Genomic DNA, 115,343 nt, shown 5'->3' on the forward strand with positions numbered 1-115,343 from the left:
GAAATGCGGGAGCTCGCTATAATTGAGGGTGGGAGTGTATGGATTGAAAATGGCTTGATTCAAGATTTGGGTACGACACGTGAAATGATTCTAAAATATATACATCGAGCAGAAGAAGCTGACATTGTAGATGCAACCGGAAAGATTGTTACACCAGGATTAATAGATCCTCATACGCATGTTGTTTTTGGGGGCAGCCGTGAGCATGAATTTGAGATGCGTTTAGAAGGTGCGAGTTATATGGATATTATGAATGCTGGAGGTGGTATTCATGCAACAACACGAAAAATGCGCACACTATCAGAAGAACATATTTTCAACCAGACTGCGAGAAGGTTGGACTTATTTTTACAGCATGGTGTCACGACACTCGAAAGCAAAAGTGGCTACGGGCTGGACCTAGAAAATGAGTTAAAGCAATTACGTGTAATGCGAAAATTGCATGAAAAGCATCCAATGGATATTGTCCCAACCTTTATGGGAGCACATGCGGTGCCAGAGGAGTATAGGGAGAACCCAGATAAGTACGTCCATTTAGTCATCGAAGAAATGATCCCAGCAGTTGTTAAAGAGGATCTTGCAAAATTCATTGATGTATTTTGCGAAGTCGATGTCTTTACCCCAGAGCAATCTGAGCAAGTTTTACTAGCTGGCAAGGAATATGGGCTTATTCCAAAAATTCATGCGGATGAAATAGAAGAAAATAAAGGTGCGTATGTCGCAGCAAAGGTAGGGGCTATTTCTGCAGAGCATTTATTAAAAGTATCAGATGAAGGGATTGAAGAGCTTGCAAAATCAGGTGTTATCGCTTGTTTATTGCCAGCAACGGCACTGTATTTAGGAGAGAAGCCGGCACGTGCACGAGACATTATCGATGCTGGTGTACCTGTGGCCATTTCTACAGATTGTAACCCAGGGTCATCCCCGACAATCTCATTGCCACTTGTCATGAACTTAGCGTGTATTACGATGAAAATGACACTAGCAGAAAGCTTATGCGCCGCTACGTATAATGCTGCTTGTGCTCTTCAAATTGAGGATCGTGTTGGCTCGATAGAAGTAGGGAAGCAAGCAGACATTGTACTATGGGATGTGCATAATCATCAAAAGTTACATTATATTTTCGGTGTTAACCATGTGAAAACAGTATGGAAAAAAGGCGTAAAGGTGGTCGGTTAAATATGTTCATTCAACCTGAATGGCTTTGGAAGCAAGAAAATGGCTCAGGCATGCATCAATGGATAAAACAAAAAGAAAATCCACATCCGAGTGATGTTGATGTCATTGTATATGGAGCATTATTCTCATATGCAAATGAGCCATCTCAAAAAGCACAGTATGCACATGCTTTTCGCAAGGCATGGTCAAGCTTTCAATCTTATAATCTAGATGAGCAAGTGGATTTACGTGCACTGGCTGTCGTTGATATCGGTGACGTCGCTTTTCATGCGACAGATAAGATGCTCTCAGAATCGGCTATTGAGGCTGCAGCAGAAAACTTAAGTATCACCTATCAGAAAAGCTTTACCTGCCTTATTGGTGGAGATCATACGATAACAGCTTGTTCCCTACGTGGCATAAAAAATGCCTTCCCGCAGGAACGGATCGGTGTTATTCAAATTGATACACATTTAGATGCAAGGAATCAAGAGGAAATTGGGCTAGCAATGGATTCTCCTATACAGCAGCTGATAGCAGCAGGTGTGGTGGAAGGAAAGCATATTTATAATGTAGGCTTGCATGGATTTTTCAATTCACCGGAGATGATTCATTATGCACGTGAACAAGGTATTCATATGATTACCTTAAAGCAAATGCGTCGGGATGGTATACAGCTTACCATTCATGAAATGCTTCGTCAGCTAATGTTCGAGGTAGACCGTATTTATGTATCAGTTGATCTGGATGCACTTGATATCACGTTTGCACCTGATGTACCTGCTGCGACACCAGGGGGATTAACGGCTTATGAATTATTTGATATTGTAAAGCTCATTGGCGAAAATGAAGGTGTGCGTCATATTGATTTTGTCTATGCGGACCCTAAAGAGGGACAGTTACGCATAGAGACGGTGAAAACGGGTGTGACTGCATTCTTACAATGGGTTACAGGTATTCAACTTGATCATCGGCATCGCATCTCGAAAAAATGAAGAGCAGGCTATGGGTACAATCCATAGCCTGCCTATTTTATGTGATACCGTTTTTACGTGCTAGGGTAACAATCCTTGCATCATCATTAGGTAGACCCTGTAGCAAGTCCGTTAAAATGTTTGCGCCAAGCATGCCGTAAACAGTACCGTTGCCCCCATGTCCAAGTAAATAATAGTAGTGAGGATGATCGGGATGTTCACCTATATATGGTAGATAATCTATTGAATCTCCGAAGGTTGCACAATAACTGTAATCTATTTTCACATCAACTTGAGGGAATAGCTCATGCAATAATCCAAGTAGCTTATTTGATTGTTTTTCCAGTTTTCCCTCTGATTTTGGTACTTTAGCTTTATCTTCATCAAGACCTCCGACTATTATCCGATTGTCTGGCGTTGTGCGCATATACAAATAAGGACGCTTCGTTTCCCATATGAGTGATTGTTCATACCATGGTTTAAAATTATCGATAGCATTGGTCACAATAGCATACGATCGTTTTAAATTCGTGCCTTTTAACTGACCATAAGGTAAATTTTGATAGCCAGTAGCGAAGATTACATTGCGTGTAGCAAATTGACCGTTAATGGTATGCAAAATAGTGCCCTCATTTGTATCTTCTAACACATTGACCATAATATTTGTGTAAATATGGAGACCTTTTTGTTGGCATTGCTCTGCAAGACACTGAACGAACTTTACAGGATTAAATTCAGCATCATTTAATGTAACAAGGGCGCCATCTTTTTCAAAGCCAAGGCGCTCTTTTATAATCACGTCATTCCAATACTCACAAGGGAATCCATGTGTATGCAACGCTTTAAATTCACGTAACAACTTGGTCGTATCACGAGTTTTACTAGCAAAGCAAATACTTTGTCGGCGTCGGAAATCTGCTTGGTCAGGTAGTGTTTGAGCAATCGTTTCAATATCTTGAATGGCTTCATAGCACATGCTATAAAAACGAACCGCATTTTTTTCGCCAATTTGCTCAATTAGTTCATGCAACATAATGTCATTACTATAGTGTAAAATTCCTGTGTTAGCGGCAGTACTGCCCATTGCAATGTCCTCTTTTTCAATCAGGGCAACTTTTAGACCTGCTTCTAAGCATGCGTGTGCAACTAGAAAACCAGCTATGCCACCCCCGATAATAATGACCTCATAAAAAGGTGCAATCGGATTTTTTATAATAGAAAGGTCGTTGTCAGTAGTCGTTGGCCAATATAAAGTCCCACTATGAATTTTCATATTAATAATCCCCCTTATATTATCTTTTATGATTCATTCCCATTTAAAGCACAGTTCAATCATTGTTGATATAATAAAGGAATGTTGGATAGAAAGGATTTTTAATGATGACAACTAAACCAAAACTTTTAATTGTAGATGGCATGGCTTTATTATTCCGGTCATTTTTTGCTTCAGCAGCAATGGGGCATTTTATACGCCTAGAAGACGGTACACCAACTAATGGTGCGCAAGGGTTTGCACGACATGTATTGACAGCACAGTCGATCATGCAACCAACACATATAGCAGTATGCTGGGATATGGGTTCACATACGTTTCGTAATGAATTATATGATGGGTATAAAGCGAATCGCCCTGCACCACCAGAGGAAATGCTGCCGCAATTTGATATGGCGAAGACCCTATCTGAACAAATTGGTTGGCAAAACTTTGGTGTTGCTGGTGTGGAAGCCGATGATGTAATTGGTTCAATGATTTCGAAATGGCAAGACTTTGCTGATATAACAGTCATTAGTGGTGATAAGGATTTATTGCAACTGTTAACGCCTTCAACAAAGATTGCCTTTACCAAAAAGGGTTACTCGGAGTACGATGTGTACACGCATGCACGATTTATAGAGGAATACGGTATTGAACCAATGCAGTTTGCACAGGTTAAGGCCTTTATGGGTGATACAAGTGATGGTTATCCTGGAGTAAAAGGTATTGGGCCGAAGCAAGCATTGACGCTTATTCAAACATACGGTTCGATCGATAAGGTTATTGCTTCTTTAGAGGAGCTAAAGCCAGGGCAACGTACTAAAATTCAAGATAATGTTGATATGCTGAGATTATCGCACGAACTCGCGACGATTCAAACAAATGTACCAATAGAAGCCGAGTTTACGAGTTTAGCAGTGCCAGGTTACGAGCAACATACATTTAAAGCGTTAGAAGAGCGAGGTTTTACCTTAATCGCTAAGCAGGCACGCACATTATATTCACTTAGTTAGGAGCAATTTTAACAAAGCGTAAAACGTGCTTGTTATCTTTAAAAAAGGTGGTACGTATTGTACTATCACGATCGGGACCACCATTATCATGGAAAATTAATAATAGCTCATCGTTGTAGATTTCATAGCCAATGAGAGGTACCCAATGATAGGCATAAGCAGATTTTTTATCGCGCCATTGCCAGCTAAAATAACGGTCGAAACGCATCGCTACAGAGCGACCTTCATCGATTTCCTTCATCGCTTCTTTTATTGAACAGTCGCGAATCTCCCATGTTGGAAACATCTTGCGAAGATTATAGATTAAGCGCCATTTAAAGAGACCAATTTTGGTACCACCAAGTATTTTGTACAGTTCGTTGATAGCAGGCGTTTTTTTGTTTTCGTGTAAGTATTGTAATATGACATGAACAGTTGTTGGCCCACAGGCAGAATTACGATAGTTCGGTGAAATAGATGCATCATATTGTGATTTTCCTTGTAAAGGTAATTGACAGCGCATAAATAGCTCCTTTCAAAAAATAGCTGCATTTCTAATGAAGAAATGCAGCTACTTTTTTATTACTTGGCTCTCGCAGCAGATAGTAGAACCTAAAAATGACTATTGAGCAGATAGAAACTCGATTACTTGCTGCGGCGATTTAGCGTTTGCACTATGTAAATGTGCTAATTTTTCGCCATTTTGGAATATTAATAAGCTTGGAATACCCATAACATCATATTTTTCTGCAATATCTGGAAGCTCATCACGGTTAAGCTCGTACCAGTCGTATTGATTGTATTCTTCGATAATTGGGTCGATGAACATATTCATACGTGTGCAGTCGGGGCACCAGCCAGCGTAAAATTTCACAAGGACCTTTTGCTCGCCAGAGATAAGCTCGTTAAATTGTTCTGTAGTTGTAATTGTTTTCATTAGTATTTCACTCTCCTTGTTTAACATTCTACACATTTTTTCTTAATCCTGAAAGTTTTCTGTTTGCGCTTATTGGGACGCTACTTATTGTCGTGTTTTCGCTCGTAAATAACGAAAAAAGTTGTATATTGCGAAAAAAATTAGAGAAAAAAGATTGCTAAATTTAACAAAATAATCTACACTAAAAACAGAAAAAGTAGTTTTATCTTCATTCAGCGGAAGACTTGGACCACGATAGGTGAAAGGTGAATACTAGTTAATTTTTTATTCATCATATGTCAAAACGCCAACTGAACGAAGATAAGCCTCAGATGTATTTCACAGGTTTTTATGCGCGAAAGCGGTAAATCTTGAATTGGGCTAGCCGAATTCAACTTCTGAACAAAATGCGTCAAGGCAAATTTGATTTTTTTTGGCCAAAAAATGAATGGCTATTCATTCAATGGGAGAATAAGGGGGAATTGCTTGTGACTTACAACATTAAAAAGGCAGCTGTTCTAGGTTCTGGTGTAATGGGTTCTGGAATTGCAGCACATTTAGCAAACATTGGTATTCCAACATTATTATTAGATATCGCGCCGAAAGAACTAACGAAAGAGGAAGAAGCAAAGGGACTTACTCTCGAGCATCCAGCTGTGCGTAACCGCTTTGCGCAAGGAGCTCTTCAAAAGTTAGTGAAGCAAAAGCCGGCACCACTTACTTCTAAGAAAAATTTATCACTATTATCGGTAGGCAACTTTGAGGACGATTTAGAAAAGCTAAAGGACGTCGATTGGATTATTGAAGTAGTCGTTGAAAATTTAGCAATCAAGCAGAACTTATATGAAAAAATTGATGCTGTGCGTAAACCAGGTACAATCATTAGCTCGAATACATCGGGAATTAGTATTAATGCAATGGCGGAAGGATGTTCAGAAGATTTCCAAAAGCATTTCCTAGGAACGCATTTCTTCAATCCGCCACGTTATTTAAAATTACTTGAAGTGATCCCAGCAAATACGACAGCACCTGAAGTGATTAATTTTATGAAGGCATTTGGTGAAGACATCCTTGGAAAAGGTGTTGTCCTGGCTAAGGATACGCCAAACTTCATTGCTAACCGCATTGGGACGTATGGTTTACTTGTCACTTTACAAGAAATGGTGAAAGGTGGCTATTCAGTCGGAGAAGTAGATTCTGTAACAGGTCCACTAATTGGTCGCCCGAAATCCGCAACCTTCCGCACACTAGATGTTGTCGGTCTAGATACATTCATTCATGTAGCGAAAAATGTGTATGACCAAACAACAGGTGAAGAGCAACAGGTGTTTACAGTGCCGGAATTCCTGCAAAAAATGGTAACGAATGGCTGGCTAGGGGCGAAATCAGGGCAAGGTTTCTTCGTGAAAAAAGGCAAAGAAATATTAGAAATTGACCCAAATACGCTGGAGTATAGTCCAACAAAAAAATTACAAACACCTGCTATTGAATTAGCAAAACAGGCACGTGGTCTAGCAAATAAAGTCAAGGCTTTGACCTATGCGAAGGATCGTACAGGGGAATTATTATGGAGTATCTTCGCACCAACATTAATTTACTCTGCACAGCTACACGGTGAAATTGCTGATGATATTGTAGCCATCGACAATGCCATGAAATGGGGCTTCGGCTGGCAACAAGGTCCATTCGAAATTTGGGACGCAATCGGCGTTAAAGAATCCGTGGCAAAAATGGAAGCGGAAAATCGTGTAGTACCAACGTTCGTCAAAGATATGTTAGCGAATGGCTTTGATACTTTCTACTCTGAAATCGATGGTGATCTAGCGTACTACAATGGTACAGAATACGTGAAAGTACCAGTAAATGAAAAAGAATTTAACCTAAAGCGCTATAAGAAAAAGCACGGCGTTATTAAGTCAAATACAGGTGCCAGCTTAATTGATTTAGGTGATGGCATTGCATTGCTAGAGTTCCATTCTCAATCCAATGCTATTGGCTTAGATATCATTCAAATGATTAACTTCGCGATTGATGAAGTAGAAGCTAACTATAAAGGCTTAGTCATCGGTAACCAAGGCAAAAATTTCTGTGTGGGTGCTAATCTAGGTATGATTTTAGTAGAAGCACAGGATGATAACATTTTTGAACTCGATTTCGTCATAAAAGCTTTCCAAGATGCGATGCAAAAAATCAAGTACTCTCGCAAGCCTGTTGTTGCGGCACCATTTGCAATGACGCTTGGTGGAGGCGCAGAGGTTTGCTTGCCGGCTGCACATATCCAAGCAACGATGGAAACTTATATGGGCTTAGTGGAAGTTGGCGTAGGATTAATCCCTGGCGGTGGAGGTAATAAAGCGCTTTACCAAAAATTCATCAAAGGCTTACCAAATGGCGTTGAAGTAGACTATCAAAATATTGCGAATAAAGTCTTTGAAACAATTGCAATGGCAAAAGTCTCTACATCAGGGGAAGAAGCGCATGTTAATAACTTCCTAGATTTTGCAGATGGTATTTCGGTCAATCCGGATCACCAAATTTATGATGCAAAGCAAGCTGCATTAGCACTATATGAAGCGGGCTACCAAGCACCAGTGCCAGCAAAAATCCCTGTTGTAGGTGCATCAGGTTATGGAACGCTACTAATCGGCGCACAAGGTATGTTTGAATCAGGCTTTATTAGTGAGCATGATTTGAAAATTGCGAAAAAGTTAGCTTATGTTATCGCGGGTGGAAAAGTTCCATATGGCACATTAGTTGATGAACAATACCTATTAAATCTTGAGCGTGAGGCTTTCTTAAGCTTAGTAGCTGAACCACTGTCACAACAAAGAATGCAACACATGCTTTTAAAAGGAAAGCCACTTCGCAACTAATGAAGACTTTAATGACTAAATTTTGCACAGGACACAAAGGGGGATTTATAGAATGCGTGAAGCCGTTATTGTAGCAGGAGCACGAACTCCTATTGGAAAAGCGAAAAAAGGTTCTTTAGCAACAGTTAGACCAGATGATTTTGGGGCGATCGTTGTCAAAGAAACATTAAAAAGAGCGGGTTATGAAGGGCCGGTAGATGATTTAATATTAGGCTGTGCGATGCCAGAAGCAGAACAAGGAATGAACGTAGCACGGAGCATTGGGGCGCTTGCGGGATTACCAGATGCAACACCTGCTCTAACGATTAACCGATTTTGTTCTTCGGGTTTACAAGCAATTGCTTACGCTGCTGAGCGCATTATGCTTGGCCATTCAAAGGCGATTCTTGCAGGTGGCGTTGAATCGATGAGTATGGTACCAATGGTGGGCAATACACCTCGTTTAAATCCGGCATTAGCTGAAACTGCACCACAATATTACATGGGGATGGGGCATACAGCTGAGGAAGTGGCACGTCAATACAATGTAAGTCGTGAAGATCAGGATGCTTTTGCTGTACGTTCACATGAGCTAGCAGAAAAAGCCATTAAAGAAGGTAAGTTCAATGATGAAATCGTGCCTATCGAAGTGGAACAACATTATGTGGACGACAATAATAAACCACAAGTAAAGAAATTTACATTCAGTAAGGATGAAGGTGTACGTCCTGGTACATCTGTCGAAGGTTTAGCGAAGCTTCGCCCAGCATTCCATGTTAAAGGAAGTGTTACAGCAGGGAACGCTTCACAAACTTCTGATGGAGCAGCGGCTGTGCTAGTTATGGATCGTGAGGAAGCCGAAAAGCAAGGAATGACACCAATGGCGAAGTTTTTAGGCTTTGCAGTTGGCGGTGTGCCACCTGAAGTAATGGGGATTGGTCCAATCGTAGCTGTTCCAAAAGCGCTTGAAATTGCAGGTCTTTCTATCGAAGATATTGATCTGTGGGAAATTAACGAAGCATTTGCCTCACAATCATTACAGGTTGTACGTCATTTAGGTATCGACCAAGAGAAGGTCAATGTAAATGGTGGAGCAATTGCATTAGGACACCCGCTAGGCGCAACAGGTGCAATTTTAACATTGAAGCTAATTCATGAACTAAAACGTCAAGGCAAGAAGTATGGTGTCGTGACAATGTGTATCGGCGGCGGTATGGGCGCTGCTGGCGTATTTGAAATAGTATAAGGTTACTAGTTAAGCTCGGGGTCTGGCGTTTTCGGTTGCCTCCGAACAAAATACTCCGAGCTTTTCTATATATGAGATTGTAATTGTGTGAAAATTGTGTGAGTGCCAGGCACCATAAAAATAGGAGGAATTTAAAATGACAGAAAAAACAACGGATATCATTAAAGGCGGCGGATTTATCATTGAAGACGTGGAATTAGATCGTGTATTTACACCTGAAGATTTCACAGATGAGCACAAAATGATTGCAAAAACGACTGAAGAGTATGTAGCAAACGAAGTATTACCTGTCGTTGAAAACTTAGAACATCATGAATTCGAACATTCAGTACGTTTGTTAAAAAGCGCTGGTGAGCTTGGTTTATTAGGCGCAGATGTTCCTGAAGAATACGAAGGTCTTGGCCTAGACAAAGTTTCTTCTGCATTAATCGCAGAGAAAATGTCAGTAGCAGGTGGTTTCTCCATTACGCATGGTGCGCACGTTGGAATTGGTTCATTGCCAATCGTACTTTTCGGAAACGAAGAACAGAAGAAAAAGTATTTACCAAAGCTTGCTTCAGGTGAATTAATTGCAGCATATGCATTAACAGAACCAGGTTCAGGGTCTGATGCACTAGGTGCGAAAACGACTGCAAAACTAAATGCTACAGGAACACATTTTGTATTAAACGGTGAAAAACAATGGATTACAAACGCTGGCTTTGCGGATGTATTTGTTGTCTATGCAAAAATCGATGGCGATAAATTCTCAGCATTTATCGTAGAACGTGCTTATAATGGCGTTTCTGTAGGTCCAGAGGAAAAGAAAATGGGCATTAAATCTTCATCGACTCGTACATTAGTACTTGAAGATGCGGAAGTACCAGTTGAGAACTTATTAGGCGAAGTTGGTCGTGGCCACGTGATCGCATTCAACATCTTAAACATCGGTCGTTATAAATTAGGTGTGGGAACAATCGGTGGGTCAAAACGCGCCTTAGAGCTTGCCATTCAGTATACAAATCAACGTCAGCAATTCAAAACGAAATTATCTGACTTCAATTTAACAAAAGAAAAATTATCGACTATGGCGTCTCAATTATATGCGTCAGAATCATTAAATTATCGTACAGTTGGACTATTTGAGGATCGTTTAAGCCAGTTAAGCCCTGAAGAGCAAAAGCAAGGAAAAGTGATTGCAAATGCGATTGCAGAGTATGCAATTGAATGCTCGATTGCTAAAGTTTTTGGTTCAGAAACATTGGACTACATTGCTGATGAAGCAGTGCAATTACATGGTGGCTATGGTTTCATGGCAGAGTATGAAGTAGAGCGTATTTACCGTGATTCTCGTATTAACCGTATTTTCGAAGGAACAAACGAAATTAATCGAATGATTGTACCAGGTACATTCATGAAAAAAGCATTAAAAGGCGAGCTTCCTTTGTTGCAGGCTGCACAAAATTTACAACAAGAGCTTCTGATGTTAATGCCTGAGGAAGTGGGCACAGAAGCCTTAGCACAAGAAAAATACCTTGTGAAAAATGCGAAGAAAATTGCCGTATTAGCTGCTGGTATGGCGTCACAACGCTTTGGCGCAAAACTTGATCAAGAACAAGAAGTACTTGTGAACATCGCTAATATTGCTAACCAATTATTTGCAATGGAATCAACTGTATTACGTACTGAAAAGGCCATTGCACGTGACGGTGAAGAGAAAGCACATCAAAAACTTCTTTATACACAAATCTTCTGCCAAGAGGCCTTTGCAGAAATTGAGAAAGAAGCGAAAGATACAATTCTTGCTTCAGCAGACGGAGATGCTGCACGTATGACATTGTCTGCATTACGTAAGCTAACGCGCAACAATCCATATAACTTAATCACGAAGAAACGTGAAGCTTCAGTTAAACTAATCGAAGCAGAAAAATTCATCGTATAAAAAATATTATGAACGAGCTACGCATTATCGGTAGCTCGTTTTTTATCTTTAGACGGATAAAACTGAAAAGTGCCGGATAGAATTCTGAAAGTGCCGGATAGAATCGAAATACTGACGGAAAAAACATGAAACAATGGTTTCATTTTGGTTCACGACAAGTATGATGGTATACTACAGAAAATGACTGTAGAGGAGCCTACATATGACGATTCAATTTATCCATTATCCAAAATGTACTACATGTAAAAAAGCGCAAAAATGGTTAACCGACAATGGTATTTCATTTGAAGAGGTACACATTGTGGAGCAACCACCAACAAAGGAACAATTAAAGAACTATTGGCAGGTAAGTGGGTTACCATTGAAAAAGTTTTTTAATACTTCAGGCATGAAATATCGGGAGCTTGGTTTGAAGGATAAACTAGCTGAAATGCCAGAAGAAGAGCAACTTACACTGCTTGCATCAGATGGTATGCTTATTAAAAGACCTATCGTAACTGATGGAGAAAAAGTGACACTCGGGTTTAAAGAATCAGATTTTGAGCAAGCTTGGAAATAACCGCCTTTATCCTTGTTTTTATGGGAGAAGTATGGCACACTGATAGTGAATATATTACATATTTATGGAGGGGTTTTTTGCATGAGCACACCTAAAGACTTACGATACTCTGAAGAACATGAATGGGTAAAAGTAGAAGACGGTAAAGTACGTATCGGTATTTCACACTTCGCACAATCTGAACTTGGAGATATCGTGTTCGTTGAGCTTCCACAAGTTGGCGATGAAATCAAAACAGATGATCCATTCGGTAGTGTTGAATCAGTAAAAACTGTTTCTGAATTATACGCGCCTATCTCAGGTAAAGTGGTTGAAGTAAATGCTGATTTAGAAGATAGCCCGGAATTCGTAAATGAATCACCATATGAAAAAGCATGGATGATCGTTGTAGAGCCTGCTGACGCATCAGAAATTGAAAAACTTATGACAGCAGAACAATACGAAGAAATGATTGCTGAATAAAGACAAGCTTGTAGCACCTGAAAACGTCGGAAAACACCGACGTTTTTTATTATATAATGAGAAATAAAGGGTAGAAGTCTAAATGGGGGTGGCGTGATGTTCGAGGGGAAATGTTTAATCGTGGAAGGCCGTTCGGATAAGCTTCAAATTGAACCTATTTTGAGTGGAAATGTACTAATACTGTGTACAAATGGTACTATCGGTGTTCATCAATTAGAAGAGTTATTGGATCCTTATGAGGGCTGTGAGCTATACACATTTTTTGATGCTGATCCATCAGGTGATAAGCTGCGGGCACTAATGGACAGACATTATCCAGAGGCGGAGCATTTACGAACGATGCCAACCTATAAAGAAGTAGAGACGACACCAAGGAAAGTGCTAGCAATGATTTTACTGCGCGCACATTTCTCAATCCATAATGAATATATTTTGTAAGGTTGCGTGAAAAGATGGAAGAATGGTCAAAAGAGCAGTGGGAAGTTGCTATGCAGTCTGGTAAAAAAACTGCCTTTTATTTATATACACCTATGTGTGGGACGTGTGCAGTCGCATCTAAAATGATAAATATCGTTGAGCAACTGTTGCCACAGATTCAGTTTGGTAAAGCTAATATGAATTTTTTGGAGCCTTTAGCTTATGAGCACCAAATAGAAAGTGTACCATGCTTACTTATTAGTGATGGCGATAAAGTTACAGAAAAGGTATATGCTTTTCAATCCGTACCATTTTTATACGAATTGTTAAAAAAACCGATTGACTGAACTTTGCTAGCGTGGTAAAGTATCAATTATATTAATTTTATTCAGCATACGTTCTAAATGAAAATAAAATATCGAACTCTTATGAAGAGTGGCGGAGGGAAGTGCCCGATGAAGCCCGGCAACCATCACATATGTGAAAAGGTGCCAAATCACCCAAAGAAATTTTCTTTGAAAGATGAGAGAACGGTTCAACGTATAAAGTACGTGACCCCTTCAACTTGTCTGCAAGTGAAGGGGTTTTCTATATGAGAAAAGGAGTATTTGCTATGATACAGCTTCAAAATATTACGAAGAAGTACAAAACCGCGAATGGCGAATTAACAGCAGTCAAAGATGTCAACCTTTCCATTAATAAAGGTGAAATCTTTGGTATTATCGGCTATAGTGGCGCTGGTAAAAGTACGATGATTCGGTTATTAAACGGTTTAGAAAAGCCGACATCTGGTACGGTGACGGTTAACAACGAAGAATTTTCATCAATTAAAGGGCAAAAGCTCCGAAATGCTAGACAAAAAGTAAGTATGATTTTTCAACATTTTAACTTACTTTGGTCTCGAACAGTTGCGGAAAATATTGCTTTCCCATTAGAAATTGCAGGTATACCTAAAGCACAACGAGAGGCACGCGTGAATGAATTGATTGCACTTGTTGGTCTAGAGGGCCGTGACAAAGCGTATCCATCACAGCTATCGGGTGGACAAAAACAACGCGTTGGTATCGCACGTGCGTTGGCCAATAATCCTGAAGTATTGTTATGTGATGAAGCAACATCAGCACTGGATCCAGAGACAACAGATGCAATTCTTGATTTGCTTGTAGACATTAACGAACGATTAGGCCTAACAATTGTCTTAATCACACATGAGATGCATGTAATTCGTAAAATTTGTCATCGTGTGGCGGTGATGGAGGCTGGAGAAATTGTTGAACGTGGTGAGGTATTGCAAGTATTCCAAGCACCGCAAGCGGCTATAACGAAAAAGTTTGTATCTCAAATTACCGATACGAAGGAAACACAGGAAACCGTGGCTCAGCTAAGGCTGAATTATCCTACTGGTCAACTTGTCAAACTTGTCTTTGTAGGTGAAAAAACAAAGCAGCCTGTTATTTCACATCTAGTGAAGCAGTTTGATGTTGACATGAGTATTGTACATGGTAACATTTCGCAAACTAAAAATGGCGCATACGGTACGCTCATTGTACAAATTGATGGTTCAGAGACCAATGTGACTGCTGCTTTAAGTTATTTAAATACAGTAGAAGTACAAACGGAGGTGATTACAGATGCTAACTAGTCTCTTTCCGAATGTCGACTGGGAAAAAATGTGGGAAGCGACATATGAAACACTATATATGACTTCTATCTCAGCAGTTGTAACCTTTATTCTTGGGTTAGCAATTGGCATCATCCTATTTCTAACAAGTCCTAACCAACTATGGGCTAATAAATTGGTTAACTTTTTAACAGGCTCGGTCGTTAATATATTCCGCTCGATTCCGTTTATCGTGTTAATCATCTTATTAATTCCATTCACGAAATTTTTACTTGGGACAATCCGTGGGGCAGATGCAGCCTTACCTGCACTAATTATAGGTGCCGCACCGTTCTATGCACGAATGGTATTAATAGCTTTACGTGAAATTGATAGAGGTGTCATTGAGGCGGCTCGTTCAATGGGGGCAAAAACTTCTACAATTATTTGGAAAGTTTTAATTCCTGAATCCTTGCCTGCACTTATTTCGGGCCTTACAGTAACTGCAGTTGCACTTGTCGGCTATACAGCAATGGCAGGCATTATTGGTGCTGGTGGTCTCGGGAACTTAGCCTTTTTAGATGGTTTCCAACGTAATCGTCAAGACGTAACATTAATGGCAACGATTTTAATTTTAGTAGTAGTATTTATCATTCAATGGATTGGCGACATGATAACAGCCAAAACAGACAAACGTTAAGGTTATTCCGGTTTCATACCGCTAACATATTTTTGAACAAGATAAAAGGGAGTGTAAACAAATGAAGAAGTTTTTAGCAGGTTTATTCTTATCAGTCCTTGTACTAGCTCTAGCAGCTTGTGGTGCCGATAAAAAAGAAGATGCAGGTTCAACAACTGGAGATAAAGCAGACGATAAGGAAAATGTAACATTAACTGTAGGTGCATCTAATACACCACATGCAGTCATCTTAGAAGAAGCAAAATCAATTTTAGCTGAACAAGGTATTGATCTAAAAATTGAAACGTATACAGATTATGTACTACCAAACCAAGATTTAGAATCTAAAACTCTTGATGCAAACTATTTCCAACATATTCCTTACTTAGATTTACAAATCAAAGATAATGGTTATGATTTCGTCAATGCTGGCGGTGTTCACATCGAGCCAATCGGAATTTACTCTAAAAAATATAAGACTCTTGAGGACCTGCCAGAAGGTGCAACGATCTTACTTTCTAACTCTGTTTCAGACCACGGCCGTATGCTGTCATTATTAGAAGCTAAAGGCTTAATTAAATTAAAAGAGGGTATCGACAAAACAGCAGCTGAAATCAAAGACATCGCAGAAAATCCTAAAAACTTTAAATTCGATGCAAATACTGCACCAGAAATGCTGGTACAAATGTTTGAAAATGAAGAAGGCGACGCAGTTCTTATCAACTCGAACTTCGCAATTGATAACGGTTTAAACCCAACGGAAGATGCAATCTCTCTTGAAGATAAAGAGTCACCATATGTAAACATTATCGCAGTACGCGCTGGCGATGAAACAAAACCAGGAATAAAAAAATTATTAGAAGTATTAACGTCTAAAGAAATCCAAGACTTCATCATTGAAGAGTGGAAGGGCGCAGTTGTACCAGTTAAGTAATTTATTTTAGTAAAGAGTATATGATTAAATAGTACAAACTTTGGTTTGTACTATTTTTTTTGTAAAAATAGAGATAGGTTGCACATTCCTTTAAGACAAAATTCCTACTTTATGAGGAACAATAATAAAAAGAAATATATCCTTCTTTTTGTTTATTTCTATTTTTGAAAATTTTCGGTACGGTATAACTAGTTTGAACGAATGGGGCTGTGTAAAATTATTAATAGTCGAAAGTTTAAGTTGGTAATCATATGCATATTATTTATGTCACTGAATAGTACAACTATAAAGGCAGATAGTATTACAGAAGATGAACGTTCTACATGGATTTGGAATCCGTGGATACTTGTGGATAACGAAATTGATACATTACAATTTTTGGAAAACAAACAAATAAACAAAGTTTATTTGCAAATTGATTATGAAATATCAAGAAGCGTTTATCAAAGCTTTATTGAAAAGGCTACAGCGAAAAACATCCTAATATACGCACTTGCTGGGGAAACTTATTGGATTACAGAGAATGGCATGGAGTATCAAAATCAACTTATGGATTGGCTTGAGCTTTATCAACGTGAAGCAACCGAGGCACAACGTTTTTTAGGAATACATTTAGATATTGAGCCATATGATACAAATATTTGGTCTACAAAACAAACAATCGCGATTCAAACTTATCAACAGTTAGTTATACATGCTAAAAAGAAAGCACGACCATTAAAATTAACACTAGAATTAGATATACCTTTTTGGTATGACGAAATCTCATATGAGACTAAATATGGTAAAGGTATTTTATCAGAATGGTTAATTAACTATTCAGATGGTGTGACGATAATGGCTTATCGAGATAATTCACAGGACATTATACAAATCGTAAAAAATGAAATTGAATATGCTAAACGAATGGATAAAAAAGTTGTTGTAGGTGTTGAAACTTTGAAGTCAGCAGAGGGCGACTTAGTTAGCTTCTCAGAAGAAGGAGAAGCATATATGGATCGACAATTGAAAAAAGTTCAAAAACATTTTTTTAAAAAACAGAGCTTTAAAGGTATTGCAATCCACCATCTTGAAAGTTGGATGGAAATGCGACCGTAAATGCCAGTTAGTCTTAACGGCTATTCAATTAATCGGGACAAAGTTGTCTTGTAATCAGCAATAAAAGGGCATTTTCCTTCATTTGTTCGTTGTCATAAAAGGAAAGAATCTGCAAAACTTCCTCGTCTTATCTGAGGAATGCAGCAGATTTTTTCTTTTATTTAATGCAATTTTTTTAATTTTTTATTTGTTTAGAATTTGTTTAGAATTTGTTTAGTTCGAACTGTTATATTCTTATAAAAGGATACTAATATGATATACTGTAAAACGTTGAAAAAGCTCATAACCACATCAAGTAAAAAGCAATATCCTACCTTTATCTTATCTCCAAAAAAGCACATATTAATATATAAATATAACTAGTACGTATTAGTGTGATAGTTAATTATTTTTTCTTCTTTCGGTAGTTTTGCTGCCAAAGCGGAGCGTCAGATACAGAATACTACTTGTACCTCTATACAGAAATTTCTAGAAGCAGTCATACTCATTTGATAATAAGGTTTTTTAAATATAGCTATGTTTGTTTTTTATTTATTGTTTAGAATGAATGAAAAATTGTTGAGCCTATACAAATTTGTTATAGAGGATATTATATTAAAAATCGTCAATTTTTTGTGGAATATATTCTCCTTATTTAACAGTAATGAATGAATTAAAAAGAAGGGAATTTGATGAAAATATGACGAAAAACACCTATTGATCATAATAGTTCCACAGTGCAAATAAATATCATATTAAGAAAATGTAAGAGGAGTATAGGATGGACACTTTAATTAAAGCGACACAAAAAGTAAATATTTCTAATGAAAGTTATATTGTACCAATTTTCGATGTGTTAAAGGCAAATGTTATTCGTTCACATATGGAATTGACAGTTATTTTTTTAAAGGCAACTGTAACCGACCCCCATCAAAATAATATGATTGAAGATTTAGAAGAACAAATTGCTCATTTTCTTGTATCCGAAGTTCGGAATACCGATATGCTTTTTAGGTTAGAGGGAAGTTTACGATGGGGAATTTTGTTACCACAAAATGGTGAGGAGGAGGGAAAAGCATTTTTAAATCGAATTTTTCAACTCGTAATAAATGAGAACTTCCCTTTAAAAATCGATTCAACTTTTACATTTCAGGGAATTATTGTAGAGGTTAAAAATGATCAAGTAATGTTTGAAGATTTAAAAGATAAACAGTTTGAAGTTTTTAGTCAACTATCAGAACCTTGGAAAATCGAAATCGTGACGAGCTTTAAGGCACAACCAATTAAAAAAGTGAAAGTAAGTATTTTAGAGGAAAATACTATTTTTAGCGAAGTATTAGAATTGACAGTTCAAAAAATGGTAGTAGATCACTTTCAATTGGAAACAAAAATATTTTCAGATGGGCACGAATTTTTACAGTCAGATTGGTATTTATCTGGACATACGCATATTGTCATTATGAATGATATTTTGCCTCGTAAAAATGGCCTCAATGTCTTGCACACATTAAGGCAAATGGCTAATCAAAAGAAATTTATTATTTATATGATGACAAATAGAAAGTCTCAGGGAGATATGATCTATGCATATGAAAGTGGCGTTGATGAGTATTTAATTAAGCCATTCGATTTAAATTTATTTCAAGCACAATTAAAACGAACATTTGCGAGGTTATGATTATGATTGAATTATCTATTCAATTATTATTATATATTATTGCTATTCTCTTAGTATTTTGCGGTGTAGCAATGATTTATTTAATCTATCAAAGAGGGTATGAAGAAAGAAAGAAGCATGAGATTGAAAAGTATATACAAAAAACAAAAATAATTTGGCAGGAGTACTTTCTAGAGGACGACCAATTTACTGTTACGCTAATTCCTAAAAATAAAAATCAAATATTAGCGGTAGAACACATATTTTTATCGTATTTAAGAAATATTTCCAATCCGATTATTCAACAAAAAATATATAATTTTGCACAAATGTATTTAAAGGACTATTACCAAAATGAATTAAAATCCAAAAACGGGAGTAAGAAAATGAATGCAATGTACCGCATTGCTGATTTCCATATAAAAGAGCTTATCAGTACTTGCGAAGTATCCATTAAACACAAACATTCTATAGAAGTATTTCAGCTATTAAAAATATATTCTATTCTTGAAAAAGAAAAATTTATACATGAAATATTGCTATGTAATTATTCTTTTTCAGAAAGTGAATATAAAAAGTTATTTTCATATTTAGATGTAGAAATGCTCCAACAATTTATGGGGAAATTGGAAAATTTACATCAAGCGGCACAATATGCTTTGATTGATACAATTGCAGCAAAAGGCAGTATGGAAGTTATAGAGGGACTTGAGGAATTATTAGCAAGTGAGGATACTGAAATTCGCATTCGGACTCTTAGAGGACTAGAAAGAATTGGGGTTATCCGAGATTTAGAGACGTATATTCCATTTGTTAATTCGTCAATATGGGAAGAAAGATTAATGGTCGCAAAATTATTTAAGTATGCACCTTTAACATATACTTCCGGGCATTTAGAAAAATTGTTACAAGATAGTAATTGGTGGGTGCGGTCACAAGCAGCAAGTACGATAATTGAAGATCCCAGAGGTTATCAGAGATTAAAAAAATTCATTGAAACAACAAATGACCAATATGCAATTGATATGGCTAATGAAGTATTAGAAAAAAGGATGCGTGCAGTATGATTATACTTGACTATTTAATGTGGTTTTTTGGTGGGTTAATCATAATTTATATGCTACTGGTTATAGTAACGTATGGACTTATGTTCTTCTTTGCCTTTTTTAAGCTACGAAAAGAATATAGGCTTGATCACACTGAAATGGATGATACGTATATTGATGCGTTTTATTCTAAACCAGTATCTGTAATTATACCTGCTTATAATGAAGAAGTAGGTATTGTGGATAGTATTCATTCTCTACTTAGTTTACACTATCCAGAATTTGAAATAATCATTGTCAATGATGGTTCTACTGATCGTACTCAAGAAATAGTTATTGAGCATTTTCAAATGCAAAAAATTGAAAAAGTAATAAAGATGGAAATCCCAGCAAGTCCTATTAATCAAATCTATCAATCACAAATTCACCCAAATTGTTTTTTAGTAGAGAAAGAGAATGGTGGAAAGGCAGATGCTTTGAATGTAGGCATTAATGTGGCAAGATATCCTTATTTTTGTTCTGTTGATGGAGATTCAATTCTGGAGAGTACATCTTTATTACGTTTAATGAAACCCATTGCCTTATCTGATGGTGAGGTAATTGCGGCAGGAGGAAATGTTCAAATTGCCAATGGAATGAATATGCAACTTGGCTCCATTTTAGAAACAAACTTATCTAAAAATTATTTAGTTACTATGCAAATTATTGAATACTTTAGAGCTTTTTTAATAGGACGAATTACGCTAAGTAAATTTAACTTGGTTTTAATTATTTCAGGTGCATTTAGTCTGTTTTCAAAAAAATGGGTAGTAGAAGCAGGTGGCTATACTAAAAGTATGATTGGTGAAGATATGGAGCTCGTAGTAAAACTGCATCAATATATCCGTAAAAAGAAAGAAAATAAACGTATTGAATTTGTAGAGAACCCTGTTTGTTGGACAGAGGCACCAGAAACAATGGCTGTTTTAAGGCGACAAAGAAGAAGGTGGCATCAAGGATTATTAGAGAGTTTATGGAGTCATAAAACAATGACTTTTAATCCAAAATATGGAGGTATTGGGTTATTATCCTTCCCCTATTTTTGGCTCATTGAAGGCTTAGGACCGATTGTCGAACTTGGTGGGTATATTTATATTGTTTTTGCTTTTTTCTTAGGTGACATCTATTATGAGATAGCCATTTTGCTACTTTTATCATTTGTACTGTATGGTGTTGTATTTTCAATAATGGCTGTGTTATTTGAAGCATGGAGCAAAAATAAAACATTCAAGGTTGCTGACTTAATACGTATGATGTTACTAAGTTTTACAGAAATGTTTTGGTATCGTCCTATTACACTTATTTGGCGTTGTGAAGGTCTTTTGAACTTTTTAGTAAGAAGACGAGAGTGGGGCAAAATGGATCGTAAAGGTATTTCAAGCAAGGAGCAAGAATCGATATGAAGCGTATTTATTTGGGAATTATAGTAGTGTTATTACTTATAGTGATACCAATTGCTCTTTGGTTTGTGTCACCTAATAAACAACTGAATGTTGCAATCATTGATAAAACAGTGAAGGATGAATCATATCGAGAGCATTTAGGGTTAACTTGGCTATTAAATTTTTTGAAGTACGAACATAAAGAAGGTCAATATGATGAATCCAAGGATTATTTTGGGACAATTCCAGATGAACAAAATAACAGTGTGTCTACTTCTCAAATGCCAAAGGATTACAAAGATTATGATGTAATTTATTTAGCGGATACGTACGGTGTCTATGAAGATGATCTCAACCCGAAGCAAGAAAGATTGGGGGCACGCACAAAGAAAATTGTTGGTGGATTAGAATCGCAAGAATGGGATGCTATGATGAAACGTTTAACTAGTGCCGAAAAAAGTTTATTTATTGCAGAATTTAACTCTATTGCATCACCAACGTCTCCTGAAGTGCGAAATCAAGTGCTAGATTATTTGAAAATAGATTGGTCTGGCTGGATTGGTCGCTATTTTGAAGAATTAGATTATAGAAAAAATAATGAAATTCCACAATGGGTTGTTGATAAATTTAAGGATGACTGGAAATATGAAGGTGGGGGCTTCATATTAGTAAATGACTTTACAGATGAGGTTTTTGTTTTAGAATTAAATAAACATATTGATAAAGAAGGTATTTATCTTAACTTCATTAAAGCAGGACAAAAGTTCTTGAATGTTTCATCAAGCACACGATATGATTACTGGTTTGATATTGTTACGGCGCAAAATGAGCAAGATGTTTTAGCGAATTATGAGTGGAGTTTAACTGATGAAGGAGAAAAATTATTAAATGAACATGATGTTCCTCTTTCATTCGCAGCCGTTGTTTCAGGTGAACAAAAAAATGCTACAAAATATTATTTTGCAGGCGATTTTAATGATATGAATAAAGTGCCATTTTTCTATAAGATGAAAGGGCTAGCATCAGTCTATAAAGTTTTACAAAATTTTTCAGATGATGCTTTCTATTGGTCAGCATATGTACCGATGATGAAGTCTATTTTGGAAGAATTCGAGAAAAAAGAAGTTAAGCAGAAATCTGACGGTTCATCAATAAATAATTTAGGTTATAATGCACGTATTAATGATCAAACATTTGAAATTTTAAAGGATGGGCAATGGGAAGCTATCACCCTCAAAGGCGTTAATATGGGGATGGGAAAACCAGGTTATTTCCCTGGAGAGGCGGCCATTACGGAAGATGAATATTATCGCTGGTTCCAACAGATTGGTAAAATGAATGCCAATACAATCCGAGTCTATACGTTACATCCACCTGGCTTTTATAGAGCTTTAAAAAGATATAATGAAGAAGCAGAAAATCCTTTATATGTGCTACATGGAGTGTGGATTGAAGAAGAAGGTTTAGAGGAAACTTTAGATGCTTATGATCCTGCAACGCTTGAGAAATTCCGAGCAGAAATGAAAACCCTTGTAGATGTCATTCACGGTAATAAATATGTAGAGCACGTAGTAGGACATGCATCTGGTTATTATGATACGGATGTTTCACAGTATATAATCGGTTGGGTTATTGGTATCGAATGGTACCCTCATATGGTGAACGGAACAAATGAAAAGCATGCTACTATTGGACAATATGATGGTGTTTATTTCCAAACAAAAAATGCTTCCCCATTTGAATATTGGATTGCAGAACAAATGGATTATATTACGCAATATGAACAAAATAATTATGGCTGGATGCATCCTATGAGCTTTACAAACTGGGTTACAACAGATTTATTAGATCATCCATCTGAGCCGAATACAGATGAAGATATTGCAAGTGTTAATCCGAATGTCGTTTATACGAAAGGGTTAGCGAAACAAACAGGTCAATTTGCATCGTACCATGTGTATCCATACTATCCAGATTTCTTTAACTATGATCAAAAATACTTGTCGTATGTGGATCATCGTGGAGAAAAAAATAGTTATGCAGGCTATTTAGCAGAATTACACGCTGCACATCGTATGCCAATATTAATCGCTGAGTTTGGAATCCCTGGTTCACGTGGTTTAACCCATGATAATCCATATGGCTGGACTCAGGGATTTGTATCAGAGCGGGAGCAAGGTGAAATATTAACCCATCTGTTTGAGGATATTATGGCAGAGGATTTACTTGGCGGATTAGTATTTACTTGGCAAGATGAGTGGTTTAAACGTACTTGGAATACGATGGACTATGATAATCCAAACCAACGCCCTTATTGGTCTAATGCACAAACAAATGAACAACAATTTGGTTTACTAAGCTTTGATCGGCATAAGGTACAGGTTGACGGAGATATATCAGAATGGAAAGCTCCCCTTTTATATAAACAGCAAAAAAACAAGCCTTCAATGAGCGTTGATTATGATGAAAGATACTTGTACCTCCAATTAAAAGGAGATGTACTCAATAAAATATCTACTACTCAAATTCTATTAGATGTTATGCCGAATCAGGGAAAAACAGCAAAATCAGATTTGAAAGGAGTAACGTTCAAAAATGGCATTGAGTTTGTTGTCGAGCTTAATAAGAATAAGGAGTCACGTATCGTCATCGATCCTTATTATGATTTCTATTCTTATTTATATGGACATGAATTAAAGCTTATCGACATTCCATCTTCAAGTGTTATGAAAAAGAACACTACGTTCAGTCCGATTTACTATGCTTTAAATAAAGAGCTATACTTGCCAGAACAGGATATAGCTGTACCTTTTTCAGCATATGAAACAGGCAAATTAATAGAGGGAAATGGTAATCCGAAGGCAGAGGATTATAATTCTCTTGTCGATTATAATTGGAGCGACAAAGGAACTATAGAATTACGTATTCCTTGGTTACTTCTTCAATCAAAGGATCCCAGTCATAAAGAATTTATAGGGGATTTCTATAAAGAAAACGGAGAAGTATCAGTTTTTGTAGATAAAATAAATATAGGTGCATTGTTTGTTAATGATAAGCATGAGGTTGTATCTTCATTGCCAGAGATTGAAAAAGGTGTACTTAATCAATTGCATAGTTATACATGGGATAATTGGAATCTGCCTAAAACTGAAGAACGGTTAAAAAATTCCTATGGCATTATGAAAGAAACATTTAAGAGATTTGAATAGTGGTTTAAAGGAGAGAGAAAGATTGATTCAGTGGAGAAAGATTATCGTTATATTAGCGATACCATTTGTGCTTTTATGCATAAATGGTATAACTATAACGAAAGCGGAATCTTTTATAGAGCAACAAGAAATTACAGATTTAAATAAGGAATGGACGATTACATTTAACCATCCAATTAATAAAGCATCGATTACTAGCTCTTCAATTACGATTAAAGATGAAGCAGGAAATGATTTTCCGACTACATTAGAGTTTAATAAAAATAAAGTTAAAGTGAAGCCTAAAAACTCATACGAAAACTATACGACATATACTTTAAATGTCCAAAATAATATTGAAAATGATCAATCAAATCGCTTGAAAAATAGTTTCAAGTTGATTTTTACTACCAATTTTGCAATTGAGGATATTAAAAAAATCACGCCTTTAAATACTTCTGATTATTACGGACAGGCACTTGTAACACTATCCTATGACGATGGCTATCGAGATTGGTATGATAAAGCACTACCACTCCATTCGAAATATAATATGCCTGGAACTTTTAATATTATCGGTGATAAATTGTACTCAGATGATGAAATTTATATGACATCATCTCAAGTATGGGTTGCACATGATTTAGGTTTAGAAATTGCATCGCATACACAAAATCATGTTTTTCTAACAAAAAAATCAGTGGACGATATTCGTTATGAATTTGCTGAAAGCATAAATACAATCGAATCTTTACTAGGCAAAGGTGTCGTTTCAACTGTTGCGATTCCTTATTCCGATTATAATGAAGAAGTAAGGAAAATTGCTATGCAATATTTCGACGGTATTCGTGTATTAGGTAGAGAAACGAATATACCTAATAATTATGATCCGTACTGGTTAAAATCATATGCTATTACAAATACAACAGAATTTTCAGATGTGAAACAATGGATTGATAAAGCGGTTGCTGAGAAATCTTGGGTCATTATTATGTTGCACGGTATTAAAGAAGATCGATTGGAAGAGTATGAAACAACGCCAGAAATTTTAGAACAGATGATGAAATATATTAATGGATTAGGTAAAGATTCTATTTTACCAGTAAATACAAAGGAAGGATTACAGCTTACAAAATAAAAAAACTGAATCCAAAAATCAGCAGCAGTTTATGTTTTGGTTATGTGTGTCTAGCATACAACTTGAACGTAACGAATGAAGCTTATCCTTTGCTAAGCCACAAATTCTCTAAGTAGTAAATTGAAAAAGGAACCTTAAAGAAGACACATTGCCATTCAAATTTAATGGGGTTTAGAATTGACGAAGGGAAAAAAATCGCCGTAAACGGCGATTTTTTTATTGGAATTGCGAAAGTCGTGAAAAGAAGTTTTTGACGAAGTCTAAGAATATTTTTTCGGAAGGCGCAATTTCACGGTTAACTGGTGAGATAATTCCCACAGTTCTAGGTATTGTGGGAGACTCGATTGGCACTTTTACCGTAAATCGAGCGGCTGAATCGTATAGTGAGCTTTCTGGTAATAAGCTGACCCCGATTCCAGCGGCCACGAGGCCTTTTAGTGCATCTAAGTCCTCTCCTTGTGAAATGACATTTGGTGAAAAGCCAGCTGCACGGCATGCATCCATTGCGACTTTATGTAAAATATAGCCGTCTGGGAATAACACAAATAGATCATTGCGTAATTCAGCCAGCTGAATACTTTCTTTTTTAGCTAATGGGTGGTTTGCTGGTAGTAGTGCCGCAATATTTTCAGTAAATAAAACGGTTGATTGAATAGTCTCATCTTTTGGTGGAAGCGGCCCAAGGAATGCTAAGTTTAACTCACGGTTTTTGACAGCATCTATTAAGAAACGATAAGAGCCTTGACGGAGCTGGAATTGTAAGTCGGGGTATTCACGCTTAAAGGCCGAAATAACGGTTGGTAGTACATAACTAGCTAAGCTTGTTGGAAAACCAATTTTAATAGTACCTTTTGCTGGATCCAAGTATTCTTCTACCTGCTTGGCAGCAAAATCAATTGCTTTTAAGGCAGTAATTGTATGTTCAAGAAAAGTTCTTCCAATCGGTGTCAATTTTACATTTCGTCCGACACGTTCAAAAAGTGGTGTACCTAATTCATCTTCTAAATTGGCAATTTGACGGCTAATTGCTGATTGTGCAACATGAAGATGTTCTGCGGCTTCTGAAATATGCTCACGTTCAGCCACTTCAACAAAATAACGTAATTGACGTAACTCCACTTGATACTCACCTCTATTTATCGAAAAATACGATTGTTTATATTGTAATTATATAATATTTAGTATTAAAAATAACTGTAAACATGTAGATAAGCTAAATAAAAGTTAAATAGATGTTTAGAACTGCTTAGCTTTTAGTTACGCTAGGAGTTATTTTGTGTGGAATCTCAGTGTAATTTCTTAGCAAAATAGTTGGAGGACAAAAATACTTGAACTAGTACTCTATAATTTTTCTTCTCTGTAATTGATTCCATTCTAAAGAAAAAGGATATAGTATAGATATTGTTGTTTATGCAAAATGTCACAAAACCGCTACAATTAGCGCTTCCTGATAGGTTTCCACTATGTTGCTAGATGAAATCCATTCTCAATTAGTTATATTTTATTGAAAATGAAGTAAGTTGATTCTCATTGTCAGCATCCTTTAGCAATAAACTGAAAATGCTTACAAAGTCTTTGTTTTGCAAGATGTCATTAGAGAAGTTGGAAAGTGATTGAAATGGTTTGCATAGAGAACGATTTTCAGTTAAGATTAGAATGATGATAATTAAGGAATGGTTCCCCATTCAATGAACACACTATGGAGGTAATTTTAATGTCAACTTTAGTAATTAAAGATCTTCACGTTGAAATCGACGGGAAAGAGATTTTAAAAGGCGTAAACCTTACAATCAATACAAATGAAATCCATGCAATCATGGGACCAAATGGTACGGGTAAATCTACATTAGCTTCTGCTATTATGGGTCACCCTAAATACGAAGTAACTTCTGGTACAGTTGAGCTTGATGGCGAAAACGTACTTGAAATGGAAGTAGACGAACGTGCACAAGCTGGATTATTCCTAGCAATGCAGTACCCATCAGAAATTGCTGGTGTTACAAATGCAGACTTCTTACGCTCAGCTATCAATGCTCGTCGTGAAGAAGGCGATGAAATTTCACTGATGAAATTCATCCGCGAATTAGATAAAAACATGGAATTCCTTGAAATGCATGAAGATATGGCACAACGCTACTTAAACGAAGGTTTCTCAGGCGGTGAGAAAAAACGTAACGAAATTCTTCAGTTAATGATGATTAAGCCAGCATTTGCAATTTTAGATGAAATCGACTCTGGTCTTGATATTGATGCACTGAAAGTTGTATCTAAAGGCATTAACGCAATGCGTGGCGAAGGCTTTGGATGCTTGATGATTACACACTATCAACGTTTACTGAACTACATTACGCCTGATCATGTACACGTAATGATGCAAGGTCGTGTTGTAAAATCTGGTGGAGCAGAGCTAGCTCAACGCTTAGAAGCAGAAGGCTATGACTGGATTAAAAGAGAACTAGGTATCGAAGAAGAAACAGAAGAACAAGAAGCATAAGAAGGAGGACGAACTAGCATGACAGTGGAAATTAACTTGCCTGTAACTGTACAGGACGTGCGCTCGTTCTCTGAAGCTAATGGTGAACCAACTTGGTTTACAGAGTTTCGCGCGGCAGCACTAGACAAAGCAGCTGGTTTAGAAATGCCAAAACCAGATAAAACAAATATTACAAAATGGGATTTCATGAACTTCCCAACGCACACAGTAGAAAGTGAAGGTTTTGCTTCACTTGATGCACTACCAGAAGAAGCTAAAGGCTTAATTGACCTTGAAGCACAAGAAAACTTATATATCCAACGCAATAACACACCAGCATTCATTAAAACATCACAGGAACTTTCTGATAAAGGTGTTATTTTTACAGATATGTTAACTGCTGTACGTGAACATGGTGAGCTTCTTAAAAAGTATTTCATGACTGAAGCAGTAAAAGTTGATGAACATAAATTAACAGCGCTTCACGCAGCACTTGTTAATGGAGGCGTATTCGTCTACGTACCAAAAAATGTAATTATCGAACAGCCGCTACAAGTGGTATTCTTAAATGATAATGCAGATGCTTCACTTTATAACCACGTATTAGTGGTAGCTGAAGCAAATGCTGCTGTAACATATGTTGAAACATACATTTCAACAGTTGAAGAAGCAAAGGGCCAAGCTAACATCATTGCAGAAGTCGTTGTTCAAGATAATGCACAAGTAACTTACGGTGCGGTTGATGTACTAGCAAAAGGTTATACTACTTATGTTAATCGTCGTGGACGTTTAGCACGTGACGGAAAAATTGACTGGGCACTTGGTTTAATGAATGATTCAGATACTATTTCTGAAAACATTACACACCTGATTGGTGATGGTTCTCATGCTGATACAAAAACAGTAGTAGTTGGTCGTGGAGAACAAAAACTAAACTTCACAACTGAAGTTCGTCACTGGGGTAAAAATTCAAATGGTCACATCTTAAAACATGGTGTGATGAAAGACGCAGCACAATCAATCTTTAACGGTATTGGCTATATTGAGCACGGTGCAACAAAAGCCGACGCACAACAAGAATCACGCGTGTTAATGCTTTCTGAAAAAGCACGTGGCGATGCTAACCCGATTCTTTTAATCGATGAAGACGATGTAACAGCAGGACACGCAGCATCTGTTGGCCGAGTAGATCCACTTCAATTATATTATTTAATGAGCCGTGGTATCTCGAAAACAGAAGCAGAGCGCCTTGTTATCCATGGATTCCTTGCGCCAGTTGTTACGCAATTACCAATTGAGGGCGTTCAAAAGCAACTGACGGAGGTTATCGAAAGGAAAGTTCGCTAATGATGAATAAAGACATTAAAAGCTATTTCCCCATTTTAAATCAGGAAGTCAACGGACATAAGCTCGTTTACCTGGATAGCGCTGCAACTTCACAAAAGCCTATTCAAGTAATTGAAGCGATGAAGCATTATTATGAATTTGATAACTCAAATGTTCACCGTGGTGTGCATACATTAGGGAACCGTGCAACAGATAAATATGAAGGTGCGCGTGACAAGGTTCGTAATTTTATTAATGCTAAAACAACAGAAGAAATCATTTTCACTCGCGGTACAACAACTGCGTTGAATACTGTAGCATCTAGTTATGGTCGTGCCAATATTGTAGAAGGCGATGAGATTGTCATCACTCATATGGAGCACCATTCAAACATTATTCCTTGGCAGCAACTTGCGAAAGAAAAAAATGCAACATTAAAATATATTGAACTTGAGGCAGATGGTACCCTTAACCTAGATAAAGTACGTGCGACGATGACACCGAAAACAAAAATTGTTTCAGTGTCAATGGCGTCCAATGTTCTTGGTACCATTAATCCTATTAAAGAGATTGCTCAAATTGCACATGCTAATGGTGCAGTAATGGTAGCAGATTGTGCACAAGCAGCACCACATATGAAAATTGATGTGCAAGATTTAGATGTGGATTTCTTAGGATTTTCAGGACATAAAATGTGCGGCCCGACTGGAATAGGTGTACTATATGGTAAAAAAGAGCACCTTGAAAAGATGGAGCCAATTGAATTTGGTGGCGAAATGATCGACTTTGTTGGACTTCATGATTCAACGTGGAAGGAACTACCTTGGAAATTTGAAGGTGGAACACCGATTATTGCAGGTGCCATTGGTTTAGGTGCTGCCATTGATTTCTTAAATGAAATAGGGCTTGATCAGATTGCGCAGCATGAACATAAACTGGTAGGCTATGCAATGGATCAGCTTGAAACAATTGAGGGACTTAAAATTTTTGGTCCACGTGATCCAATGAAGCGTTGTGGCCTTGTTACATTTAACTTAGACGATGTACATCCACATGATGTAGCAACAGTTCTAGACATGAATGGTATCGCTGTTCGTGCAGGACACCATTGCGCACAGCCACTAATGAAATGTCTTCAACAAGTAGCGACAGCGCGGGCAAGTTTCTATCTGTATAACTCAGAGGAAGATATTGACCGACTAGTTACAGGGTTGCGTTCTGCGAAGGAGTATTTTGGCGATGTCTTTTAATAATTTAGATCAACTATACCGTTCAGTCATTATGGATCACTATAAAAATCCTCGTAATAAGGGATCTTTAGAAACAGATGCTGTAACGATTGATATGAACAATCCGACCTGTGGCGACCGTATTCACTTAACGCTAAAAGTGACTGATGGCGTTGTAGAAGATGCGAAGTTTGATGGTGAAGGCTGTTCAATTTCGATGTCTTCTGCATCAATGATGACACAAATTATCAAAGGGAAAAAAGTAGATGAAGCATTAGAGCTAGCTGACATTTTCTCTAAAATGATGATGGGCGAAGAATACAGCGAAAAATACGACCTAGAGGATGTTGAGGCACTACAAGGTGTTTCTCAATTTCCTGCACGTATAAAATGCGCGACATTGGCTTGGAAAGCAATGGAAAAAGGCGTAAAAGAATAAACGAACTAAAGCATCCATTATCCCCTTAAAGCACTGGATTTCAGCTTCACTTGAGGGATCGAAGCAATCTTTAGGGGATGGCGACTTTAGACTAGATAAAGAACATTAATTCGTGAACGGAGGAGAAATAATGGCTAAAAAAATGCCTGATATTGGCGATTACAAATACGGATTCCATGACAAGGACGTATCAATTTTCCGTTCAAAACGTGGTTTAACTGAAGAAATCGTCCGTGAAATTTCAAATATGAAACAAGAGCCAGAGTGGATGCTTGAATACCGCTTAAAAGCACTTGAAACTTTCTATGCAAAACCAATGCCACAGTGGGGTGGCGAACTCGGCGATTTAGACTTTGATGAAATTACGTATTACGTAAAACCATCAGAAGCAACACAAAAATCTTGGGATGAAGTACCTGAAGAAATCAAAGCAACTTTTGACAAATTAGGCATTCCAGAAGCAGAACAAAAATATCTTGCAGGTGTATCAGCTCAATATGAATCTGAGGTAGTATACCACAACATGAAACAAGATCTTGAAGATATGGGAATTGTCTTTAAAGATACAGACTCAGCACTTCGTGAAAACGAAGACATCTTCAAAAAATATTGGGGTACAGTGATTCCTTACTCTGACAATAAGTTCTCTGCTCTTAACTCAGCAGTATGGTCAGGTGGTTCATTTATCTATGTACCACCAGGTGTAAAAGTGGAAACACCTCTTCAAGCTTACTTCCGAATTAACTCTGAAAACATGGGGCAATTCGAACGTACGTTAATTATCGTAGACGAAGGTGCACACGTACACTATGTTGAAGGTTGTACAGCACCTGTTTACACAACGAACTCTTTACACTCAGCGGTAGTAGAAATTGTTGTACGTAAAGATGCATACTGCCGTTATACAACGATTCAAAACTGGGCGAACAACGTTTACAACCTAGTAACAAAACGTACAATTGTTGAAGCAAACGGTACAATGGAATGGATCGACGGTAACATTGGTTCTAAATTAACAATGAAATACCCAGCTTGTATCCTTAAAGGAGAAGGCGCTCGTGGTATGACGTTATCAATCGCATTAGCAGGTAAAGGACAACATCAACATGCTGGAGCGAAAATGATTCACTTAGCGCCAAATACGTCTTCCACAATCGTATCTAAATCGATTGCAAAACAAGGTGGTAAAGTAACATATATGGGTCAAGTACGTTTCGGTCCTAAAGCGAGTGGCGCACGTGCGAACATTGAATGTGATACGTTAATCATGGATAACGAATCTACTTCAGATACAATTCCATACAACGAAATTTTAAATGATAATGTTTCTTTAGAGCATGAAGCGAAAGTTTCGAAAGTATCAGAAGAACAATTATTCTACTTAATGTCTCGTGGTATTTCTGAAGAAGAAGCGACAGAAATGATCGTTATGGGCTTCATCGAGCCATTCACAAAAGAATTACCAATGGAATATGCAGTAGAAATGAACCGTCTTATCAAGTTCGAGATGGAAGGTTCAATCGGATAACACAACAAAACCCTTGTCACAACAATGTTTGTGACAAGGGTTTTTTTTATAAAACTTGGGGGATTATTCAACAAATTGACATTATGAAGAATTTGCCTTTGTCTTGTAAGCTGACCTGGTAACCTCTTAAAATATATTCTTCGCTTTACGACTCTGCAAAGGTTTAGAAATGGCCTGTTTGTCTAAAGCTAATCACACATCTTTTGTTTGAAGTCACTTATCAGTCAACAATTATTTTATCGTTAGGTGGTTGACATTTTTATTAGCTGTAACTATAATAGTTACAACAGGAGGTGCTAAATATAAAAATTAGTAGTCGTTTTACAATGGCTGTTCATATTTTATCAATTTTAAAACACAATCCATCAACTGTGTGTACTTCTGAATACATGGCAGAAAGCGTAAATACAAATCCAGTAGTGATTAGGAAAATTGTCTCCTATCTTAAAAAGGCAGGTCTTGTGCAAGTGCGTCGTGGAATGGGAGGAGCATTTTTACTGAAAGATTTACATCTTATTCCGTTGTTAGATGTGTATCGTGCTGTTGAAGTTGTAGAAGAAGATAGATTATTTCATTTTCATGATCAACCGAATCCTAATTGTCCTATAGGTGCAAATATCCAATCTGTTTTAGAACTAATACTAGTTCAAGCACAGGAGGCCATGGAACAAGTTTTAAAAAACATCACAATGGAACATGTAGTGACATCGTTAATAGATGAAATCCATAACAAACAGTAATGTGAATGCATTCATTTTAGAGAATGCATATTTATTTGCAATAGTTGTAACCAAAATAGTTACAACTATAGAGAAAGTGGGGACTTAAGATGACACTAAAAATTAAAGCCTATTCGGATTTTATATGTCCCTTTTGTTTTTTAGGAAAAGGGCCATTAGATGAGCTTGTAAAAGAAAAAGATGTTGAAGTAGAATGGATGCCATTTGAATTACGTCCTACCCCTTTTCCGAAAATCGACCCATGGAAAGAACCCGAAAAATTAGGGTCATGGGATTCTTTTATACTTCCTACTGCGAAAAAGCTTGGAATCGAAATGCGTTTACCACGTGTTTCCCCGCATCCATACACGCATGTAGCTTTTGAAGGATATCAATTCGCAAAAGAACAAGGAAAAGGAAATGAATTTCATCATAGAGTCTTTACTGCGTTTTTCCAGGAAGAACAAAATATTGAGGACATTGAAGTATTAACACATTTGGCGAGCGAAGTAGGTCTCCCGAGCGATTATTTTAAAGAAGCTTTACTTTCAGGGAAATATCGCGAAGTCCATCAAAAGGCTTTAAATCATGCATATGAAGAAGCAAATATTACGGCTGTTCCGACGCTAATCATTGGTGATGAAGTGATCCAAGGATTAGCTAGTAAAGAAAGATTAGCGCAAATCATCGATAAACAATTAGCAAAATAAACAAAATCATGACAATGTGTAAGTGGCTTAGCTATTAGTGATGAACCAGTAAGAGGTTGTTCCAAAAGAAAAACAATATGCTTAGAGGTATCATATTATTTTTTGATACAAAGGTAAAAAAGAGGTTTGAAGACTGTTTAGACAGCCCATCATAAAAATAAATCAGTTAAAACTTGGAGGAATTTAAAATGTCAGTAACTACATCAAATGTAAAAGAAGCAATTATCAACCGTCGTTCAATTCGTAAAGTGAAAAAGAACGAAACAATCACTAAAGAAAGAATCAATGAACTGTTAAAAACAGCTGTACATGCACCATCATCTTTTAATATGCAAAGTGCACGTGTCGTTGTAGTGATGGATAAGGAGCATGATAAGTTCTGGAATATTGTAAAAGAAACACTACGCTTACGTGTTCCAGAAGAAAGCTTTGCTGCTACTGTAGAAAGACTACAAGGATTTAAAGATGGAGTAGGAACAATTCTATTCTTTGAAAATCAAGCAACAATAAAACAAATGCAAGAAAACGCACCATCATATAAAGAGCAATTCCCATATTGGTCACATCAAGGAAGTGCAATGTTACAATACGCTACATGGTTATCTTTAACTGCTGAAGGCATTGGAGCATCAATACAGCACTATAACCCAATTATTGATGAGGAAGTAAAACAAACTTGGGATATCCCAGGTGAATGGAGCTTAATAGCACAAATGCCATTTGGTGAACCAAATGAACAACCAGGAGAAAAAACAGCATTACCTTATGAAGATATTGTGAGATTTTATTAATATTAAAAAAACAATTTACAACACTAAATAATGATTTAAACGTAAAGGCACCCTATATAGTAGACCATAAAAGTTTACTTTATAGGGTGTTTTTTGTTATTCCAAGTGAAATCTTTATTTAGAGAAGCGCTATAGAGCTCTTCACATAAACTCTTTGATATCTCCAGATAAACTTCGAATTATCTTCATATAAGCTTCAGATTGCTCTTATATAGTTAGAGTTAACAAGGAGGTAATGTAAATGAATTTTATCAAACGTGCAGTTTTGAGTGTCAAAGCAAGAAAGGGGAAATCGCTAATTTTATTCGCCGTATTTTTAGTTGTCGCTAATTTAGTATTAGCGGGATTTGCCATACAAAATGTCTCAAAGACTGCAAATGATCTAGCTAGACAAAAGTTAGGAGTTGACGTGAGTCTTAGGTTGGACGAGGAAAAACTGATGCAAAATGTAGCGAAACAGCGAGAAGAAAATCCAGGTGGGAGAATAAAACATCCGGAGCTTTCTGCAGAAGAAGCAGACCAATTAGCTAAATTATCATACGTAGAAGATTTTAATTATCTAAAAAGTGAGATGCTTGTTGCGGACGGTTACACACCCGTTAATGCTGACAAAGGTGGAGAGGCAGTAGGTGGATCGGTAGGGGGCAATAATAATGGCAGCATGAAAATGCCAGATACTTTCTTTCAAGGTGTGAGAAGTTCTGATTTATTGAAGGATTTTAAAGAGGGAACAAATAAAATTGTTGAGGGACGCCCAATAACACCAGAAGATAAGAATAAGAAAGTAGTCTTGATTGAAGAACGGTTAGCAGAACAAAACGAGCTTCAAGTTGGTGATAAGTTAAAGATCAAATCAACTGATGAAGTTTCGAAAGTGGAATTGGAAATTGTAGGAATTTACAAAAATTCTGACATAACTAACTTTGAGGAATCATTACCACCAATGATGCATCCATCAAATAGAGTGTATGCCAATTATGATTCGATGAAAGAATTTAATGAAAATGATAATGTCAATGATACAACAATTAACGAAGCAATTTACTTCTTAAAAGATCCCGAAAGTATTGCGGATTTTAAAGCAGAAGGAAAGAAAACAACTATTGATTTTGATTTATTTAAATTAGATGCACATGATGCGTTGTATCAAAAAATGGTAGGCCCTATTGAGAATATAGCCTCCACTTCAAAGTGGATCGTATACTTAGTTTCGATTAGTGGTTCCATCATTTTAGGTTTAATAATTATGTTGACAATAAAAGAGCGACGGAAAGAACTCGGGATTTTATTGGCAATTGGTGAGAAAAAAAGAAAATTAGTTGGACAACTTTTAGTAGAAGTATTATGTGTAGCTGTATTAGCATTTGGCATTTCGATAATTACAGGTGAAACAGTATCTCAAAAAATGGGAGACAGTTTATTACAGAAAGAAGTTATTGCTTCTGAAGAGCAACAACAAGAATCAAATAATCTAGGGTTCTCGTTTGGTATGATGAATGGCCAAGATAAAAACAAAGATGTGGATCCTATTGACAATATAGATGTAAGTATATCATCCCAAGATGTCTTGAATTTAGGGGGATTAGGTCTATTAATTGTGGTTTTATCAACACTTCTTCCAGCATTATCGATTCTTCGATTAAATCCAAAAGAAATTTTATTAAAAGATGAATAGGAGAGACTAATGGATACTATTTTACAGTTTAGAAATTTACAATACTATTATCAAAGTAATAATAAGAAAAACACGCTTTTAGAGAATGTAAATTTTACGTTTGAAGCGGGGTGCTTTTATAGCATTTTAGGACCATCAGGGTCAGGAAAAACAACAGCCCTTAGCTTAGCAAGTGGATTAGATAATCCAAAAGAAGGACATGTGCTCTACAAAGGAAAAGATATACGAAAGATTGGACTAAATACTTATCGAAATAAATACGTTTCGATAATCTTTCAATCATATAATCTCATTACGTATATGACTGCTCTTCAAAATGTAGTCACGGCAATGGAAATTACAGGGGTTAATGTGAAAGATAAAAAGGGAAGAGCGCTAGAGTTATTAGGAAAAGTTGGCTTAACGGAAGTAGAAGCAAAACGAAAGGTATTACAATTAAGCGGTGGTCAACAACAGCGTGTAGCAATTGCTCGTGCATTATCTAGCAATGTAGATTTATTAATTGCTGATGAACCGACTGGGAATCTCGATGAGAAGACTTCTGTGGAAATTGTTGAGTTATTTAAAGATCTAGCCCATAAAGAAAATAAATGCATCATTGTCGTCACGCATTCTCAGGAAGTAGCTAAACAATCAGATAAAGTAGTGTATCTTGAAAAAAGAAATTTAGTTTGCAAAAATTTGTAGGGGAAATAGATAATAAAACCTTTATCAAAACTCGTTTTGATAAAGGTTTTAAAATATACTAGCGGCCAACCAATCGATATAAACAACTTTTAATAATCTAGAAAATTAAAAAGGAGAGTTAACAATGTGGGGAAAACTAGCATTTTCCATTGGGTTAGTGTCAATGGGAATAGTAATTGGTTCGTTAACGAATTTGGTGAATTTAAGTGGGAGTGAAGAATCGAATCCATGCGAAGCAAATATGCAGCAAGATAATAGAATACAAAATCCAGGAGAGATGAAACCTGAACAGTTTGGGGAGTATAGTCCAGGTCCAGGAGAGATGAGGCCAGAACAATGGGGGGAATATGACCTAAATCAAGAAATGATACCAGAACAGTGGGATGAGAACTCTTCAAATCCAAGAGAAATGTCACCAGAACAACCGGGAAATGACGCTCTAAACCAAGATGGCACTATGTCAGGAGCAGCGTCTCCTAACTAATATTTATAGATTAGTTTAATAAATTTCTGTCGAGACATCTAGTAAAAAAAATACACCCTAAAGAGAGCGATGTAAAAGTGACTATACCATCTTTAATAAAATCTTCATCATAGTATAAACCAACCATTAATAAGCTTTTTATGCAGAAAATAGTTATTTAAACGCTGCTTACTAAAAACTCGCTTCTTGGGCATGGCAATTATACTAGTTGATTGGAGCGCAGGCGGCGACTTCTGCGGGAATAGCATGAACTGAAGGCCCCGCAGGAGCGTAGCGACGAGGAGACTGAAGCCGTGCCCGCGAAAAGCGTCCGCCGTAGCAGAAATCAACGGATTCATATAAATACTTCTATTTGAAAAGAAATAAGAATTTAAACAAACTACTCTATTTTTTGAGTTTGTCTACAATCTGAAGATAGGAAAAAGCTGCGAGACTCCTGCGGGAGAATGAACTAGCTAGACCTCGCACGAAACGTAGTGAAGGAGGAGGCTAGCTAGTTCATATGCGGAAAGCGAGTTGCTTTATCCGGACCTGATTATCATCTTCTTATTCAGAGTCAATTGTTTACGTTAACCTTTCCTTAATGGAAAAAGGGATAGTAACTGTAAATTGTATGCCCTGATCGGAATTATTCAAAGAATAGGTGATAGAAAGGGAATCAAAAATTTGCCTTACTATATAGAGTCCAAGCCCACTTCCACCAGTATTGCGGTTTCTTGATTTTTCGATTCGATAAAATGGTTCGAATATCTGTTGTATATCCTCTTCTTTAATTTTGACACCTGTATTGATGACTTGTATTTGGATAGTATTTTGATTTGGGTGCTCAGTTAGCTCTATATAAACTGTCTCTCCTTGTGGCGAATACATAATGGCATTATGAATAATGTTTTTTAAGGCTTTTTCTAATAAATCACGATCTGTACGTACTGAGAGATGAGGAGCAATTTGTTTTATAATTGTAATATTTTTTTGAGAAGCAAAAAAACCGAGATCTTTTGTCATTGTATCAATCAATTCTAAAAGTTTTACTTCTCCCAATTTCAGTTTAAAGGTATCTTGTTCTAGTTTTGACATACTTAAAATTTCGCGGACCAGTAGCTCCATTTCTTCGATAATTTTATGATTTTTCTCCAAATATTGGTCACGATTTTTATAAGGACCAATATTATAAATCATCCCTTCTAAGTAACCCTTCATAACAGTGAGCGGTGTTTTGAGTTCATGAGCAACCGTTGTAAAAAATTCTCTGCGTTTTATTTCGGCTTCTCGCTCTTTTTCGATATCACTTTTTAATTGCTCATTGGCCTTTTGTAAATCGAGCATGGTTTGCTGTAAATTTTTTGACATATCATTCAAGCTATTAGATAGTTCTCCTAATTCATCCGTAGAATGGAGTTGGATTTTTTTTGAAAAATCCAAGTTTGCCAGCTTTTGTGCGCCCTCATTAATATAGATAAGTGGTTTTGTTATGAACCTGGAATAAAAATAAGCACTTCCTAGACCAATTACAATGACAATTATACTTATATAAGGAAGGAAACGTACTAAGACCTGTGATGCTTCATCAATAGGTTGAAAAGTTGCAAACACAACAAGCTCTAAATTACCATCTTGGAATTGAATCGGCATGGTAACATTAAATGAATTACCAAGAATATCAGGATTCTTTGCTGGAGACGTTTTAGCAATCACTTTTGATTGAGTACCTTCCTGAACAAAGAAAGAAGGCGAATAAACAATTGTTCCTTCTTTATTTTGAAGGTAGATGAAGGCATTATTTTGTTTTGAGTATTCATCAAAGAGTGGAATAGCATCTCTAAATGTAAGATTCTTAGATTTATCAATTATTTCTTCTATGCCTGATTGAAGCTGATTTGTTTTATATTGCTCATGAAATGTTGGAAGAAAAAAGTATAATGTTAGATAAATCATGACAGCAAAAGCTAACAAGATGAGAGAGGTTATGATAAAGAGTTTATAGGTAATCCTCTTCATCTTCAGGAGTTTTAGTATATTATTCATCGATTTTATAACCAATACCCTTTACGGTTTTAATACAGGGTACATCTAATTTCTTCCGTATATTTTTTATATGCGTATCAATCATGCGTGTTTCACCAGAATAATCGTATCCCCAAACTTTTTCTACGATGATTTCTCTTGTGATTACTTTTTGCTTATTTTGAAGTAGCAGTTGAAGAATTTCAAACTCCTTTGTCGTTAATGGTATTTCAATATCATTAACATATACTTTGTAGGCGTCACAATCGACACGTATTTCATTAAAATTTAATTGATTTCCAGTATTTTGAAGGCAACTTCTTCTCAGGACAGCCTCGACTCGCCTAATCAAAACATGAAAGGAAAAGGGCTTCGTTATATAATCATCGATTCCGACATCAAAGCCTTGCATTTGATCTTGCTCTTCCTCTAATGCAGTGAGCATAATAATCGGTACACTTGACTGACTTCTAATCATTTTAGCTACTTCAAAGCCATTAAGGTTAGGCATCATCACATCTAATAGAATTAAATCAAAGGATTGCGCATTAAAGCGTTTCATGCCTTCTAAGCCATCTGATGCCACTTCAATCGTGTATTTTTGTGTCATTAAAAACTGTGTAATTAATTCTTGTATTTCTTGGTCGTCTTCTACTACAAGAATATGATAGTTCATCATTACATCACCTCATGAAGACATTATAACCTTGCAATCTGTAGTTTATGTGAAGATGTATTATATATAGTAATAATATAAAGACTTCAGGGTATACATGTGACTAACGCTACTCAGCTTTAGTCGCATTTTTTGTTGTACGGTCATTCGAAGTTAGAAAGTGTGTGCTATGATAATGTACATAGAGGAGGGAGTCACATGATTCGAGTTGGATTAACAGGCTGGGGCGATCATCCTTCACTGTATAGTGGAGTGACTGCCTCAAAGGAAAAATTATTCGATTATACTGGTCATTTTCTAACTGTCGAAGTAGATACTTCGTTTTATGCCATTCCATCTGTTGAAAATATACGTAAATGGTGTGAAAATACACCGGATCACTTCGGCTTTGTCGTAAAGGCCTATCAGGGAATGACAGGGCATTTACGTGGAGACATTCCATTTGAATCGAAAAATGATATGTTTAATGCATTTATTGCATGTGCGAATGAGTTTAAACGTCATGGTAAGTTAGCGATGATTTTAGCTCAATTCCCACCATGGTTTGATTGTCAGGCTAAAAATGTACAATATTTATTGTATATTAGGCAGCAATTGAAGGAGTTTGAGGTGGCGATTGAGTTTCGTAATCAGACATGGTATGCAGACAAGGTAGTACAGCAAACAATCGACTTTTTACGAGAGCATCAATTTATTCATACAATTTGTGATGAACCCCAGGCTGGAGTAGGCTCTGTGCCATTTTATCCAGAAGCGACTGCAAATAAAGCGCTCGTACGCATACATGGACGAAATATTCATGGCTGGCGTAATACGGGCAATACCGAAAATTGGCGCAAAGTTCGTTTTTTATACGATTATAATAAGGAAGAACTACAACAACTAGGGCAATATATTAAAAGCCTACAATTACAGGTGCAGGAGCTGTTTGTGTTATTTAACAACAATTCAGGTCAACATGCTGCAAAAAATGCAAAAGAATTACAAGAAATTTTAGCCATTAGAGATATTGGTTTGGCACCAAAGCAATTAAATATCTTTGAAGGGGAAATATAATGGAGTTTTTGCTACTAGTTTTTATTGCCATACTTTCAGGCTTGATAGGCTCACTTGTTGGGCTTGGTGGAGGTATTATATTAGTGCCAGCAACATTATTTATCGGATTAAATCTAGGGATGATTCCAGAGTTAACTCCGCAGAAAGTGGTTGGCTTATCTGTTGTGATGATGATTTTTACAGGTCTTGCATCAACACTGAGTTATATGAAATCCAAAACAGTTGATTATAAAAGTGGCTTTGTTTTTTTTATAGGAAGTATACCCGGCACAGTACTGGGCGCATGGGTAAACAAAGGCTTAGATTTGCCATCATTTAACTTATATTTTGGTATTCTTCTGATAATTTTGGCGACAATTTTACTTGTACGTGACAAATTGAAGCCAGTACGATGGTTTGTGGAAAATGGCACGAAACAACAATTTACAGATGCATCTGGTAAAACATATGTATACGGCTATCCAATTTGGTTTGCAGTGACAATCACGTTTGCAATCGGCTTTGCCTCAGGATTATTTGGCATCGGTGGAGGCTCCATGATTGTACCAGCTATGATTATTTTATTTTTATTTCCTCCTCACGTGGCAGTGGCGACATCCATGTTCATGGTGTTTTTATCGTCGATAGTTAGTTCAGCGAGTCATATTTATTTAGGACATGTCCCATGGCTCTATACAATACCTGTTATTCCAGGTGCATATATCGGTGCAAAGCTGGGGGCAGCGTTAAACAAAAGAATTAAATCAGATACGCTTGTGCTAGCCCTTCGAATTATTTTATTATTATTAGGAATTCGCTCAATACTTGATGGTTTATTATAAAAAAAGAGGTGGCTTGAATGCTTGAAAAAATTCATATTTTTCACACGAATGATTTGCACAGTCACTTTAAGTATTGGCCGCGAATGCAAAACTATGTGAAAGAAAAACGTGCAGAGTTTGCAGCTATTGGAGAAACAAGCTTTTTATTTGATGTCGGGGATCATTTAGATCGCTCAAACATATATACAGAAGCAACAATTGGACAGGGCAATGTTAAATTATTAAATGAAGCTGGCTACGATGTTGTGACAATAGGTAATAATGAAGGTATTACACTGTCTCATGAAGAGCTTTATCATTTATATGACGAGGCTACATTTGACGTCGTAGTAGCGAACGTCCATGCCACACAGGGGGAAAATCCCACGTGGATGAAGCCTTACGTTGTATTAACGACCGCATATGGCACAAAGATGGCAGTTATTGCAGCGACGGCAATGTTTGAAATCTATTATAAAGAACTAAACTGGCAGATGGATGAGGCACGAAGCACATTAATCCGCTTAGCCCTTCAACTTCGCAAAGAAGTAGATATCGTTGTTTGTTTGTCTCACTTAGGCATTACTGAAGATGAGCTTTTAGCACAAGAATGTCCTGAAATCGATGTGATTTTTGGGTCACACACACATCATGTATTTCCTAATGGCAAACTTGTGAATGATGTGCTACTTACAGGTGGAGGGAAGTTTGGGCAATTTACTGGCTATCTTGTAGTCGAGTATGATAAAAAAACGAGGAAAATTGTTGAAAAAAAGGATACTTTAATTCATAATAAGGACTTGCCTGAGGTTGAAAACGAAGAAGATTTACTGTTTTCATTCAAGGAAAAAGCTGAAAAATTACTAGATAAACCAGTTTTTCGAACTGAAAAATTTTATAATAAAGAGTGGTTTCATTATTCGCAATTATCTCATTTATTTGCACAAGCCATTTTAGAGAAAAGTGGTGCAGACGGTGCATTGTTTAATGCAGGTATTTTTCTAGATAGTCTACCAAAAGGAACTGTGACTGCTCTCGATTTGCATAAAATTTTTCCACATCCGATTAATTTATGTACTATTGAATTGTCCGTTTCAGAGCTGAAAGAAATTTTACAGCAATCCAAAAACGAAGAATGGCCTTATATTGAACTAAAAGGTTTAGGCTTTAGGGGTGTTATTTTTGGTAAGATGCTAATCTACGGTTTTTCAATGAATGAGGATCGACAAATACTCATTAATGGAAAGATTGCAGATAGCGACCGTATATACAAATTAGTAACACTTGATATGTTTACCTTTGGTTATTTTTATCCAAGCTTTAAATATGCTAAGAAAAAATATATACTACCTGATTTTTTACGAAATATTATGTTAGATTATGGGCAAAAGTTCTTTAAGCAATAGATAAATAAGCTTTAAGAATAGATTGGGGAAGAAATCATGCGATTAATTTCAATCGAAGTATTAAAAGAAGGAATGGTATTAGGAAGAACCATTTGGAATGAAGCGGGTCACCCTCTTTTAAAGAAGGACGTTGTCATTAACGAACGTATTATTCAAAGACTTCTACAGTTGAATACGCATTATTTATATATTGACGACGAAATTTCTGAAGGAATTGAAGTAATGGAGACCGTTCCTCCTGCTGTCCGAAATAAAACCGTCTCGACCATTAAAGATTCTTTCCAATCTTTAGATGGTTTAAATGCAGTTAGTGCCTCTTATGTGCTTGATCAGCAATCGAAAGCGATTGTTTCTATTGTGGATGAACTATTGGCGGCTGTAACGGGTAATGATGAAATTTTAACAATTTTAACCGATGCTTATTTATTCGATGAATACTTATACCAACACTCCTTTCAAGTAACACTTTATTCAATAGCCATTGCAAAAGAGCTGGGACATACTGCAGAGGATCTGCGCTTAATCGGTATTGGCGCTTTACTGCATGATGTCGGAAAGCTTATGGTACCGAAAGATGTCTTAACAAAACCAGGTCGCTTGACACATGAGGAGTTTGAAATCATGAAAATGCACACCAGGTATGGTTTTGATTTGTTACGAAATTTACACTCCATTTCTTTACTTGTTGCACACTGTGCCTTCCAACATCATGAACGTATCGATGGAAGTGGCTACCCACGCGGCTTAGTCGATTTTGAAATTCATCCATTCGCAAAAATTATAGGGGTAGCAGATGTTTTTGATGCGGTAACAACAAATCGTGTATATCGTGAAAAAATGCTTCCATCACAGGGGTTAGCGATTGTTGAAGCGGGCTCTGGCACCATTTATGATGCACGAATTGTTAATGCGCTGAAAAAGGCTGTTGTCCATTATCCAAATGGTGTGATTTTAAAATTATCAGATGGAAGAAGAGGCATTGTATCCAAACAAAATCCATTCAATGCCGCATTACCTTGGATTCGTATTTTTGAAGAACAAGATATATTACTATCAGCTACATATGAAATTAATTTAGTGGACTACCCAACGATGACCATTGCAAGTATTGAAACGGACTACATAGTACCAGCGAAAGCTGAATAATTTCCTCCTCCTGTTCATACGTTATGGAACAGGAGGAGATTTTTTTGTTTTTCCCTCGAAAAAGAATGAGATTAAGAACAAATAGTAAAAAAGGATTGCCGTTAAATCGTATAACAGTGCTGATTGTCAGTAGTATCGTCTGTCTATTACTATTCTTGTATTTTTTGAATGAACGTCTTATGCCGACCTATTTACAATATGCAGAAGTACAAACCAATAAAATTGCATCCTATGTTGTGAGTAAAGCTATCAACTCACGTACCTCAAATGTATTAGACGTCAATGATATTATTGAAGATATACCAGCTGGTTCGTCTGAAATGGTCACGACAAAATTTAATACAGAAATTATTAATCGTGTCCGTGCAGAAACATTAGAACTCGTGAAAATGTATTTAGAACAGGCTGAGCAAGGAGAATTAGCGCATTTACCGGAATTAGAAAACGTCGAATACGACATCAATAAGATACAAGATGGTGATGGCATTGTTTTTTTTGTACCACTTGGGCAAGCTGCAAACATTCCATTGCTCGGAAATTTAGGACCTAAAATACCGATTCGTTTTCATGTAATTGGCAATGTGCATAGCAATGTTACATCAAGCATTCAAGAGTTTGGCATTAATAGCGCCTATGTGGAAGTAGGAATTCATATAGAGGTTAACGTGCAAATTATTGTACCATTTGCAAGTAAATCTACCTCAGTTTCACAGGATATTCCAGTAGCAATGGGTTTGACAAGAGGACCAGTACCACATATTTATACAAATGGCAGCGAGGCACCACAGCCATCACTTGAGGTACCTGTACCTTATGATTAGAAATGTCGCTCGAATAGTAAATGTTAGTTGTTGCCGTTCGTATATTATGTTACATTGACAACAGTGAAGGTAGATGATATTTAACAATATATAATTTTGATAGGGGCGAAATTTGTATGACATCTTGTAAACCTACAAGCAATGAAAAAGAAGAACATTTAAGAAAACCAGACTGGCTAAAAATCAAACTAAACACGAACGATGAATATAAAGGGCTAAAAAAGCTCATGCGTGAAAAAAATCTACACACAGTTTGCGAAGAAGCACGCTGTCCAAATATTCATGAGTGCTGGGGTGAACGCCGTACAGCTACCATGATGATTTTAGGCTCCGTTTGCACACGTGCTTGTCGTTTCTGTGCTGTAAAAACAGGTTTACCGAATGAGCTAGATTTAGCTGAACCAGAACGAGTGGCAGATTCTGTAGCCATCATGAACTTAAAGCATGTTGTGATTACAATGGTTGCTCGTGACGATTTAAAAGATGGTGGTGCAGAGGTATTAGCCGAAACGGTACGTGCGATTCGTCGCAAAAGCCCTTTCACTTCTGTCGAGGTTTTACCATCTGACCTAGGCGGTATTGAGGAAAACCTTCAATTTTTAATGGATGCTAAGCCAGATATTTTAAATCATAATATTGAAACTGTCCGTCGTTTAACGCCAAGAGTACGCGCGCGTGCCAAGTATGAGCGTTCGTTAGAATTTCTTCGTTTAGCTAAAGAAATGCAACCAGACATTCCAACGAAGTCATCATTAATGATTGGCTTAGGAGAAACACACGAAGAAATTTTAGAGGTTATGGATGATTTGCGTGCTAATAACGTAGACATAATGACAATTGGTCAATATTTACAACCAACGAAAAAGCATTTACCTGTAAAAAAATATTATTCTCCAATAGAATTTGGTAAATTACGCAAAATTGCAATGGAAAAGGGTTTTAAGCATTGCGAAGCAGGACCGCTTGTACGTAGTAGTTATCATGCGGATGAGCAAGTGAATGCAGCAACAAAAGAGCGCCAGCTACAAGCAGATGTGTAAAGTTAAACGTTAGAAAAGAAAGGTGGTGTCACTTTGATTATTATTGAAGGATATGAATACGAGCTTATCAACGATTTCCGAGAGGCTTTTCAAGAGGACTTATTTAAAGAACGGTACTCGGATATTTTAGCAAAATATGATTATATTGTAGGGGACTGGGGTTATAATCAGTTACGTTTAAAAGGCTTTTTTGATGATAAAAATCAAAAATCAACCTTTGATACAAAAATCAGTACACTGCAAGATTACTTATATGAGTATTGTAATTTTGGCTGTGCTTATTTCGTCTTACGTAAATGTGGTAAATCAATACAGCAACCTGAAATGGCAATGGACGAAGCAACCGAAGTGGCAATGCCTATTGAAGACCCACAAATAACAGAATAATGATCATGACCTGATGTGAAAATTTGCATCAGGTTTTTTATATTGGTAGGTTTTATAAAATTGGTAACAATATAAAAGGAATGACGTACTGTGAAAACTAATTTTGGCATGAAGGTGTGAGATAAATGAAAAGAGCTGTCTTTTTAGATCGTGATGGCGTAATAAATGAAGTGTTAACGAATCGAGTTAAGTTTGTGAATAAACCGCAGGATCTATATTTTTTACCAGCTGTTCCACAAGCAATTAAAAAATTGAATAAGTACTTTGATTTTGTATTTGTAGTGACCAATCAAGGTGGTGTTGGATTGGGATTTATGAAGGAATCGAAACTCCAACAAATACATGTCCATATGATAAATGAATTGAAAAAACAAGGGGCAATTATACATGAAGTAGCTTATTGCCCGCATAAACCAAAGGCCGGCTGCGCTTGTCGCAAGCCGAATAGCAAATTAATAGTTGATTTAGGTAAAAAATACAATATTGATTTAGTGAAATCCTATATGGTTGGAGATACTGATACAGACATTATTGCAGGAAAAAGAGCAGGTACAAAAGGCGTTTTTCTCGGAAAAAGTGATCCCCTTGCTGATGCAATTTTCCCGGACTTAATCAGCGCTGTCGATTGGATTATAGAAGACGTAACTGCATAATTAGCCAGATTATAATTGTTTTTTCACAAGTATAAATCACATGAATAAGGTTAATTTATGTAGTGGAGGTGATTATTTTGGCTAATGAGAAACGAAAAAAAAGACAATTAGATCGTGAAGAATACGGATATGGTTTTGATATTAGTGTTGATGATTTAGGCGTAATTGGACAAAATAAACAAGCAAAGAAACAACATGATAATGAAAATAAAGATAAGCCTCACAATAAAGACAATCCATCCATTATCAATAAATAATAAAAAGTACTATGGATCAAACAATCCATAGTACTTTTTATGTAGGAAATAAGGGAAGGCTGTAGTGTTTATTAGGATATATTAGAGCCGAAATGTTCCCTCAATATCGGTCAATAAGCCGCCCACCACAAGAACCTCCACTGATTGAATGAGAGGGTTTACAGTGTCTATTTTGTCGCTTATACTCTGGGCACAGTAAACATTAAAAAAACACCCATGTGTAGGGTGTTAGTTAAGTAATTCTCGTAAATATTCACGCAGCTCGACTGTTTCTTCTTCTGAGCGATTGTATACGTGTTCAAGGTAGCCAGGCTCTTCCACATCGTCTGGACCAAGTATAGCGAAGCGGCCAAATTGAATGTCCATCACAAGCACTTTACCAAAGAAACGGCCTGATTGTAAAATCGCTAAGTCGTAACGAAGCTTTTGTCCTGCAAAACTGACAAAGCGTGTTTTTGTATCTTCTACATCATCATATAAGAAAAATCGTTCCATCTTTTAATCTCCTTCCAGTCCTATAGATATGGTACTATAGAAGAGAAATGACTATCAACTTTAAATGATTTGAATGGGGGCTTTCCTTGTGTATTTTGTAGATCGTAATAAAATCACAAAAAATTTACAGTACTTAGATGAACTATTAGCGATTTTTGAGGCAGAGGATAACTGGCTACAAAATGATATTAAAAAGTTAGCAATCGAGCGAATCGGCCATAATGTGATGGAATCAATGATGGATGTTGGTAACTTAATGATTGATGGCTTCATAATGCGTGATCCAGGTAGCTATAAAGATATTATTGATATTTTAATCGATGAAAAAGTCGTAACTACTGAAATGGAAGCTTCTTTAAAAGCAGTTGTTGGCTTACGCAAAATGCTTGTTCGTGAATTTATAAATGTAGATGTTGAAGAAGTTGTGAATGTCTTAACAATCAGTTTATCAACATTAAAACAGTTTTCAACAGCAGTAAATAATTACGTAACGAATGAGCTAGGTCCTGTTTCAGCATTTTTACCAGAGGATCATCAATGAGAACCTATAAGGCATATTGCTTTGATTTAGACGGCACTGTGTACCGCGGGAAGGAAGGCATTCCTTCAGCGATTGCTTTTATTCAAAGATTACAGGAAACGGGAATCGAGCCTTATTACGTGACGAATAATTCATCGAAAACGAGAGAGCAGCTACAAGAGGCTTTACGTGCTATTGGTGTAGATGCACCACTTCAACATATCTATTCAAGTGCATTGGTAACTGCGAAATATATAGCCCTAAATTTTCCTGGCCAAAAAGTAGCGATGATGGGTTCGGATGGTATCCTAACGGCGTTATATAATGAAGGAATAGAACTTGTAGACACTGAGTCAGATGTCTTTGTAATGGGAATTGATCGAACACTGGATTATATGGCACTTGCTAAGGCCACAATTGCTGTACAAAACGGCGCTACATTTATTGCAACTAATCAAGACATTAAATTTCCGACAGAGTATGGCTTTTTACCAGGGAATGGGTCATTTGCACGTTTAGTAGGGGAAGTTGCAGATGTTGAGCCAACTTACATTGGTAAACCATCACCTGCTATGCTTGAAGTGATTGCCACAGAACATGGCTTTACAAAAGATGAAATGGTGATGATTGGCGATAATTATGACACGGATATTATGTGCGGTATACGCTTCGGCTGTGATACAATCCATGTTAACACAGGTGTGACTCCGACAAAAATTGTCCATGAGAAAGAACTTCAACCAACTTATTGTCTTGAGACATTACTATAAAATATAAAAAAGGATGTTTATGTCGAATTTTTCGACATAAACATCCTTTTTCTATGTTTAAAAGAATTGATTTTTGTAAATAAAATTACCATAATGGATTTTCTTCGATAAATTGATAAATGGCTTTTGTTAGCTCTTCCGGAGAATCTGCCTCTACTAAATCACCATTAACGATGGCGTAAAAGGATTCTGAACACTTCGTACAATAACTAAGGCAGCCATATTCCAAAACGTCGATATTTGGATCGCGTTCGAGTATTTCATAAGTTTTTTGAGAGCCATTTGCTAAATTACTTACACAAAATTCAATCATTGGATTCATAATGTCACCTCGCCATTGTAATGCTACTCGCTTTTGAAACGTTCGTCAACGATTGATTTTGTGAAAACTTTCACAAATTTGCATTCTTATATTGTGAAACATCTCACAATCGGTTATACTCGTTTGTGGATACTTTGTGAACAATTATAATTAGTGATATAAAAGGAGACTATTATGGGGAAATTAGTACTTTTAGGTGGCGGCTATGGCAATATGCGTGTCATGCTTCGTCTATTACCAAATAACTTACCTTTAGACACGGAAATCGTGCTAGTAGACCGAGCACCTTTCCATAGTTTAAAAACAGAATTTTATGCATTGGCAGCAGGGACTTCGACAGATAAAGAAATTCGTGTAAGCTTCCCAGAGCATGATCGTTTAACGGCTGTATATGGAGAAGTCGTTGACATCAATCGTACAGAAAAAGTAGTCATACTAGAAGATGGGCAACGAATTGAATATGATGATTTAGTCATTGGACTAGGCTGTGAAGATAAATATCATGATGTACCGGGTGCAGAAGAGTACACATATAGCATTCAAACAATGGCAAAATCACGTGCTACATTCCAAGCGCTATGTGGATTACCTGCAGGTTCTACTGTCGGTATTGTAGGTGCAGGTTTAAGTGGTATTGAGCTTGCAAGTGAGCTACGTGAAAGTCGAGCAGATTTAAACATAAAATTATTTGACCGTGGCCAGCGTATTTTAAAGGACTTCCCAGAGAAGCTAAGTAAATACGTAAAAGAATGGTTTACCAAACATAATGTAGATGTTATCGCAAATTCCAATATTACAAAAGTGGAACCAGGTAAAATTTTCAATCACGAAGAGGAAATCCCACTTGATGCTGTCGTTTGGACTGCTGGCGTACAGCCTGTGAAAATTGTCCGTGATTTGGATGTCGACAAGGATCGTCAAGGTCGTCCAATCGTAACACAATACTTTAATGTACTTGATGATGAGCACGTATATGTTGTAGGAGATTGCGCCTCTTCGGAATTTTCTCCAAGTGCACAATTAGCAGAGGAACAAGCAGAACAAATTGTCAAAGTACTTCGCATGCGTTGGAAAGGTGAGCATTTACCGGAGAAAATGCCAGATATTAAATTAAAAGGTTTCATGGGTTCTCTTGGTAAAAAACAAGGTTTTGCTTATTTAGCAGATACAACTGTCACTGGACGTATTGCACGTTTAATGAAATCCGGATTACTATGGATGTATAAATACCAAAACGATTAAGAATTGAACGAAATTACTAGCATTGACAAAGGGATTGTTCGAAGGTTAACTTCGAACAATCCCTTTCATTCGTTTATACGGTTTCGTCTGGCGTGAATCCTAAATTTTCAAGTGCTGTCAAGACTGGTTTTAATTGCACATAGCCTTCACCAACCACCTCGTCATTAATGAGTACAAGGGGATAGAAAAATTCATCTTCTTGAATACGCGTAGCATAATCTTGATCACGTTCATTCTCAATTGGACCTTCTATATCGACATAGCGAATGTCATATGCTTGGTTCGGGTATTTGCGATCAATAGCAGCTTGTAGCCATTCATATGTATCCTTTGAAGATGGAGCATTAACACAGCTTGCGCAAATGACAGCTGTTCCAAAAATTTCAATAATTGGTTTAGTGTGTTCCATAGTATTTCTCTCCCCGTGATTCAATATTGGATTTTTTCTGTTGCTAACATTATAATCATTATAAGGAAAGGAGTCGAGACAAATGGCAGAAGCAACAATTAACGACCAAGTTCAAGAAGTATTAGATAAATTACGTCCATTCTTATTACGAGACGGTGGAGACTGTGAATTAGTAGATGTAGAAGATGGCATTGTAAAATTACGTTTATTAGGTGCATGTGGTAGTTGCCCAAGTTCTACGATTACACTAAAAGCAGGTATCGAACGCGCATTATTAGAAGAAGTACCAGGTATTATTGAAGTAGAACAGGTTTTCTAATTCGTGTGTCTTAAAAAGTTCTAGCCAACTAACATGGCTAGAACTTTTTTATGTTTATGCTTGACGTGCTTCTTCTTTTTCTTTACGAATAATGGCCCATTGTTCTTTAGCCATATCAATGATTTTTGCTTCTCCACCAGTGCTTTGCTTTTCGATAACTCTTGAAAAGAAGCGTGTCGCATTTTCTAAATCACCAACACGTCGTGATAATTCTGCAATCATATACATAATTCGTATATCTGACATTTGCGTAGAGCTATAATCATCTGTAGAATAAGATTCCATATAATGGTCCCGGGAAATTAACATAAAACGCTGCTCTTGCCCGCCATTCTTCAGCGAACGATACAGCCATGCAAGACGCAATGCAAGACCTGCTGTTGCTACAAATTTCTCTTTTTTTATCGTTCCACAAAGAAAAGCCAATTTATATGCTTGAATAGCCTGGAATACGGTGCGTTCTCCTTTAAAATCATGATGCACCCATTTTTCAGTGATTTGAGCACGTATATCATCTTGTACGCCAGGAGCAAAATATCTAGTAAAGTCTTCTGTAAACGAGAATCCACAATGCTCACAGACGAATACATTGTAGTAAAGGGCATTGACGCCGTCTGCATAAATCGGATGAAAATCTGTTTCGGTATGATCTACTTTTATGAATTTAGAGCGTACTTTTAATGTTGGAAATTCTTTTTTGCAATTAAGACATTGGACTTTTTTTTCGTAATACGGTGAAATCTCCATAATTTATACCTCTTTCATCAACATTGTTATAACTATTATACCAATTCATTTGTTAAGTACATGAATAAAAAAAACTAATTAAGTGAAAAAAACGGCAATATTGCAAAAAATACACTTGAAGCTGAATGTTTGTCATACAATAGTCAAAATTGATATGATAATGAATAAGAAAGAAGGTGAAGGGATGACAAGTTTAAAGCAAGTAATAGAAGTGACGGAGGCTGCCGTCTTTCATATTAATGAAATGATGGAGCATAATGCGGAGCAAGGCTCTTTTTTGCGTGTGGTTGTTAATGGTGGTGGATGTAGTGGCCTATCGTACGGTATGCATTTCGATAAAGAGAAAAAAGATGATGATTTAGAAGATGTACAATACGGTTTAACTATTCTTGTTACCCGTGAAGATGCGCCTATTCTAACGGGAACGAAAATTGACTATAAACAATCGCTTATGGGCGGTGGCTTCACCATCGATAATCCGAATGCGATTGCATCATGTGGCTGTGGCACAAGCTTTAAAGCGGCAAAGCGTGAAGGTACGCCTGAAGTTTGTGACTGATTGAGCTTGATATAAATGTTGAAGAAGGATTGTAAATTGCAGTTAAAATAGGTGTGTACACAATCCCGATAATATGTAAACACAACCCTAAAATAGCGTATTTTGGGTTGTGAATACCGAGCCTTTTTGATTTGTATGTTGCAAAAACATAACAAATTGAGGAGGCTTTTTTGTATGGTTTTAAAAAAGAGAAAACGAACAGCTATCGGTAAAATGGCAATGGAGAAGGAATACCCAAAGATTACATTTGAGCAAGCTATTGACCTTGTAACTTCTGCTAAAAGTGCTGAGGGCGTGCGTGCGAGAACATTGAAGGACTACCACAAGGATTGGGGTTACTTTGTTAAATGGTTAGAGCAGACCTATGAGATTGAAACAGTTGATGAACTAACACCACAAATTTTTCGTGATTATATCAACTATCTCAAGTATGATGCCAAAAAGTATGAAGGGCATAAATTCATTAAGGAAGAACAAGGAATAGGGTTGGCTGATACAACAATCAACATTCGATTAAGAGTTTATAAAGCCATGTTCAACCATTTAGAGCGTGAGGGATTGATAGCGTTTAATCCTATGGAGTCTGTAAGGCTTATAAAGCAAGATATAGACCTGACAAATTGCTTTACCGATGAAGAAGTGAAGGAGCTTTTCAAACAGCCTGAGAAGCGTGATTACGTTGGCTTTCGTGATTATGTTGCAATGACGCTTCTATTAGATTGCGGACTTAGAGCAAATGAGCTACTAAGCTTACGGGCGGCTGATATAGACTTTCAGACACGCTTCATAACGCTCAAAGCTGAGGTGAATAAGAATCGTAAACCACGCATTGTGCCAATGTCAGCTCATTCAGTCAAAATGCTTATACAGCTATTAGGTGAGAATAAGAAGCATTTCACTACGGATAGGATTTTTTTATCACAATGGGGAGAGCCTTTGGGACAAAATCATTTCAATAAACGCTTAAAATTTTATGCTGAGAAAGCAGGAATCAAGGGTAAGAAGGTTACTGCTCACGTTTACCGTCATACATGGGCAAAGAATATGACGCTCAATGGCTGTGATTCATTCACACTTCAAAAGATGGGGGGGTGGAGCGATATTAGGACAATGCGAAGATACATCCAAATGGATACAGACGATTTACGTAAGACGCATGATAACTATTCACCTGTGATGAATATGCTGAATAAGAAGCAATAAGATTACTTTAATAATGGCTGTCTATACCGTAGATTCAAGAATATTTGTTTCTGTGATGTAGTCAGTCATTTTTTCACCAAGCTGTTGTCCTCAACTCTGGCTTCATATTAGCTAGAAATACGTTGAAGTAGGTATCGGGCAAACATTTTAATAAAACTATTTTTCAAAAAACACGTTCAAAAATAGCAAAATAACATATAATAGATAGTGTAAGGTTTTTAGGCACATACAGCAGAACATACATCTCGACAATGAGATAGTGCCTAGTACAGTCAAATAGGTTTTTGAAGTCCTTTTCAAAGGGTTTATTTAAGTTTGCCTTTTATGTATCGTAACAGGCTTATTAGATATGAACTTTTTTATGGACTTGACTATGCTAGGAGTAATCTGTTGTTTTGAGAATTTGGTCTAAGAATACAAGAACGTAAACCAAAACATTTCAAATGACAGACACTTTTAAACATTAGTTTAAGGGTGTCTTTTTATTGTTTATCGATAACAATTTACTGGTTCATTTAGCTCCTCGACTTTCCATCATCAACCTACATTTGAGTATCTTCATGACACCTTTATTACCCAGTTTAAAGAAAGAACCTTATTAAAGAAAGAACAAGAGAGGAGCAATAAAAATTAATGATAAGAATTTTGTAAAAGTACAAAATAGGTTAATTACTGAAAATGGAGAATCACATATCTCTAGTGATGGTTTATATCTATATGTACTAATTAATTCACAACTAAATTTTGAGAAAACATTTGCTACTAACAGAGATGTTTTGATTCAACAGCTACAAGGGATATATGGGGCTAAGCGAGATACTATAGTTAAGAAACTAAATGGTGCATTAGAAGAAATATTAGAAAAGACACCATTAGTTATTAATAATACAGAGTGGCAGAGTGCTTCGAGTAAAGACCTACTAATCTTTTCAATGCCTGAGAACCAAGAGTATCATACACAAGTACCGTATGAAGTTATAACGTCAGTTAATGATGTGGACATGCTTTATATCTATGTGTGTGTTTCTCGATGGGCTAATTATCAAGAGGGCTTCTTCAAATGCCCTTATACACGCTGGGCAAAGTTACTTCAATGCTCAGAGAGAACAGCTAAAAGCAAAATTAAAGAAGCTGTCTCAAGTAAATTGATATTTGTTAATCGTGGCAACTATGTCGAAGGTTCTTCTAAGAAGCAAGAGATTAATGAATATACGATTAAACCAATTGAACAGAAGGATAAGACCATGGCTTCTGTTGCTTATGAAAAAGCCGAGAATAGCAAGTATTATGACGGAATTTTAGGATATGATAAAACACCCTTAGCTGAAAGAAAAGGTTTCTATGAATATGCTAATCAAGTGGTGATTGCAACTTGGGCTTTTGAAAACCCTGATAAAACAATTTATCCAGAAAATGACCATTACTATACGGTTGCTATTGCTGAAAGAAGAAAGAAAACACATCTATTAGCACCTGAAGAAGAAAAGCTATTAGAAGTGGCACAGCGAAGAATTAAGATTCTTTCGACTAATGAAAAGCTAAAAGCCATTGTTCAAGACAAGATAGAACGGGCAAAAAAGCTAGTTAATCAAATTAGTAAAACTGATATTTTATTCGTAACATTTCAAGACAAAACAAAAAAGAAATCGCCAGTGACTACAACTCCTATGAATGGATTTGAACAATCATTATTAGAAGAAGATGACCCATTTGGCGAAGACTAAAGGAGTTTTTAAAAATGACTATTAATACAATTCAAAATGAAGTAGAAGTAAAGGTGAACGTTGCCGAGAAGAAAAAGAGAAGCCGAGGGAACTTTATTAAAGAAGAAGGAGACATTCTAAAAGTTTACCCCAACGATGATAATGCAATTCCGTTTATATTTGATGCTGAAGACAGAGCCATACTAGAAAAATATACTATCTGTCGAAACAAACAAGGCTATGCAATTGCCAATGATAAAACTCTTGGTAAAAAAGTATACCTTCATCGAGTGGTGATGAAGATGCTAGATAAACCTTCTACAGATTTTGTAGACCACATTGATGGAGATAAGTATAACAATAGAAAATCAAATCTTCATATATGTCATAGAGAGGATGCCAATAACCAAAGTAATGTACATTTTATTTTTCCGAATGGAGGAATAGTGAAACGTTATCGTACCCCAAATGACACATTTATATTAGCTTACACTGATGGTATTATGCCATATGTGGAATTTGATTATTACAATTATTCGGACTTAATAGTGCATTATAAGTCACTTTATGAATATGGTTTCGAGCAAACTACAAAGTTAAAATTATTGGAAAGTAAACTTGAATGTTTTAAGAGAATTGAGACTTCTAAATCAAAAAAAGAAGTAAAAAAATTGCAAGGTGAACTAAATGAACTTGATGCTCTGATGGAAAAAGTGAAATTAGCATACGATTATGCAAGACTTTTAAAAGCAAAAAGTTGTATGCCTAGTGGACTTTTCTTTACAGATAAAAGGTTGCGATTAATAGGTGAATTAGATAAAACTCCAAAAGAAATTGTTGAATTGGGGGTTATTCCTGATGTGATTTACTTTGGGAATTATCAAGATAAACCAATAGCGGGAGACCATTCAGTTAAACCAAATAGAAAAACAATATATTAGTTTGAAAAGAAGCACACAATCTATGTGGCGGTGGTGTGCTTTTCCTTACTTCTTTCTCTCAACTGCCCTCAGACGATTCGGGGATTAGTTAGACGTATAACATTTAATATATGCTTTTCTTGTTGGTAAATGATGGGTTAATCTGTATGATGAAAATTAATTGAAGGGGGAATATATTAATGAGGTTTGTAGAAATAGAGAAACAACTTATTGCATTAAAGAATGAAATTATAGATTTCAAAGATTATATAAATATAATTGTGAAAACTAATGAAGAACTCTCTGATTATAAGAAAAAGAGAAAACATAGTGATGAGTCTTTATTAGAATTTATAAAAGTGACACTAGATGAGGCAGGATTATTTGATTACTTTCATGTAGAAATGAACTCATTGAAAGAAAATATAGGTGCTTATACAAATACAGAAATAAAAGAGTTCAATGATGCATTGAACTCTATACTTAATAAAGTTGATTTACTATTTCATGTCGAATCACTTACTAGGTCAAGCCAAGAAAAATATAATTACATATATGCGATTAAATTACCGAAGTATGAATATTTTGAAGATGTAGCAGACTTTACAAAGCAATTGAATTTTATTTTTTCTACGGTAATGTATAATAATGGGAAAGTTAAGTTAGTTGGTTTTGATAAAGGTTCTGAATGGTATCAAGTTGCATTAGATAGTTTGGTTGACTTTAAGTTGATGGCATTATTTATAACTGAAGTTACAAAGTATGTAAAAATAAAACTTGAAGATAGACAAAGAGAAAATGAAATAGATTTGGATGATGAAATTAAAAAGGTAATTCTAGATAATATGGCAACAAATCAAATGGCGATAAAAGAACATACAGTAAAAAGAATTTTAAATGAAAGTGGTTATATTGATGACCATGAAGAATATGAAAAACACCAAAGAGCGTTTGAATATATGGCTGAATTAATGATTAGGGGAACTAGAGTTGAAGTCGATAAACAAACTACAACAAATGATTCAGAACAAGATGAAACTAATTTACAGTTACCAAGTTTAGAGAGTGTACAAAGATTATTAGATACTTATAGTGACATTTTAATTGAACATATTGAAAATGATGAAGAATAAAAATTTGGGAGGTAGAGTGTATGCTCTGCCTTTTTTGTTTGTCTCTAACAGATTCATGTCACTGTTACTTCAACCGATACGAGCAGGTATAAACCGCTACTAATCTAATCAATCGCTATGGTAGAGGAATCACATCATAAACCTGTATTAGTTGCTCTGTTGAATAGATAGATAAATAAGTAGCGGTACATAAGTGAAAATGTGCCATTGCTTAAAGCGAATGATTATGAACAGATATTTACATAGATAAACTAGGATGCTAACGATAGCGACTAGATGGGGTATCATCAGAAAAATACGAATTTACAACGTTAAGGAAAGAATTGTCCCCAAAACTCGCTTTGGAAGGTTTGATATGCTATATTAATTGGATTTTTATTACAATAATAGGGGATATAATGTATATTATTTTACCTTTGGTTGATTTAGTTGATGTTCTAGCTTTTGTGGCTTTTGATTTAAGCTGTTTATTATTACAAGGAGGTGTACGTATTTTATTAATTTTACTTGTAAAATCTGTATGTTTATTGTTTTTGTTTGGTTGTAAGAGCTTATTTAGGAGCGTTTTGAGAGAGTCTATTAGATATTCATATGTTTGCACTTGCAATTTGGTATTTTTGAGGTGTACGATTAATGAAAGACATATAATGTATATTATTTTACCTTAAGGAGCAACAGTCTAATTGTTGCACTTTTTATTTTTGTATTATTAATACATTCTTAAGCTATACAAGGCTATAAAAAATAACGTTCAAAAAATGAAAGTTTAGAAACCAACTTAAAAGTCACAAATGTTGATACATCAACGTTTTGTGGCTTTTCTTATACAAGTGACGCAAACGGTTGATGTAGCAGTCTTTTTACTTGTTTGGTTTGTTTTTTGCTTTGCATAAAATCGTGTATATTAGCGCTGTAAATCTGCATTATTCTGACGCTACCCCTAGATGCTCATTCTCTAAATATACCAATAAGAATGATTATCAAGTTACGAAAAGGTTGCTTTTCATAACTTGAGAATGATATACTTTTTTGGATAATTTAACAAAAAAGGTTGTGAATATCATGGGAGAAAAAGTAATTCAACTTACTCAAATGATTGAAGGTCGAAAAGTTGATACGAAAATCAAAGAGCAAATTGAAAAAAAGTCTAAAATGTATCAAGGTGACTTTAAGCGTTTTAAAAAATATGCAACAGTAGCAGGAGTAGACGTATCGTTCGTAGGACTTGAAGCCTACCTATTATATACAATTGAACAAGGAAGGAAGTTAAACACGTTTAATCGCAGGTCAGCAAGCGTGAAACATTTCCTAGTCAATGAGCTAGGGTTAGTTGAAACAGAAGCTAACAAGCAACGTATAGCCTTATTACGTCAAATGTATAATGATGTTGAACACGCACAGCAAAAACAAGTGAGTGGTCAAGTAGCCCAACCAAAAGAAGAAATGATAGCCTTGATTGAGAAACTTGATGTGAGAGCGAAAGCGATAGCTCTATTCAACTTAATTACAGCTTGTAGACCTTCTGAAATGGTCACTATTAAAATCGGTGATTTTGACTTAAATAATCGTTCGGTGAAGGTTTACCTAAAGAAACAAAAGGAATGGCATACAAAGCGATTAACACTTGAATGTATCAACGCTATCAAAGATTATATCAATGCCTATGGTTTGGAATCAGAAAGCTATCTTGTAGGTAAGGTTGATAAGCATAACAATTATACAAGCTCACAGGTTTCAGATATTGCCTATAGGAAGTCGATTCATAAATGGTTAGGCTTTGCACCGTACACGCTACGTAAGACACAGATTTCAGCCATGCACGAAGCAGGAGCAGACCTAGCAACAATCGCAAAGCAAAGTGGTCATAAGAATCTTGAAACAATTAATAAGCACTATCTATCGGTAAACGATAAAATGATTGATAAATACTTATAGTAGAAATCTTAAAATCATAAATTGGGTGGTAGATATAAAAGGAGGCATATTGTTTGGTAACTACAAATAAATGGATAAGTAAAGATGTTTTTAATCTTGAATATGAAACTGAATCATCTATTGTTCTAAATATTGTGGATTTGAAACGGGCGTATGAAGTGTGGGAACATGCAAGGTCTTTGATAGAAAATAATGAATCGGGGTTTCACCTATCTGATGGAATTGCAAATTTAAAAAGGGCTTTAAACCAAAGACTACAACTCATTGAGAAAATATATAATTTTAAGAATATTAATTTGGAAGGGAAACCCAAGGGGTATTTAGAGTTATTAGAGTTCTTCGGTATTGTTAGACCTTTTTTAATGAAACAGTTATTAATAATTAGAAATGATATTGAACATAGGGATGCTGAACCTCCTTCGTTTGAAAAATGCTTAGAGTTACTAGATGCTGTATGGTATTTTTTGAAGTCGACTGATTATTTAGTTCGATATTCTACAAATACATTAGTTTACGAAGAAGAAAATATTATTCCCGAGGATAATAGTTGGGTTGAATTGAAGTATAGATTTGATGTACATAGTTTAATGATTAGAGGAAGATTAACTTCTGTTTTTGTTTATGATTCACCAACCGAAAATTCGTTTGAAATGGAATGTACAGTATATGACACAGACAAGACAGATATAGAATTTAGTATTAGTAGAGGGAAAGTCTTTAATTATTTTGATAGAGAATTGAACATAGGTGATACAGAAAAGACATTTTTGATTAAAAAATTTTTATTGAATATCTAGTTAAAATCATCGTTTTATTTTGAGTTTGACACAGAGTAATAGATGGCTATCTAGGGGGATAGCAAACTTGTAGCGTGTCCCTAGAAGCTATTTTGATCAGCGAAGGTCAGAAGCTTGTCTGATGGACGATTAGAGTGCGACATGGCAAGGATGTAGGGGTATTTTCCGATATATTGAGGTTGTTGAATAAAGAATTGGGGTTACCTGCTACACGCACACCAAAAAGGAAATGAAGCGATACGATAACAACATTATGAAGTTAAAGTATATTTAAATCAAAGATTAAGAAAAAACGGATAGAGTTGTGGTTAGATTTTGGTGTTTTGAGTGTAACTTTTAATGATTAAATGGTATAAACTACATGTTTATATCTTTGAAAATGTTATATTTGATTCACAAAATATTTCTTGGTGTTATTGAAGTGTTAGATATAGATATTCAATGAGAGTGGTGTGAAATGAATAAACTAACAAAAATAATATATTCAATATTTAATTGGGTAAAAAATTATTTTATAAACATGTTAAACAATAATAAGTTAACTGAATTATATTTCATCTTTGGTATGTCTTTTGCTGTGGTAACAATATTTTTGGGAGTGAAATTGCATTTAATCTTTAGGGTCATATTATTTGCAATATTTGTAGGTCCTTTATTTTATATGTACTATTATATTAAAAATAAGGGAGAATTTATCCAAGCTGATAAATATAGGTATTTAGCTATATTGGGGATTGCTTTATTATACTCTCTAGTAATAAGTAGGTTTTTATTAAGTGAATATTCAAAGTTAATTTCTTGGATGATGTTAATAATCTTATTTTTTATTTTTTACTATTCTTTAAAAGCTTTTGTTTTTAAGTATATAAATCATTGGTTTAAATATAGCTTACTATTTTTATTATCCCCAATTATAGTGGCATTTTTTTGGAGTTTCTGTGGTATGCATCTAATGGAAGTCACAAAGAAGTATCTTTTTATTTCAAACGACTTCTTAGGATGGGTAACATTAATATTGTCGATTATTGTAATGAATCTTATTATATATACTTCTCCTGATAATAATATTAGTGAGTTAAAGGTTGCTATTTATTTTTCTTTAGCAATATTTTCTACTATTTCATATAGCTTCTTTTTATCTGACATATCTACAAGCTTAGTTATTGATATGTTCAAAATAAGTGAAGAGAAAGAGTTAGTCAAACAAACTATTGATACCCTACTTAAATGGATGAGTTTACCATATTTGATAGGAATGGTATTTGGATGTTTTACAATTGAATTGAAACAAAGGAATTTAGAATTAAAAGTGAAGGGGAATTGATACTTAAATCCTCCTTATTATACGTTAGAAAATAAATGAACAAAGGGGGTGGTTTCCAATATTGAGGTATGGTGTCTTTTTAAATAGAGGTGACCTGTATCAACCACACGAAATGAAAATGACTAATTAAACGAACAGGGATTTTCATTAAATTATACAATTGCTATTATTGTTTCAAAGATAGCATCTTTTGAAAAATATTCGTGATTGAGTGGAAGGTACACAGTTATTTACGTAAATTTATTCTTAAATTTCAAAAATTATTCAAAGGGGTGTTTTAAAATGGCAATAGCAAAAGAAAAATCTGATGAAGAAGAAATTAAAGAAATGCTTAGTAAAATCGCATTATCAATCTTTCCTCAAATAGTAGTGCACCTTGGTTTAGAAAATGAATTTGAAAATGATAAGAACTCAGTTATTATAAAAGTTTTAAATTATATTAATGATGAGAATCAGTTTAGTAATGACACACTAGTATCTGTAGTTACAGATGGTTATGCGAAAATTGATGAGTTATTAAAGCATATATCTTCAGATAATGATTTAGTTAAACAGTTTCCTGAAATGTTCTTATTTGAAATTTTTTCAATATTTGAAGGGTTTATTAACCACTATTTATATTCAGAAGTAGTGTTGAACTATGACTTTTCTTTAAATAAAATAAACTCTATTTTAAGTAAACTATCAACAACTGATAAAATAGATTGGTTTATGGAAATGGTTGTAGGTCAGTCCTTTATTACTCATTCTGCTTGGGGAGAAATAAAACCTTTTTTAAAAGCCAGAAATAGCTTAGTGCATTTAAAGCCTATGGAATACACTAAAGAAGATGTGATAAAAGAAAAGGTAACTTGTGAGAGTTTAGTTTTTTTGATGGAGCAAATTAAACTTTTGTCAGAGGAAATATCTAATACTAAAAGTGCTGAAATGGAAGAAAATGAGCAAAAAATAGAGAATATTAGAAAGAAAATGTAACAGCTCATAAGAGGTATTTATGAAAGGTCATAGAACACATTGTGAGTATTCCAGTGAAGTCAACTGATTAAGTTTCAATAAGCTTACAGAGCAAGTCGAACGTTAAGGATACAATAGAATAAGAATAGCAAAAAACAGGATAAACTAAGTGTTTATTTCTTTTTTATTTTGAGATGATTGTTGTAACAAGATTAAATAACAGTATTAAGTTGTAGTTCATGCAATCCTTACATATCATCTGTGGAGCTGTTAACGTCCTATGAGCTTCCTCTGAGTGAAGATGATGGAATCTTCGGGCGTTTCCTAAGCGTGTTTTGAACAGGTGGTAGGGGGGGGGGTTCCGATATTGATAGGCTATCTTCCTATATATAAAGGTGACCTGTATCAACCACATGAATTGAAGTTGCTAAGGAAACGACTAACCACATTTAGAAATGGTTTTTCTATGTTACTTAGGGTACAATCAAATCAGCGATATACACAATCATAGAGGCGAGGGATACACAATCCACTCTGTGATTTACAATCCATCAAAACATAAACAAACGTTGATTTAACAACATTCTTGATAGTTAGGCTGTGGGCGGTGGCTTCACCATCGATAATCCGAATGCGATTGCATCATGTGGCTGTGGCACAAGCTTTAAAGCGGCAAAGCGTGAAGGTACGCCTGAGGTTTGTGATTGATGTTTAAGAAAAGTATTTAGTGGATGATAAAAGACAGGTAAAATTGATATGTACACACCCCTTGTTAGCCCTATATATGCCTAACAAGGGGTGTGAATAATGAGCTTCTTTGATTTGTGATGTTGCAAAACATGATAAATGAAAGGGGCTTTTTTATCTTATAGTAGAAATGTACAGCCATATTTTGTTAGTCACTTTAATTTATTCATTTGGTTTTATAGCATTATTTTTGTTTGAAAGAAAGATCTTTCACTAGTTTTGTGGCATATATTAGGAATTTTGTGCGGTAATATAAGGAGGGGCAATATATATGTCTTTTAGTTATTATGGAGAACTTTGAACTGAAGTTTATGAATTAACGAAAAAGGTCGGACAATCATTGAGCGGCGATATAGAATATTATTGTGACAGACTGAAAGATTGTAAAGGCGCATTCTTGAAGCAATGGTTGGTTCTAGACGCGTAATTATTCCTCTTTTAGAATCGGGGTCTTAATGTTGATGGAGTGGATTATTCTAGCAACGAGAAAATAAAGTGCGGCAATCCAAATGTGTTTTCATTCATATGGATGTGACACATGCGCTAAAAGATTGATTGACTATGAAAGAAGCCACGATAATTTCTGGAGAGAAATAATCGTGGCTTCTTTATGTACCGTCAAAAAAGCTTAGTTAAGCTGTGTTAATACATATTCATAAATTTCATCTGAAGGTTTATCTAGTGCAATGGAGAATTCTGAAAAGATGACTTCTTGTAAAGATTGTAGTAATTTTTCTTCTTGATTTGGGAATTTTTTTTCGTTCGCCTCATATTCAAACTTTTTACGAAGCAAAGTGTTTAAGAGGTTTGCTTGCTTTTGTCTATCGCCGGTTTTAATAATTTCTACGTGAAATCTCATACGATGTGTGTTTTGTTCAATCCATTCCACGCCAGGAGACGTAAATGAGTGTAAAATTTGAATAGCTTCTTCTTTTTCAATAATATTTCTAAGCTGTTTTTTTGCATTGTCAGTAGGGGTACGAATAGTTAATTTTGAATCATTGTGTGGTTGTAAAACGTAGTAAGTTTTTGTAATGTCGCTAAAGGTTTGTTCACAAATATCTTCAATTGAACAAAGTCCATGTGATGAATAAATGACTACATCGCCAACATTGTACATGTATATTCCCTCCATCAAACATTATTGTCAACTTGGTTGACTAAATTAATTGTAAGCAATTAAATGACTTTTGTCAACTTAGTTGACGAATGGTATTTTTTTTTGTATAGTGATTACGAAAAATATGGAATGAAGGTGAATTAGTTGGAGGACGAATTGCAAAATCGAGATGTAGTTGATTTGTTGAGCGAACGTCACGAAATACTTCGACGACTTGCTGAAGATAAGTGGAATAATAATAATAATATCTATATCTCTAATTCGGAATGGTATATTTTAGGAAAAATTTATAAGGATCAACCGACGATTTCTGATGTAACTAAAGGCGTTGATTTTTCTCGACAAGCCACTCATAAATTTATAAAAAGTTTAGAAGCCAAAGGATTGGTAGAGGTTAGCAATGCCGAACATAGTAAAAAACACAAAGTCATTCGTATGACAGAATTTGGTGAAGTATGCTTTGAGAAAAATGAGCTTTATAAATCAGAAATTGAACAGCAACTGGTCAATATCATTGGAGAAGAACAAGTGACTAATTTAAAAAACATTTTAAATCTTAATTGGAGTATTGAGCATTTGGAAGTGTAAAACGTTATCGCTTAGCCATAATATGTGTTTGTTCACGTTCTTGAAAGGTAACCTAACTATCAATTAGTGCCAGCAAGAAAAAGGCATACATAACATGCACTATGTTTAGTTGGTCCTTTAAAAGCTACTGTGAAAAAATTTAATGGCCTCTCTCGCATTTTTGCGAAAGAGGCTTTTGACTGTGGAGAAGGATGTGAAATATTAAATATCTTAAAATTCTGAATTAATGCTTCTAACAATAGAAATTGACAAGTTATAATAAGGACATAGAGGTGAAGGGTATGAAGATGGATAGAGGGAAAGTTTGGCTAGGGGTGGCAGGGGTCACTGTCAATGCGCTTGGGCAATGGCTCGTTGTAAAAAAAGCATATAGTGGTTTACAAGGACGTTGGTCTTTACCTGCTGGTTTTGTCAATGCAGGTGAAACAATTGATGAAGCAGTTGTACGAGAAATAAAAGAAGAGACAGGTATCGATTGTGTCGTATCTGGATTGATTGGTTTCCGTACAGGGGTTATTCGCGAGGAAATCAGTGATAATATGGCCATTTTTTATTGTAGGATGAGTGACGAACAACAGGCATTATATATTCAAAAAAATGAATTGCTAGAAGCGAAATGGCTATATCCAAAGGAGCTAGCCCAGGATGTAATGACATCTGTGATGTTGAAGGAAATGGTGTCCAATCAATTTGAACAACATCAACTAGATGCGATAGATGGCATTAATCCTGGAGAGGTATTTGGTTACTCATCTTATAAATTGTTCTTTAAAAAGTAATGCAATAGCGGAGGGGACCTATGATGGATCTGTTTTTGTTTATGTTGGAGCGGGTAGGCCTTATCATCGTCTTTGCTTTTTTAATGTCAAGATGGCGCCTCTTCAGAGAAATGCTATTCCAAGAACAAGGATTTACAGAAAAAATATGGCTTGTCGTCATTTTCAGTGCCTTGAGTATTATCAGTAGCTATACGGGCATTAAAATTGAAAGAGGTACAATCCATCCACTTCATCAGATGATACATAGTAATATAAATGCGGAAGAGGCCATTGCAAATACGAGACTAATCGGTGTGGCTATTGCAGGAATATTTGGTGGTCCCTTTGTTGGAGTATGTGTTGGCATAATTGCGGGGATTCATCGCATTACACTTGGTGGTTTTACTGCCATTGCATGCGGTGTATCGACAATCCTAGCGGGATTTATCACAGGAGGATTAAGTCAGCAGTTAAAAATTCGTCAAACTTTCGCCTATAAAAAGGCTGTCATTATAGGAATTTGTGCAGAAACTTTGCAAATGATCGTTATTTTAGCCGTAGCGAAGCCCTTTGAACAGGCATTACAATTAGTGTCGTTAATTGCGCTGCCAATGATTATGATGAATGCCTTTGGGATCTTTTTATTTTTCATGATTATTAAAACGGTTATTGATGAAGAAGAACGTACAAAGGCATTACAAACACACCAAGCCTTTTCCATTGCTCAGCTTACTATCGAGCATTTTCGCAAAGGGTTGAATGAAGAATCCTGTCAGACAGTTGCAAAAATAATCAAAAGAGAAATAAAGGTCGATGCAGTAGCCATTACGGATACTAAGGGAATTTTGGCACACGTCGGAGTTGGTGAAGATCACCATTTAATTCATCGTCAAATCATGACGGCACTTACGAAACGGGTTTTAGTAGAGGGGCGTATTATTACTGCTACGTCTGCAAAAGAAATCCATTGTCCACACGATGACTGTCCATTAAATGCAGCGATAGTTTTACCATTAAAGGTACAGCATCAAACGGTAGGCACTTTAAAGCTTTATTTTATGAATGCAGCTTCATTAACAGGAGTAAAGAAGGAGCTAGCAGAGGGGCTAAGTCGGCTATTTTCATCACAGCTTGAATATGCTGAAATTGAAAGGCAACGCAAACTATTAAAGGACGCTGAAATTAAAGCACTTCAAGCACAGGTACATCCTCACTTTTTCTTTAATAGCTTAAACACGATTTCAAGCTTAATTCGAACAGATGCAAATGAGGCAAGAGCATTATTGTTAAAACTTAGTACATTTTTTAGAAGCAATTTACAAGGAGCTCGTCAAATGCTCATCCCGTTAAAAAATGAAATCGACCATATTGAGGCTTATTTGTCGATTGAGCAGACCAGATTTCCTAATCGCTATGAAGTGCAATTTCAACTAGATGAGACACTTTTTGATGTGCACATCCCTCCTTTTACTTTACAGCCACTTGTCGAAAATGCAATTTATCATGCGTTTAAAAATCGCAAGGAAGGCAAAATTTTAGTGAAGGTACAACGAGTCGGTAATAAACTATTACTGCTAACTGAGGATAATGGTTGTGGCATGAGGAAAGAGCAAGTTAAACAGCTCGGAAAAAGTATTATGCAATCGGAACAAGGAACGGGCACAGCCTTATGGAATATTTATCAGCGTATTCATGAAATTTATGGCAAGGAAGCAAATTTTCAAATTTCAAGTACGTTAGATGTTGGGACAAAAATTAAAATTCAACTACCTTTAAAAGCCACAAGATGGGAGTAGAAACATGTTGAATGTATTTATTGTAGATGATGAACCGTTAGCACGAGCTGAGTTACGTTATTTACTAGAGCAAACAAAGCTAGTCGAGGTCAGAGGAGAAGCAGATAATATAGAGGAATTATTAAGTAACTCTCAATTTACACAAATAGATTGTGTTTTTTTAGATATCGAACTGGGCGTAGAGAATGGTCTGGATTTAGCGAAGAAGCTTGTGCAAACAGTACATAAGCCTGAAATTATCTTTGCAACGGCTTATGATGAGTATGCATTACAAGCATTTGAAGTGAATGCATTTGATTATATGTTGAAGCCTTTTGAAGCGGAGCGTGTTCAGCATGCAGTGGAAAGGTTAACGGCGAAAAGAAATGCTACACATGAAAAAACGATGAAAGCGTTAAAAAATCTGCAATTGGACAAGCTTGATAAGCTGACCGTGTTTATTAATGATCGAATTTTACTTATTAACATACAAGAAATTTTGTACTGTACTTCTGAAGATAGTAAGACCATTGTTGTCACTGACAAAGGGAGCTATTTTGCTTCAGAATCTTTAGCATCACTTGAAAAAAAGCTTGCTTTAAAAGGTTTTATACGCGTACATCGTGCGTTTATCGTCAATTTAGAGCATATTGTAGAACTGGAGCCCTGGAGTAGCGCTAAATATAATTTGATTTTACATAATAGGCATTCGATACCAGTGAGTCGCCTATACATGAAGGACGTTCGCAAGATTTTTGACTTATCAAAATAAGTGCATCTCAACCCATGAAAGTCTCCTTTTAACTTTAAATTCTGACATTTCAGTGAATTTAACGAATATTTGTTTAACTCTTTTGCTATGATGTGAAAAAAGTAAAAGGAGTGATGGAATGAATGCGATTACAATTGTAATTGGCTCCATTTGTGTACTTATGATTAGCTATCGTTTGTATGGCATATTCTTTACAAAGAAAGTCTTGAAAATTACAGATGATACACCCACCCCGGCGCACACTTTGGAAGATGGTAAAGACTATGTTCCGACGAATAAATGGGTAACATTTGGGCACCATTTTGCGGCAATTGCTGCTGCTGGCCCGTTAGTAGGACCAATTTTAGCAGCACAATTTGGTTATTTGCCTGGTTTACTTTGGTTATTAATAGGTGCAGTAATCGGTGGTGCGGTACATGATGCCGTTGTGTTATTTGCATCTATGCGCCATGGCGGTAAATCGTTATCTGAAGTAATGAAAGAGGAGTTAGGTCCCGTCGCAGGTTTCTGTACAGGACTTGCCATGCTATTCATTATTACGATTACCATGGCCGGGCTATCTATGGTTGTCCTTGGGGCGTTAGAGCGTAATCCTTGGGGAACATTTGCAGTAGGTATTACGATACCCATTGCAATGCTGATTGGTATAGCATATCGAAAAACGGGCAATTTACTTGTCACTTCTACTGTTGGCTTTATATTGCTCATGATCGGTGTATTTATGGGCCCAATGATTCAAGGAACAGCTTTTGGAGACTTTTTAACGTTTGATCGTGATACTTTAGCTATTATTCTACCTATTTATGCATTTTTTGCCGCAGCTTTACCTGTTTGGCTATTATTAGCGCCGCGTGATTATTTAAGTAGCTTTATGAAAATTGGCGTATTTATTGCCTTAATCATTGGTGTGTTCTTCGTAAATCCAATGATTCAATTCCCACCAATTACAGAGTTTATTCATGGGGGTGGCCCTGTCATTGCGGGTCCAGTGTGGCCATTCGTTTCCATTACTATTGCTTGTGGTGCGATTTCCGGCTTCCATGCCTTTGTTGGTTCAGGGACAACCCCCAAAATGATTAATCGTTGGGAAGATATTCGAATTGTCGGTTTTGGTGCAATGTTAGTGGAATCATTAGTAGGCGTCATGGCATTAATTGCTGCGACAGCCCTTCATCCTGCAGATTATTTTGCAATTAATTCAGCACCAGCTGTCTTTGCAACATTAGGTATGGAAACGGTTCATTTACAAACATTAGCCCAAAGCATAGGAATGGATTTAGAAGGTCGAACAGGTGGTGCTGTTACCCTTGCTGTAGGAATGACTGATATTTTCACAGGTATTCCATGGTTCGCTGAAATGTCCTCCTTTTTCTATCAGTTTGTCATCATGTTTGAAGCGGTCTTTATTTTAACTGCCATTGATGCAGGAACACGTGTAGCACGTTATTTAATTCAAGATTTTGGTGGAAATGTTTATAAGCCGTTAAAGCGTACAGATTGGATTCCAGGTACGATTATCGCGAGTGCACTAGCATGCTTTATGTGGGGCTACTTATTGTATTCTGGGGACATTAGTTCCATTTGGGTACTATTTGGTGTATCGAATCAGTTAATGGCTTCGATTGGGTTGGTATGTGGTGTCACAATGGTGCTAAAAGTAGCAGACAAGCGAATATACGCGCTAACATGCTTTATTCCTTTGGCTTATTTATATGTCACAGTGAATGTAGCAGGCTATTGGATGATTAAGAATGTGTATTGGAATTCAGCAGCTGCTGGTTACAATGTACTGAACGGTATATTGTCGATTATAATGTTGGTACTAGGTTTAATAATTGTTATTACGGCTATCAAAAAATGGACAGAGCTTTGGAAAGCGCCCAAATTTTTATTAACACCAACTTCATCTTAATTCATAAAATAAGGCTATTGAAAATTAGTATTGTACTAGTTTTCGATAGCCTTTTGTTGAAATTAAAGGTAATAGGTCTACATTTAAGCGTAATGGATAAACTTGTTTCAAGGGAGCAAATGCTGGTAGACCAAGATCGAACACCAATCAGTAAACGAATATTTTTTTCTTTAGCTAAATATGACAAACAAGCGACATCAAAGACTTGTTCATTGAAAGCATCCTTTTTATCAGGTAAACTAATGAGAGGAAAACGGAGGTTATACATAGATGGATGGTCCAGTTTCATTAGTACAGTTAATCATTTCAATTGTGTTATTTTTCGTCATGTTTTTTGGTATCGGGTTCTTGCTGAATATGTTACTGCGTATGACATGGTTAATGGCGGTTGTGTATCCAATTGTTGTTGTCTTTATTGTAGATGATGTAAGCTTTTTAGATTATATTTTTAAACCAGGTACAGCATTTCCAGCCCTTTTAGATAAATTGCAAGCACTACAAGTTGTAGATATTTCAATTTTAACTGGTGGCTTTGCAGGTGCAATTGTGGCAGGCATTGTGATGATTTTTTTACGCAAAAATGGCTATCGTATGTTTTAACGATTTTCAGTACAGGTCTATTGGGAAACCTGGAGACAATGTCGTCGAGGCGTTGAATAGAACAAAGGAGTTGACTCAAAAATTTGAGTTAACTCCTTTTCTTTATTGTATGAATTGATAGATGATGATGGCGATAAAAATGCCAGTCAGTGCCCCGAAAAATACCTCACTACGCTTGTGACCAAGTAATGTTTTTAACTCTTCCATTTTTTCTTGCCCATCCATTTGTGGCCATTCTTTAATATCTCGTATCAATGTTTCAAAATCTTTGCGGAGTTGATTTAATACTACTGCATGTTGTCCGGCTTGATAGCGAACACCACTTGCATCATACATAACGATGAATGAAAACATGGCAGCTACTGCAAAAACTGGTGAGTTTAGACCAGCTTCGTAGGCAATTGAGGTTGTTAGTCCTGTGACGGATGCAGAGTGTGAACTAGGCATTCCCCCAGTCGATGTAAAAAGGCCCCACTTAATCTGTTTTGTCATTAAAAAATGAATAGGAATTTTTACAAATTGTGCAAAGAGGACACAAAAGAGGGCGACCAGTAAAGGGGTATTTTGAAGTATACTCACACACATCACAACCTTCGCTTGAAATTACTTTTATTATAACATTCATTATTTTCTAAAAAAAGAAATAGCCAAATATTACGCTCTTTTTTGAAAGTTAGGTATAATGGGAATATTGAAATGGAGGAATTGACATGCATATTGTAAAAGAAGCAAAAACATTTGAAACGATTGCTACAGAAGTACTGGTTGTAGGGGTCACAAAACATCGCGAACAAATGCAGGATTGGGCAAGCTTTTCAACATTTTATGGAGATTCATTGAATGCGTGGTTAAGTACAGGCGACGTATCAACAGACCTGAAAAAAATTACGAAATTGCCCTTTATGAAAGAGCACAATAAGCTTAAACGAATTTTATTTGTTGGGTTAGACGAGCGCAAAAATTTAACAGAAGGCGATTTACGTGCGGCATTTGGTTTAGTAGGTAAAGAGCTACGAACTTTAAAAGTAAAAGAGTATTCTATCTGGCTAGAATCCTTCACGACTGATGCTATTACTGTGACAGATGTTACGTTTCTAGCTGGTGAGGGGACAGGTCTTGGTTACTATTCTATTCCTCATTATAAAACAACTTCTAATGAGGTAGATCAACGTATAGATGCTGTCCATCTTGTGACAGCTGCAGAAGATATAGATGAGGTTGTTGCAAGCTATGAAGTAGGTATTATTTATGCAAATGCAGTGAATGAAGCACGTAGCTTAATTAATCTACCACCAAATTTATTAACAGCTACAGACTTAGCAAATTATGCAGAGACACTAGCTGCTGAATACGATCTTGAAGTAGAAATTTTAGATAAAGCTCAATTAGAGGAGCTTGGTATGGGTGGTATTTTAAGTGTTAATCAAGGTTCAATTGAAGAACCTCGTTTAATAACATTAAAATATAAAGCAACAGAAGATTTTGCTGATCCAATAGGTCTTGTTGGTAAAGGGGTTACATATGATACGGGCGGCTATTCTTTGAAACCAAAAGATTCAATGGTTGGTATGAAGGGTGATATGGGTGGTGCAGCTGCAGTCCTAGGTGCTATGAAAATTATTGGTGAATTACGTCCTAATAAAAATGTAGTAGCGGTTATTGGTTCTACTGACAATATGGTATCCGGTCTAGCGTTTAAACCAGATGACGTCATAACAATGTATAGTGGTAAAACGGTAGAGATTTTAAATACAGATGCAGAGGGACGTTTAGTACTTGCAGATGCTACTACTTATGCCAAACAGCAAGGAGCGACGGCATTGATTGATGTAGCAACATTAACTGGTGGTGTCATTACAGCACTTGGTATGGATAAAACAGGTGCACTAGCGAATAACGATGAATTTTATGCTGCTTTTATGGAAGCTGCCCAGGAAACAGATGAATTTGTCTGGCGTTTACCATTAACAGAAAGTGATAAAAAACGTATTCGTAAATCCGATGTTGCTGATTTAAACAACTCTCCAGGCCGCGATGGGCATATGATATTCGGTGGAGGTTTTGTTGGCGAGTTTGTCGGCGATACACCATGGATTCATTTAGACATTGCAGGAACATCTGATGCGATGGCTACACACGATTTAGGACCAAAAGGCGGAACAGGAGTTATGGTACGTACTTTGGCTAACTTTGTGCAGCGACTAGGAGAAGAAAAATAAGGTAGGCGATACACATGTGGGTTATGTTCCCTCTTTCATAAGATAGAGTAAAAAGGGAGGTAGCATATGCGAAATTTCGGAGGATATCCTGGTGGCTTTGGTAGCTTCTTATTGCCATTTGGTGCACCGTTTTTTGGAGGATTTTTAGGAAGTTTAGTTGGATCACAATTTAATCAGTATCCGTATTATCCGTACTATCCAAACTATCGACCATATCCACCACGTCCACCATATTTTCGACCTGGTCACCCATTCCCACGTTATGGAAGACCATATTAACTCAAATATGACAGACGTAAAAAAAATTATCCAACCAGTTATCGATGGTGAATCGGTAACTGGTTGCTTTACTTGAATTTTATTGTAATGCAAATGGTGCTGTCAGCTAAAGATAAACAATGGAATTACTTTGTTTAAAATGAAAAACACAGACGTATGTTTTAAGTAAAATAATGGATGTAAGGGTTTGCTTAGTTGAAGCCGTGCCCGCAGAAAGCGAGTCAGCCTTAGCTGAAATCAACGTCTGCCAAGATTAAGATTTTTAATAGCAATAAAAAGTAAATCAACACACGTGATAACATCTTTTAAAAGCATTGCATAAAACATCACCATAGTCATTCAAATATGACAGGTGTAAAAAAATTATCCAACCAGTTATCGGTGCTGAATCGGTGGCTGTTTTTTTTTTACTTTAAAGAACATTTGGAAGTACAAATTAATTGTTGACAGAATATACTATATTATTTATTATTCTTATTATATTACTAAGAATTAAAAAGCAGCTGACTAGTAAACTAGAGGCTCCTATTATTCACAGGCATGGCTATGCCTATGGATGATGGGGGCCTCTTTTTTATCTCTACGAAGAGAAAAGAAAAAGGAGGGGATTACGTGGTGAAAGTTCATATTGTAGGAGCAGGTCCTGGAGATGTTGACCTTATTACAGTAAAGGGACTACGTTGCATTGAAACAGCAGATGTCATTTTGTATGACCGACTCATTAATAAGGAGTTACTAACATATGCCAAAAAAGATGCCAAATTGATTTTTTGTGGCAAGTTGCCTAATCAGCATGCCATGATTCAAGAGCAAATTAATCGTTCACTCGTAAACTACGCGCAACAAGGCCTTATTGTGACCAGATTAAAGGGCGGTGACCCATTCGTTTTCGGAAGAGGTGCTGAGGAAGCAGGGGTACTTGCACAGCATAATATTCCGTTTGAAATTGTACCAGGTATCACTTCTGGTATTGCTGCGCCAGCTTATGCAGGTATTCCTGTTACACATCGTGACTTAAGTTCAAGTTTTGCCATGGTCACTGGACATATGCGAGCAGGAAAAGATGATACCATTCAATGGGAATGCCTAGCAAAGGGGATTGATACGATTGCCATTTATATGGGGGTTGGTAATCTTCCTTACATCTGCCAGCAATTGCTCAAATACGGTCGCGATGAAAAAACACCTGTAGCAATTGTTCACTGGGGAACCTTTGCACAACAAAAAACTGTCACAGGCACTTTGGCGAATATTGTAGATGTGGTCCAGAAGGAAAACATTCAAAATCCTAGCGTGATTGTTGTTGGAGAGGTAGTGGCACTTCGTGAAAAAATTCAATGGTGGGAAAATGTTATTCCAGAACCCCTGCTAGAAGAAATTTCTGGGTAAGGGAGTGCTTTCATGCAGGCAACATTATATATTGCACATGGTAGTCGGGTAAAAACTGGTGTGGAGCAAGCTGTTGCATTTCTTTTGCGGGTACAGCGAGAAGTTGATGCACCAATTCAAGAAATTTGTTTTTTAGAGCTAGCCGAACCAACCATCACGGAAGGCATAGCGAGCTGTATACAACGTGGAGCAACGGCCATTGCAATTATGCCGATTTTATTATTAGCCGCCCAGCATGCGAAATACGATATTCCCATAGAAATAGAAAAAGCGAAAATACAATATCCTACTGTTCGGTTTACATACGGTGAACCACTCGGTGTACACGAACTATTAATAGACACACTACATGCACGTGTTTTAGATACTCAACGTCCTATAGAGCATGCAAGCGTTTTGCTCATAGGACGTGGTAGTAGCGATCCAGCAGTGAAGCTCGATTTAGCAAAAATTGCGACAAGGTTACGTGACAAATATGCATATGTAACTGTAGATACGTGTTTTTTATATGGAAGGAGTCCGACCTTTGAAGAGTGGTTACAGCAGAAGCAAGAAAACAACAACCGTGTATTTATTGTGCCATATTTATTATTTACCGGTATATTACGTCAGAGCATAGTGAAACGTTTGATGGATTATGAGGAAAAGAACGTTATTCTATGTGAAAGCTTAGGCTATGACGACAATGTGAGGAAAGTTTTAGTGGAACGTATTCATCAATTATTACAACTTTAAAATTTAAGGGGAAGGTGTTTAATAATGGTAGATAAAAGAGCGGAAAATGTAAATCTAGCATTACATAATGTCCGACAATTCTTAAATACAGTGAACAACGGATCGATTACATTAATTGTACAAAATTCCTACGTGGTACAAATTGAAAAGAAAGAAAAAATACGTCTTAGATAATTTTTAAAATTAATACGTGAGGTGGCAAAGTTGAAACTGCAAGTAATAAATAGTCCGTTTAGTGAGGAGCAGGTAAAGCTATTAAATGAGCTTCTTCCTAAATTAACAGTAGAACAGAAAATCTGGCTGAATGGTTATTTAAGTGCACCACAATCAGCCGAAAAGGTAATTGTTGAGGAATCATCACAAACAGTAGCTCCCATTACTAAAGAAGTAACAATTTTATATGGTTCACAAACAGGAAATAGTCAAGGTTTAGCTGAAAAATATGCATCGATATTAAAAGACAAAGATGTTGAAGTATCCATCGCTTCCTTAGCGAGTTTTAAACCCAATAATTTAAAGAAAATAAAGAATCTATTACTCGTTGTTAGTACGCATGGCGAGGGAGAGCCACCAGATCAGGCAATGCAGTTTTATGATTTCTTGCATAGTAAGCGAGCACCGAATTTAGAGCATCTTCATTATTCGGTGCTGGCATTAGGGGATAGCTCCTATGAATTTTTCTGTAAAACTGGTCAGGATTTCGATGAGCAGTTTGAGAAGTTAAGGGCAACACGTATCGCCCCACGTACAGACTGTGACTTAGATTATGATGAACCTGCAGCACAGTGGTTCGCAGCTGTTCAGCAGGAATTACTGCGAAGTACAGAAACAGTAATTAGTTCACAGCAAGGCCAAGTAGATACAAAGAGAACTAAATCTGCTTATTCTCGTAAAAATCCTTTTTATGCAGAAGTGCTAGAAAATCTAAATCTTAATGGGCGTGGTTCTAACAAAGAAACGTACCATGTGGAGCTTGCTATTGAAGGAGCCGATTTTCATTTTGAGCCTGGCGATAGTATTGGGATTCAACCAGAAAATGATGAATCCTTAGTAGATGCATTATTAACAGCACTTCAATTAAATGCAGAGTCAAAGGTAACTGTATTTGAAGAGTCATTAACCTTAAAAGAGGCATTACAGAAAAAGCTAGAGATAACGGTTTTATCGAAACCTTTATTGCGAAAAATGGCTGCTTACACAACACATGAGGATTTTGTCGCTTTACTTGAAGATGACATCGCATGGAAGGACTATGTAAAGGGCCGTGATTTACTAGATATTGCGGGAGATTTCGCACCTTTTTCGTGGGAGGCACAACAATTCGTTGCCCTTCTACGTAAAATTCCTGCTCGTCTTTATTCAATTGCTAGTAGCCAAAAGGCAAATAGTGATGAGGTGCATTTAACGATTGGTAAGGTAAGCTTTGAGAAGAATGGTCGGGAACGTCTTGGCGTTTGCTCAGGCAGTTTTACCGAGCGTATTCAAGTTGGTGATACAGTGCCAATTTATGTTCATAAAAACCAGAATTTTAGATTACCAGAACAAGAGGATACACCAATTATTATGATTGGTGCAGGTACAGGGATTGCCCCATATCGAGCATTTTTAGAGGAGCGTGAAGAGCTAGGTATAGAGGGTAAAGCATGGCTATTCTTTGGTGATCAACACTTTGTAACGGATTTTCTGTATCAAACAGATTGGCAACGCTGGTTAGTTTCAGGGACATTAACCAAAATGAATGTTGCTTTTTCGCGCGATACAGATAAAAAAGTATATGTGCAACATAAAATCGAAGAAAATGCGGAAGTCTTCTATGAGTGGCTTGAGCAGGGGGCTGTGATTTATGTGTGCGGCGATGATAAGTCAATGGCGACGGATGTTGATCAAACATTACATCGCATAATTGAACAGCAAGGGCAAAAAACGGCTGAAGAAGCAAAAGCCTTTGTAAAAGAATTAAAACAACAAAAACGCTACCAACGTGACGTTTATTAAGGAGCGATAAGAATGAAAAAAAAAATTGTGTTGCCACCTCAATCGGGTACACCTAGTGATGTAGAGCGTATTAAAACAGAAAGCAATTATCTGCGTGGTTCCCTTGAACAAACAATGAATGACCCATTAAGTTCTGGAATTCCAGAAGATGATAATCGCCTGATGAAGTTCCATGGTAGTTACTTACAAGATGATCGTGATCTTCGAAATGAACGTCAACGTCAAAAACTTGAGCCTGCTTATCAATTTATGGTGCGTGTCCGTACACCAGGTGGAGCAGCAACATCAGCACAATGGCTTGTAATGGATGAAATGGCTAGAAAATATGGTAATGGGTCATTAAAATTAACAACACGCCAAGCGTTCCAAGTGCACGGTATTTTAAAATGGAATGTTAAAAAATATATGCAGGAAATCAATGATGTACTATTGGATTCCCTCGCTGCTTGTGGGGATGTCAATCGAAATGTAATGTGTAATGTCAATCCAAATCAATCAGCATTACACGAGGAAATTTACAACTGGTCCGCAAAACTAAGTGAACATTTATTGCCAAGAACACGCGCTTACCATGAACTATGGCTAGATGGGGAAAAGGTGGTCGATAGTCAGGACGATGAAATCGAGCCAATTTATGGGGCGCAATATTTGCCACGTAAATTTAAAATAGGCATTGCTATTCCACCGAGTAATGATGTTGATGTTTACTCTCAGGACATTGGCCTTATCGCAATTGTTGAAGAAGAACAATTAGTGGGCTTTAACGTAGCAGTCGGCGGAGGTATGGGAATGACGCATGGGGATCATGCAACATATCCACAACTTGCACGTGTCATTGGGTTTATTACCCCCGATAAGTTACTTGAAACTGCTGAGAAAATTATTACGATTCAACGGGACTATGGGAATCGTTCGGAGCGTAAAAATGCGCGCTTTAAATACACAATTGACGCTCGAGGTCTTGAATGGTTTAATACAGAATTACATCGTCGTCTTGGTTGGGAAATGCAACAGGCGCGCCCATTTATCTTTGAACGTACAGGTGATGAATTCGGTTGGATTAAAGGGGCAGACGACAATTGGCATTACACATTATTCATTCAAAATGGTCGCATTAAAGATTTTGAGGATTATCAATTGTTAATGGGCTTACGCGAAATTGCAAAAGTGCATACAGGTGATTTCCGTTTAACGCCAAATCAGAATTTAATGATTGGCAATGTAGCACCACAGAAGAAGAAAGCAATTGCCGCACTTATTGAGCAATATAAGCTAACAGATGGCGCATACTATTCAGCGCTACGTCGCAATTCGATTGCCTGTGTTTCTTTACCTACTTGTGGTTTAGCGATGGCGGAGGCAGAACGTTATTTACCTGCACTCATTACGAAAATCGATACAATTATCGATGAAGTAGGCCTCCATGACACAGAAATCGTCATCCGTATGTCGGGCTGTCCAAATGGGTGCTCCCGTGCCGCTATGGGCGAAATAGGCTTTATCGGTAAAGGACCTGGAAAATATAATATGTATCTAGGTGCAAGCTTTACAGGTAATCGCTTAAACAAAATTTACCGTGAAAATATCGGAGAAGAAGAAATTTTAGCAGAGCTTCGTCCTATACTTTTACATTATGCTAAAGATCGTTTAGAAGGCGAGCATTTTGGTGATTTCGTTATCCGTCTAGGCTATGTAGAAGCTGTATTTGACGGCCGACAATTCCATAATAGTTAAGGGGGAAATTAAGGCTACTACGCAGAAAATTTGATTTTTTGTATAGTGGTTTCTACTGTATCTTTTCAAAAAGATTAATCATTTTAAAGTAATAAAATAATTTATAATAAAGCTTGATAAAAATCACCTCTTTGGTTTTCCTTTGAGGTGATTTTTAATTTATATAGAACCACGGTATTAACACATGGACGATCACGTGGTGAATATAAGTTTTCGACTAAATGGCCTTCAGGCACCATTTGGTCAATTGTCAGTATTTCTAATGGATGTCGTTCATGATTACTATTTTTCGTCATCCTATCCATCACCTCAATCATTTAGTTGATTGGAGCGCAGGTGGCGACTTCTGCGGGAATAGCATGAGCGAAAAGGCCCCGCAGAAGCATAGCGACGAGGAGACTGAAGCCATCCCGCGAAAAGCGTCCGCCGTAGTGGAAATCAACGGGTTCATATAGAGTCTTCTATTTGAAAAGAAAAAAACTGTAAACAAACTCAATTATTTTTTGAGTTTGTCTACAGTCTGGGGCTGTCGAGAGACAAATGATTCCCTTCTTTTTAAATGGAGAAATCCTCAGGGACAAATACTTTTAATTGTTTTGGTTTTACAAAAACAGAGTCTCCAACTTTGAGCCGAAGGGTATGGAATTGTTCCTTTGAAAGCTCTGCCTCTAAGTATTCATCCATATCCTCACGGCGTAACTCAATCTGTACGATTGGACCGAGTAAATGAATATGGCTTACTGTGGCAGGAACAGTACCTGATACAGCTGTTTGTTCAATTTGAATATCGTGTGGACGGACGTAGCCTACTGCATCTTCTTGTGTATGAGCATGTGAGTCAGGCACATCAATAGTAAATTCGCCGTATGTAAGTTTACCGTTATGTAAACGCCCTTTGAAAAGATTGACATTCCCTAAAAAATCATACACAAATGGACTTTTTGGATGGGTGTATACTTCATCTGGACTACCGATTTGCTCGATTTGTCCGTTATTCATCACGACGATGCGATCTGCAACATCAAGTGCTTCTTCTTGGTCATGTGTCACAAATATACTCGTAATGTGGAACTCATCATGAAGTTTTCGTAACCATCGCCGTAATTCCTTACGTACCTTGGCATCGAGTGCACCGAATGGTTCATCTAAGAGTAATACCTTAGGCTCGACTGCAAGTGCTCTGGCAAGTGCTACACGCTGCCGCTGCCCTCCTGAAAGCTCTGTTGGATAACGGCCTGCAAAATTTTCGAGCTTTACGAGTTGTAATAGCTCCATTACTTTTTCCTTAATCTTTTCCTTGCTAGGCCTTGTTTTTCGAGGACGAACTTTAAGTCCATAAGCGACATTATCAAATACCGTCATATGGCGAAATAGTGCGTAATGCTGGAAAACGAAACCAACGTTACGCTCCTTTGGATGACGATTCGTAATGGTTTGGCCGTCAAATAAAATGTCACCGACATCAGAAGTTTCAAGCCGCCAATAACACGTAGTAGAGAAGTTTTGCCAGAGCCAGAAGGACCGAGTAAAGCGATTAGCTCCCCAGATTGGATATCGATGGATACATCTTTTAAAGCCTGAAAAGAACCAAATCTTTTTGAAACATTTTGAATTTGGATGCTCATGCAGGTAATCCCTCCATTAAACTGATTTTGATTTCCAAGCAACGATATCTTTGATAATGAGCGTTACAATAGCAATCACACTCATGAGTGAAGCGACAGCAAAGGCTGCTGAGAATTGATATTCATTGTATAAAATTTCGATATGGAGTGGCATCGTATTCGTCATACCACGAATATGCCCAGAGACAACGGAGACAGCGCCGAATTCACCAATGGCACGTGCATTACATAAAATCAGACCATAAAACAGACCCCATTTTATATTTGGCAGTGTGACATACCAAAATGTTTTAAAGCCATTTGCACCGAGTGAAATAGAGGCCTCTTCTTCAGATGTTCCTTGTGCCTGCATAAGTGGAATGAGCTCCCGGGCAACAAAAGGCAAAGTCACAAAAATTGTAGCCAGTACAATACCGGGCAAAGCGAAAACGATTTTAATGTCATTGGCAAATAACCAATCACCGAACAAGCCTTGCGCACCAAATAATAAAATAAAGACAAGACCTGCAATAACAGGAGACACTGCAAACGGTAAATCAACAAGTGTCAGCAGAAGATTTTTGCCTTTAAAATTAAATTTTGTTAGTGCCCAAGCAGCAATTACACCAAAAATCGCATTTAAGGGAACGGCTATTGCTACGACTATCAGTGTCAGCTTGATGGCAGATAAAGCATCTGCATGCGTGATGGCAGCAAAATAAACATCTGCCCCTTTTTGAAAGGCAGTAATAAAAATTGAAACGAGAGGTAACACGATAAACAACGCTAAAAAGGCCAGTGCAATAAATGTCAAACTATACTGAATAAAACGTGGTTCTTGCAAGGCGGCAGGTTTTGCAGCGGCCGTATTTTTTTGAGGAGCAACCTGCTCAATTGAAGTAGAATGGTCCATTAAAATTCCTCCTAATGTACAAAGCGACGATTTGCCAGCCATTGTATAAGATTAATGGTGAATAATAGGACGAAGGAAGTGACAAGCATTACGACAGCAATAGCAGTAGCACCTGCATAATCATATTGTTCAAGCTTCGTCATAATGATTAATGGTGTTATTTCGGTTTTCATCGGCATATTTCCAGCGATAAAAACAACCGATCCATATTCCCCTAATGCACGTGCGAAGGCTAAAGAAAAGCCTGTTAAAATTGCAGGTACAAGTTCTGGAAAAATAACTTTGCTAAATGTTTGAAGACGTGTTGCACCAAGACTTGCTGAAGCTTCCTCAACTTCTGCACTAATATTTTGCAATACCGGTTGCACCGTACGTACAACGAAGGGTAACCCGATAAATGTCAGGGCGATAATAATTCCAAGAGGGGTAAAGGCAATTTTAAAATCAAAAAACTGACCAATCCAGCCATTTGGTGCATATAGAGAAGTTAAAGCAATCCCCGCAACAGCGGTCGGTAAGGCAAATGGTAAATCTACTAGTCCGTCAATAATGCGTTTGAACGGAAAGTGATAGCGTACAAGCACCCAAGCGATAATTGTGCCGAATAAAACATTGAGTAAACCAGCAGCGAGCGCTGTGCCGAAGCTTAGCTTATAGGAGGCAATGGCACGTGGATTGCTCACGATACTGACAAACTCTGCCCAACTTAAGGACATGGTATGAAAAAAAATCATTGCTAGTGGCAAGAGAACAAGTAAGCTCACGTATAACATCGTATAACCAAGAGAAAGATGGAAGCCTGGAATTACACGGGCTGGCTTCTTTTTTAATGTTAGGCTATTCATGAAAAGCCTCCTTATTGTGGCACGTAAATTTCATCGAATGTTCCACCATCTTTAAAATGTGTGGATTGTGCTTTTTCCCACCCGCCAAAGTCTTCAATCGAAATGAGTTCAAGGGTAGGGAATTGATCTTGGTATTTGGCAAGTATGTCAGCATTACGTGGACGATAGTAATTTTTAGCTGCAATTTCTTGCCCAATATCACTATACAAATGTTTTAAATATGCCTCTGCAACTTCGCGAGTCCCTTTTTTATCTACATTTTTATCGACGATTGCAACAGGTGGCTCTGCTAAAATACTTAACGATGGTGTGATGATTTCAAATTCGTCTTTACCTAACTCATTCAACGATAAATAGGCCTCGTTCTCCCAAGCGATTAAGACATCGCCAATTTCACGTTCAACAAAAGTAGTTGTTGAGCCACGTGCACCAGAATCTAGAACCTCTACATTGCTATAGAGTGCCGTCATAAATTCTTTTACCTTCGCTTCATCATTGTGATACAGCTTAGCAGCATAAGCCCAAGCGGCTAAGTAATTCCAACGGGCTCCACCGGATGTTTTAGGGTTTGGCGTTATAACGGATACATCGTCTTTCGTTAGATCTTGCCAATCTTGAATGCCCTTTGGATTCCCTTTACGTACTAAAAAAACAATCGTCGAAGTGTACGGTGTAGAATTACTTTCAAATTCTGTTTGCCACTCTGTGTTTAGTAACTCACGCGTTTGTGCAATTTCATCAATATCGTAGGCAAGAGCTAGTGTGACTACATCAGCTTCAAGTCCATCAATTACTGCACGCCCCTGCTTGCCAGAACCACCATGCGATTGTTGTATCGTCACAACCTGACCCGTTTCATCTTTCCATTTAGCCATAAAATCATTGTTGAATTCTTGATAAAGCTCGCGTGTCGGATCATAGGAAACATTTAATAATTCAACAGATTTTTTTGCACCCGCATCATTTGTATCTTGGTCAGAGGGACTATTACTGCACCCTGTTAACGCCAGTGTTAACGCAGTTAATAGGGTGAACGTTTGAAAAATATGTTGTCTTTTCCTCATAAAGTATCTCTCCTTTTTTGTCGAAAAACGCAAAAGACCATCTCTCAAAGTTACAGTAGTAGTTTGAGTAGATGGCCTTCAGATTTTCTGATCAGCTTTTTATTTGTTTTGTTTGTCTTCAATCATAGTTATACATTAAGCATATATTTCCTATTAGTCAACAAGGAATTATAAAAATAAAAAGTGATTTAAAATTGATGAATTATTGGCAAGCACAATAATAATCGTTAATTGTTTAATTGGAGTAATAATTCGATTGGTTTTTAATTTCATAAAGTATTATACATTCTTAATTTGTAATTATTTGGGCATAAAGGTTAAAGAAGTGAGGTGATATGTAGCAAAAGACAGCTATCATGAATAAAATATTCGTAAACTTATTAGTTGGTACATCGTATAAGAACGAAAAGGATTAGAATGCTTTAATTTTTTTTGGAAAACCTAGTTGACTACTAGGTGAAATATAGTATATATTGGATTATATTAAATGTGATCGTTGTATGAGGTGTAGATGACCAGTACACAATCACCAATAAAAGCTGGCTAGTCAAACTAGAGGCGTTTTAACGTAGGCAAGTAGTATTTTTGTGCCTGTTGTTAGAACGCCTTTTTATCGTGTAGGCCAAAGTACAGTTTAAATTTGTACATATGTTTTTCTGCACGAAAAGGAATGAGGACAAGGCGACTGGTATCATTACGCCGTGGCGTAATTGATTTTTATGAGGGGGATTACATGTTAACGTATGTAACTTGGCAAGAGCCAACGATAGTCTTTGAACAGGATGAGACATATAAGGCAGCACTTGAAGTTTTACACTGGAGTTATGGAGAATATGGTGAGGAAATCGTCTATGCCTGCAGCTTTGGCATTGAAGGGATTGTCCTAATTGACCTCATCTCAAAGGTAAAACCAAACGCAACAATTGTCTTTTTAGACACAGATGTTCATTTTAAGGAAACATATGAAACGATTAATCGAGTAAAGGAAAAATATCCACAGCTCAATATTATTTTAAAAAAATCTGCACTTACACTTGAGGAACAGGCACAACAATTTGGTCATGAATTATGGAAGACAAATCCAAACAAATGTTGTGAAATTCGCAAAATGCTACCTTTAAATGAGGCGCTATCAGGTGCAAAGGCTTGGATTTCAGGATTACGTCGTGAGCAATCTCCAACGCGAATGAACACCAACTTCATTAATCGAGATGAAAAATTTAAGTCAATTAAAATTTGCCCGCTTATTCATTGGACCTGGAAGGATGTATGGCGTTACGTGTCAAAGCATAATTTGCCGTACAACCCATTGCATGACAAAGGCTATCCAAGCATTGGCTGTGAACATTGTACACAACCAGCATTTAATATGGATGATTTACGTTCAGGCAGATGGCAAGGATTTGGTAAAAATGAGTGTGGGTTACACGGATAAGGGAGTGTTGCCATGCTAGAATACATTGCTATTTTCATAGGTTTATTTTTTGCTATGAATATTGGAGCAAGTGGTGCTGCTGCATCGATGGGAGTTGCTTACGGAGCAGGTGCCATTAAAAAGGCCTGGCAAGCACTGTTGATTTGTGCAGTAGGTGTTTTTGCTGGAGCGGTACTTGGTGGTGGTGAAGTAGTCAAGACGATAAGTTCAGGCATTATGCCACAAGAGTATATTACCGTAAATATCGTTATGATTATTTTAATAGCTGCGACGAGTTCTTTATTTCTTGCTAATCTTTTAGGTATTCCGTTATCGACAAGTGAAGTAACGGTTGGTGCCGTTGTAGGTGTAGGCATTGCCTACAAAGTGCTCTACATTAAATCTTTGCTAATCATCATGTCTTTTTGGGTGCTCGTGCCGTTCATAGCATTTATCAGTGCGCTTTTCTTTGGAAAATTACTTTATAAATTAAAAAACAGAGGTTATTTAAAAGACCGCCCCATACTCACGGTTTTGTTAGTGTTCGCGGGATTTTTCGAAGCCTTTTCAGCAGGCATGAATAATGTCGCCAATGCAGTTGGTCCAATTGTTGGCGCTGGCATAATGACTGTAACAAATGGCATTTGGCTTGGCGGGGCCTTTGTAGCCCTAGGTGCGATGCTTCTCGGCAAGCGGGTTCTCGAAACAAACGGGAAAAAAATTGTGCGCTTTGAAAAAGCAGAGGGAATTGTCATTTCAACTACTGGTGCAGTGCTAGTAGGCATAAGCTCCGTGTTTGGGCTTCCAGTCCCATTAACACAAGTAACATCCTCCTCTATTATTGGAATGGCTATGGCTAAAAATGGAAAACAAATTTTCCATAAGCATATTGTGAAAAAAATTATTCGTATTTGGATTGTATCACCAATCTTTTCATTGGTGATTTCTTATAGCCTTGTCCAACTCTTTATGGAGAAAGATTTATATGCCATCGTCTTAATGGGAAGCACAATTGTTGGAACACTTGGTGCAATAAGCTTAATGCGTACAGTGCGTGAGGAAGACCGCACCATATACGATGCTGGTGAAGGAATTTAATATAAAACTAAGTATTTTAATTGATATAGGAGGAAATTTACATGAGTTTACAACCACATGGCGGTATTTTAGTGCAAGCCTATCATCCAGATAAGTCTATTACACACATCAAGAAAGAAATTGAAATTGATGCGATGGCACTAAGTGATCTAGAGCTGATTGCAATTGGTGGTTACAGTCCAATTGATGGTTTTTTTACAAAGGAAGATTATGAATCTGTTATAGAAAACACACGATTAGCCTCTGGTATTGTTTGGAGTATACCTATTACGCTACCCATTACAAAAGAAAATTCTACAAGCCTGCAAGTTGGGGATGAGGTGAAGCTCGTACATGCTGGTGAGCCTTATGGTGTCATTGTGGTTGCTGATATTTATGAGCCAGATAAACACAAAGAAGCGTTACTAGTTTATGGTACAAAGGATTTAGAGCATCCTGGAGTTAAAAAATTACATGAGCGTCCAAGTATTTATATTGGCGGTAAGATTACATTAATAAAACGACTAGAGGAAAAATTCCAGGCCTACTCATTTGACCCAATTGAAACACGTCAGCTATTTGCAGAGAAGGGATGGCAAACAATTGTCGGCTTCCAAACACGGAATCCTGTACATCGTGCGCATGAGTACATTCAAAAGGCTGCGTTAGAAACAATCGATGGTTTATTTTTAAATCCATTAGTAGGTGAAACAAAATCAGATGATGTATCTGCTGCCATTCGCATGGAAAGCTATGAGGTCTTATTAAAGAATTATTACCCAGAGCACCGTGTACAACTAGGCGTATTCCCAGCAGCTATGCGCTATGCAGGCCCGAAAGAAGCTATTTTCCATGCACTTGTACGTAAAAATTACGGTTGCACGCATTTTATTGTCGGACGTGACCATGCTGGTGTTGGAGATTACTACGGCACATATGACGCACAAAAAATCTTCGAACAATTCTCAGGGACTGAACTAGGAATTGTCCCACTAAAGTTCGAACACAGCTTTTATTGCAGTAAATGTGAGGGGATGGCAACAACGAAAACATGTCCACACGATAGCACTTGTCATGTGATATTATCGGGCACGAAGGTACGTGAAATGCTACGCAATGGCGAGGTTCCTCCAAGTACATTTAGTCGAGCAGAGGTTGTAGAGGTGCTAATTAGAGGAATGCGTAGGGAGGTACTAAATTGAGTACAAATATCGTTTGGCATGAGTCATCTATTACAAAACAAGAGCGTCGTACACGAAATAAACATCATAGCTTTATTTTATGGTTTACAGGCCTATCTGCTTCAGGGAAATCATCCGTTGCGAATGCTTTTGCACGCACATTGTTTGAAAGAGGCAATCAAGCTTTTGTATTAGATGGCGACAATGTGCGTCATGGTTTAAATAATGATTTAGGCTTTGGTGAAGCACATCGCAAAGAAAATATTCGACGTATCGGAGAAGTCTCTAAACTCTTTGTGGAGAGCGGACAAATAGTTTTGACGGCCTTTATTTCACCGTACCGAGCAGATCGTCAAATTGTCCGTGATTTGGTGGAAGAGGGGGAATTTTTAGAGGTTTATGTAAAATGCTCCGTGGAAACATGCGAAAAGCGTGATCCGAAAGGTCTTTATAAAAAAGCCCGCAATGCGGAAATCACAAATTTTACTGGCATTAGTGCACCATATGAAGAACCAGAACAACCAGAAGTTATTTTAGATACCGAGCAACATTCGATTGAGGAATGTGTAGAGCAGCTAACCACGTTTTTAACAAAAAAAGGATATATCTAAATCATTAAAACGACAATACGTTGCTTAAGAGCAATGTGTTATTGTTTCAGACTGTAGACAAACTTGAAAAAATATCGGGTAGCCTATAATCTTTTTTCTTTCACAACATATTTAGATAAAACCGTTGATTTCCACTAGGGGCGGGCGCTTTCCGCGGGCTGAGTCGAGCTGCTTCCCTCGCTTTGCTCAGTCCAGGATCTCGACTTTCCCGCTTTTCCGGCACGAGTCACCTCCTTTGTTCCAATCAACTTCTACATTTAGAACTCAATCTAAAGTGTTGATTGCAAGTGAACTTTTGAGGTGATGCTATGATGCTTATGACATCAAACAAATCTATGCGAAGCGCAAAGAAACAATTGAACGTGTCTTTGCGGATTTGCAGGAAAAGCATGGTATGTGATGCACAACCTTAAGAGGTCTTAAAAAATTGCCATGCAGGCGATACTTACTTCTGCTGCCATGAATTTGAAGAAGTTCGCTACTTGGACACGGCAAGCCACTTAATAAGTTCAAGGTTGGTAGGGGAATGCCATTTTCTAAACATAAAAAAATGACAAAAGATATCGAGAGTGAACTTCTCGATGTCTTTTGTCGTTTTTATGTTGAAATACATAAATGGAATAGCTTTATTTAATTCCTTGCTCCTTTTTCATTTTGTCAATTTCAGCAGCAAGGTCGTCACGTACTGTTCCTTTCCAAGGCTTGACACCTGCAATATAAGAGGAACGGGTCATAATATGTCCACCAACTGGACCTGTGATGAATAGAAACAAAATGCCTAATAAAATACGAGGATTAAAATGATCTTCGATTAGCCAAAAGTGAAAGAAGACACCAATTAGCACACACATGACACCTAGCGTTGCACTTTTAGAAGCTGCATGTGCACGTGTGTACAAATCAGGTAATCGAATAAGACCGATGGCGGTAACGACGATAAATAGTACCCCAACAGAAATGAACAAGATAACTAAACTATTAGCGAGAATTGTCACGTTTAATGATATCTCCTTTCTCTATGAATTTAGAGAAAGCAACTGTACCGATGAACGATAAAATCGCTATCAATAATACAATCTCAAGGAAGAAGCTCGTTTCGACCAATACTGAAAATAGGCCGATTAACGAAATAAGTGACACACCTAGTGAATCCAGTGCTACGACACGATCAGATGCGGAAGGCCCCTTAACCATACGATAAATCACTGCGATCATTGATAAGCAAATCACTACAACTGAAGCAATAATAAACGTCATCATGATTTACTCACCTCCAAAATCACTTTTTCAAATGAATCTCGAATGGCTGCAATGGCATCATCGACATCACTAATATCAATCGCATGCACATACAATGTTTTTGCATCGTCCGACACATGTACTACTACTGTCCCCGGTGTTAATGTAATAAGACTTGATAATAGAGTAATTTCCCAGTCTTCTCTTAAAACAGTAGGGTAAGCAAAGAATGCAGGTTGCATATCAAGTTTTGGCTTTAAGACAACTTGTAGTACTTGGATATTTGCTAATATTAACTCTTTTAGAAAAAGGACAGTGAGCTTAATAATTGCCCATATTCGGACAACATATAGTCGCGACGAAAAAAATCTTCGCATGATGACAAGTAATATAATGCCGAGTATGAATCCAACAATAAAGCCGGTTGCTGTGTAATTAGATGACAGGAACATCCAAACGAAGGCAAGAGCAAAGTTTAAGATGATTTGAAATGCCATAGCTCTAATCCTCCTTCATAACAGCATCTATATAAATAGATGGATCATTTAATAGTTTAGCGGCATCGTCCATAAATGGAGTAAGCCATTCAGTACCAACACCGTATGCCACTGTAATTAGCACTAATAGCACAGTAGGGGTAAATAGCGTAGCATAGACTTTTTTATCAACTGTACCCTTCGTCTCCTTTTCTTCACCCCAGAAGGCATAAAGGAAAATACGAATGACAGAAAGCAGGACTAGTAGGGAAGAAGCTAAAATAAAAATACTACTCCACGTACTTCCAGCTTCAAAGCCCCCTTGTACGATTAATAATTTGCCGATGAAGCCACTCAGTGGGGGAATCCCTGCTAAACCAAAGGCTGCGATTAAGTAGAACCAGCCTAGTGCCGGGTACTTTTTCATAAGCCCACCCATTTTACGCAAATCAGATGTGCCTGTAATGTAAATCACAATGCCAATTAGCATAAAGAGCGCCGCTTTTATCAGCATGTCATGAATTAAATAGAACATCGCCCCTTTAAGGGCAATTTCATTCATTTGAGAGACACCGAATAAAATAACACCTACGGCAATAACAATGTTGTAAATAATAATGAGTTTAACATCGAAATAAGCAAGGGCACCAATACAGCCTGCTATAATAGTAGCAATCGCCAATGCCATTAGTAAATCATGTGTATACGATAAGTCATAGACGAAAAACAATGTATAGGTACGAGTAATCGCATAAATCCCAACCTTCGTTAACAATGCACCAAATAGAACTAACACTGGAATAGGCGCTGCTGCATAGGATGTTGGAAGCCAGAAGTAGAGTGGAAAAATCGCTGCTTTTAGCCCAAATACCATTAAAAATAGTACAGCAATCACTGTCACAATGCCTGGTTGGTCAATTTCACCGATTTTCACCGCGATGTCCGCCATATTTAACGTACCGACAACAGAGTAGAGGAAGGCTACTGTAATGACAAATAATGCTGATGAAATGACATTAATTAAAATATATTTAATAGAGCCCATCAGTTGTTGCTTTTCGCCACCCAGTACAATTAGTAAGTACGATGACATTAGTAGGACTTCAAAGAAGACGAATAAGTTAAAAATATCACCTGTCGTAAAGGCTCCATTTACACCAGTTAAAATAAACATAATACCAGGATAGTAGAAGTAGCGCTCACGCTCTTTTGTGATTGAGCCGAAGCCATACCACACGACAAAAAAAGTAATCAGAAGTGTCGTTGTGACCAGCAACGCCGATACCATATCCGACACCATAGTAATACCGTATGGAACAGGCCAATCACCAAATGTAACTTTTTGTACCCCATCATTTTTTACTTTTAGTAGAAGTGAAATCGCTGATACGAGGGCTAGTCCAATACCGAGTAATGCAAATGTACGCTGGTATTTTAAATTTTTTTGACCAAACATTAAAATCATTCCGAAAAAGAACGGGATGATAATCGGTAGTAAAAGGAAGTTATTCATCCTCATCACTTCCTCTCATTAAACTAATATCATCAGTCTCGAGCTCCTGATATGAACGATATGCCAGCACAAGGAAGAATGCCGTTACGCCGAAGCTAATAACAATTGCTGTTAAGATTAGTGCTTGTGGCAACGGATCAGCAAACGTTTTGGCACCTTCTGTTAAAACAGGGGGTGCCTCTCCTCCAAGGCCACCCATCGTTAAAATAAGCAAATGGGCGCCATGACTTAGAAGTCCCGTACCAATAATAATGCGCAATAAACTTTTTGATAAGATTAAATAAACCGCTGCCATGAACAAGAAGCCGATGACAAACGCCATAATTATTTCCATTATTCATCCTCCCCAATCGTTTGAATAATGGTCATCGTAACGCCGACAACAACCAAGTAAACGCCGCCATCAAAGAGCATTGCCGTGTGTAATGACTGTTTGCCTAGAAGCGGTAAATCGAAATAGTCGAAGAAGTGAGTGAAAAATGGCTTTCCCCTAAACATTGGAAACGCTGCTGTTGCAAGTGCTAATAATAAACCAGTTGCCGTTAAGTACGTGTAATTAAACGGTAGTACAGTACGTACTGTATTTAAATCAAAAGCAAGTACTAATAATACAATGGCACTGGATGTTAACAGTCCTCCGACAAAGCCGCCTCCTGGTGTATAATGCCCAGCCATAAAAATATGAATGGAGAAGAAGAAAATAATGAAGAACACAATTTTTGCTGTGAATTGAAGAATCACATCATTTGTTTTCATGTGCTTTCTCCTTTCTATTCATGCGGAGCTTAATCATTGCTAAAATAGCCATACCCGCAATACTTAATACTGTAATTTCAAATAATGTATCGAAACCACGATAGTCTACTAAAATAACGTTGACGATATTCCCACCGCCTGCTAAGGAATAGACGGTTTCCTCGTAATATTTTGAGATGGACGGGATAAATTTTTGCGAATGCGCTGATAATGCGATCAACGTCACCATAACGCCAACCGCGATTGAGATAATCGCACGGTTTAATTGAAAGCGCATACGTTCTTCCCGTTTCCCAAGCTTTGGAAGGTGATAAAACGCCATAAGGAATAAGGCGACGGAAATTGTTTCAATGACAAGCTGAGTTAATGCTAAATCAGGGGCATTAAAAATAACGAAGAATAATGCTACTGTATAGCCAACTGAACCGAGACCGATTATTGCGGTCAAACGTGATTTTGCTACTATCGTTGTAGCAGTACCAATGACTAAAACAAATATTAAAATAATTTCGTACAAACGAATAGGTGCGGCCCCTTCAAAGGAAATTGAAAAGGCATCTTTTACAAATAAAGTACCTAACACAATCGCCACAATACCGCTAAACATATAAAGTAAGTAGTGACGCATCGAGCCCGTCATATAAAGACGTGAGATACGATTTAAACCAACATCCAATCCTTGCATGATTTTGTCATAGGCATTATTCAATGTCAGTGATCTTGGGAATAATTTGTAGAGACCCTGCCATTTTGGTAAAGCCACAAACAATAAAACACCGATAATCACAATACCAATTGTCATAAACAATTCGGGTGTTAAGCCATGCCAAGCTGATACATGGATATCAATATCCCCCGGAGCATCATATAAAAACGGCTGAATCGCTTGAACAGCTGGCTTTACAAAAGTATCACCAATTAGATTAGGAATGAAGAATATTATGACAACAAACGCTGCTAAAATCATCGGTGAAATAAGCATGCCAATGGGTGCTTCATGTGGTATTTTCGCGTATTGTTGTGGTTTGTATTGTCCCGTGAATGTTCTAAAGACAAAGTAGCAACTATAGATGAATGTAAAAATACTTGCAATCCAAGCTACGATTGGGAAAAGAGCTCCCCATGTATCAAAGCCGTACAATTCAAATTCTTTAAGTGCTAGCATCGCTGTTAAAAACATTTCTTTACTCAAGAAGCCGTTAAATGGTGGTAATCCTGCCATCGAGAAGCTGCCAATTGCTGCAACTGTAAAACTGAGTGGCATAATACTCATTAATCCACCGAGTTTACGTATATCACGCGTGCCAGTTTCATGATCGATAATACCCGCGATCATGAACAAGCTCCCTTTAAATGTTGCATGGTTAATAAGGTGGAACATGGCTGCAAAGGCTGCAAATCTAAATACTGAATCTGCTGCACCATTCACATGAAATGCGCCTGCGCCTGCACCCAATAACGACATAATAAGTCCGAGCTGACTGACAGTAGAGAACGCAAGAATCCCTTTTAAATCCGTTTGTTTCACGGCAAAGAACGATCCCCAGAATAACGTGAATAGACCTACTGCTGTTACGAGCCATACCCAAAGCTCTGAAACGGCGAAAATTGGTGTGAAACGGGCCACTAAGTAAATACCAGCCTTCACCATTGTTGCAGAGTGGAGGTATGCACTGACAGGTGTCGGCGCTTCCATCGCATCTGGTAACCAAATATAGAATGGGAATTGCGCGGATTTCGTAAATGCACCTAATAGTAATAATACTAACGACCATGTAAACAATGGATGCTCTACTAAATTTGGTGCCATCACAATGAGTTCACGAATTGAATACGTTCCCCCCATTAAATACAGCAGAATAAATCCGCCTAACATCATTAATCCGCCGCCAACTGTAATCATCATTGACTTCAGTGCACCAAAACGAGAAGCATCGCGTGTGTACCAATAGCCAATCAGTAAGAATGATGATATCGACGTTAATTCCCAGAAGAAGTACAAAGTAATTAAATGATCAGATTGTACAACGCCTAGCATGGCAGTCATAAATAATAATAAGTAAACATAAAAATTATGTAGTTTCTCTTTATGTTTATCTAAGTAGAAAATCGAATAAAGCACAACCAATGAACCGATCCCAGTGATAAGTAAAGAGAATAGCAAGCTAAGTCCGTCTAAATAAGACACGACAGAAATATCAAGTGATGGGATCCAAGGAAGTTCAGCTTGGAAAACTTCACCCTTTGCAACTTTCGCTATATAAGAGGCATAAATAATCGCGAGTGTAGCAGGTACTGCAAGAACGAACCAGCCAGTATGAATGTTTTTTATGCTCTTGTATAAGAATGGCACTAATATCGCAGCTAGCATAGGGATGAAAATATAAAGTACTTGTAACAAAAAAATCCTCCTTTATGCAAGTAAGTATAGTAATTATAACGTACTTTCAAAGGTAATGCATATGCACTATCGGGATTTAGCTTGCGGTAGTGGGAGAATTTTCGCTATATTATAAATAGGAAGTTATCAACTAAAAAAGAGGAAAAAATTTTTTTATGAGGAATCCTTATATCTATGGTTATCTACCATTAATTACTATTTTATTATTCAGTTTAACATTCGGTATGTATGCTGTAGGAGAATCGCTGCACCTATTTCGATCTATCGGAGTATATTCTGGCATGCGTGAGTTTCTATCGGATTTTGAGCTGCGTGTTTTATTACTCATTGTGTTTGCAATGATATTCTTCATGATGTTTTCGGCATTAAAATTAATTGGAGAGACCATTCATGAGCTCGGTATGTTATTTTTCTCAAAAGATAGCGAAGGCACAACGGTGAGTCAAGCACGGGGCGGTTACGTTATCCTATTTGTGGGCGCTATGTGTTCTGCATTTGCCATTCAATCGATTTATGCTTTAGCAGGTATATTTATCATCACAGTATTTATTTATTTTATTTATTTAATCTATAAAATGAGTCATTTTATTTCGATGGGTGGAACAATTGGATTATTAGTATTTGAGCTTCTGATGTGGACATTACTAATGTCACTCGTAGTTTATGTGATTTTGAAATTGTATAACGGTATTTTGGCCAGCTTACCATTTGCTAAGTAAACAATAGCTACTAAATTTTTATTGCTTTGAAAAATTTTAGTACATAATAAAGATTTTCAAACAATAAAGGCCATCTTTCCATATGTTAAAAATCCGCTATGCTTTCCGCACGCAAGGCACGAACCGGCTTCCTTTTATTTTTTGTGCTGTGCTTAGGAGACTACGCGGATTTTTCCTTGTATATCAAAACAAAGCATGCTAGGACTGTTCCTAGCATGCTTTGTTTACTTTTTGGGACAGTTCCACATCGTTTTGCGCGCAAAAGCGAAGCTTAACATCAACGTTTATTCCAGCAGTACATTAAATAGCTGATGATGAATTTTGTAAGATTCTAGCTTCTCCATGGACTGTGGTTTGTCATAGCCTAGCCAGACAGCAGCTGTGTATTTACTATTTAAACCAGCGAGCCAATAGTCGCGATAATCATTCGTTGTTCCCGTTTTAGCTCCGATATAATCACTATCGCTATATACCCCTTGCCCTGTGCCATTTGCCACAACATCTGCTAAAAGCCCACGCATATACTTTACTGTTTTTGGAGACCATATTTGATCGCGCTCTGTATTCCAACTGTATAGCTCTGTTCCATCATTTGCTGTTACCTTACGTATGCTATGTGCAAGAACATAAGAGCCATCGATAAAGCTCGTATAGGCATCTGCTAGTTCTAATGCAGTAACACCATACGTTAGCCCTCCTAATGAAGCGGCATAATTACGATCCTCAGCAACGATAGAGCGGAAGTGGAAACGATCTAGATAATCAAATGCTGTTTCAACACCGACTGTATTAAATAGTCGAAGAGCGGAGGTATTATAACTGTGCCGGAATGCTGTACGAATTGGAACATCTCCATATAGGTAGCCACCGTAATTTTTTGGACAAAATGAACCAACACAATAACGACCACCATTGACGATGGAATCCGGTGTGTGCGTTGTTGTTTCAAAAAAAGGAGCGTATACGGCTAATGGCTTAAAAGCAGATCCTGGTTGTCGCATACCTTGATAGGCACGATGATAATCATATTTTTCATAGTTTTTACCAGCATACATACTGACGATCTCTCGTGAGACATTATCAATGACCGTACCGGCTGCCTGTAGCTTTCCAGTACCCAAAACTGCTGTCATCAGCTCCTCATCATGCGCTTGTTTGTTAGGATCAAGCGCAGTGTGAATCATTAAGCCATTTTGAAATAAAGTTTTGAGCCGGTTGTCTAGCTGGTCTCGAATTTGTTTCTTTTCTTCTTCATTTTGCGTGTTAGCAAGACGATCTGCATAGCCTTCCTTTTCCGCAACAAGCCAGCGTAATTCCTGCAAGACATAAGTGCCATACATTGGATAGCTTTGAATTTTATTTTTAACGTTCAATGTAATTATTTCTGCTTTATAAGCAGTTGCATCTGCTGAGCTAATCGTACCTCTAGTTGCAAGTGTATCTAAAAGACGTTCCTGTCTTTCTTTCGTATGATCAAAGTTTTTCAATGGGTTATAGAGAGACGGGTTGTTTGGAATGGCAGAAATAAAAGCAATTTCGGCAACAGATAATTCTTGTATTGGCTTTTGAAAATAATACGTTGCAGCAGCGCCAATGCCATAAACCTGGTTACTAAAATACGATTCATTTAAATACATTGTTAAAATAGTTTCTTTATCAAACTCTTTTTCAAGTTCGTATGCATAAAACAGCTCAGTCAATTTCCGTTCATACGTTTTTTCTTCCGATAAATAACGCATGCGAACAAGCTGTTGTGTAATGGTACTACCTCCCTGAGAAGTGGATTTTGAATTAGAATTGACCACCATGGCACGTGTGATGGCACTAAGGTCAAAGCCAATATGGTCATAAAAGTCGACATCCTCACTGGCTATAAAAATTTCCTGGGCAATTTGCGGAATATCTTGTAAAGTTAGTGGCTGTCGCCATTCGACATATTCTTCACTAAATGTTTGTCCATTCCGATCAATAAGTATAACGGGCAGTTGCGCTTGTACTTCTGGCAAATGGATAGCATTTTCAATTTGTTCCTCATGTGCTTTTGCTGTACCCAATTCTACCCTGATACTAGTGCTAATCCACCAAAGGAAGGGTAGACATAAAATAATAATAAAAAACCCAAAAGCCTTTTTCATGTGTCCCTCCATTCTGAATCTAAGTCCTTCAACAGAATAACATAATTTGGATGGTTTCCAAATACTCGTTCTGACCTATTTCTATGTCCACAATCAGTTACGATGCAACGTCTATCCGTAGTGAATCAGTAGCTGCTCCATTATGCTTTCAAAACATAAAATTTTTGCTGAATGAAGTTAAAAGTGCAAAAATCGTCAATACTTTGGTGGAGAAAACCTCGAGGAAGTATGTTAGACTAATATGAGGTCAGAAATGATGAAAGTGTCATCATTTCCGTTGAAACTGAAATTTTACTTTTAAAGGAGAGACTCCCATGTTTCCACAATTAACAAAAGAAGTACAAGCAGGCGAAGTACTAGTAGAAATGGTTACAACTTTAGGTGCTGTCAAGATTAAATTATTCCCAAAACAAGCACCTAAAACAGTTGAAAATTTCTTAGGCCATGCCAAATCTGGCTATTATAACGGCATTGTTTTCCACCGTGTTATCCAAGACTTCATGATTCAAGGTGGCGACCCAACTGGTACAGGTATGGGCGGTGAATCAATTTGGGGTAACTCTTTTGAAGATGAATTCTCTGAAGAATTATTCAACCTACGAGGTGCGCTTTCAATGGCGAATGCTGGTCCAAACACAAATGGTTCTCAATTCTTTGTCGTTCAAATGAAGCACCTTCCAAGTGATATGTTACGCCAATTACAAGGAGCAGGTTTCCCAGAAGAAATTATTGAAGCATATGCTCAAAATGGAGGTACACCTTGGTTAGACCATAAACACACTGTGTTCGGTCATGTTGTAGAAGGTATGGATATTGTTGATAAAATCGCTGACGTAGAAAAAGACGGCCGTGACAAGCCATTAGAAGATGTGAAAATTGAGTCAATTACAGTTTTTGAATAATAATTGTAAGGACGTGTAGAGAACATGGAACAATTAATGTATCAATTTTTATATTTCCCTGAAGATAAATCAGGCTACATTCCTGCAGCATTTGAATTTTTATTAATGCTCATTTTATGTACAGCTGTGTTTATTATTTTCCGTAAAATTTCTAAAAAACAAGAAATCAAATCAAAAGAAATTGAAGAACGTATTTTAGCTGATAAAAAAAATACTAGTAATCAACAAAATATTTAATAAAAACAGCACACCATGTAGCGTGCTCGGCTGTAGACAAACTCGAAAGTGAAATGAGTTTGTTTGCAGTCCTTTTTCTTTTGAATAGAAGTATCTATATGAACCTGATGATTTTCGTTACGGCTGAAAGTGGGGCGAACAAGTATGTACGTCGCTTTCAAGACTCAGATATCTTTGAATAGTTTTTCAATCGCATCTTAATGGGTTATTGTAACTAATATTTTTGATAAAATTTCAAAAGGTATTCGGAGTGATCACATACCGAATACCTTTTGTCGACACTATATGGCAATCTCATGTAGAGTACTTTTTCTATGGCTGATTTCGCTTATATCGACGAAAATAATTTCTCGATATTGTAAAACTAGAATAACAAACAAGTACAAGTGATAAACCGATACCGCTAAGTGCTACCACAAGTGCAAGCCATTCAAAAGCGGTATAGCCAAAAATACTTTTCCAGCTTACAGTGCCATCCCATTCCCCTATCACTAAGTTCATACCGTAAATACCAGAAACGACAGTAAATACTGTTAATATGAACAGTAATCTATTATTCCTATTATCGGAGCGATCCTCTAATGTGCGATATAAGCTATCAAGAGTTGATTTTGTTTCAATATAATGCTCATTAATACGGAAAAATTTCCGCAACGATTGAGAGATTTCTTTCCCCTCTGTACGGACAATAACCTCATCAAAATAATAACGTGAAGAAAACTTCGTAATTAATTCAATCAGTTCATCGACAACAAGCTTATCTTTTCCCCAACTTATTTCACTATATTCAAAAGATACCTTTAGGAGCATCATTTTGTAAAAATAATGTATAAACAAATTATAATAATGCGTACCCATAAATTCTTCAATGCTATGTTTTGACTTCTGAAAGGACAGATTAGATATGGCCATTTGTGCCTGGGCTGAAGTGACAATATAGCTGTGTGGTGCCCAACGCATATGCGTATGTTCCTTCACATACTCGCTAATATATTGAGGATTAGTACTGGAAATAAAGGGCTTCCCTTCAGGAGTTTTTCCATCTACTTGGCCCAATCGAAACAAATGTTCATCTAAAATTTCTTCTTCTTCCTTACATAGTAAAAACGCAGAGGAATACATGCGTTCATCCTCAAAAAAAGGTAATCCTTGATACGTTTCTGTTAGCTGATGCGGTAGAAAGGGAAGTAAGAAGGGAACAAAATGTTTGAATAATACATCCCCTGTTGATGAAAAATGACCAAATGAAAAATGATGACTTGTGCCTTTTTCTTCTCTGAGTTTAGCTTCTAACACACGAAAATAATGTATAAAGTTTAGTACATCATTAAAGTCTTGCGCCGATTCCGTCATAGTCGTTCTAATAGTAATGATGCCATTCCCGAATGGGCAAAGTGTAATATCAATGCTAACAATTTCATAAGCAAGGCTGTCCTCTCTATAGTGCAACTCGCCTTTTGCATGGAAAGCTTTTGAAAAGCGGATAAAATCTTGACGATTTGCGTTATCAGGAAATAGTTTGTCTTCGATGAAGGGATAAAAAAATTGAGCTAATTCTTCATGTGAAATCGAGATGGATTCTCCATAAAATTTATCCTCTAAAGATTTGTTTTGTAAGGTGAAGAACGAAAAATTTTCTTTTGTTAGTTCTTTACAAAGCTTGTCTCTGCATTGCATATGGTAAGCAAAGGGGAATAAAAAAGTCATATAAGCACGTTCAATCGTTAATGGAGCTAACGTCATTTAATACACCTCACTTTTGTATAGAAACTTTTACCTTTTTAAGTTGTTTCTAAACATAATAAAGGATACCCGTAGACAAACTCGAAAAAATATCGGGTATGCCTACAGTCTTTTTATCTTTTTCAATAAATATAGATAAGACCGTTATTTCCACTACGGGCGGGGTCAAGCTGCTTCCCTCAGTTCAGGATCTCGACTTTCCCGCTTTTCCCGTAGGAACGGAAGAGTATGTTCTATTTGGTAGGAGAAAGCCATTTTTTGAAGGTAGTTCTCTTGTTTTTGAGCGAGTATATGAGCATACAGGTAGCATTTGATTTCGTAATAAGAAATTCGTAATCAGAGGTGTTTTATAAACACCATCAACTGCCATAAATGGTCCTTCGGTACAGGCTGTTCACGCTTATTAATTTTTCGTCATCATGTTTATTTCAAGTATTTTAGCAGGTTCGGAGCAGAATAGAAACAGTAGGTGATACAAGTTGATTGGAGTGGAAGGCGCGACACTTCTGCAGGAACAGCACGTGCGGAAAATCAATTTTTGCGGCAATCCGCCGCAAAAATTAGTTGGAGCCATGCTTGCGGAAAAGGAGCGCCTGAAACGGAAATCAACGGTTTCTTACTATAAAGAAAAAAGACTGTCTACAAACTCAAAATTTCTTTGAATTTGTAGACAGTCTGAAAGGATATCTCAAGTACCTGAGATATCCTGAAAAGGGTCCAAAGTAATTCTTCATGAATAAAATCGACCACTTTTAAAATGATGATTATAATAATGCGCGCTTAAAGCGTGTAACACCATCTTTAACAGTTTCAAATGAACAAGCAACATTCATGCGTAGGAAGCCACGACCTTCTTCTCCATACTTTGTGCCAGGCTCTAACGCCACTTTACCAATTTTAAGTAATCGTTGCATCATTACTTCTTCATCGATTTCCATCTCGCGGTAATCAATCCAAAGTAAATATGTGCCTTGCGGTTTCTCAACATGAATACCAGGTAATTGTTCTAACTCTGCCATTACATATGCCATGTTGTTCGAGATATAAGGGAGTAATTCCTCTAACCACGCAGAACCTTCTGTATATGCAGCATGCATGGCGATAGGTGCAAAGCTATTTAATGAGCCCTGACCACTAGCCATGTTGACGGCCTCTAACTGCGCACGCTTTTTCTTATCTGTTACAATCATATAGGCAATTTGAATGCCTGCTAAATTAAATGTTTTCGTTGGTGCCATACATGTAATAATACGATCGATTTCATCTCCTGCAACCTTGGCAAGAGGTGTATGTACTGCGCCTTCTAACATTAAATCTGAGTGAATTTCATCAGAAATAACAACAACATCATATTTTGCACATAATCGAACAATTTCTTTTAATGTAGCTTCATCCCATACATAGCCCCCTGGATTATGCGGATTACATAATATATAAGCTTTTACATTTTGAGCAAGAGCCTGTTCAAAGGCCTCAAAATCAAAAACAAATGTACCGTCTTTCTCTACTAAAGGACATGAAACAACTTCTCGGCCATTACTTTTAGGTATGTTAAAGAATGGAGGATAGACAGGTGATGATATAAGCACCTTATCTTCTAGCTTAGTAAATGCTGTTATGGCATTTGCCAAAGCAGAAACAACACCGTTGTTGAATAAAATAGAGTCCTTGTCAATGTGCCAACCATGTCGAGTATCCTGCCAGTCTACTATTGACTGTAGTGCTTTCTCACTGATAAAGCTATAGCCAAAGACAGCGTTTTCAGCATGCTCTTGCAGTGCCTGTGACACAGCTGCAGGTGGAGCAAAATCCATATCAGCTACCCACATTGGTAGTATTTCTGAAGCATCTTTTAACCCATATACTTTTTCCATTGCGTCCCATTTTACAGAGTTAGAATGACGACGAATAATAGTATTATCGAAAATAGACAAGCAAATCACTCTTTTCTTTTTTATTTCCTATGGTATCATACGAGTATGATAAAAGGATAATAGGTGAGTATTTTGGAAAATATTAAAATGAATCAAGCAGCCGTGCATCTGCTAGAGGAATGGGATCCATTCCACTTAGGTCCAGACCATTATGATACGGAAACAGCTGATGTCGTAGCAGCACTGCAAGGAATTGATGATCCTTCAGTACTAGCAAAGGTTATTCAGGAAACATATGAGCATTCGTTTGAACAATGGATTCCATTCGAAGATTGTGTAGCCATTTCGTACAAACTCATTGCTATTAAATTCGAAGCAAAGTGTATTATTTAATATAAAAGTCCCCAGCAATTTTGGTGGAGACAATAATACTAATTTTATTGTGTAGGCGTACAGCAGTTTCTGTTTAAATTTGTAGCAACTGTCCAACTATGCTGAACTGTTTGTAATAATAATCCTCGCTCCCATGACGGTGCGAGGATTATTTATTTATTTATTAAAATAATGGAAGTATACCTTGAATGAAAATTATCAATATCGCAATGGGTGCTACATAGCGGATCAAAATATACCAAATGTTAAACATTAAACTCGACGAAGCAAGCTCCCGACGTGAAATATCTTTAGTATAGTAATAACCTGCAAAGATGGAAATGAGTAAAGCACCAATTGGCATACCAACACTATTCGTAATAAAGTCAACAAAATCGAAGATAGAACGATCTAAAATTTGCACATCGGATAACAGACCAAATGATAAGGCACTTGGAATTCCGAAGATGAAAATAATGACCCCACCAATCCAGGCAATTTTTTTACGTTTTTCAGGCTTATCTCCAATCGCTATCGCAACAACAATCTCCAGCATCGAAATGGATGAAGTGACTGTGGCAAATAGTAAAAGGATAAAGAAAATAGTTAAGAACAGGCCACCGAGCGGTAATTGTTGAAAGACAGCTGGCAAAATGATGAATACCAGACCTGGTCCTTGATCAGGTGTATAACCAAGTGCAAACACTGCTGGGAAAATGACAAGTCCTGCAAGTAGCGAAATGATGATATTCATAGAGGCTACATTTATAGCTGAATTACCAATTTTCTCCGTTTTCGGCAGATATGAAGCATAGGTAATCATGACCGCAATACCGACACTTAACGAGAAGAATGCTTGTCCGAGCGCCTTTAAAAATGTTTCGGCATTCAAGTAAGACCAGTCAGGCACGAACATGAATTTAACGCCTTCCATTGCACCATCTAGTGTTAATGATCGGACAACTAATACGATGAAGAAAATGAATAGTAGTGGCATCATCCATGTACTCGCTTTTTCAATGCCGCCTTTAATGCCCCCAGAAACAATCGCGATGGTTAATAGTAAGAATAAACCTTGCACAAGCACCGCTTCGAATGGGCTAGAGATAATGCTGCCAAACATATCAGCGTAATTGGTATCATTACCACCACTATTTAGCTGAAACGTTAGTGCACGTCCTAAGTAACTTAAAATCCAACCACCAACAACGCTATAGAAAGATAAGATTAAACCAGCAATAATCATGCCGCCCCAACCTATCAAATACCATGGTTTTCCTGGTGCTTGCTCTTTGAATGATGTCACGGCATCCTTTTGTCCCCGACGACCAATCATAAATTCAGCAATTAATACCGGTAAACCGATAAAGAACGTACATAAAATGAATAGCAGAATAAATACACTTCCACCATTTGTCCCCGCCATATAGGGGAATTTCCAGATTGCCCCTAGCCCGATGGCACTGCCAGCCGCTGCTAGGATAAATCCAATTTTAGATGTAAATTGATCTCTCGATGACACGAAAATAAAGCCCCCTTATACTAAAGTTTTATTTTACCGCAAAAATTTCATAACACAAGGCAAATATCAGAAAATTTACTATAAATTCACCTGCATCCTGCGATAAAGGGTTCAACCAGTGTAACAGGCTACAATGCGACAGTTCTAATGGTCTACCAGCCCGATCTATCAGAACTTTTACTAGCATTTACCTAAGTGATCCAAATTCATTTAAATATGTAACAATTAGGAGGGAAAGTTCGTTACATACACACAAAGCAATAAGGGGGGAGAACAATGCCGGAGTCTAAATTAATTGAACAGGCACAGCATGGCGACAAAGAAGCCTATATCGAACTAATTCGTATACATCAGCGAACAGTTGAAAAATTCGCCTTTCAATGTGGAGTACATAGCAGTGATTTAGCAGATGTATCACAGGAGGTGTTTGTAAAGTTATATCGCTTTTTGCATCAATTTAAGCAGGATCGTTTTACCACATGGCTCTATAAAGTCACACTCAATGCGACACGAGATTATTATCGAAAGGAGCAACGGGAGCTAGCAAAGGAGGCGTTGCTAGGCACACTGCAACATATTCCTAGTGCTTCAGCAGAAAGGCATGTCCTTAATTTTGAGGAAGACAGGCTATTACATAATGCCATTCAAGCACTCGATGAAAAATATCGTTATCCTCTCGTATTATTTTACTTTCATGAATTGAAGTACGAGGAAATTGCAGAGGTGCTCGGCATTTCCTTGTCAACAGTGAAAGTTCGTATTTTACGTGCAAAAGAAAAACTTAAAGTAGTTTTGTTAGAGGAAGGGAGTGTTGAAAATGGATGAGCAACAATTTGACAAACGCATGGCGCTCTTAAAAAAATCGTATGATCGCCTAGAACCCCAATTAGATCCCGTAGATGTATTCGCGCAAATCGAAGCAGAGAAAGCTCCCCCACCTCAGCACATTGTTTCCTCACCACAGAAGCACTCAAAGAAATGGCAAAAGCCAGCTGTTTTGATAGCGAGTATTGCAAGTGTGCTCTTAGTTGGTGTGTTGGCGACACCATATGTAATAAAACAGCCAGAAAATGTACAGAGTGAAGTATCACAGAAGCCGGCTCCGAAAAAGGTTGGAAATGAGGATTGGGTTGAAAATATAACTAAAAAATATAATAGTAAAAAAGAGCAAATTAGGAGAGAGTTGAAAGTTTCTATAGATGAACTGACAGCATTTGATTTTATAAAGAATGCAGATTCAACTTTAGATTTTTATACAAAAAGTAATATGCATTTGCTTTCAAGTGATGTCGAATATTTAAAGAGTACTGAAGAAGTTATTTTCAATGAATTGATGACACCAAAGAGGGCGTTGGAAAGGATTAAAAAATATAATAAATTAACTTTTGACGAATCGTATGAAGTTTATAGCTTATACGTAAAATCTGTTGCAGAACTTGAGATTTTTTACAGTAAGCTCCTTGAACCGTATGCACACGTTTTAATGAAGACAAAAGATAGAGATCAGCTACCTTCAGATTTAAGAGCAATTATTGAAGCGGCAAACAAACAATTTATGGAACTTCAAATAGATGAAGAAGGGGTATTTTACTTTAAAGCAAATCCAATAGATGGGGAATTTGCACCAAACTATATTAATCAATTACATCCAGATATTTTCGGTTTTTTTGAGTATTTACAAAAGGGAGATTTATTATTAGCGGATGACTTACGCTACACACGAGAAGAAACCGTGAAATCCTTAAAAATAATGGAGCGCTCATTACTAGCAAATGTGAATGCAGGATCACCTAATTATAAGTTAATAAGAAAAAACTTCGAAAGTACTTGGCTGGCGTTATTAAAAGGTACTGATAATTATCCTGCTATGACGAAGAAGGGTAAAATTAATGAACAATATATTGAATTTTTACAAAAGGTAGCTGATGGTAGCTATGGTGAGGTAATGAGAGTTTGTGCTGAAAAAATCTTGAAAGAATTACAACGGGACGGATACTCTGAAACATTGGCACAATTATCTTCTTTTGAGATTTGGAAGACACTATTGCAGAGACGTGAAGAAACAATAGGCTATTTAAATGATAGTGATTTTAGTATTGTTGACATGGATAGATTACAAAAAGAACAAATTAAGGCAATATATGAGCAGTACACAAAGAACGATGATGAAGCAATTATTAATCAACTACGCCCTATTAATATAGTTGCGCTCTATTTATATGCAAGCATCGTTGGAAATGATTCAGTGCAAAGGTCATTATTGATGCAAGATGCAAAAATTGGTGCAAGTACACTACAAGAAATTAAGAGTTTGGATGTATTTAGTGAGTTAGGTGAGTATGATGGTATTCAACCAATAGTGGCGGTCCGCGTTACTAAAGGGTATCAGGAAAGGTATGGCAGACAGTTTATTATAAAAGTAACGTACAATAAGGATGGTCATTATCGTATCACAGAGATTATGGATTGATAAGACGATTTTTTGCCCCACTTATTTACATATGTTATAATTTAACGTGATATATACGTAGCAAACATATAGAAAGTGGGCAAAGGTTATGGTAAAAAAATATGAATTAGGAGACGTGTTGACCGGAAAAGTTACAGGTATTCAACCGTACGGTGCATTTGTAGCACTTGATGAAGAAACACAAGGCCTTGTGCATATTTCCGAAATTACGTACGGGTTTGTAAAAGACGTGAGTGAATTTTTATCGGTTGGGCAAGAGGTAGAAGTAAAGGTACTTGAGATCGATGAAGCGGCCGAGAAAATTAGTTTATCGATGCGAGCTTTACAAGAACGCCCTACAACGTTACGAAAAAAAGATGCACCACCACGTAAATCATTGCAGGACCGCGTAGATGAGTCAGATGCTAATGGCTTTAACTCCCTAAAAGACAAATTACAAGACTGGATCGAACAGTCAGGACATTAAAGAAATGAGGATGCCTACATATGTAGGCATCCTCATTTTTTTTTTTTGAACTCTTTCAACTGAGCAGCATTTCTTAAACCTAAGCTATTGTTTTTTGATTTTTCGTAATCGATATTGTAGGTTTTGTCGACTCATACCAAGCGCACCTGCAGCTTTTGTAATATTACCCTCATATAAATTCAATACATTTTGCACATAATAGGATTCGGCTTCACGTAAATAAGCATCGAGCGGCATGACATCATTTTGCTGCTGAAACATAAAGAACTCCGGTTCTCGATCTGATGTGTCGTGCTGCTGTACTTTGAAACGGAAATGAAGCGGTAGCAAGTCATGGGTAACCGTTGTCTCAGTTGTCATAAACGATACAATTTCATCCAGTAATAACTCAAGCTCCTTTAAGTTTCCAGGCCAATCATATTGTAAGAATAATGTTTGAACATCAGGTGCAAGATTCTGCACATTTGAAGCAAATCGTTCACGATGTCTGCTAAAATAATCAGCAATAAACGGTAGAATATCTTCTTTTCGATCCGTTAAATTGGGAATTGTAATAGCCATTGTTGCGAAGAAATAATAGAGCGATTTTGAAAGCTTCTTCTGTGCAATTAATGCAATTGGATCACTGCCTACGCTACCAATCAACATGTATTTTGACTGCGGAAAGGATTGCAATAATTCTAATAATTGTTCTTGTACATCAAGGCTTAAAAAGTCAATACGTTCAAAGAAAAATGTATACGCCTTGTCATCTCGTAAAAGCTCTTTCACTTTATCAAGAACCGATTGCGCAGAACGTCGACTAAATAGTGTTATAAATGCCTCTGGATCGGGCGAAGCGGCATGGTGAATACCTTCTGCTACTAAATCCTTTCCAGTGCCAGATTCTCCAATCAGTAAAACGGGTAATTTGACGGCGGCAGCTTTTTTTGCATTCGCGATAACCTGCTTCATCGTTTCGGAAACAGCGGTAATCATATCAAATGTTAAAGGTTCATCATAGCGACGCAGAGGCTGATACACTAATTTTTCGAGTGATGTAATATCGCGTGCAAATTCGATGGCTCCTATTAGTTTGTTTTTTTCAAAAAGCGGAAATGTATCATTAATAGTGGTAATTTCATGCCCATTTTTATTCCAATAAGTTTGCTTTACATTTATTTCTTTCATCCCAGTTTGTAAAACACGCATTAAAGTACTTTCATGTTGACGAAAAGAAAATAGTTCAATAATTGAGCGATCAGCTAATTCATCAAAATGAAATCCCTCAATTTCCTTCATTTTTGTATTATAGATAATTGTCTTACCAGTCACGTCAATTGCATGGATACCAACGGATACATTCGTTGCAATAAAATCATAAAAAGGTAGTAAAGGTTCTGAATTTTTCATAAAATTTGCACCTCAAAAATTTTTTACTTGAAATATGCAACAAAATTTTGCATTATAATAAGTGTAAGAATATTCTATACGCAAAGAAAATTTGCGTCAATGTTTTTTGCACACTAAACTTTTACATCTCACAAAGGGAGGATTTTAGTATGATTCCATACAAACACGAACCATTTACAGATTTTTCTCAAGAGGCAAACTACAATGCTTATCTAGAAGCATTAAATAAAGTAGAAGGTTATTTAGGGCAAGATTACCCACTGATTATTGGTGGGGAACGTATTACAACAGAAGATAAAATTGTTTCTTATAACCCTGCAAAGAAAACAGAAGTGATTGGTCGCGTATCTAAGGCGAACCAAGAATTAGCTGAAAAAGCAATGCAAGTGGCAGATGAAACATTTAAAACATGGAAAAAAGTAGATCCAGCAGTTCGTGCAGATGTGTTATTCAAAGCAGCAGCGATTATTCGTCGTCGTAAACATGAATTCTCTGCATTATTAACAAAAGAAGCTGGTAAACCTTGGAACGAGGCAGATGCTGATACAGCAGAAGCAATCGATTTCTTAGAATACTATGGTCGCCAAATGTTACGTATTAAAGACGGCCAACCTGTTGAAAGTCGTCCAGGTGAATACAACCGTTATGACTATATTCCTCTAGGAATTGGTATTGTGATTTCACCTTGGAACTTCCCGTTTGCAATTATGGCAGGTACAACAGTAGCAGCTCTAGTAACAGGAAACACAGTATTATTAAAACCGGCTTCAACAACGCCTGTAGTGGCATATAAATTCATCGAAGTATTAGAGCAAGCTGGTCTCCCAGCAGGCGCAGTGAACTATGTACCAGGTTCTGGTGCAGAAGTTGGTGATTACTTAGTTGATCATCCGAAAACACGTTTTATCAGCTTCACAGGTTCTCGTGATGTTGGTTTACGCATTAACAAACGTGCAGCAACACATAACGATGGTCAAATCTGGATTAAACGTGTAATCGCTGAAATGGGCGGTAAGGACACAATCGTAGTCGATAAAGAAGCAGATTTAGAACTTGCTGCACAATCTATTGTAAAATCAGCATTCGGCTTCTCAGGTCAAAAATGTTCAGCATGTTCTCGTGCAGTAATCGTAGAAGATGTCTATGACACTGTTGTTGATCGTGTACAAGAGCTAACAAATGCATTAACAATTGGTGACCCAACAGACTTCAGTAACTTTATGGCAACTGTTATTGACCAGGCAGCATTCAATAAAATTACAGAGTATATCGAAATCGGTAAAAATGAAGGGCGCCTGGTTGCAGGTGGTACAGCGGATGACTCAGTTGGTTACTTCGTTCAACCAACAGTGTTTGCAGACGTAGATCCTTCAGCACGAATCATGAGAGAAGAAATTTTCGGACCAGTCGTTGCTATTGCGAAAGCGAAAGATTTTGACGAAGCAATTGCAATTGCAAACGATACAGAATACGGCTTAACTGGAGCGGTGATTACAACTAACCGTATGAACTTAGAAAAAGCTCGTGAAGATTTCCATGTAGGTAACTTATACTTCAACCGTGGTTGTACTGGTGCTATCGTTGGCTACCAACCATTTGGTGGCTTCAACATGTCTGGTACTGACTCTAAAGCGGGTGGCCCTGACTACTTACAACTGCATATGCAAGCTAAAACAACTTCAGAAATGCTTTAATTTTTTAACGCTATAAAAGAGAGCTTCCATAATAGGACATCATTGATGAAAGGCGGGCTTTGTAAAAAGTCTCAGCCTATCTCTCTTTTATAGAACTATTATCATGAAGTATAAGGAGAGAATACTATATGACAAATTCACAACAAGTTATTGAAAAAACGCAAAATTATGGTGCTGCAAACTATCATCCACTGCCAATCGTTATTGCAGAGGCTGAAGGTGCATGGGTAACAGATCCGGAAGGTAACAAATATTTAGATATGCTATCTGCTTACTCTGCTGTAAATCAGGGACATAGACATCCGAAAATTATCGCTGCGTTAAAAGAGCAAGCTGACAAAGTAACATTAACTTCTCGTGCTTTCTATAGTGAAAACTTAGGTGAGTGGTATGAGCTTGTAGGTAAATTAACAAATAAACAAATGGTATTACCGATGAATACGGGTGCAGAAGCAGTAGAAACAGCGTTTAAAGCGGCTCGTCGTTGGGCATACGATGTAAAAGGTGTAGAAGATGGCAAAGCAGAACTAATTGCATGTAATGGGAACTTCCATGGGCGTACAATGCTTGCTGTATCATTATCATCTGATGAAGAATATCGTCGTGGTTTCGGACCGATGCTACCAAATGTAAAGCTTGTAGATTACGGTAATTTGGAAGCACTTAAAGCAGCGATTACACCAAATACAGCAGCATTTTTAATTGAACCAATTCAAGGGGAAGCTGGTATTGTCATTCCTTCAGAAGGTTTCTTAAAAGCTGCTCGTGAACTATGCCGTGAAAACAATGTATTATTTATTGCTGATGAGATTCAAGCTGGTTTAGCACGTACAGGTAAAATGTTCGCATGTGATTGGGAAGATGTTGAACCAGATATGTACATTTTAGGGAAAGCTTTAGGTGGCGGTGTATTCCCAATTTCTTGTGTAGCTGCAAACCGTGACATTTTAGGCGTGTTCAACCCAGGTTCACATGGCTCTACTTTCGGTGGAAATCCTTTAGCTTGTGCAGTCTCTATTGCATCAATTAAAGTATTACTAGATGAGAAACTAGCAGAGCGTTCACATGACCTTGGCGAATATTTCAAAGGAAAGCTTCAAAATATTAATAACCCCGTTATTAAAGAAGTTCGTGGTCGTGGATTATTTATCGGAATGGAACTAACAGAATCAGCACGTCCATACTGTGAAAAGCTAAAAGAATTAGGTTTATTATGTAAAGAAACACATGATACAGTAATTCGTTTTGCACCACCACTTGTCATTTCACAAGAAGATTTAGATTGGTCAATCGCGCAAATTGAAAAAGTTTTTAAACTTTAACAAAATGTTCACATTTTAATTCGGAAGTGTGTTACAATGATGCCGATATACTATCATTAATAAAAACAAAGAGGCGATTTAATATGTCTGAAAACTTAAATCTGTTCACATCAACTCAAGATGTCATTCAAGATGCTTTAAATAAACTTGGTTATGACGAAGCAATGTATGAATTATTAAAGGAACCACTTCGCATGCTACAAGTCCGCATCCCAGTTAAAATGGATGACGGTACAACAAAAGTATTCACTGGTTACCGAGCACAACATAATGATGCTGTAGGACCGACTAAAGGTGGCGTACGCTTCCACCCAGCTGTTTCTGAGGAAGAAGTTAAAGCGCTTTCAATGTGGATGACATTGAAATGTGGGATTGTTGATTTACCATATGGCGGTGGTAAAGGCGGCGTTATTTGTGACCCGCGCCAAATGTCTATGGGCGAAATCGAACGCCTAAGCCGTGGTTATGTTCGTGCAGTGAGTCAAATCGTAGGACCTACAAAAGATATTCCAGCTCCAGACGTATTTACAAATGCACAAATCATGGCTTGGATGATGGATGAATACAGCCGTATGGACGAATTCAACTCACCTGGTTTCATTACAGGTAAACCACTTGTACTTGGTGGTTCTCAAGGTCGTGACCGTGCAACTGCACAAGGTGTAACAATTGTTATCGAAGAAGCAGCAAAAAAACGTGGAATTGACATTAAAGGTGCTCGTATCGTTATTCAAGGTTTCGGTAACGCGGGTAGCTTCCTTGCAAAATTCATGCATGATTTAGGAGCAAAAGTAATCGGTATTTCTGATGCTTATGGTGCACTCCATGATCCTGAAGGTTTAGATATCGATTACCTATTAGATCGTCGTGATAGTTTCGGTACAGTAACAACTTTATTTGAAAACACAATTTCAAACAAAGAATTATTAGAACTTGATTGTGATATTTTAGTGCCGGCTGCTATCGAAAACCAAATTACTGCTGACAATGCGCATAATATTAAAGCAAACATCGTAGTAGAAGCAGCAAATGGTCCAACAACTGCTGAAGCAACTAGAATTTTAACAGATCGTGGCATTTTACTTGTACCAGACGTATTAGCTTCTGCTGGTGGTGTTACAGTTTCTTACTTTGAATGGGTTCAAAATAACCAAGGTTATTACTGGACTGAAGAAGAAGTAGAAGAACGCCTTTACAAAAAAATGGTTGAAGCCTTTGATAATGTTTATACAACAGCGACAACACGCAACATTAACATGCGCTTAGCTGCATACATGGTAGGTGTTCGCCGTACTGCAGAAGCATCTCGCTTCCGTGGATGGGTTTAATCAATAGATAAATGATAAACGAGACATTCCCAACTAATGGGATGTCTCGTTTTTTTCTGTTTGTGGCTCTTTTTGCGAAGTGACGGATATGTTCGTCGAAATGACGGATAAAATCATCAAAGTGACGGATAGAATCGCTGAAACGACGGAAAAGGTCATCAAAGTGATGGATAGAATCGCCGTAAAGACGGATAAGTTCATCAAAGTGACGGATAGAACCTCTAAAGTGACGGATGAGGAATTAGCTGTGCCTATTCCTGAAAAAATATACATCGCCTATTCTAATTACATGATACATGTATAGCATAATGCTTAAATCTTTGCTTTCGCTGTTATAAATATGAGAAAATCCAAGTAGAAAGGGGCGATTTCCATGAATTCATTTACATTCTATAATCCTGTTAGATTACACTTTGGTGAAGATGCGCTAGAAAGATTAGCAAAGGAGTTAGCGCAATACGGTAATAAGGTGTTGGTTGTATATGGCGGAGGCAGCATAAAGAAAAACGGCGTATACGATGCTGTGATAGAGAAATTACAACAAGCGGATAAAACGATTTTTGAATTGAGCGGTGTTGAGCCGAACCCTCGTGTTGAGACAGCCCGTCTTGGCATTGATATTTGTAAAAAAGAAGGTATTGATCTTGTCCTTGCTGTTGGTGGAGGGTCCGTTATTGACTGTTCAAAATTAATAGTAGCTGGTGCAAAATATGATGGTGATGCGTGGGATATCGTCAAGAGAAAGGTAATTGCACAAGAGGCGTTACCACTAGGAACAGTATTAACATTAGCTGCAACAGGTTCAGAAATGAATTCTGGCTCTGTTATTACGAACGCTGTAACCGAAGAAAAGTTAAGTTGGGGTAGTCCGGCGGCATTCCCGCGTTTTTCAATTTTAAATCCGGCCTACACTGTTTCGGTACCGAAAAATCATACAGTTTACGGTATCGTTGATATGATGTCACATGTATTTGAACAGTACTTCCATAATGCGACGAATACGCCAATCACAGATGAAATGAGTGAGGGTGTCTTGCGTACAGTAATTGCTACAGCTCCAAAACTAATGAAGGATTTAGATAATGTTGCGTTACGCGAAACGATTCTATTAGCTGGAACAGTTGGTTTAAATGGCTTTTTATCGATGGGTTCTCGCGGCGATTGGGCATCACATGATATTGAGCATGCGGTATCAGCGATTTATGATATTCCACATGCGGGCGGTTTAGCTATTTTACAGCCACATTGGATGCGTTTAAGCGTACCGATAAATCCTGAGCGTTTTGCTGGTATTGGGGTACGTGTCTTTGGTGTTGATGAGAAGGGTAAAACAACAGAGGAAGTGGCTTATGAAGGAATCGACCGTCTATCCGCATTTTGGACATCTTTAGGTGCTCCAAGCCGCTTAGCAGATTATGATATTGATGATTCGAAATTCAATCAAATTGTTGAACATGCTATGCATAATGGACCTTTTGGTAACTTTAAAAAGTTACAGGAAGAAGATGTACGTACGATTTTACAGAATGCAAGATAGTAGATAGGGTTCCTGTTTAGGAAGTAATGAAAGGTGAGGTAATGCCTTTCGTACTTCCTTTTTTTATTTTTTCACCTACTGGTATAAAATAATAGCCAACTGCCTGAAGTCGGGCAATTGGCTAAATCGATTTAATGTTAAATAGTGGGCCTTGTGGGCTTGTCTGCAACGTGTACCCAGTTTAATAAACCATCATCTTCATCAAATAAAATGGCCACTTTTGATACGCCTTTTTGACTTAAAATAACTGCTGTTAAATGGTCGCGTACATCATCTAGGTACGCAAGTGATAAATTAGCATCGGCTTCTGCAACTAACTCAACATGCAAAAACTCACCTTCTTTAACAACCTCTAGACGTACAATATCTTTAATATTTGGATCCTCCATTACGAGATGAGCGATATGGTTAAGCATTTCCTCATCCGTTTCACCGATAACGCCACGGGCATTATCAAGAAATATCTTGCCAACTACATAAAACATCATACAGCCGATAATCATTGACACGAGTCCTTCGATTCTTGCCCACCCTGTAAAGTGTGCAATTAAAATAGCACCAAATGCTAATACATTCCCAGCTGTGGCTACTAAATCTTCCATAAACACTAATTTTGTTGCTGGTTTTGCGCGCTTCAAATAAGTAAATGCTTTAGTAATAGTAGCTAAACCAGCTTTTTCTTGCCCAGCCTCATGCAGCACTTCGACAGCTGCTTTTGCAAGGACTATGCTCTCTAACACAATCCCGATAAATAAAACACCA

At 37.0% G+C, this 115,343-nt stretch carries 111 protein-coding genes, 4 pseudogenes and 1 riboswitch (2 of these 116 cut by a window edge); of the genes and pseudogenes, 85 read left to right on the plus strand and 30 right to left on the minus strand.

What is annotated here, in order from left to right; translation table 11 throughout:
* Both hutI and ACOMCU_RS10260 read left to right on the plus strand, forming a co-directional pair.
* Positions 1-1,179, plus strand: partial view of an imidazolonepropionase gene (hutI, locus tag ACOMCU_RS10255; RefSeq protein ID WP_421050162.1) — the 3' portion only. 84 nt of this gene lie to the left of the window's left edge; only the last 1,179 of its 1,263 coding nucleotides appear in the window; the start codon falls outside the window, past its left edge; the stop codon is at positions 1,177-1,179.
* A 2-nt stretch (positions 1,180-1,181) separates the two neighbouring features.
* The gene (locus ACOMCU_RS10260) at positions 1,182-2,153 is read left to right on the plus strand and encodes an agmatinase family protein (RefSeq protein WP_421050112.1); all 972 of its coding nucleotides are present in this window, start codon (positions 1,182-1,184) and stop codon (positions 2,151-2,153) included.
* Between the two features lie 37 nt (positions 2,154-2,190).
* Here ACOMCU_RS10260 and ACOMCU_RS10265 read toward each other — a convergent pair whose 3' ends face one another.
* Complete coding sequence (locus ACOMCU_RS10265) at positions 2,191-3,405, minus strand: NAD(P)/FAD-dependent oxidoreductase (protein WP_421050113.1); 1,215 nt, start codon at positions 3,403-3,405, stop codon at positions 2,191-2,193.
* A gap of 107 nt (positions 3,406-3,512) precedes the next feature.
* On the opposite strand from ACOMCU_RS10265, the gene ACOMCU_RS10270 reads away from it, so the two are divergent.
* Complete coding sequence (locus tag ACOMCU_RS10270; protein WP_421050163.1) at positions 3,513-4,400, plus strand: 5'-3' exonuclease; 888 nt, start codon at positions 3,513-3,515, stop codon at positions 4,398-4,400.
* Here ACOMCU_RS10270 and ACOMCU_RS10275 read toward each other — a convergent pair.
* Positions 4,393-4,902, minus strand: a complete 510-nt coding sequence (locus ACOMCU_RS10275; RefSeq protein ID WP_421050114.1) for a C39 family peptidase — start codon at positions 4,900-4,902, stop codon at positions 4,393-4,395. The genes ACOMCU_RS10270 and ACOMCU_RS10275 overlap by 8 nt on opposite strands.
* A gap of 99 nt (positions 4,903-5,001) precedes the next feature.
* Positions 5,002-5,316: a thioredoxin family protein gene (locus ACOMCU_RS10280; RefSeq protein ID WP_010857435.1), complete on the minus strand. Its 315-nt coding sequence runs from the start codon at positions 5,314-5,316 to the stop codon at positions 5,002-5,004.
* Positions 5,317-5,783: 467 nt separating this feature from the next.
* Between ACOMCU_RS10280 and ACOMCU_RS10285 the strand changes: the two genes are divergently transcribed.
* The 16 genes from ACOMCU_RS10285 to ACOMCU_RS10360 all read left to right on the plus strand — a co-directional run bounded on the left by ACOMCU_RS10285 (position 5,784) and on the right by ACOMCU_RS10360 (position 25,492).
* Positions 5,784-8,168: a 3-hydroxyacyl-CoA dehydrogenase/enoyl-CoA hydratase family protein gene (locus ACOMCU_RS10285; RefSeq protein WP_421050115.1), complete on the plus strand. Its 2,385-nt coding sequence runs from the start codon at positions 5,784-5,786 to the stop codon at positions 8,166-8,168.
* Positions 8,169-8,220: 52 nt separating this feature from the next.
* Positions 8,221-9,393 carry an acetyl-CoA C-acetyltransferase gene (locus ACOMCU_RS10290; RefSeq protein WP_010857437.1) on the plus strand — a complete coding sequence of 391 codons (1,173 nt, stop codon included), beginning with the start codon at positions 8,221-8,223 and terminating at the stop codon, positions 9,391-9,393.
* A 136-nt stretch (positions 9,394-9,529) separates the two neighbouring features.
* Complete coding sequence (locus tag ACOMCU_RS10295) at positions 9,530-11,314, plus strand: acyl-CoA dehydrogenase family protein (RefSeq protein ID WP_421050116.1); 1,785 nt, start codon at positions 9,530-9,532, stop codon at positions 11,312-11,314.
* 202 nt (positions 11,315-11,516) lie between these two features.
* Positions 11,517-11,873: an arsenate reductase family protein gene (locus ACOMCU_RS10300; RefSeq protein ID WP_010857439.1), complete on the plus strand. Its 357-nt coding sequence runs from the start codon at positions 11,517-11,519 to the stop codon at positions 11,871-11,873.
* An 81-nt stretch (positions 11,874-11,954) separates the two neighbouring features.
* The gene (gene gcvH / locus ACOMCU_RS10305) at positions 11,955-12,335 is read left to right on the plus strand and encodes a glycine cleavage system protein GcvH (protein WP_219365062.1); all 381 of its coding nucleotides are present in this window, start codon (positions 11,955-11,957) and stop codon (positions 12,333-12,335) included.
* Between the two features lie 96 nt (positions 12,336-12,431).
* Positions 12,432-12,773 (plus strand): hypothetical protein, encoded by a 342-nt coding sequence (locus ACOMCU_RS10310; protein WP_421050117.1) that lies wholly within the window; start codon positions 12,432-12,434, stop codon positions 12,771-12,773.
* Between the two features lie 14 nt (positions 12,774-12,787).
* The gene (locus tag ACOMCU_RS10315; protein ID WP_010857442.1) at positions 12,788-13,099 is read left to right on the plus strand and encodes a thioredoxin family protein; all 312 of its coding nucleotides are present in this window, start codon (positions 12,788-12,790) and stop codon (positions 13,097-13,099) included.
* 76 nt (positions 13,100-13,175) lie between these two features.
* Positions 13,176-13,281: riboswitch (SAM riboswitch) on the plus strand.
* A gap of 84 nt (positions 13,282-13,365) precedes the next feature.
* Positions 13,366-14,394: a methionine ABC transporter ATP-binding protein gene (locus tag ACOMCU_RS10320; RefSeq protein ID WP_421050164.1), complete on the plus strand. Its 1,029-nt coding sequence runs from the start codon at positions 13,366-13,368 to the stop codon at positions 14,392-14,394.
* Complete coding sequence (locus ACOMCU_RS10325) at positions 14,384-15,052, plus strand: methionine ABC transporter permease (RefSeq protein WP_010857444.1); 669 nt, start codon at positions 14,384-14,386, stop codon at positions 15,050-15,052. Before ACOMCU_RS10320 ends, ACOMCU_RS10325 begins: the two co-directional genes overlap by 11 nt.
* A 61-nt stretch (positions 15,053-15,113) precedes the next feature.
* Complete coding sequence (locus tag ACOMCU_RS10330) at positions 15,114-15,965, plus strand: MetQ/NlpA family ABC transporter substrate-binding protein (RefSeq protein ID WP_010857445.1); 852 nt, start codon at positions 15,114-15,116, stop codon at positions 15,963-15,965.
* A gap of 264 nt (positions 15,966-16,229) precedes the next feature.
* A complete protein-coding gene (locus tag ACOMCU_RS10335) occupies positions 16,230-17,063 on the plus strand; it encodes an amidase (protein WP_421050118.1) in 834 nt (277 codons plus the stop codon).
* Between the two features lie 760 nt (positions 17,064-17,823).
* A complete protein-coding gene (locus ACOMCU_RS10340; protein WP_010857447.1) occupies positions 17,824-18,720 on the plus strand; it encodes a response regulator in 897 nt (298 codons plus the stop codon).
* A 2-nt stretch (positions 18,721-18,722) separates the two neighbouring features.
* Complete coding sequence (locus ACOMCU_RS10345) at positions 18,723-19,766, plus strand: HEAT repeat domain-containing protein (protein ID WP_010857448.1); 1,044 nt, start codon at positions 18,723-18,725, stop codon at positions 19,764-19,766.
* A complete protein-coding gene (locus ACOMCU_RS10350) occupies positions 19,763-21,187 on the plus strand; it encodes a glycosyltransferase family 2 protein (protein ID WP_010857449.1) in 1,425 nt (474 codons plus the stop codon). Before ACOMCU_RS10345 ends, ACOMCU_RS10350 begins: the two co-directional genes overlap by 4 nt.
* Positions 21,184-24,375, plus strand: coding sequence for a hypothetical protein (locus ACOMCU_RS10355; protein ID WP_421050119.1), 3,192 nt, complete (start codon positions 21,184-21,186; stop codon positions 24,373-24,375). Before ACOMCU_RS10350 ends, ACOMCU_RS10355 begins: the two co-directional genes overlap by 4 nt.
* A gap of 22 nt (positions 24,376-24,397) precedes the next feature.
* The gene (locus ACOMCU_RS10360) at positions 24,398-25,492 is read left to right on the plus strand and encodes a polysaccharide deacetylase family protein (RefSeq protein WP_421050120.1); all 1,095 of its coding nucleotides are present in this window, start codon (positions 24,398-24,400) and stop codon (positions 25,490-25,492) included.
* Between the two features lie 216 nt (positions 25,493-25,708).
* Here the strand turns inward: ACOMCU_RS10360 and ACOMCU_RS10365 are convergent, their stop codons facing one another.
* Positions 25,709-26,611 (minus strand): LysR family transcriptional regulator, encoded by a 903-nt coding sequence (locus ACOMCU_RS10365; protein WP_010857452.1) that lies wholly within the window; start codon positions 26,609-26,611, stop codon positions 25,709-25,711.
* 589 nt (positions 26,612-27,200) lie between these two features.
* Between ACOMCU_RS10365 and sufC the strand changes: the two genes are divergently transcribed.
* From sufC to ACOMCU_RS10420, 11 genes are all read left to right on the plus strand, one after another.
* On the plus strand, positions 27,201-27,986 hold the full coding sequence (gene sufC / locus ACOMCU_RS10370) for a Fe-S cluster assembly ATPase SufC (RefSeq protein WP_196228903.1): 786 nt from the start codon (positions 27,201-27,203) through the stop codon (positions 27,984-27,986).
* An 18-nt stretch (positions 27,987-28,004) separates the two neighbouring features.
* The gene (sufD, locus tag ACOMCU_RS10375) at positions 28,005-29,312 is read left to right on the plus strand and encodes a Fe-S cluster assembly protein SufD (RefSeq protein ID WP_010857454.1); all 1,308 of its coding nucleotides are present in this window, start codon (positions 28,005-28,007) and stop codon (positions 29,310-29,312) included.
* A complete protein-coding gene (locus ACOMCU_RS10380) occupies positions 29,312-30,541 on the plus strand; it encodes a cysteine desulfurase (protein ID WP_010857455.1) in 1,230 nt (409 codons plus the stop codon). The genes sufD and ACOMCU_RS10380 overlap by 1 nt, the downstream gene beginning before the upstream one ends.
* Positions 30,531-30,959 carry a Fe-S cluster assembly sulfur transfer protein SufU gene (gene sufU, locus ACOMCU_RS10385; RefSeq protein WP_010857456.1) on the plus strand — a complete coding sequence of 143 codons (429 nt, stop codon included), beginning with the start codon at positions 30,531-30,533 and terminating at the stop codon, positions 30,957-30,959. Before ACOMCU_RS10380 ends, sufU begins: the two co-directional genes overlap by 11 nt.
* Before the next feature lie 130 nt (positions 30,960-31,089).
* Positions 31,090-32,487 (plus strand): Fe-S cluster assembly protein SufB, encoded by a 1,398-nt coding sequence (gene sufB / locus ACOMCU_RS10390; RefSeq protein ID WP_010857457.1) that lies wholly within the window; start codon positions 31,090-31,092, stop codon positions 32,485-32,487.
* A 302-nt stretch (positions 32,488-32,789) separates the two neighbouring features.
* Positions 32,790-33,227 (plus strand): Rrf2 family transcriptional regulator, encoded by a 438-nt coding sequence (locus tag ACOMCU_RS10395; protein WP_036130960.1) that lies wholly within the window; start codon positions 32,790-32,792, stop codon positions 33,225-33,227.
* A gap of 89 nt (positions 33,228-33,316) precedes the next feature.
* On the plus strand, positions 33,317-33,916 hold the full coding sequence (locus tag ACOMCU_RS10400) for a DsbA family oxidoreductase (protein WP_010857459.1): 600 nt from the start codon (positions 33,317-33,319) through the stop codon (positions 33,914-33,916).
* A 188-nt stretch (positions 33,917-34,104) separates the two neighbouring features.
* The gene (locus ACOMCU_RS10405; RefSeq protein WP_421050121.1) at positions 34,105-34,707 is read left to right on the plus strand and encodes a nitroreductase family protein; all 603 of its coding nucleotides are present in this window, start codon (positions 34,105-34,107) and stop codon (positions 34,705-34,707) included.
* Positions 34,708-34,948: 241 nt separating this feature from the next.
* A complete protein-coding gene (locus tag ACOMCU_RS10410; protein WP_421050122.1) occupies positions 34,949-36,382 on the plus strand; it encodes an ABC transporter permease in 1,434 nt (477 codons plus the stop codon).
* A gap of 9 nt (positions 36,383-36,391) precedes the next feature.
* The gene (locus ACOMCU_RS10415; RefSeq protein WP_010857462.1) at positions 36,392-37,069 is read left to right on the plus strand and encodes an ABC transporter ATP-binding protein; all 678 of its coding nucleotides are present in this window, start codon (positions 36,392-36,394) and stop codon (positions 37,067-37,069) included.
* A 124-nt stretch (positions 37,070-37,193) separates the two neighbouring features.
* A complete protein-coding gene (locus ACOMCU_RS10420; RefSeq protein WP_010857463.1) occupies positions 37,194-37,553 on the plus strand; it encodes a hypothetical protein in 360 nt (119 codons plus the stop codon).
* A 564-nt stretch (positions 37,554-38,117) separates the two neighbouring features.
* On the opposite strand, the gene ACOMCU_RS10425 is transcribed toward ACOMCU_RS10420, so the two are convergent.
* Positions 38,118-39,578, minus strand: a complete 1,461-nt coding sequence (locus ACOMCU_RS10425; RefSeq protein ID WP_421050123.1) for a sensor histidine kinase — start codon at positions 39,576-39,578, stop codon at positions 38,118-38,120.
* Positions 39,571-40,236 carry a response regulator transcription factor gene (locus tag ACOMCU_RS10430; protein WP_421050124.1) on the minus strand — a complete coding sequence of 222 codons (666 nt, stop codon included), beginning with the start codon at positions 40,234-40,236 and terminating at the stop codon, positions 39,571-39,573. Before ACOMCU_RS10430 ends, ACOMCU_RS10425 begins: the two co-directional genes overlap by 8 nt.
* Positions 40,237-40,431: 195 nt before the next feature.
* Here ACOMCU_RS10430 and ACOMCU_RS10435 point away from each other — a divergent pair, with 195 nt between their 5' ends.
* From ACOMCU_RS10435 to ACOMCU_RS10475, 9 genes are all read left to right on the plus strand, one after another.
* A complete protein-coding gene (locus ACOMCU_RS10435; RefSeq protein ID WP_010857466.1) occupies positions 40,432-41,289 on the plus strand; it encodes a DUF72 domain-containing protein in 858 nt (285 codons plus the stop codon).
* A complete protein-coding gene (locus ACOMCU_RS10440; RefSeq protein WP_010857467.1) occupies positions 41,289-42,110 on the plus strand; it encodes a sulfite exporter TauE/SafE family protein in 822 nt (273 codons plus the stop codon). Before ACOMCU_RS10435 ends, ACOMCU_RS10440 begins: the two co-directional genes overlap by 1 nt.
* 17 nt (positions 42,111-42,127) lie before the next feature.
* Entirely contained in the window at positions 42,128-43,495 is a 1,368-nt protein-coding gene (locus ACOMCU_RS10445) for a bifunctional metallophosphatase/5'-nucleotidase (RefSeq protein WP_010857468.1), read from the plus strand.
* A 36-nt stretch (positions 43,496-43,531) separates the two neighbouring features.
* Positions 43,532-44,641 (plus strand): HD-GYP domain-containing protein, encoded by a 1,110-nt coding sequence (locus tag ACOMCU_RS10450; RefSeq protein WP_010857469.1) that lies wholly within the window; start codon positions 43,532-43,534, stop codon positions 44,639-44,641.
* 23 nt (positions 44,642-44,664) lie between these two features.
* Positions 44,665-45,462 carry a sporulation protein YunB gene (yunB, locus tag ACOMCU_RS10455; RefSeq protein ID WP_080647613.1) on the plus strand — a complete coding sequence of 266 codons (798 nt, stop codon included), beginning with the start codon at positions 44,665-44,667 and terminating at the stop codon, positions 45,460-45,462.
* Between the two features lie 116 nt (positions 45,463-45,578).
* The gene (gene lipA, locus ACOMCU_RS10460) at positions 45,579-46,502 is read left to right on the plus strand and encodes a lipoyl synthase (protein WP_010857471.1); all 924 of its coding nucleotides are present in this window, start codon (positions 45,579-45,581) and stop codon (positions 46,500-46,502) included.
* A 33-nt stretch (positions 46,503-46,535) separates the two neighbouring features.
* Positions 46,536-46,889: a YutD family protein gene (locus ACOMCU_RS10465; RefSeq protein ID WP_010857472.1), complete on the plus strand. Its 354-nt coding sequence runs from the start codon at positions 46,536-46,538 to the stop codon at positions 46,887-46,889.
* 125 nt (positions 46,890-47,014) lie between these two features.
* Positions 47,015-47,542 (plus strand): D-glycero-alpha-D-manno-heptose-1,7-bisphosphate 7-phosphatase, encoded by a 528-nt coding sequence (locus tag ACOMCU_RS10470; protein ID WP_421050125.1) that lies wholly within the window; start codon positions 47,015-47,017, stop codon positions 47,540-47,542.
* Between the two features lie 77 nt (positions 47,543-47,619).
* Positions 47,620-47,799: a hypothetical protein gene (locus ACOMCU_RS10475; RefSeq protein WP_010857474.1), complete on the plus strand. Its 180-nt coding sequence runs from the start codon at positions 47,620-47,622 to the stop codon at positions 47,797-47,799.
* Between the two features lie 228 nt (positions 47,800-48,027).
* On the opposite strand, the gene ACOMCU_RS10480 is transcribed toward ACOMCU_RS10475, so the two are convergent.
* A complete protein-coding gene (locus tag ACOMCU_RS10480) occupies positions 48,028-48,294 on the minus strand; it encodes a DUF3055 domain-containing protein (protein ID WP_010857475.1) in 267 nt (88 codons plus the stop codon).
* An 88-nt stretch (positions 48,295-48,382) separates the two neighbouring features.
* On the opposite strand from ACOMCU_RS10480, the gene ACOMCU_RS10485 reads away from it, so the two are divergent.
* Together ACOMCU_RS10485 and ACOMCU_RS10490 are read left to right on the plus strand one after the other, a co-directional pair.
* The gene (locus ACOMCU_RS10485; RefSeq protein WP_421050126.1) at positions 48,383-48,835 is read left to right on the plus strand and encodes a DUF86 domain-containing protein; all 453 of its coding nucleotides are present in this window, start codon (positions 48,383-48,385) and stop codon (positions 48,833-48,835) included.
* Positions 48,832-49,584 carry a TIGR01457 family HAD-type hydrolase gene (locus tag ACOMCU_RS10490; RefSeq protein ID WP_010857477.1) on the plus strand — a complete coding sequence of 251 codons (753 nt, stop codon included), beginning with the start codon at positions 48,832-48,834 and terminating at the stop codon, positions 49,582-49,584. Before ACOMCU_RS10485 ends, ACOMCU_RS10490 begins: the two co-directional genes overlap by 4 nt.
* 85 nt (positions 49,585-49,669) lie before the next feature.
* On the opposite strand, the gene ACOMCU_RS10495 is transcribed toward ACOMCU_RS10490, so the two are convergent.
* Positions 49,670-49,906 carry a YuzB family protein gene (locus ACOMCU_RS10495; RefSeq protein ID WP_421050127.1) on the minus strand — a complete coding sequence of 79 codons (237 nt, stop codon included), beginning with the start codon at positions 49,904-49,906 and terminating at the stop codon, positions 49,670-49,672.
* 174 nt (positions 49,907-50,080) lie between these two features.
* On the opposite strand from ACOMCU_RS10495, the gene ACOMCU_RS10500 reads away from it, so the two are divergent.
* The gene (locus tag ACOMCU_RS10500) at positions 50,081-51,148 is read left to right on the plus strand and encodes an NAD(P)/FAD-dependent oxidoreductase (RefSeq protein ID WP_010857479.1); all 1,068 of its coding nucleotides are present in this window, start codon (positions 50,081-50,083) and stop codon (positions 51,146-51,148) included.
* Positions 51,149-51,221: 73 nt separating this feature from the next.
* Here ACOMCU_RS10500 and ACOMCU_RS10505 read toward each other — a convergent pair whose 3' ends face one another.
* Positions 51,222-51,557 carry a YuzD family protein gene (locus tag ACOMCU_RS10505; protein WP_010857480.1) on the minus strand — a complete coding sequence of 112 codons (336 nt, stop codon included), beginning with the start codon at positions 51,555-51,557 and terminating at the stop codon, positions 51,222-51,224.
* Positions 51,558-51,639: 82 nt separating this feature from the next.
* Here ACOMCU_RS10505 and ACOMCU_RS10510 point away from each other — a divergent pair, with 82 nt between their 5' ends.
* Positions 51,640-51,876, plus strand: coding sequence for a NifU family protein (locus tag ACOMCU_RS10510; protein WP_010857481.1), 237 nt, complete (start codon positions 51,640-51,642; stop codon positions 51,874-51,876).
* A gap of 54 nt (positions 51,877-51,930) precedes the next feature.
* Here the strand turns inward: ACOMCU_RS10510 and ACOMCU_RS10515 are convergent, their stop codons facing one another.
* Positions 51,931-52,623, minus strand: a complete 693-nt coding sequence (locus ACOMCU_RS10515) for a DUF2225 domain-containing protein (RefSeq protein WP_421050128.1) — start codon at positions 52,621-52,623, stop codon at positions 51,931-51,933.
* 184 nt (positions 52,624-52,807) lie between these two features.
* On the opposite strand from ACOMCU_RS10515, the gene ACOMCU_RS10520 reads away from it, so the two are divergent.
* From ACOMCU_RS10520 to ACOMCU_RS10570, 11 genes and pseudogenes are all read left to right on the plus strand, one after another.
* On the plus strand, positions 52,808-53,182 hold the full coding sequence (locus tag ACOMCU_RS10520) for a HesB/IscA family protein (RefSeq protein ID WP_010857483.1): 375 nt from the start codon (positions 52,808-52,810) through the stop codon (positions 53,180-53,182).
* 174 nt (positions 53,183-53,356) lie between these two features.
* Positions 53,357-54,385 (plus strand): tyrosine-type recombinase/integrase, encoded by a 1,029-nt coding sequence (locus ACOMCU_RS10525; protein WP_421050129.1) that lies wholly within the window; start codon positions 53,357-53,359, stop codon positions 54,383-54,385.
* Positions 54,386-55,161: 776 nt separating this feature from the next.
* Positions 55,162-56,109 (plus strand): hypothetical protein, encoded by a 948-nt coding sequence (locus tag ACOMCU_RS10530; protein ID WP_421050130.1) that lies wholly within the window; start codon positions 55,162-55,164, stop codon positions 56,107-56,109.
* A gap of 14 nt (positions 56,110-56,123) precedes the next feature.
* The gene (locus tag ACOMCU_RS10535; protein ID WP_421050131.1) at positions 56,124-57,029 is read left to right on the plus strand and encodes an HNH endonuclease; all 906 of its coding nucleotides are present in this window, start codon (positions 56,124-56,126) and stop codon (positions 57,027-57,029) included.
* A gap of 179 nt (positions 57,030-57,208) precedes the next feature.
* Entirely contained in the window at positions 57,209-58,141 is a 933-nt protein-coding gene (locus ACOMCU_RS10540) for a hypothetical protein (protein ID WP_421050132.1), read from the plus strand.
* 1,062 nt (positions 58,142-59,203) lie between these two features.
* On the plus strand, positions 59,204-60,076 hold the full coding sequence (locus ACOMCU_RS10545; RefSeq protein ID WP_421050133.1) for a tyrosine-type recombinase/integrase: 873 nt from the start codon (positions 59,204-59,206) through the stop codon (positions 60,074-60,076).
* Between the two features lie 53 nt (positions 60,077-60,129).
* Positions 60,130-60,873, plus strand: coding sequence for a hypothetical protein (locus ACOMCU_RS10550; RefSeq protein WP_421050134.1), 744 nt, complete (start codon positions 60,130-60,132; stop codon positions 60,871-60,873).
* A gap of 457 nt (positions 60,874-61,330) precedes the next feature.
* Positions 61,331-62,197, plus strand: coding sequence for a hypothetical protein (locus ACOMCU_RS10555; protein WP_421050135.1), 867 nt, complete (start codon positions 61,331-61,333; stop codon positions 62,195-62,197).
* Positions 62,198-62,479: 282 nt separating this feature from the next.
* Positions 62,480-63,172: a hypothetical protein gene (locus ACOMCU_RS10560; protein WP_421050136.1), complete on the plus strand. Its 693-nt coding sequence runs from the start codon at positions 62,480-62,482 to the stop codon at positions 63,170-63,172.
* 579 nt (positions 63,173-63,751) lie between these two features.
* Positions 63,752-63,859: pseudogene (locus tag ACOMCU_RS10565) on the plus strand (iron-sulfur cluster assembly accessory protein); the annotation flags it as partial.
* Positions 63,860-64,169: 310 nt separating this feature from the next.
* Positions 64,170-64,397: pseudogene (locus ACOMCU_RS10570) on the plus strand (class I SAM-dependent methyltransferase); the annotation flags it as partial.
* Positions 64,398-64,526: 129 nt separating this feature from the next.
* On the opposite strand, the gene ACOMCU_RS10575 reads toward ACOMCU_RS10570, so the two are convergent.
* Positions 64,527-65,018 carry a CarD family transcriptional regulator gene (locus tag ACOMCU_RS10575; protein WP_010857484.1) on the minus strand — a complete coding sequence of 164 codons (492 nt, stop codon included), beginning with the start codon at positions 65,016-65,018 and terminating at the stop codon, positions 64,527-64,529.
* 156 nt (positions 65,019-65,174) lie between these two features.
* Between ACOMCU_RS10575 and ACOMCU_RS10580 the strand changes: the two genes are divergently transcribed.
* From ACOMCU_RS10580 to ACOMCU_RS10605, 6 genes are all read left to right on the plus strand, one after another.
* Positions 65,175-65,606, plus strand: a complete 432-nt coding sequence (locus ACOMCU_RS10580; protein WP_230491812.1) for a MarR family winged helix-turn-helix transcriptional regulator — start codon at positions 65,175-65,177, stop codon at positions 65,604-65,606.
* Positions 65,607-65,887: 281 nt separating this feature from the next.
* Positions 65,888-66,385, plus strand: a complete 498-nt coding sequence (locus ACOMCU_RS10585) for an NUDIX hydrolase (RefSeq protein WP_036129752.1) — start codon at positions 65,888-65,890, stop codon at positions 66,383-66,385.
* A 23-nt stretch (positions 66,386-66,408) separates the two neighbouring features.
* Complete coding sequence (locus ACOMCU_RS10590) at positions 66,409-68,160, plus strand: LytS/YhcK type 5TM receptor domain-containing protein (RefSeq protein ID WP_421050165.1); 1,752 nt, start codon at positions 66,409-66,411, stop codon at positions 68,158-68,160.
* Between the two features lie 4 nt (positions 68,161-68,164).
* On the plus strand, positions 68,165-68,911 hold the full coding sequence (locus ACOMCU_RS10595; protein WP_421050137.1) for a LytR/AlgR family response regulator transcription factor: 747 nt from the start codon (positions 68,165-68,167) through the stop codon (positions 68,909-68,911).
* Between the two features lie 118 nt (positions 68,912-69,029).
* A complete protein-coding gene (locus tag ACOMCU_RS10600) occupies positions 69,030-70,823 on the plus strand; it encodes a carbon starvation protein A (protein ID WP_010857489.1) in 1,794 nt (597 codons plus the stop codon).
* 270 nt (positions 70,824-71,093) lie between these two features.
* Positions 71,094-71,423 (plus strand): YuiB family protein, encoded by a 330-nt coding sequence (locus tag ACOMCU_RS10605; RefSeq protein WP_010857490.1) that lies wholly within the window; start codon positions 71,094-71,096, stop codon positions 71,421-71,423.
* Between the two features lie 102 nt (positions 71,424-71,525).
* Here the strand turns inward: ACOMCU_RS10605 and ACOMCU_RS10610 are convergent, their stop codons facing one another.
* Positions 71,526-72,008, minus strand: a complete 483-nt coding sequence (locus ACOMCU_RS10610; protein WP_036129753.1) for a divergent PAP2 family protein — start codon at positions 72,006-72,008, stop codon at positions 71,526-71,528.
* A gap of 125 nt (positions 72,009-72,133) precedes the next feature.
* On the opposite strand from ACOMCU_RS10610, the gene ACOMCU_RS10615 reads away from it, so the two are divergent.
* The 7 genes from ACOMCU_RS10615 to cysI all read left to right on the plus strand — a co-directional run bounded on the left by ACOMCU_RS10615 (position 72,134) and on the right by cysI (position 79,774).
* Complete coding sequence (locus tag ACOMCU_RS10615) at positions 72,134-73,642, plus strand: leucyl aminopeptidase (protein WP_421050138.1); 1,509 nt, start codon at positions 72,134-72,136, stop codon at positions 73,640-73,642.
* 66 nt (positions 73,643-73,708) lie between these two features.
* Entirely contained in the window at positions 73,709-73,921 is a 213-nt protein-coding gene (locus tag ACOMCU_RS10620) for a hypothetical protein (RefSeq protein ID WP_010857493.1), read from the plus strand.
* Between the two features lie 612 nt (positions 73,922-74,533).
* Positions 74,534-75,310: a uroporphyrinogen-III C-methyltransferase gene (cobA, locus tag ACOMCU_RS10625; RefSeq protein WP_421050139.1), complete on the plus strand. Its 777-nt coding sequence runs from the start codon at positions 74,534-74,536 to the stop codon at positions 75,308-75,310.
* A gap of 12 nt (positions 75,311-75,322) precedes the next feature.
* Positions 75,323-76,045 carry a sirohydrochlorin chelatase gene (locus ACOMCU_RS10630; protein WP_421050140.1) on the plus strand — a complete coding sequence of 241 codons (723 nt, stop codon included), beginning with the start codon at positions 75,323-75,325 and terminating at the stop codon, positions 76,043-76,045.
* Between the two features lie 24 nt (positions 76,046-76,069).
* Entirely contained in the window at positions 76,070-76,219 is a 150-nt protein-coding gene (locus ACOMCU_RS10635) for a DUF2292 domain-containing protein (RefSeq protein WP_421050141.1), read from the plus strand.
* A 30-nt stretch (positions 76,220-76,249) separates the two neighbouring features.
* The gene (locus ACOMCU_RS10640; RefSeq protein WP_421050142.1) at positions 76,250-78,040 is read left to right on the plus strand and encodes an assimilatory sulfite reductase (NADPH) flavoprotein subunit; all 1,791 of its coding nucleotides are present in this window, start codon (positions 76,250-76,252) and stop codon (positions 78,038-78,040) included.
* A 12-nt stretch (positions 78,041-78,052) separates the two neighbouring features.
* A complete protein-coding gene (gene cysI / locus ACOMCU_RS10645; protein WP_010857498.1) occupies positions 78,053-79,774 on the plus strand; it encodes an assimilatory sulfite reductase (NADPH) hemoprotein subunit in 1,722 nt (573 codons plus the stop codon).
* Positions 79,775-79,875: 101 nt separating this feature from the next.
* Here the strand turns inward: cysI and ACOMCU_RS10650 are convergent, their stop codons facing one another.
* The 5 genes and pseudogenes from ACOMCU_RS10650 to ACOMCU_RS10670 all read right to left on the minus strand — a co-directional run bounded on the left by ACOMCU_RS10650 (position 79,876) and on the right by ACOMCU_RS10670 (position 84,200).
* Positions 79,876-80,070 (minus strand): hypothetical protein, encoded by a 195-nt coding sequence (locus ACOMCU_RS10650; protein WP_421050143.1) that lies wholly within the window; start codon positions 80,068-80,070, stop codon positions 79,876-79,878.
* Positions 80,071-80,329: 259 nt separating this feature from the next.
* Positions 80,330-81,399, minus strand: a pseudogene (locus ACOMCU_RS10655) (sulfate/molybdate ABC transporter ATP-binding protein).
* A gap of 16 nt (positions 81,400-81,415) precedes the next feature.
* Positions 81,416-82,291, minus strand: a complete 876-nt coding sequence (gene cysW, locus ACOMCU_RS10660) for a sulfate ABC transporter permease subunit CysW (RefSeq protein WP_421050144.1) — start codon at positions 82,289-82,291, stop codon at positions 81,416-81,418.
* 11 nt (positions 82,292-82,302) lie between these two features.
* Positions 82,303-83,136: a sulfate ABC transporter permease subunit CysT gene (gene cysT, locus ACOMCU_RS10665; protein WP_010857502.1), complete on the minus strand. Its 834-nt coding sequence runs from the start codon at positions 83,134-83,136 to the stop codon at positions 82,303-82,305.
* An 11-nt stretch (positions 83,137-83,147) separates the two neighbouring features.
* Positions 83,148-84,200 carry a sulfate ABC transporter substrate-binding protein gene (locus ACOMCU_RS10670; protein ID WP_421050145.1) on the minus strand — a complete coding sequence of 351 codons (1,053 nt, stop codon included), beginning with the start codon at positions 84,198-84,200 and terminating at the stop codon, positions 83,148-83,150.
* Positions 84,201-84,933: 733 nt separating this feature from the next.
* Here ACOMCU_RS10670 and ACOMCU_RS10675 point away from each other — a divergent pair.
* From ACOMCU_RS10675 to ACOMCU_RS10695, 5 genes and pseudogenes are all read left to right on the plus strand, one after another.
* Positions 84,934-85,635 carry a phosphoadenylyl-sulfate reductase gene (locus tag ACOMCU_RS10675; protein ID WP_421050146.1) on the plus strand — a complete coding sequence of 234 codons (702 nt, stop codon included), beginning with the start codon at positions 84,934-84,936 and terminating at the stop codon, positions 85,633-85,635.
* A 12-nt stretch (positions 85,636-85,647) separates the two neighbouring features.
* Positions 85,648-86,712 (plus strand): inorganic phosphate transporter, encoded by a 1,065-nt coding sequence (locus tag ACOMCU_RS10680; RefSeq protein WP_421050147.1) that lies wholly within the window; start codon positions 85,648-85,650, stop codon positions 86,710-86,712.
* Positions 86,713-86,753: 41 nt separating this feature from the next.
* On the plus strand, positions 86,754-87,893 hold the full coding sequence (gene sat / locus ACOMCU_RS10685) for a sulfate adenylyltransferase (protein ID WP_010857506.1): 1,140 nt from the start codon (positions 86,754-86,756) through the stop codon (positions 87,891-87,893).
* Positions 87,890-88,483, plus strand: coding sequence for an adenylyl-sulfate kinase (gene cysC / locus ACOMCU_RS10690; protein WP_421050148.1), 594 nt, complete (start codon positions 87,890-87,892; stop codon positions 88,481-88,483). The genes sat and cysC overlap by 4 nt, the downstream gene beginning before the upstream one ends.
* A gap of 325 nt (positions 88,484-88,808) precedes the next feature.
* A pseudogene (locus ACOMCU_RS10695) lies at positions 88,809-88,987 on the plus strand (transposase); the annotation flags it as partial.
* Positions 88,988-89,109: 122 nt separating this feature from the next.
* Here ACOMCU_RS10695 and mnhG read toward each other — a convergent pair.
* The 7 genes from mnhG to ACOMCU_RS10730 are packed head-to-tail and all read right to left on the minus strand — an operon-like array spanning position 89,110 to position 94,868.
* The gene (gene mnhG / locus ACOMCU_RS10700) at positions 89,110-89,478 is read right to left on the minus strand and encodes a monovalent cation/H(+) antiporter subunit G (protein WP_010857508.1); all 369 of its coding nucleotides are present in this window, start codon (positions 89,476-89,478) and stop codon (positions 89,110-89,112) included.
* On the minus strand, positions 89,462-89,743 hold the full coding sequence (locus tag ACOMCU_RS10705; protein WP_010857509.1) for a Na(+)/H(+) antiporter subunit F1: 282 nt from the start codon (positions 89,741-89,743) through the stop codon (positions 89,462-89,464). Before ACOMCU_RS10705 ends, mnhG begins: the two co-directional genes overlap by 17 nt.
* Positions 89,740-90,219: a Na+/H+ antiporter subunit E gene (locus ACOMCU_RS10710; RefSeq protein WP_421050149.1), complete on the minus strand. Its 480-nt coding sequence runs from the start codon at positions 90,217-90,219 to the stop codon at positions 89,740-89,742. Before ACOMCU_RS10710 ends, ACOMCU_RS10705 begins: the two co-directional genes overlap by 4 nt.
* Before the next feature lie 4 nt (positions 90,220-90,223).
* Positions 90,224-91,711, minus strand: coding sequence for a Na+/H+ antiporter subunit D (locus ACOMCU_RS10715; protein ID WP_421050150.1), 1,488 nt, complete (start codon positions 91,709-91,711; stop codon positions 90,224-90,226).
* The gene (locus tag ACOMCU_RS10720) at positions 91,704-92,045 is read right to left on the minus strand and encodes a Na(+)/H(+) antiporter subunit C (RefSeq protein ID WP_010857512.1); all 342 of its coding nucleotides are present in this window, start codon (positions 92,043-92,045) and stop codon (positions 91,704-91,706) included. Before ACOMCU_RS10720 ends, ACOMCU_RS10715 begins: the two co-directional genes overlap by 8 nt.
* Positions 92,045-92,467: a Na(+)/H(+) antiporter subunit B gene (locus ACOMCU_RS10725; protein ID WP_219365126.1), complete on the minus strand. Its 423-nt coding sequence runs from the start codon at positions 92,465-92,467 to the stop codon at positions 92,045-92,047. The genes ACOMCU_RS10720 and ACOMCU_RS10725 overlap by 1 nt, the downstream gene beginning before the upstream one ends.
* Positions 92,454-94,868, minus strand: a complete 2,415-nt coding sequence (locus tag ACOMCU_RS10730; RefSeq protein ID WP_010857514.1) for a Na+/H+ antiporter subunit A — start codon at positions 94,866-94,868, stop codon at positions 92,454-92,456. Before ACOMCU_RS10730 ends, ACOMCU_RS10725 begins: the two co-directional genes overlap by 14 nt.
* Positions 94,869-95,023: 155 nt before the next feature.
* On the opposite strand from ACOMCU_RS10730, the gene ACOMCU_RS10735 reads away from it, so the two are divergent.
* Positions 95,024-95,587, plus strand: a complete 564-nt coding sequence (locus tag ACOMCU_RS10735) for a DUF5366 family protein (RefSeq protein WP_010857515.1) — start codon at positions 95,024-95,026, stop codon at positions 95,585-95,587.
* Positions 95,588-95,871: 284 nt separating this feature from the next.
* On the opposite strand, the gene ACOMCU_RS10740 is transcribed toward ACOMCU_RS10735, so the two are convergent.
* On the minus strand, positions 95,872-97,722 hold the full coding sequence (locus tag ACOMCU_RS10740; protein ID WP_010857516.1) for a transglycosylase domain-containing protein: 1,851 nt from the start codon (positions 97,720-97,722) through the stop codon (positions 95,872-95,874).
* 314 nt (positions 97,723-98,036) lie between these two features.
* Here ACOMCU_RS10740 and ACOMCU_RS10745 point away from each other — a divergent pair, with 314 nt between their 5' ends.
* Together ACOMCU_RS10745 and ACOMCU_RS10750 are read left to right on the plus strand one after the other, a co-directional pair.
* Entirely contained in the window at positions 98,037-98,624 is a 588-nt protein-coding gene (locus ACOMCU_RS10745; protein ID WP_219365129.1) for a peptidylprolyl isomerase, read from the plus strand.
* Between the two features lie 24 nt (positions 98,625-98,648).
* The gene (locus ACOMCU_RS10750; RefSeq protein ID WP_010857518.1) at positions 98,649-98,861 is read left to right on the plus strand and encodes a hypothetical protein; all 213 of its coding nucleotides are present in this window, start codon (positions 98,649-98,651) and stop codon (positions 98,859-98,861) included.
* 312 nt (positions 98,862-99,173) lie between these two features.
* On the opposite strand, the gene ACOMCU_RS10755 is transcribed toward ACOMCU_RS10750, so the two are convergent.
* Positions 99,174-100,604, minus strand: coding sequence for a hypothetical protein (locus tag ACOMCU_RS10755; RefSeq protein WP_421050151.1), 1,431 nt, complete (start codon positions 100,602-100,604; stop codon positions 99,174-99,176).
* Positions 100,605-101,083: 479 nt separating this feature from the next.
* On the opposite strand from ACOMCU_RS10755, the gene ACOMCU_RS10760 reads away from it, so the two are divergent.
* Positions 101,084-101,266 (plus strand): hypothetical protein, encoded by a 183-nt coding sequence (locus ACOMCU_RS10760; protein ID WP_421050152.1) that lies wholly within the window; start codon positions 101,084-101,086, stop codon positions 101,264-101,266.
* Positions 101,267-101,368: 102 nt separating this feature from the next.
* Here ACOMCU_RS10760 and ACOMCU_RS10765 read toward each other — a convergent pair whose 3' ends face one another.
* Positions 101,369-102,538, minus strand: a complete 1,170-nt coding sequence (locus ACOMCU_RS10765) for a MalY/PatB family protein (protein WP_421050153.1) — start codon at positions 102,536-102,538, stop codon at positions 101,369-101,371.
* A 72-nt stretch (positions 102,539-102,610) separates the two neighbouring features.
* On the opposite strand from ACOMCU_RS10765, the gene ACOMCU_RS10770 reads away from it, so the two are divergent.
* Positions 102,611-102,871, plus strand: coding sequence for a DUF1871 family protein (locus ACOMCU_RS10770; protein ID WP_010857522.1), 261 nt, complete (start codon positions 102,611-102,613; stop codon positions 102,869-102,871).
* Between the two features lie 163 nt (positions 102,872-103,034).
* Here ACOMCU_RS10770 and ACOMCU_RS10775 read toward each other — a convergent pair whose 3' ends face one another.
* Positions 103,035-104,372, minus strand: coding sequence for a sodium-dependent transporter (locus ACOMCU_RS10775; RefSeq protein WP_010857523.1), 1,338 nt, complete (start codon positions 104,370-104,372; stop codon positions 103,035-103,037).
* A 276-nt stretch (positions 104,373-104,648) separates the two neighbouring features.
* On the opposite strand from ACOMCU_RS10775, the gene ACOMCU_RS10780 reads away from it, so the two are divergent.
* From ACOMCU_RS10780 to yugI, 3 genes are all read left to right on the plus strand, one after another.
* Positions 104,649-105,197, plus strand: coding sequence for an RNA polymerase sigma factor (locus ACOMCU_RS10780; RefSeq protein WP_421050154.1), 549 nt, complete (start codon positions 104,649-104,651; stop codon positions 105,195-105,197).
* A complete protein-coding gene (locus ACOMCU_RS10785) occupies positions 105,190-106,842 on the plus strand; it encodes a hypothetical protein (RefSeq protein WP_421050155.1) in 1,653 nt (550 codons plus the stop codon). Before ACOMCU_RS10780 ends, ACOMCU_RS10785 begins: the two co-directional genes overlap by 8 nt.
* Before the next feature lie 88 nt (positions 106,843-106,930).
* On the plus strand, positions 106,931-107,308 hold the full coding sequence (yugI, locus tag ACOMCU_RS10790; RefSeq protein WP_010857526.1) for a S1 domain-containing post-transcriptional regulator GSP13: 378 nt from the start codon (positions 106,931-106,933) through the stop codon (positions 107,306-107,308).
* A gap of 84 nt (positions 107,309-107,392) precedes the next feature.
* On the opposite strand, the gene ACOMCU_RS10795 is transcribed toward yugI, so the two are convergent.
* Complete coding sequence (locus ACOMCU_RS10795; RefSeq protein ID WP_421050156.1) at positions 107,393-108,700, minus strand: sigma 54-interacting transcriptional regulator; 1,308 nt, start codon at positions 108,698-108,700, stop codon at positions 107,393-107,395.
* 149 nt (positions 108,701-108,849) lie between these two features.
* On the opposite strand from ACOMCU_RS10795, the gene pruA reads away from it, so the two are divergent.
* The 5 genes from pruA to ACOMCU_RS10820 all read left to right on the plus strand — a co-directional run bounded on the left by pruA (position 108,850) and on the right by ACOMCU_RS10820 (position 114,581).
* Positions 108,850-110,394: an L-glutamate gamma-semialdehyde dehydrogenase gene (gene pruA / locus ACOMCU_RS10800; RefSeq protein ID WP_010857528.1), complete on the plus strand. Its 1,545-nt coding sequence runs from the start codon at positions 108,850-108,852 to the stop codon at positions 110,392-110,394.
* A 128-nt stretch (positions 110,395-110,522) separates the two neighbouring features.
* The gene (locus tag ACOMCU_RS10805) at positions 110,523-111,716 is read left to right on the plus strand and encodes an ornithine--oxo-acid transaminase (protein WP_421050157.1); all 1,194 of its coding nucleotides are present in this window, start codon (positions 110,523-110,525) and stop codon (positions 111,714-111,716) included.
* 83 nt (positions 111,717-111,799) lie between these two features.
* Entirely contained in the window at positions 111,800-113,044 is a 1,245-nt protein-coding gene (locus tag ACOMCU_RS10810; RefSeq protein ID WP_010857530.1) for a Glu/Leu/Phe/Val family dehydrogenase, read from the plus strand.
* 88 nt (positions 113,045-113,132) lie between these two features.
* Entirely contained in the window at positions 113,133-113,348 is a 216-nt protein-coding gene (locus ACOMCU_RS10815; RefSeq protein WP_421050158.1) for a hypothetical protein, read from the plus strand.
* Between the two features lie 69 nt (positions 113,349-113,417).
* On the plus strand, positions 113,418-114,581 hold the full coding sequence (locus ACOMCU_RS10820) for an iron-containing alcohol dehydrogenase (RefSeq protein ID WP_421050159.1): 1,164 nt from the start codon (positions 113,418-113,420) through the stop codon (positions 114,579-114,581).
* Positions 114,582-114,718: 137 nt separating this feature from the next.
* On the opposite strand, the gene ACOMCU_RS10825 is transcribed toward ACOMCU_RS10820, so the two are convergent.
* On the minus strand, positions 114,719-115,343 hold the 3' portion of the coding sequence (locus ACOMCU_RS10825; protein ID WP_421050160.1) for a cation diffusion facilitator family transporter. It continues 362 nt past the right edge of the window; only the last 625 of its 987 coding nucleotides appear in the window; its start codon lies beyond the right edge, outside the window; it ends in the stop codon at positions 114,719-114,721.

Source organism: Lysinibacillus sp. UGB7 (genome assembly GCF_049058285.1).
GTDB classification, from domain to species: Bacteria; Bacillota; Bacilli; order Bacillales_A; family Planococcaceae; genus Lysinibacillus; species Lysinibacillus sphaericus_B.

What these genes read in the sequence shown, in the direction of transcription:
- ACOMCU_RS10260 (WP_421050112.1), top strand. Translation starts at nt 1,182, where the DNA reads ATGTTCATTCAACCTGAATGGCTTTGGAAGCAAGAAAATGGCTCAGGC.
- ACOMCU_RS10265 (WP_421050113.1), bottom strand. Translation starts at nt 3,405, where the DNA reads ATGAAAATTCATAGTGGGACTTTATATTGGCCAACGACTACTGACAAC.
- ACOMCU_RS10270 (WP_421050163.1), top strand. Translation starts at nt 3,513, where the DNA reads ATGACAACTAAACCAAAACTTTTAATTGTAGATGGCATGGCTTTATTA.
- ACOMCU_RS10275 (WP_421050114.1), bottom strand. Translation starts at nt 4,902, where the DNA reads ATGCGCTGTCAATTACCTTTACAAGGAAAATCACAATATGATGCATCT.
- ACOMCU_RS10280 (WP_010857435.1), bottom strand. Translation starts at nt 5,316, where the DNA reads ATGAAAACAATTACAACTACAGAACAATTTAACGAGCTTATCTCTGGC.
- ACOMCU_RS10290 (WP_010857437.1), top strand. Translation starts at nt 8,221, where the DNA reads ATGCGTGAAGCCGTTATTGTAGCAGGAGCACGAACTCCTATTGGAAAA.
- ACOMCU_RS10295 (WP_421050116.1), top strand. Translation starts at nt 9,530, where the DNA reads ATGACAGAAAAAACAACGGATATCATTAAAGGCGGCGGATTTATCATT.
- ACOMCU_RS10300 (WP_010857439.1), top strand. Translation starts at nt 11,517, where the DNA reads ATGACGATTCAATTTATCCATTATCCAAAATGTACTACATGTAAAAAA.
- gcvH (WP_219365062.1), top strand. Translation starts at nt 11,955, where the DNA reads ATGAGCACACCTAAAGACTTACGATACTCTGAAGAACATGAATGGGTA.
- ACOMCU_RS10310 (WP_421050117.1), top strand. Translation starts at nt 12,432, where the DNA reads ATGTTCGAGGGGAAATGTTTAATCGTGGAAGGCCGTTCGGATAAGCTT.
- ACOMCU_RS10315 (WP_010857442.1), top strand. Translation starts at nt 12,788, where the DNA reads ATGGAAGAATGGTCAAAAGAGCAGTGGGAAGTTGCTATGCAGTCTGGT.
- ACOMCU_RS10320 (WP_421050164.1), top strand. Translation starts at nt 13,366, where the DNA reads ATGATACAGCTTCAAAATATTACGAAGAAGTACAAAACCGCGAATGGC.
- ACOMCU_RS10325 (WP_010857444.1), top strand. Translation starts at nt 14,384, where the DNA reads ATGCTAACTAGTCTCTTTCCGAATGTCGACTGGGAAAAAATGTGGGAA.
- ACOMCU_RS10330 (WP_010857445.1), top strand. Translation starts at nt 15,114, where the DNA reads ATGAAGAAGTTTTTAGCAGGTTTATTCTTATCAGTCCTTGTACTAGCT.
- ACOMCU_RS10335 (WP_421050118.1), top strand. Translation starts at nt 16,230, where the DNA reads ATGTCACTGAATAGTACAACTATAAAGGCAGATAGTATTACAGAAGAT.
- ACOMCU_RS10340 (WP_010857447.1), top strand. Translation starts at nt 17,824, where the DNA reads ATGGACACTTTAATTAAAGCGACACAAAAAGTAAATATTTCTAATGAA.
- ACOMCU_RS10345 (WP_010857448.1), top strand. Translation starts at nt 18,723, where the DNA reads ATGATTGAATTATCTATTCAATTATTATTATATATTATTGCTATTCTC.
- ACOMCU_RS10350 (WP_010857449.1), top strand. Translation starts at nt 19,763, where the DNA reads ATGATTATACTTGACTATTTAATGTGGTTTTTTGGTGGGTTAATCATA.
- ACOMCU_RS10355 (WP_421050119.1), top strand. Translation starts at nt 21,184, where the DNA reads ATGAAGCGTATTTATTTGGGAATTATAGTAGTGTTATTACTTATAGTG.
- sufD (WP_010857454.1), top strand. Translation starts at nt 28,005, where the DNA reads ATGACAGTGGAAATTAACTTGCCTGTAACTGTACAGGACGTGCGCTCG.
- ACOMCU_RS10380 (WP_010857455.1), top strand. Translation starts at nt 29,312, where the DNA reads ATGATGAATAAAGACATTAAAAGCTATTTCCCCATTTTAAATCAGGAA.
- sufU (WP_010857456.1), top strand. Translation starts at nt 30,531, where the DNA reads ATGTCTTTTAATAATTTAGATCAACTATACCGTTCAGTCATTATGGAT.
- sufB (WP_010857457.1), top strand. Translation starts at nt 31,090, where the DNA reads ATGGCTAAAAAAATGCCTGATATTGGCGATTACAAATACGGATTCCAT.
- ACOMCU_RS10400 (WP_010857459.1), top strand. Translation starts at nt 33,317, where the DNA reads ATGACACTAAAAATTAAAGCCTATTCGGATTTTATATGTCCCTTTTGT.
- ACOMCU_RS10405 (WP_421050121.1), top strand. Translation starts at nt 34,105, where the DNA reads ATGTCAGTAACTACATCAAATGTAAAAGAAGCAATTATCAACCGTCGT.
- ACOMCU_RS10410 (WP_421050122.1), top strand. Translation starts at nt 34,949, where the DNA reads ATGAATTTTATCAAACGTGCAGTTTTGAGTGTCAAAGCAAGAAAGGGG.
- ACOMCU_RS10415 (WP_010857462.1), top strand. Translation starts at nt 36,392, where the DNA reads ATGGATACTATTTTACAGTTTAGAAATTTACAATACTATTATCAAAGT.
- ACOMCU_RS10420 (WP_010857463.1), top strand. Translation starts at nt 37,194, where the DNA reads ATGTGGGGAAAACTAGCATTTTCCATTGGGTTAGTGTCAATGGGAATA.
- ACOMCU_RS10425 (WP_421050123.1), bottom strand. Translation starts at nt 39,578, where the DNA reads ATGAATAATATACTAAAACTCCTGAAGATGAAGAGGATTACCTATAAA.
- ACOMCU_RS10430 (WP_421050124.1), bottom strand. Translation starts at nt 40,236, where the DNA reads ATGATGAACTATCATATTCTTGTAGTAGAAGACGACCAAGAAATACAA.
- ACOMCU_RS10435 (WP_010857466.1), top strand. Translation starts at nt 40,432, where the DNA reads ATGATTCGAGTTGGATTAACAGGCTGGGGCGATCATCCTTCACTGTAT.
- ACOMCU_RS10440 (WP_010857467.1), top strand. Translation starts at nt 41,289, where the DNA reads ATGGAGTTTTTGCTACTAGTTTTTATTGCCATACTTTCAGGCTTGATA.
- ACOMCU_RS10445 (WP_010857468.1), top strand. Translation starts at nt 42,128, where the DNA reads ATGCTTGAAAAAATTCATATTTTTCACACGAATGATTTGCACAGTCAC.
- ACOMCU_RS10450 (WP_010857469.1), top strand. Translation starts at nt 43,532, where the DNA reads ATGCGATTAATTTCAATCGAAGTATTAAAAGAAGGAATGGTATTAGGA.
- yunB (WP_080647613.1), top strand. Translation starts at nt 44,665, where the DNA reads ATGGAACAGGAGGAGATTTTTTTGTTTTTCCCTCGAAAAAGAATGAGA.
- lipA (WP_010857471.1), top strand. Translation starts at nt 45,579, where the DNA reads ATGACATCTTGTAAACCTACAAGCAATGAAAAAGAAGAACATTTAAGA.
- ACOMCU_RS10470 (WP_421050125.1), top strand. Translation starts at nt 47,015, where the DNA reads ATGAAAAGAGCTGTCTTTTTAGATCGTGATGGCGTAATAAATGAAGTG.
- ACOMCU_RS10480 (WP_010857475.1), bottom strand. Translation starts at nt 48,294, where the DNA reads ATGGAACGATTTTTCTTATATGATGATGTAGAAGATACAAAAACACGC.
- ACOMCU_RS10490 (WP_010857477.1), top strand. Translation starts at nt 48,832, where the DNA reads ATGAGAACCTATAAGGCATATTGCTTTGATTTAGACGGCACTGTGTAC.
- ACOMCU_RS10495 (WP_421050127.1), bottom strand. Translation starts at nt 49,906, where the DNA reads ATGAATCCAATGATTGAATTTTGTGTAAGTAATTTAGCAAATGGCTCT.
- ACOMCU_RS10500 (WP_010857479.1), top strand. Translation starts at nt 50,081, where the DNA reads ATGGGGAAATTAGTACTTTTAGGTGGCGGCTATGGCAATATGCGTGTC.
- ACOMCU_RS10505 (WP_010857480.1), bottom strand. Translation starts at nt 51,557, where the DNA reads ATGGAACACACTAAACCAATTATTGAAATTTTTGGAACAGCTGTCATT.
- ACOMCU_RS10510 (WP_010857481.1), top strand. Translation starts at nt 51,640, where the DNA reads ATGGCAGAAGCAACAATTAACGACCAAGTTCAAGAAGTATTAGATAAA.
- ACOMCU_RS10515 (WP_421050128.1), bottom strand. Translation starts at nt 52,623, where the DNA reads ATGGAGATTTCACCGTATTACGAAAAAAAAGTCCAATGTCTTAATTGC.
- ACOMCU_RS10520 (WP_010857483.1), top strand. Translation starts at nt 52,808, where the DNA reads ATGACAAGTTTAAAGCAAGTAATAGAAGTGACGGAGGCTGCCGTCTTT.
- ACOMCU_RS10525 (WP_421050129.1), top strand. Translation starts at nt 53,357, where the DNA reads ATGGTTTTAAAAAAGAGAAAACGAACAGCTATCGGTAAAATGGCAATG.
- ACOMCU_RS10535 (WP_421050131.1), top strand. Translation starts at nt 56,124, where the DNA reads ATGACTATTAATACAATTCAAAATGAAGTAGAAGTAAAGGTGAACGTT.
- ACOMCU_RS10540 (WP_421050132.1), top strand. Translation starts at nt 57,209, where the DNA reads ATGAGGTTTGTAGAAATAGAGAAACAACTTATTGCATTAAAGAATGAA.
- ACOMCU_RS10545 (WP_421050133.1), top strand. Translation starts at nt 59,204, where the DNA reads ATGGGAGAAAAAGTAATTCAACTTACTCAAATGATTGAAGGTCGAAAA.
- ACOMCU_RS10555 (WP_421050135.1), top strand. Translation starts at nt 61,331, where the DNA reads ATGAATAAACTAACAAAAATAATATATTCAATATTTAATTGGGTAAAA.
- ACOMCU_RS10560 (WP_421050136.1), top strand. Translation starts at nt 62,480, where the DNA reads ATGGCAATAGCAAAAGAAAAATCTGATGAAGAAGAAATTAAAGAAATG.
- ACOMCU_RS10575 (WP_010857484.1), bottom strand. Translation starts at nt 65,018, where the DNA reads ATGTACAATGTTGGCGATGTAGTCATTTATTCATCACATGGACTTTGT.
- ACOMCU_RS10585 (WP_036129752.1), top strand. Translation starts at nt 65,888, where the DNA reads ATGAAGATGGATAGAGGGAAAGTTTGGCTAGGGGTGGCAGGGGTCACT.
- ACOMCU_RS10590 (WP_421050165.1), top strand. Translation starts at nt 66,409, where the DNA reads ATGGATCTGTTTTTGTTTATGTTGGAGCGGGTAGGCCTTATCATCGTC.
- ACOMCU_RS10595 (WP_421050137.1), top strand. Translation starts at nt 68,165, where the DNA reads ATGTTGAATGTATTTATTGTAGATGATGAACCGTTAGCACGAGCTGAG.
- ACOMCU_RS10600 (WP_010857489.1), top strand. Translation starts at nt 69,030, where the DNA reads ATGAATGCGATTACAATTGTAATTGGCTCCATTTGTGTACTTATGATT.
- ACOMCU_RS10605 (WP_010857490.1), top strand. Translation starts at nt 71,094, where the DNA reads ATGGATGGTCCAGTTTCATTAGTACAGTTAATCATTTCAATTGTGTTA.
- ACOMCU_RS10610 (WP_036129753.1), bottom strand. Translation starts at nt 72,008, where the DNA reads ATGTGTGTGAGTATACTTCAAAATACCCCTTTACTGGTCGCCCTCTTT.
- ACOMCU_RS10615 (WP_421050138.1), top strand. Translation starts at nt 72,134, where the DNA reads ATGCATATTGTAAAAGAAGCAAAAACATTTGAAACGATTGCTACAGAA.
- ACOMCU_RS10620 (WP_010857493.1), top strand. Translation starts at nt 73,709, where the DNA reads ATGCGAAATTTCGGAGGATATCCTGGTGGCTTTGGTAGCTTCTTATTG.
- ACOMCU_RS10630 (WP_421050140.1), top strand. Translation starts at nt 75,323, where the DNA reads ATGCAGGCAACATTATATATTGCACATGGTAGTCGGGTAAAAACTGGT.
- ACOMCU_RS10635 (WP_421050141.1), top strand. Translation starts at nt 76,070, where the DNA reads ATGGTAGATAAAAGAGCGGAAAATGTAAATCTAGCATTACATAATGTC.
- cysI (WP_010857498.1), top strand. Translation starts at nt 78,053, where the DNA reads ATGAAAAAAAAAATTGTGTTGCCACCTCAATCGGGTACACCTAGTGAT.
- ACOMCU_RS10650 (WP_421050143.1), bottom strand. Translation starts at nt 80,070, where the DNA reads ATGACGAAAAATAGTAATCATGAACGACATCCATTAGAAATACTGACA.
- cysW (WP_421050144.1), bottom strand. Translation starts at nt 82,291, where the DNA reads ATGGACCATTCTACTTCAATTGAGCAGGTTGCTCCTCAAAAAAATACG.
- cysT (WP_010857502.1), bottom strand. Translation starts at nt 83,136, where the DNA reads ATGAATAGCCTAACATTAAAAAAGAAGCCAGCCCGTGTAATTCCAGGC.
- ACOMCU_RS10670 (WP_421050145.1), bottom strand. Translation starts at nt 84,200, where the DNA reads ATGAGGAAAAGACAACATATTTTTCAAACGTTCACCCTATTAACTGCG.
- ACOMCU_RS10675 (WP_421050146.1), top strand. Translation starts at nt 84,934, where the DNA reads ATGTTAACGTATGTAACTTGGCAAGAGCCAACGATAGTCTTTGAACAG.
- ACOMCU_RS10680 (WP_421050147.1), top strand. Translation starts at nt 85,648, where the DNA reads ATGCTAGAATACATTGCTATTTTCATAGGTTTATTTTTTGCTATGAAT.
- sat (WP_010857506.1), top strand. Translation starts at nt 86,754, where the DNA reads ATGAGTTTACAACCACATGGCGGTATTTTAGTGCAAGCCTATCATCCA.
- ACOMCU_RS10705 (WP_010857509.1), bottom strand. Translation starts at nt 89,743, where the DNA reads ATGATGACGTTTATTATTGCTTCAGTTGTAGTGATTTGCTTATCAATG.
- ACOMCU_RS10710 (WP_421050149.1), bottom strand. Translation starts at nt 90,219, where the DNA reads ATGGCATTTCAAATCATCTTAAACTTTGCTCTTGCCTTCGTTTGGATG.
- ACOMCU_RS10715 (WP_421050150.1), bottom strand. Translation starts at nt 91,711, where the DNA reads ATGAATAACTTCCTTTTACTACCGATTATCATCCCGTTCTTTTTCGGA.
- ACOMCU_RS10720 (WP_010857512.1), bottom strand. Translation starts at nt 92,045, where the DNA reads ATGGAAATAATTATGGCGTTTGTCATCGGCTTCTTGTTCATGGCAGCG.
- ACOMCU_RS10725 (WP_219365126.1), bottom strand. Translation starts at nt 92,467, where the DNA reads ATGAAAACAAATGATGTGATTCTTCAATTCACAGCAAAAATTGTGTTC.
- ACOMCU_RS10735 (WP_010857515.1), top strand. Translation starts at nt 95,024, where the DNA reads ATGAGGAATCCTTATATCTATGGTTATCTACCATTAATTACTATTTTA.
- ACOMCU_RS10740 (WP_010857516.1), bottom strand. Translation starts at nt 97,722, where the DNA reads ATGAAAAAGGCTTTTGGGTTTTTTATTATTATTTTATGTCTACCCTTC.
- ACOMCU_RS10745 (WP_219365129.1), top strand. Translation starts at nt 98,037, where the DNA reads ATGTTTCCACAATTAACAAAAGAAGTACAAGCAGGCGAAGTACTAGTA.
- ACOMCU_RS10750 (WP_010857518.1), top strand. Translation starts at nt 98,649, where the DNA reads ATGGAACAATTAATGTATCAATTTTTATATTTCCCTGAAGATAAATCA.
- ACOMCU_RS10755 (WP_421050151.1), bottom strand. Translation starts at nt 100,604, where the DNA reads ATGACGTTAGCTCCATTAACGATTGAACGTGCTTATATGACTTTTTTA.
- ACOMCU_RS10780 (WP_421050154.1), top strand. Translation starts at nt 104,649, where the DNA reads ATGCCGGAGTCTAAATTAATTGAACAGGCACAGCATGGCGACAAAGAA.
- ACOMCU_RS10785 (WP_421050155.1), top strand. Translation starts at nt 105,190, where the DNA reads ATGGATGAGCAACAATTTGACAAACGCATGGCGCTCTTAAAAAAATCG.
- yugI (WP_010857526.1), top strand. Translation starts at nt 106,931, where the DNA reads ATGGTAAAAAAATATGAATTAGGAGACGTGTTGACCGGAAAAGTTACA.
- ACOMCU_RS10795 (WP_421050156.1), bottom strand. Translation starts at nt 108,700, where the DNA reads ATGAAAAATTCAGAACCTTTACTACCTTTTTATGATTTTATTGCAACG.
- pruA (WP_010857528.1), top strand. Translation starts at nt 108,850, where the DNA reads ATGATTCCATACAAACACGAACCATTTACAGATTTTTCTCAAGAGGCA.
- ACOMCU_RS10805 (WP_421050157.1), top strand. Translation starts at nt 110,523, where the DNA reads ATGACAAATTCACAACAAGTTATTGAAAAAACGCAAAATTATGGTGCT.
- ACOMCU_RS10810 (WP_010857530.1), top strand. Translation starts at nt 111,800, where the DNA reads ATGTCTGAAAACTTAAATCTGTTCACATCAACTCAAGATGTCATTCAA.
- ACOMCU_RS10815 (WP_421050158.1), top strand. Translation starts at nt 113,133, where the DNA reads ATGTTCGTCGAAATGACGGATAAAATCATCAAAGTGACGGATAGAATC.
- ACOMCU_RS10820 (WP_421050159.1), top strand. Translation starts at nt 113,418, where the DNA reads ATGAATTCATTTACATTCTATAATCCTGTTAGATTACACTTTGGTGAA.